Source organism: Rugamonas rivuli (assembly GCF_009380165.1).
GTDB classification, from domain to species: Bacteria; Pseudomonadota; Gammaproteobacteria; order Burkholderiales; family Burkholderiaceae_D; genus Rugamonas; species Rugamonas rivuli.
The window spans coordinates 538409-623021 of the sequence record NZ_WHUF01000005.1 but is presented as its reverse complement, the minus strand read 5'-3'; the positions used below and the strand labels follow the sequence as shown (position 1 = coordinate 623021).

84 protein-coding genes and 1 tRNA gene (1 of these 85 only partly in view) are annotated in these 84613 nt (G+C 65.0%); 48 read left to right on the top strand and 37 right to left on the bottom strand.

All coding sequences use genetic code 11. The annotated features are described in order from the left end of the window. Positions 1–1971 (bottom strand): hybrid sensor histidine kinase/response regulator (locus tag GEV01_RS21595; protein WP_152807569.1); only part of this gene is annotated, 1971 nt, incomplete at its 3' end. A gap of 174 nt (positions 1972–2145) precedes the next feature. Here GEV01_RS21595 and GEV01_RS21590 point away from each other — a divergent pair. After that, positions 2146–3357, top strand: a complete 1212-nt coding sequence (locus tag GEV01_RS21590) for a glycosyltransferase (protein ID WP_152807568.1) — start codon at positions 2146–2148, stop codon at positions 3355–3357. 37 nt (positions 3358–3394) lie between these two features. Here GEV01_RS21590 and GEV01_RS21585 read toward each other — a convergent pair whose 3' ends face one another. The 7 genes from GEV01_RS21585 to GEV01_RS21555 form a co-directional block, all read right to left on the bottom strand. Further along, a complete protein-coding gene (locus GEV01_RS21585) occupies positions 3395–4318 on the bottom strand; it encodes a PEP-CTERM sorting domain-containing protein (RefSeq protein WP_152807567.1) in 924 nt (307 codons plus the stop codon). 201 nt (positions 4319–4519) lie between these two features. Next, positions 4520–5458, bottom strand: a complete 939-nt coding sequence (locus tag GEV01_RS21580; protein WP_152807566.1) for a PEP-CTERM sorting domain-containing protein — start codon at positions 5456–5458, stop codon at positions 4520–4522. A gap of 146 nt (positions 5459–5604) precedes the next feature. After that, positions 5605–6279 (bottom strand): acyltransferase, encoded by a 675-nt coding sequence (locus tag GEV01_RS21575; RefSeq protein ID WP_152807565.1) that lies wholly within the window; start codon positions 6277–6279, stop codon positions 5605–5607. Beyond that, on the bottom strand, positions 6279–7379 hold the full coding sequence (locus GEV01_RS21570; RefSeq protein ID WP_152807564.1) for a nitroreductase family protein: 1101 nt from the start codon (positions 7377–7379) through the stop codon (positions 6279–6281). Before GEV01_RS21570 ends, GEV01_RS21575 begins: the two co-directional genes overlap by 1 nt. After that, complete coding sequence (locus GEV01_RS21565) at positions 7376–8242, bottom strand: ThiF family adenylyltransferase (RefSeq protein ID WP_152807563.1); 867 nt, start codon at positions 8240–8242, stop codon at positions 7376–7378. Before GEV01_RS21565 ends, GEV01_RS21570 begins: the two co-directional genes overlap by 4 nt. A 109-nt stretch (positions 8243–8351) precedes the next feature. Beyond that, positions 8352–8552, bottom strand: coding sequence for a YbdD/YjiX family protein (locus tag GEV01_RS21560; protein WP_008446771.1), 201 nt, complete (start codon positions 8550–8552; stop codon positions 8352–8354). Next, positions 8552–10636 (bottom strand): carbon starvation CstA family protein, encoded by a 2085-nt coding sequence (locus GEV01_RS21555; protein WP_152807562.1) that lies wholly within the window; start codon positions 10634–10636, stop codon positions 8552–8554. Before GEV01_RS21555 ends, GEV01_RS21560 begins: the two co-directional genes overlap by 1 nt. 178 nt (positions 10637–10814) lie before the next feature. Here GEV01_RS21555 and GEV01_RS21550 point away from each other — a divergent pair, with 178 nt between their 5' ends. The 5 genes from GEV01_RS21550 (at position 10815) to GEV01_RS21530 (ending at position 16484) form a co-directional block, all read left to right on the top strand. Then, a complete protein-coding gene (locus tag GEV01_RS21550) occupies positions 10815–12179 on the top strand; it encodes a cache domain-containing protein (RefSeq protein ID WP_152807561.1) in 1365 nt (454 codons plus the stop codon). A 22-nt stretch (positions 12180–12201) separates the two neighbouring features. Continuing rightward, positions 12202–12819, top strand: coding sequence for a response regulator (locus GEV01_RS21545; RefSeq protein ID WP_152807560.1), 618 nt, complete (start codon positions 12202–12204; stop codon positions 12817–12819). Positions 12820–13096: 277 nt separating this feature from the next. Then, complete coding sequence (locus GEV01_RS21540) at positions 13097–14242, top strand: EAL and HDOD domain-containing protein (RefSeq protein WP_235914476.1); 1146 nt, start codon at positions 13097–13099, stop codon at positions 14240–14242. Between the two features lie 3 nt (positions 14243–14245). Then, complete coding sequence (locus GEV01_RS21535) at positions 14246–16333, top strand: putative bifunctional diguanylate cyclase/phosphodiesterase (RefSeq protein WP_152807558.1); 2088 nt, start codon at positions 14246–14248, stop codon at positions 16331–16333. Positions 16334–16394: 61 nt separating this feature from the next. After that, positions 16395–16484: transfer RNA gene (locus tag GEV01_RS21530), tRNA-Ser, on the top strand. Between the two features lie 606 nt (positions 16485–17090). Here GEV01_RS21530 and GEV01_RS21520 read toward each other — a convergent pair. After that, positions 17091–17522: a hypothetical protein gene (locus tag GEV01_RS21520; RefSeq protein ID WP_152807556.1), complete on the bottom strand. Its 432-nt coding sequence runs from the start codon at positions 17520–17522 to the stop codon at positions 17091–17093. A gap of 177 nt (positions 17523–17699) precedes the next feature. On the opposite strand from GEV01_RS21520, the gene GEV01_RS21515 reads away from it, so the two are divergent. The 7 genes from GEV01_RS21515 (at position 17700) to GEV01_RS21485 (ending at position 23598) form a co-directional block, all read left to right on the top strand. Beyond that, on the top strand, positions 17700–17957 hold the full coding sequence (locus tag GEV01_RS21515; protein WP_152807555.1) for a helix-turn-helix domain-containing protein: 258 nt from the start codon (positions 17700–17702) through the stop codon (positions 17955–17957). Positions 17958–17960: 3 nt separating this feature from the next. Then, positions 17961–19295, top strand: coding sequence for a type II toxin-antitoxin system HipA family toxin (locus GEV01_RS21510; protein WP_152807554.1), 1335 nt, complete (start codon positions 17961–17963; stop codon positions 19293–19295). Positions 19296–19395: 100 nt separating this feature from the next. Continuing rightward, positions 19396–19941 (top strand): hypothetical protein, encoded by a 546-nt coding sequence (locus GEV01_RS21505; protein ID WP_152807553.1) that lies wholly within the window; start codon positions 19396–19398, stop codon positions 19939–19941. Between the two features lie 34 nt (positions 19942–19975). Next, entirely contained in the window at positions 19976–20317 is a 342-nt protein-coding gene (locus GEV01_RS21500; protein WP_152807552.1) for a YnfA family protein, read from the top strand. Between the two features lie 205 nt (positions 20318–20522). After that, positions 20523–21818 (top strand): S1C family serine protease, encoded by a 1296-nt coding sequence (locus GEV01_RS21495; protein ID WP_175023166.1) that lies wholly within the window; start codon positions 20523–20525, stop codon positions 21816–21818. A gap of 37 nt (positions 21819–21855) precedes the next feature. After that, on the top strand, positions 21856–22635 hold the full coding sequence (locus GEV01_RS21490; RefSeq protein WP_152807550.1) for an alpha/beta hydrolase: 780 nt from the start codon (positions 21856–21858) through the stop codon (positions 22633–22635). A 63-nt stretch (positions 22636–22698) separates the two neighbouring features. Next, the gene (locus GEV01_RS21485) at positions 22699–23598 is read left to right on the top strand and encodes a helix-turn-helix domain-containing protein (RefSeq protein WP_152807549.1); all 900 of its coding nucleotides are present in this window, start codon (positions 22699–22701) and stop codon (positions 23596–23598) included. Here the strand turns inward: GEV01_RS21485 and GEV01_RS21480 are convergent. Together GEV01_RS21480 and GEV01_RS21475 are read right to left on the bottom strand one after the other, a co-directional pair. Next, complete coding sequence (locus GEV01_RS21480) at positions 23595–24902, bottom strand: MFS transporter (protein WP_152807615.1); 1308 nt, start codon at positions 24900–24902, stop codon at positions 23595–23597. The two genes, GEV01_RS21485 and GEV01_RS21480, sit on opposite strands and share 4 nt — an antisense overlap. Positions 24903–24964: 62 nt before the next feature. Then, positions 24965–25813, bottom strand: coding sequence for a TauD/TfdA family dioxygenase (locus tag GEV01_RS21475; RefSeq protein ID WP_175023164.1), 849 nt, complete (start codon positions 25811–25813; stop codon positions 24965–24967). 418 nt (positions 25814–26231) lie between these two features. Here GEV01_RS21475 and GEV01_RS31425 point away from each other — a divergent pair, with 418 nt between their 5' ends. From GEV01_RS31425 to GEV01_RS21415, 12 genes are all read left to right on the top strand, one after another. Continuing rightward, positions 26232–27866 carry a methyl-accepting chemotaxis protein gene (locus tag GEV01_RS31425; protein ID WP_152807547.1) on the top strand — a complete coding sequence of 545 codons (1635 nt, stop codon included), beginning with the start codon at positions 26232–26234 and terminating at the stop codon, positions 27864–27866. 171 nt (positions 27867–28037) lie between these two features. Continuing rightward, a complete protein-coding gene (locus tag GEV01_RS21465) occupies positions 28038–30704 on the top strand; it encodes a TonB-dependent receptor plug domain-containing protein (protein WP_152807546.1) in 2667 nt (888 codons plus the stop codon). Between the two features lie 73 nt (positions 30705–30777). Beyond that, complete coding sequence (locus tag GEV01_RS21460; RefSeq protein WP_328595584.1) at positions 30778–31608, top strand: hypothetical protein; 831 nt, start codon at positions 30778–30780, stop codon at positions 31606–31608. A gap of 54 nt (positions 31609–31662) precedes the next feature. Beyond that, positions 31663–33516: a protein translocase subunit SecD gene (gene secD, locus GEV01_RS21455; protein WP_152807544.1), complete on the top strand. Its 1854-nt coding sequence runs from the start codon at positions 31663–31665 to the stop codon at positions 33514–33516. Between the two features lie 78 nt (positions 33517–33594). Further along, positions 33595–35022, top strand: a complete 1428-nt coding sequence (locus tag GEV01_RS21450; RefSeq protein ID WP_152807543.1) for a hypothetical protein — start codon at positions 33595–33597, stop codon at positions 35020–35022. A 60-nt stretch (positions 35023–35082) separates the two neighbouring features. Then, a complete protein-coding gene (locus GEV01_RS21445; RefSeq protein WP_152807542.1) occupies positions 35083–35562 on the top strand; it encodes a hypothetical protein in 480 nt (159 codons plus the stop codon). A gap of 57 nt (positions 35563–35619) precedes the next feature. After that, complete coding sequence (locus GEV01_RS21440) at positions 35620–39093, top strand: DUF748 domain-containing protein (protein ID WP_152807541.1); 3474 nt, start codon at positions 35620–35622, stop codon at positions 39091–39093. Between the two features lies 1 nt (position 39094). Then, positions 39095–39943, top strand: coding sequence for an EamA family transporter (locus GEV01_RS21435; RefSeq protein WP_152807540.1), 849 nt, complete (start codon positions 39095–39097; stop codon positions 39941–39943). A gap of 52 nt (positions 39944–39995) precedes the next feature. After that, the gene (locus GEV01_RS21430; protein ID WP_152807539.1) at positions 39996–40454 is read left to right on the top strand and encodes a hypothetical protein; all 459 of its coding nucleotides are present in this window, start codon (positions 39996–39998) and stop codon (positions 40452–40454) included. 61 nt (positions 40455–40515) lie between these two features. Next, complete coding sequence (locus GEV01_RS21425; RefSeq protein WP_152807538.1) at positions 40516–40833, top strand: hypothetical protein; 318 nt, start codon at positions 40516–40518, stop codon at positions 40831–40833. 102 nt (positions 40834–40935) lie between these two features. After that, entirely contained in the window at positions 40936–42132 is a 1197-nt protein-coding gene (gene alaC / locus GEV01_RS21420) for an alanine transaminase (RefSeq protein ID WP_152807537.1), read from the top strand. Between the two features lie 84 nt (positions 42133–42216). Further along, positions 42217–42753, top strand: a complete 537-nt coding sequence (locus tag GEV01_RS21415; RefSeq protein WP_152807536.1) for a hypothetical protein — start codon at positions 42217–42219, stop codon at positions 42751–42753. Here the strand turns inward: GEV01_RS21415 and GEV01_RS21410 are convergent. After that, positions 42750–43766, bottom strand: a complete 1017-nt coding sequence (locus tag GEV01_RS21410) for a zinc-binding alcohol dehydrogenase family protein (protein ID WP_152807535.1) — start codon at positions 43764–43766, stop codon at positions 42750–42752. The two genes, GEV01_RS21415 and GEV01_RS21410, sit on opposite strands and share 4 nt — an antisense overlap. A 98-nt stretch (positions 43767–43864) precedes the next feature. Here GEV01_RS21410 and GEV01_RS21405 point away from each other — a divergent pair, with 98 nt between their 5' ends. Together GEV01_RS21405 and GEV01_RS21400 are read left to right on the top strand one after the other, a co-directional pair. Further along, on the top strand, positions 43865–44764 hold the full coding sequence (locus GEV01_RS21405; RefSeq protein WP_456239008.1) for a LysR family transcriptional regulator: 900 nt from the start codon (positions 43865–43867) through the stop codon (positions 44762–44764). Positions 44765–44860: 96 nt separating this feature from the next. Continuing rightward, positions 44861–45934: an AI-2E family transporter gene (locus GEV01_RS21400; protein WP_152807533.1), complete on the top strand. Its 1074-nt coding sequence runs from the start codon at positions 44861–44863 to the stop codon at positions 45932–45934. A gap of 72 nt (positions 45935–46006) precedes the next feature. Here GEV01_RS21400 and GEV01_RS21395 read toward each other — a convergent pair whose 3' ends face one another. Further along, positions 46007–46231 (bottom strand): hypothetical protein, encoded by a 225-nt coding sequence (locus GEV01_RS21395; protein WP_008446853.1) that lies wholly within the window; start codon positions 46229–46231, stop codon positions 46007–46009. A 139-nt stretch (positions 46232–46370) separates the two neighbouring features. Here GEV01_RS21395 and GEV01_RS21390 point away from each other — a divergent pair, with 139 nt between their 5' ends. From GEV01_RS21390 to GEV01_RS21380, 3 genes are read left to right on the top strand one after another with little or no spacing between them, the layout of a single operon-like run. Continuing rightward, a complete protein-coding gene (locus tag GEV01_RS21390; protein WP_152807532.1) occupies positions 46371–47084 on the top strand; it encodes a phosphatase PAP2 family protein in 714 nt (237 codons plus the stop codon). After that, positions 47018–47992 carry a diacylglycerol/lipid kinase family protein gene (locus tag GEV01_RS21385; protein WP_328595583.1) on the top strand — a complete coding sequence of 325 codons (975 nt, stop codon included), beginning with the start codon at positions 47018–47020 and terminating at the stop codon, positions 47990–47992. The genes GEV01_RS21390 and GEV01_RS21385 overlap by 67 nt, the downstream gene beginning before the upstream one ends. A 9-nt stretch (positions 47993–48001) precedes the next feature. Next, a complete protein-coding gene (locus tag GEV01_RS21380) occupies positions 48002–48820 on the top strand; it encodes a metallophosphoesterase family protein (protein WP_152807531.1) in 819 nt (272 codons plus the stop codon). Between the two features lie 4 nt (positions 48821–48824). Here the strand turns inward: GEV01_RS21380 and cls are convergent, their stop codons facing one another. Next, positions 48825–50216 (bottom strand): cardiolipin synthase, encoded by a 1392-nt coding sequence (cls, locus tag GEV01_RS21375; RefSeq protein WP_152807530.1) that lies wholly within the window; start codon positions 50214–50216, stop codon positions 48825–48827. Beyond that, positions 50213–52300, bottom strand: a complete 2088-nt coding sequence (locus GEV01_RS21370; protein WP_152807529.1) for a site-specific recombinase — start codon at positions 52298–52300, stop codon at positions 50213–50215. Before GEV01_RS21370 ends, cls begins: the two co-directional genes overlap by 4 nt. Positions 52301–52503: 203 nt before the next feature. Here GEV01_RS21370 and GEV01_RS21365 point away from each other — a divergent pair, with 203 nt between their 5' ends. Continuing rightward, entirely contained in the window at positions 52504–53571 is a 1068-nt protein-coding gene (locus GEV01_RS21365) for a porin (RefSeq protein WP_152807528.1), read from the top strand. Positions 53572–53613: 42 nt separating this feature from the next. Then, entirely contained in the window at positions 53614–54450 is an 837-nt protein-coding gene (locus GEV01_RS21360; protein WP_152807527.1) for a branched-chain amino acid aminotransferase, read from the top strand. Here GEV01_RS21360 and GEV01_RS21355 read toward each other — a convergent pair whose 3' ends face one another. The 3 genes from GEV01_RS21355 to GEV01_RS21345 form a co-directional block, all read right to left on the bottom strand. Next, positions 54451–54981 carry a DUF3617 domain-containing protein gene (locus GEV01_RS21355; protein WP_152807526.1) on the bottom strand — a complete coding sequence of 177 codons (531 nt, stop codon included), beginning with the start codon at positions 54979–54981 and terminating at the stop codon, positions 54451–54453. A gap of 76 nt (positions 54982–55057) precedes the next feature. Continuing rightward, entirely contained in the window at positions 55058–55204 is a 147-nt protein-coding gene (locus GEV01_RS21350) for a lmo0937 family membrane protein (RefSeq protein ID WP_008446864.1), read from the bottom strand. A 138-nt stretch (positions 55205–55342) separates the two neighbouring features. Then, complete coding sequence (locus tag GEV01_RS21345) at positions 55343–55987, bottom strand: glycine zipper 2TM domain-containing protein (protein ID WP_152807525.1); 645 nt, start codon at positions 55985–55987, stop codon at positions 55343–55345. A gap of 120 nt (positions 55988–56107) precedes the next feature. Between GEV01_RS21345 and GEV01_RS21340 the strand changes: the two genes are divergently transcribed. Further along, positions 56108–56857, top strand: coding sequence for a Crp/Fnr family transcriptional regulator (locus GEV01_RS21340; protein WP_152807524.1), 750 nt, complete (start codon positions 56108–56110; stop codon positions 56855–56857). Positions 56858–56931: 74 nt separating this feature from the next. On the opposite strand, the gene GEV01_RS21335 is transcribed toward GEV01_RS21340, so the two are convergent. Further along, the gene (locus GEV01_RS21335) at positions 56932–57156 is read right to left on the bottom strand and encodes a glycine zipper 2TM domain-containing protein (RefSeq protein ID WP_152807523.1); all 225 of its coding nucleotides are present in this window, start codon (positions 57154–57156) and stop codon (positions 56932–56934) included. Between the two features lie 112 nt (positions 57157–57268). Next, positions 57269–59323, bottom strand: a complete 2055-nt coding sequence (locus GEV01_RS21330; RefSeq protein ID WP_152807522.1) for an AsmA family protein — start codon at positions 59321–59323, stop codon at positions 57269–57271. Between the two features lie 184 nt (positions 59324–59507). On the opposite strand from GEV01_RS21330, the gene GEV01_RS21325 reads away from it, so the two are divergent. From GEV01_RS21325 to GEV01_RS21295, 7 genes are all read left to right on the top strand, one after another. After that, positions 59508–59894: a DUF4398 domain-containing protein gene (locus tag GEV01_RS21325; protein ID WP_008446869.1), complete on the top strand. Its 387-nt coding sequence runs from the start codon at positions 59508–59510 to the stop codon at positions 59892–59894. Positions 59895–59904: 10 nt separating this feature from the next. Continuing rightward, positions 59905–60834, top strand: a complete 930-nt coding sequence (locus tag GEV01_RS21320) for an OmpA family protein (RefSeq protein WP_152807521.1) — start codon at positions 59905–59907, stop codon at positions 60832–60834. 18 nt (positions 60835–60852) lie between these two features. Then, on the top strand, positions 60853–61380 hold the full coding sequence (locus GEV01_RS21315; RefSeq protein WP_152807520.1) for a ferritin-like domain-containing protein: 528 nt from the start codon (positions 60853–60855) through the stop codon (positions 61378–61380). A 61-nt stretch (positions 61381–61441) separates the two neighbouring features. Beyond that, entirely contained in the window at positions 61442–61744 is a 303-nt protein-coding gene (locus GEV01_RS21310) for a DUF883 family protein (RefSeq protein WP_008446875.1), read from the top strand. 18 nt (positions 61745–61762) lie between these two features. Then, the gene (locus tag GEV01_RS21305; RefSeq protein WP_152807613.1) at positions 61763–62131 is read left to right on the top strand and encodes a phage holin family protein; all 369 of its coding nucleotides are present in this window, start codon (positions 61763–61765) and stop codon (positions 62129–62131) included. Between the two features lie 12 nt (positions 62132–62143). Then, on the top strand, positions 62144–62509 hold the full coding sequence (locus GEV01_RS21300; protein WP_152807519.1) for a hypothetical protein: 366 nt from the start codon (positions 62144–62146) through the stop codon (positions 62507–62509). Positions 62510–62556: 47 nt separating this feature from the next. Beyond that, positions 62557–63717, top strand: a complete 1161-nt coding sequence (locus tag GEV01_RS21295; protein WP_152807518.1) for a patatin-like phospholipase family protein — start codon at positions 62557–62559, stop codon at positions 63715–63717. Between the two features lie 21 nt (positions 63718–63738). On the opposite strand, the gene GEV01_RS21290 is transcribed toward GEV01_RS21295, so the two are convergent. The 3 genes from GEV01_RS21290 to GEV01_RS21280 are packed head-to-tail and all read right to left on the bottom strand — an operon-like array spanning position 63739 to position 64731. Next, on the bottom strand, positions 63739–64077 hold the full coding sequence (locus GEV01_RS21290) for a hypothetical protein (protein ID WP_152807517.1): 339 nt from the start codon (positions 64075–64077) through the stop codon (positions 63739–63741). 16 nt (positions 64078–64093) lie between these two features. Further along, positions 64094–64246 carry a DUF3309 domain-containing protein gene (locus GEV01_RS21285; RefSeq protein WP_152807516.1) on the bottom strand — a complete coding sequence of 51 codons (153 nt, stop codon included), beginning with the start codon at positions 64244–64246 and terminating at the stop codon, positions 64094–64096. A 32-nt stretch (positions 64247–64278) separates the two neighbouring features. Beyond that, positions 64279–64731 (bottom strand): outer membrane lipoprotein, encoded by a 453-nt coding sequence (locus GEV01_RS21280; RefSeq protein WP_152807515.1) that lies wholly within the window; start codon positions 64729–64731, stop codon positions 64279–64281. A gap of 218 nt (positions 64732–64949) precedes the next feature. Between GEV01_RS21280 and GEV01_RS21275 the strand changes: the two genes are divergently transcribed. The 3 genes from GEV01_RS21275 (at position 64950) to GEV01_RS21265 (ending at position 66859) form a co-directional block, all read left to right on the top strand. After that, a complete protein-coding gene (locus GEV01_RS21275) occupies positions 64950–65261 on the top strand; it encodes a BON domain-containing protein (protein WP_152807514.1) in 312 nt (103 codons plus the stop codon). A 66-nt stretch (positions 65262–65327) separates the two neighbouring features. Beyond that, the gene (locus tag GEV01_RS21270; RefSeq protein WP_152807513.1) at positions 65328–66482 is read left to right on the top strand and encodes an AI-2E family transporter; all 1155 of its coding nucleotides are present in this window, start codon (positions 65328–65330) and stop codon (positions 66480–66482) included. 86 nt (positions 66483–66568) lie between these two features. Next, positions 66569–66859, top strand: coding sequence for a hypothetical protein (locus GEV01_RS21265; RefSeq protein ID WP_152807512.1), 291 nt, complete (start codon positions 66569–66571; stop codon positions 66857–66859). Here the strand turns inward: GEV01_RS21265 and GEV01_RS21260 are convergent. After that, positions 66835–67716 carry a YihY/virulence factor BrkB family protein gene (locus GEV01_RS21260; protein WP_152807511.1) on the bottom strand — a complete coding sequence of 294 codons (882 nt, stop codon included), beginning with the start codon at positions 67714–67716 and terminating at the stop codon, positions 66835–66837. The genes GEV01_RS21265 and GEV01_RS21260 overlap by 25 nt on opposite strands. Before the next feature lie 38 nt (positions 67717–67754). After that, complete coding sequence (locus GEV01_RS21255) at positions 67755–68798, bottom strand: OmpA family protein (RefSeq protein ID WP_328595582.1); 1044 nt, start codon at positions 68796–68798, stop codon at positions 67755–67757. Positions 68799–69175: 377 nt separating this feature from the next. Between GEV01_RS21255 and GEV01_RS21250 the strand changes: the two genes are divergently transcribed. The 3 genes from GEV01_RS21250 to GEV01_RS21240 all read left to right on the top strand — a co-directional run bounded on the left by GEV01_RS21250 (position 69176) and on the right by GEV01_RS21240 (position 72177). Continuing rightward, positions 69176–69766 carry a winged helix-turn-helix domain-containing protein gene (locus tag GEV01_RS21250; protein WP_152807611.1) on the top strand — a complete coding sequence of 197 codons (591 nt, stop codon included), beginning with the start codon at positions 69176–69178 and terminating at the stop codon, positions 69764–69766. Positions 69767–69882: 116 nt separating this feature from the next. Beyond that, on the top strand, positions 69883–70752 hold the full coding sequence (locus GEV01_RS21245; protein ID WP_152807510.1) for a M90 family metallopeptidase: 870 nt from the start codon (positions 69883–69885) through the stop codon (positions 70750–70752). A gap of 108 nt (positions 70753–70860) precedes the next feature. Further along, complete coding sequence (locus GEV01_RS21240) at positions 70861–72177, top strand: ATP-binding protein (protein ID WP_152807509.1); 1317 nt, start codon at positions 70861–70863, stop codon at positions 72175–72177. Here the strand turns inward: GEV01_RS21240 and GEV01_RS21235 are convergent. From GEV01_RS21235 to GEV01_RS21210, 6 genes are read right to left on the bottom strand one after another with little or no spacing between them, the layout of a single operon-like run. Next, entirely contained in the window at positions 72167–72661 is a 495-nt protein-coding gene (locus GEV01_RS21235; protein WP_152807508.1) for a response regulator, read from the bottom strand. The two genes, GEV01_RS21240 and GEV01_RS21235, sit on opposite strands and share 11 nt — an antisense overlap. Beyond that, positions 72658–73986: an HD domain-containing phosphohydrolase gene (locus GEV01_RS21230; RefSeq protein ID WP_152807507.1), complete on the bottom strand. Its 1329-nt coding sequence runs from the start codon at positions 73984–73986 to the stop codon at positions 72658–72660. Before GEV01_RS21230 ends, GEV01_RS21235 begins: the two co-directional genes overlap by 4 nt. After that, the gene (locus GEV01_RS21225; protein ID WP_152807506.1) at positions 73983–75464 is read right to left on the bottom strand and encodes an ATP-binding protein; all 1482 of its coding nucleotides are present in this window, start codon (positions 75462–75464) and stop codon (positions 73983–73985) included. The genes GEV01_RS21230 and GEV01_RS21225 overlap by 4 nt, the downstream gene beginning before the upstream one ends. Next, positions 75461–76294, bottom strand: a complete 834-nt coding sequence (locus tag GEV01_RS21220; RefSeq protein WP_152807505.1) for an HDOD domain-containing protein — start codon at positions 76292–76294, stop codon at positions 75461–75463. The genes GEV01_RS21225 and GEV01_RS21220 overlap by 4 nt, the downstream gene beginning before the upstream one ends. Next, positions 76291–76623, bottom strand: a complete 333-nt coding sequence (locus GEV01_RS21215; RefSeq protein WP_152807504.1) for a hypothetical protein — start codon at positions 76621–76623, stop codon at positions 76291–76293. Before GEV01_RS21215 ends, GEV01_RS21220 begins: the two co-directional genes overlap by 4 nt. Beyond that, positions 76620–78257, bottom strand: a complete 1638-nt coding sequence (locus GEV01_RS21210) for an EAL domain-containing protein (protein ID WP_235914473.1) — start codon at positions 78255–78257, stop codon at positions 76620–76622. The genes GEV01_RS21215 and GEV01_RS21210 overlap by 4 nt, the downstream gene beginning before the upstream one ends. A gap of 236 nt (positions 78258–78493) precedes the next feature. Between GEV01_RS21210 and GEV01_RS21205 the strand changes: the two genes are divergently transcribed. Beyond that, positions 78494–78856 carry a hypothetical protein gene (locus GEV01_RS21205; protein ID WP_152807503.1) on the top strand — a complete coding sequence of 121 codons (363 nt, stop codon included), beginning with the start codon at positions 78494–78496 and terminating at the stop codon, positions 78854–78856. A gap of 12 nt (positions 78857–78868) precedes the next feature. Here GEV01_RS21205 and GEV01_RS21200 read toward each other — a convergent pair whose 3' ends face one another. From GEV01_RS21200 to GEV01_RS21175, 6 genes are all read right to left on the bottom strand, one after another. Further along, positions 78869–79243 (bottom strand): TraR/DksA family transcriptional regulator, encoded by a 375-nt coding sequence (locus tag GEV01_RS21200; RefSeq protein WP_152807502.1) that lies wholly within the window; start codon positions 79241–79243, stop codon positions 78869–78871. A gap of 56 nt (positions 79244–79299) precedes the next feature. Beyond that, positions 79300–79728, bottom strand: coding sequence for a hypothetical protein (locus tag GEV01_RS21195; protein WP_152807501.1), 429 nt, complete (start codon positions 79726–79728; stop codon positions 79300–79302). Between the two features lie 18 nt (positions 79729–79746). Next, positions 79747–80514, bottom strand: a complete 768-nt coding sequence (locus GEV01_RS21190) for a hypothetical protein (RefSeq protein WP_152807500.1) — start codon at positions 80512–80514, stop codon at positions 79747–79749. 67 nt (positions 80515–80581) lie between these two features. Continuing rightward, the gene (hyi, locus tag GEV01_RS21185; protein WP_152807499.1) at positions 80582–81361 is read right to left on the bottom strand and encodes a hydroxypyruvate isomerase; all 780 of its coding nucleotides are present in this window, start codon (positions 81359–81361) and stop codon (positions 80582–80584) included. Between the two features lie 98 nt (positions 81362–81459). Further along, positions 81460–82848 (bottom strand): DEAD/DEAH box helicase, encoded by a 1389-nt coding sequence (locus tag GEV01_RS21180; RefSeq protein WP_152807498.1) that lies wholly within the window; start codon positions 82846–82848, stop codon positions 81460–81462. A gap of 201 nt (positions 82849–83049) precedes the next feature. After that, positions 83050–83847 carry an inositol monophosphatase family protein gene (locus GEV01_RS21175; RefSeq protein ID WP_043479992.1) on the bottom strand — a complete coding sequence of 266 codons (798 nt, stop codon included), beginning with the start codon at positions 83845–83847 and terminating at the stop codon, positions 83050–83052. A gap of 168 nt (positions 83848–84015) precedes the next feature. Here GEV01_RS21175 and GEV01_RS21170 point away from each other — a divergent pair, with 168 nt between their 5' ends. Continuing rightward, positions 84016–84613, top strand: the 5' portion of a protein-coding gene (locus GEV01_RS21170) for an RNA methyltransferase (RefSeq protein ID WP_152807497.1). It continues 191 nt past the right edge of the window; 598 of the gene's 789 nt are visible here — the first part of the coding sequence; it begins with the start codon at positions 84016–84018; its stop codon lies off the right edge, out of view.

Below are 84613 nucleotides of genomic sequence, written 5' to 3'. Positions count from 1 at the left end.
CGGCGTGTCGGCCGGGCGCGCGGCTGGCGGCGGCGTGCTGCGGCCCGGCGCCAGCAGGCAGTCGAACAGGTCGCAGGCGCGCGGCGGTTTGATCAGTTGAAAGGCGACGCCGGCTTCGCGCCGCTGCACGCCGTCGGCGGCGTTGCGTTCGGTGCTCAGCAACAGCAGCCGCGACGCCGCCAGCGCCGGCTCGGCGCGGATGGCGGCGGCCAGCGCCAGGCCGCTGGTGCGCGGCAACTCCATGTCCAGCAGCACGGCGTCGTAGGGATGGCCGCGCGCCGCCGCCTGCCGCAGTTGCGGCAGGGCGTCGGTGGCGCTGGCGATGCTGCTGGCGATGCGCCAGCTGGCCAGCAACTGTTCCAGCTCGCTCCGGCTGGCGGGGTTCTCGTCGACAATCAAAGCGCGGCATTCCTGGGTGGCGTGGAAAGAAGGATCGTCGACATCGATACGACGTTTGTCAAAATTTACGGCAAACCAAAAGATCGATCCTTGAGTTAGCGCATGGTCGACGCCTATCGTGCCTCCCATCAGCTCCACCAGTTGTTTGGAGATCGCCAATCCCAGGCCGGTGCCGCCGTGCTTGCGGGTGGTGGAACCGTCGGCTTGCGAGAAGGAATCGAAAATGCGCGCGCGCGCTTCGCTGGAGACGCCGATGCCGGTGTCGTGCACTTCGAAGCGCAGGCCGACGGTCTGCGCATCCTCGTGCACCACGGCCACCTTGACCGTGATCTTGCCGCTGTCGGTGAACTTGATCGCGTTGCCCAGCAGGTTGAAGATCACCTGGCGCAGCCGGTTGGGATCGCCGCAGATGGCGATCGGGATATCGTAGGCGATCGCCAGTTCCAGGCGTATGCCCTTGGCCTGCGCCTGCGGCGAGAAGACGTTGTCGATGTCGTCGAGCAGCTCACGGAAATTAAAATGGATGTACTCGACGGTCAGCTTGCCGGCCTCGATCTTGGAAAAATCCAGGATGTCGTTGATGATGACCAGCAAGTGCTCGCCCGAGCGCTTGACCATGCTGGTGTAGTGGCGCTGCTGTTCGGACAGGCGCGTGGCCAGCAGCAGTTCGGTCATGCCGAGCACGCCGTTCATGGGCGTGCGGATTTCGTGGCTCATGGTGGCGAGGAAGGCGCTCTTCGCCTGACTGGCGGCCTCGGCGGCGTTCTTGGCTTTTTCCAGCTGCTCGGTGCGCACGCCGACCTGGCGTTCGAGCTGGTCGCGGTATTGCGCCAGCGCGCCGTCGCGCGCCTCGACCTGGGCCAGCATGTCGTTGAAGCTGTCGGTCAGCGCGCCCAGCTCGTCGCTGCGCTGGTGGACGATGCGCGGCGTCGGCTGGCCGCGGCTGACCTGCTGCGCCGCCGCGATCAGCTTGCCGACCGGCTCGGCGATGCTGCCCTTGAAGCGGGCCGCCGTCAGCAGCGCCATCATGAAGGACAGCATGGCGGCCACGGCGGCGGCGGCCAGGTTCTTGAACAGATCGACCCACATGCGGGTCTGCGCGCCTTCGATCATCACGGTGCCGATGAGCTCGTCGTTGCTGCGCACCGGACGCAGCAGCCGCATCGCCGGCGCCCACGGCGGGCCGCTGTGGAAGGTGCTGATTTCCCGGGTCGTCCGCGGCTCCGGCAATTGTTCCGGCGCATCCTGCGCGCCGGGCAGGGTGGCGGAGGTGTAGCGCGCCAGCAGCTTGCCGGCGCTGTCGTAGAGCGCGGCCTGCTGGATCTCGTCTTCCACCGCCAGCGTGGCCAGCAGTTGCTCGGCCTGCTTGCCGTCGGCGACCTGCAAGGCCGCCAAGCTGTTGTTGCCGATCACGCCGGCCAGCGTAGCCAGTTGCTTGCGCTCGTCGTCGGTGCGGCTGAGGATGGAGGTGGCGGCAAACGCGATGAAGACCAGCATCAGCGCGCTGCCGGTGGACAGCACTGAGATGATGGTCAGCTTCTGGCTCAGACCGGAACGTTCGAAATTGAACATTGCTGTAGTCGCTGGCAAACGGTGGACGCCGAAAGCGTCGGCGCGGCAGGCTGATCAGTAGGTGCCAATAGGAAAAATATAGCGTCCGCATCGCTGCGGCCTTGATCTGCATCTAATCCCCGCACCTTTGCGCATTCTCAAACAACGCCTTGGGCAGCGCCGCAAGCTGGGAGCATGGAACGCAAAAAAATCCTGTTCGTGGCGGAGGTGGTCACGCTGGCGCATGTGGGCCGGCCGCTGGCGCTCGCGCAGATGCTGTCGCCGCAACAGTACGATGTGCACTTCGCCTGCGCGCCCGGCTACGAAAGTTTTTTCCACGGCAGCCGGCTCAACAGCTGGACGGTGAGCAGCATCTCCAGCGAGCGTTTCCTGGCGGCGCTGGCGGCCGGCAAGCCGGTGTACGACAGCGCCACGCTACGGCGCTATGTGGAGGACGACCTGCGCCTGCTGCATGCGGTGCGGCCGGATGTGGTGGTGGGCGATTTCCGCCTGTCGCTGTCGGTCAGCGCGCGCGTGGCGGGCGTGCCGTATGTCGGCCTGATCAATGCCTACTGGAGTCCCTACGTGCCGCAGCGCTACACGGTGCCGGCAATCGGGCTGGCGCGCGCGCTGCCGATCGCGCTGGCCGACCGCCTGTTCCGGCTGGCCAGGCCGCTGGCGTTCGCGCTGCACAGCGTGCCGCTGAACCGCGTGCGGCGGGCCTACCGCCTGCCGTCATTGGGCTATGACTTGCGCCGCGTGTACGCCGACGCCGACTACGTGCTGTATCCGGACATCCCGGAAATGTTCCCTGCGGTGGGTTTGCCGCAGCAACACGCCTACCTGGGGCCGGTGACGTGGTCGCCGCCGACGCCGCCGCCGTCCTGGTGGGAGCTGCTGCCGACGGACCTGCCCATCATCTACGTCACGCTGGGCAGCTCGGGACAAGGCGCCTTGCTGCCGCAGATATTGCAGACGCTGGCCGGCCTGCCGCTGCGCGTGGTCGCCGCCACCGCCGGCCAGGCCGATCCCGGCGTGCTGCCGGACAATGCGCAAGTGGCCACCTATCTGCCGGGCGAGGAGGCGGCGCGGCGCGCGCGGCTGGTGATCTGCAATGGCGGCAGCCCGACCTGCCAGCAGGCGCTGGCGGCCGGGGTGCCGGTGCTGGGCATCGCGGGCAATCTGGACCAGTATCTGAACATGCGCGGCGTGGTGGCGATGGGCGCCGGCATCCTGTTGCGCTCGGACCGGCTGAACGAAGAGGCGTTGCGGCGCGCGGTGCTGGCCCTGCTGGAGCCCGGCGAGGCGCGCGCGGCGGCGTCGCGGGTGGCGACGCTGTTCCAGCGCTACGATGTGGCGCAGCGCTTCGATGACATGCTGCGGCGCGCGATGGACGGCCGGCATTGAAAAAACGGACCCGCCCGTTGCGCGGGTCCGTCCCGGTTCACGATGGCACGATGCGGCGGCGTCCCAGCGCCAGGCCGGCGAAGCCCAGGCCGAGCAGGGCCAGCGTGGCCGGTTCCGGCACGGCGGCGAAGCTTTGCGAGGAATCGACCTTCAGGAAAGGCACCGTGGTGGGCGTGGCGCCGTCCCACATGGTGGTGGGCGTGAAGAAGGACGGCACGTTGGTGGTGCCGGTGATCTTGTCCTGGAAGATGGAGCCGGTGACGATGTCCAGGTAGGCCGGATCCACGTAGTCGATCATGAAGCGCGAATCGAAGGAGCCGGTGCCCACCGGGCCGGTGGCGGTGAAGCTGGCGTCGTTGAACACCAGGTGGCCGGACAGGATCATGATGCCGTCGCCGTCGGGATCGCCGACGCCGCCGCAACCGGCCGAGGTCGGGCCTTCACCGTAGCAGCGCACGGTGTTGACGCCGTTGCCGGGCACGGCTTTGCTGTTGGGGCCGGCGGCCGGCACCAGGCGGTCGAAGAAGATGGCGAGGTTTTGCACGCCGGCATGCAGCGGGTCGACGTCCATCGCGGCCGACTGGGCGGCGGGCAGCGTGAAGTGCGCGGTGGTCGGGGTTTGCAGGTCGACCAGCTCCTGGAAGCGCACCACTTTGCTGATTTCGAAATTGGTGTTCAGGCCGGCCGGCGTGACGATGGCCGGGATGTTGCTATTCGACATGGTGCCGACCACCATCTGCGTGCGCAGCTCGGTCAGGTAAGGGGCGGCGCCGCCGGGACCGACGCTGAGGCCGGGAACGAAGCCGCTGGCCAGCGCGGTATCGGTGACGTTGGTCCACAGATCGGCATAGGTGGTGTAGGTGCCGGAGCCGGTGGGATCCAGGCCCACGGTGGGGCCAGCCACGGCGGCCAGCGAGGTGCTCATCATCGCGGCGGCCAGGGCGGATTTGAGGTTGTTCATGTGTGCTCCCTAGAAAGATATGAACCCGGAAATCGGGATCGTACCGACTTCAGAGCAAAAGCCTTGCCAATGGATCGCATGTGAATCAAATCAAGGGCTTGGGATGCTGCGGCGCGTGTGGCGCGGGGGCGGTGTAAAGAATTCCGTCGTTGCCGCCGCCCGAAAAAAAGCCCGGCTGGGGGCCGGGCCGAAAGGCGGGCATCAGGCTGCCGGCGGCCGTCGCCGGTTCAGCGCCAGGCCGGCCAAGCCCAGGCCAAGCAAGGCCAGCGTGGCGGGTTCGGGCACCGCCAGCGCGAACGAGCCCGAGCCGTCGAACTTCATCAGCGGCACGCCGGACGGCGGCGTGCCGTCCCACATGGTGGCCGGCGTGTACAGCGAGGGGATGGTGGCGGCGCCGGTGACGTTGTTCTGGAACACTGCGCCGGTGACGACGTCGAGATAGCGGGCGTCGACGTAATCGATCATGAAGCGCATGTCGAAGGCGCCGGTGGAGATGCCGCCGGCGGTGGTGACATTGGCCTCGTTGAAGATCAGGTGGCCGGACATGACCATCAGGCCGTCGCCGTCCGGGTCGCCGGGCTCGCCGCAGCCGGCCGAGGTGGAACCGGCGCCGTAGCAGCGCACGGTGCCGGGGCCGTCGCCGGGCACGGCCTTGCTGGCGGCGCCGGGGCCGTAGCGGTCGAAGTAGAAGGCGATGTTTTGCACGCCGGCGTGCAGCGCATCGACATCCATCGCGGCCGACTGGCTGGCCGGCAGCGAGAAGTGGGCGGAGGTGGGCGTCTGGCGGTCCACCAGTTCCTCGAAGCGCACCACGGCGCTCAGTTCGAAGCCGGTGTTCAGGCCGCCGGGCGTGATGATGGCCGAGCCGTTCGACATGGTGCCGATCACCATCTGCGAACGCAGCTCGCTCAGGTAAGGCACTGCGGCGGGGCCGAAGCCGGGGCCGCCGCCGACGCTGGAGCCGGGGATGAAGCCGGAGGCCAGCGCGGTGTTGGTGACGTTGGTCCACAGGTCGGCATAACTGCTGTAGCTGCCGCTGCCGGTCGGGTCCAGCCCGACTGCCGGGCCGGCATGGGCGGCAGGCGACGCCAGCGCGGCGGCGATGACGGCGGCGGCCATGGCCGGTGTATGTTTGTTCATGGTTGCTCCCTGGCTGGATCACAAGCCCGGAATCGGGATTGTCCCGGCACTGGAGCAAGACGCTTGCCAGCATCCTTGATGTGTACGGAATCAAAGGCTTGTGGCCGCCTCGCGGCGCCGGCCGCGCGGCACTGTAAAAAAAACCGTCACTGCGGCAGCGCTGCCGCCTTGAGCCGGCGGGCCGGAATGCCGCCCCAGATTTCGCCGGCGCCGATGATGCTGTCCTTGGTGACGACGGCGCCGGCCGAGACGATGGCATGGTCGCCGATCCGCACGCCCGCCATGATGACGGCGGCCGCGCCGATGGTGACGGTGTCGCCGATGACGACGGCCTTGAGCTCCAGCCTGCTGCCCTCGATCACGTGGGCGAAGATGACGGCGTCGTGGCCGACGATGGTGTTGCTGCCGATGCGGGTCAGCGGCGGGTCGAGGATGGCGCCGGCGCTGTAGGTGTTGGCGCCCAGCTCGGCGCCCAGCGCCAGGTAGACCAGGCGCTGCAGCGGTACCGGCAGGAAGTGGGTGCGGATCAGCGAATTGAACAGCAACAGGTAGAACAGGATGTTGACGTTGGCCGCCAGTTCCTGCCGCGAATTTTCCGGCACCACGCCTTCCTGCAGCGGCAGCGCGTACAGGAAGGCGCGGTACACCAGGAAGGCGTACAGGTAGACCAGCAGCACGGCGGCGAACACCAGCGTGACGCCGCGGAAATCGCCCAGCGGCAGCTCGCCCAGCAGCAGCGAGGTGGTCAGCAGGGCCAGCGTCAGGATGGCCGCCAGCAGCACCAGGAACAGCGCGATCTGCGCCGGCTTGATGGCGCGCATCAAGGCCTCCCGCCGGGGCCGACCAGCAGCGCGCGCAACGGCATGCGCAGCGAGCGCGCCGACGCCGCCGGGCCGGCGCCGATGCGGCCCATGAACACCGCCGTCTCCCACACGGCCTGGCCGGTCAGGCGCGCGCCCTGGCGCGACAGTTCCTCGGCGCGCTGCTGCATGCCGGGCGTGGCGGAGAACACGCGGCCCTCGCGCACGTAGCGGGCGAAGATCAGCGGCGTCAGCTCCGGCTGCAACTGCAAACCCTGCGCCGTGGCGGTCAGCCAGAAGCGCTGCATGGCGCGGCCGGCTGCCAGGTAGTCGTCGACGCGCTGGGGCTTGCGCGGCGCCGTCAGCACGAAATGGGCGGCACAGGCCAGGCCGGGGATCAGGTCCATCTGCAAACGCGGCGCCAGCGTGCCGGCCAGCCAGGTGTTGAAGAAGGCCACCCGCTGCCAGCGCTGCATCACCCAGCGCATCAGCCTGGCGGTGGCGGCGTCCACGCCCAGCGCCTGGTCGGGGATGCGGTCCTCGCTGTAGCGGGCGTTCCATTCGATCACGGACTTGTGCACCTGCCACGCTTCCGGCATCGTCAGGCGCAGCTTGGCGTTGCGGAACATCAGCCGCGCCGCGGCCAGCCGCTGCGAACCTTCCAGCCAGTGCACCTGATAGCCATCCGGCAGCGCCGATGTCAGCGCGGCCCTCTCGGCAGGCGTCAGCGGACGCCGGCTTAGCGGGCGCCGCTGCACGCTGCGCGGCAGGATGAAGTCGGCCAGCGGATCGGCTTCCAGCTGCGGCGCCGGCACGAACTCGACGCTGATGGTGGGATGGTGGTCCGGCGCTTCGACGTGGCGCATGGCGCGCAGTTCCAGCTGGTGGGCGCTGGCGGCGATCGCCATCGTCTCCAGCAGCGCGCCCAGCGAGATCTGGCTGGGATGGCCGTCGAGGTCGTAGACGCAATGGTCGCGCGTATCGTGGCCGTGCACCACCAGGCGGCGGGTGTCGAGGATTTCGAAGCGCCACGGCTGGGTGTTGTCGCCGCTGGGCGCCCAGCGCGCCAGCTCCAGGATCTGCTCCAGCGTGGCATCGAGATGCTGTTCCATCTTGCTCATGTCTGTTCCTTGCGCCGGCGCTTCACCAGCATCATGGTCAACCGCTGCAGCGGGTGGCGGTGGCCGCCGGGACGCCAGGTGCGCACCAGCTTGTTACGATAGGCGTCGAAATGATAACCGCGCGGCGCGGCGTCGACCTGGCCACGGTTGAGCAATATCTTCAGCGCCTCGGTGGCGGCTGCGCCCGCGCACAGTTCGCAGCCCATGATGGTCGACGGCCCGCGCTGCTCCTTCAGGTTGATGCTGGACGGATCGACCAGGTAGGCCGCATGCAGTCCGGCCGGCGCCAGGCCGACCAGGAAGCGCAGCGCCTTTTCCTCGTCCGGCAGCTGGCCCCAGCCGAAGTACTGTTCGAACGTCATTTTACCCGGCAGGAAGTTCAGCACCGCCGTGCCCATGCCCAGCGGCGCCGCCGTGATGGCCGGGATGCCCAGCCGCGCGCAGGCGGCGAAAGTGGCCTGGCGCGCGCCGAAGGCGAAGAAGTCCAGGCCGTCCACGTACAGGTCGACGCCGTCGAAGAATTGCGCCAGGTTGCTGCCGTCGACGCCGGTGGGGAAGCGCTCGATCTGCAACTCCGGGTTGATGTCGCGCGCCATGGCGGCCAGCACCTCGACCTTGGGCAGGCCCAGCGTGGACATGGTGGCGCCCACCTGCCGGTTGAAGTTGGCGATGTCGAAGGTGTCGAAGTCGGCAATGTGGAAGGCGCCGACGCCGAGCCGGGCCAGCGTCAGCAAATGCACGCCGCCGACGCCGCCCATGCCGGCAATGGCGATGCGCTTGCCGCGCAGCACAGACTGTTCCGCCTGCGTGACCCAGCCGATGTTGCGGGCAAAGGCCTGTTGGTATGAAAAATCGTGTGACATGCGTCTCCCTGAATGTGCCGATTGCGCGGCTCAAGGGAGTTGGACATGAGGGTATGTGGAATAGTTCCCGCATTGACGAAAAAAATCCGGGGACTCGCCCCGGATTCATTTAGCAGCAACCGCCGCGCTTGCCCGCGCCGCCGTAGCGGGCTTCCTGGCGTTCGCGGAAGAACTCCTCGTACGTCATCATCGGCTCGCCCGGATGGGTGTTTTCCCGGTGCGTGACGTAGGTGTCGTATTCCGGCAGGCCCATCATCAGACGCATGCTTTGTCCGAGATAGCGGCCGGCCTTGGCGATTTCGCCGAGCATCACTGCACCTTGGGCATCAGCACCATCGGGCTTTCCTTGGCGGTCGGCTGAGCGGCGGCGCGCGCCACCAGCACGGTGCGGATGCCGAACACCAGCACGCTCAGCACCACGATCACGAAGAAGCCCGCCAGCGACGCATCCAGGTAATCGTTGAAGATCACCTGCTGCATCTGCGCCACCGACTTGGCCGGCGCCAGCAGCTTGCCCTGGTCGAAGGCGGCCTGGTACTTGGCGGCGTGCGCCAGGAAGCCGACTTTCGGATTGGCGTCGAAGATTTTCTGGAAGCCCGCCGTCAGCGTGCACATCAGCAGCCACGCGGTCGGCACCATCGTCACCCACGCGTACTTGGCGCGCTTCATCTTGAACAGCACGCAGGTGCCGAGTATCAGCGCGATCGCCGCCAGCATCTGGTTGGCGATGCCGAACAGCGGCCACAAGGTGTTGATGCCGCCCAGCGGATCGACCACGCCCTGGTACAGGAAGTAGCCCCAGGCCGCCACGCACAGGCCGGTCGCGGTCAGGTTGGCGAACACGTTCTCGGTCTGCTTCATGGCCGGCACGAAGGCGCCCAGCAAATCCTGCAGCATGAAGCGGCCGGCGCGGGTGCCGGCGTCCACCGCCGTCAGGATGAACAGCGCTTCGAACAGGATGGCGAAGTGGTACCAGAAAGCCATCATGACCTTGCCGCCGATCACGCCCGACAGGATGTGGGCCATGCCCACCGCCAGCGTCGGCGCGCCGCCGGCGCGCGAGATGATGCTGTGCTCGCCGACATCCCTGGCGGTCTGGGTCAGCATTTCCGGCGTGACGTAGAAGCCCCACTGCGAGATCGCCGTCGCGGCGGACTCGGCCGTGGTGCCGATCAGCGCGGCCGGGCTGTTCATGGCGAAGTAGACGCCCGGTTCGATGGTCGAGGCGGCCACCAGCGCCATGATGGCGACGAACGATTCCATCAGCATCGCGCCGTAGCCGATGAAGCGGGCGTGGGTTTCATTCTCGATCATCTTGGGCGTGGTGCCCGACGAGATCAGCGCGTGGAAGCCGGACACGGCGCCGCAGGCAATCGTGATGAACAGGAAGGGGAACAGCGAGCCGGCCCAGACCGGGCCGGTGCCGTCGATGAACTTGGTCATCGCCGGCATTTTCAGGTAAGGCGCGACCACCACGATGCCCAGCGCCAGGCCGACGATGGTGCCGATCTTGAGGAAGGTCGACAGGTAATCGCGCGGCGCCAGCAGCAGCCACACCGGCAGCACCGAGGCGACGAAGCCGTAGCCGATCAGCATCCAGGTCAGCTCGGTGCCGGTGAAGGTGAACATCGGCGCCAAGGCCGGGTTTTCCTGCACCAGCTGGCCGCCGAAGATGGCCGCCATCAGCAGCACGAAGCCGATGATCGACACTTCGCCGATGCGGCCGACGCGGATATAGCGCGAGTACACGCCCATGAACAGCGCGATAGGAATGGTGGCCATCACGGTGAAGCTGCCCCAAGGCGAGCCGGTCAGCGCCTTCACCACGATCAGCGCCAGCACCGCCAGGATGATGACCATGATCATGAAGGTGCCCAGCAGCGCGATCATGCCGGGGATCTGGCCCAGTTCGGACTTGATCAGGTCGCCCAGCGAGCGGCCGTCGCGGCGCATGGAAATGAACAGCACGATGAAATCCTGCACCGCGCCGGCAAACACCACGCCGGCCAGTATCCACAGCATGCCGGGCAGATAGCCCATCTGCGCGGCCAGCACCGGGCCGACCAGCGGGCCGGCGCCGGCGATGGCGGCGAAGTGGTGGCCGAACAGCACGTACTTATTGGTCGGCACGTGGTCGAGGCCATCGTTGAGCTTGTTGGCCGGGGTCATGCGGCGGGCGTCCAGGCCCAGCACCTTGTCGGCGATGAACAAGCTGTAGAAGCGGTAGGCGATCAGGTAGACGCAGACGGCGGCGATGACGATCCAGATGGCGCTGACGGATTCGCCGCGCTTGAGCGCGATGACGCCGAGCGCCGCGGCGCCGCACAGGGCGAGCGCGGCCCAGCCCAGCCGGCTGGCCAGCGTGGGTGGCGCGGTATGGTGCAGTGTTTTCATGCTTCCTCCAAGGTTTTGGGGCGCTGCTTTCAATGCGGGCAGCTTATGACCAGTATTCAGGAAGCTGATAACCGCCACAAGCGCAGCACTACGCACTATCGCTCGGTACAACTACGTAGCCGGCCGGGACGGCGGGAAGCGTAGAATCGCGCTACGGCATCAATCGGGACGGAATCTCATGAAGTTGCGGCAAAAAGTCATCTTCCTCGCCATCACGCCGCTGATCCTGGCGCTGATCGCCATCGCGCTGGCGGTGCGCCACCAGTCGGTGCTGCTGGCCCAGCAGCAGCGCGACACCATCCAGCAAGCCTACCTGAGCAGCAAGGAGGCGGAGCTGCGTCACTACGTCGCGCTGGCCTCGCATTCGATCGCCCACCTGTACGAATCCGGCCGCGACGACGAGGCCACCCGCAACGAGGCCAAGCGCATCCTGTCCTCGCTCAGCTACGGCGACGACGGCTATTTCTTCGTCTACGATATGCAGGGCAACACGCTGATGCATCCGCGCCAGCCCGAGCTGGTGGGCCGCAACCTGTACGAGATGCGCGACGAGCAGGGCCAGCCGACCATCCAGAAGCTGCTGCAACGGGCCAGGGCGGGCGGCGGGCTGGAACGCTACATGTGGGTCAAGCCGTCCACGCACAAATCCGGCGCCAAGCTCGGCTACGTGATCCCGATGCCGAAATGGGGCTGGATGATGGGCACCGGCATTTATCTCGACGATGTCGACCGCGCGTTGGCCAAGGTCGACGTCCAGCAGTCCGGCAACATCCACAACACCATGCTGTGGATCGCCGCCATCGCCATCGCGGCAGCGGTGGCGGTGGGCAGCTCCGGGCTGGCGCTCAATATCAGCGAGCTGCGCGTGGCCGACGCCAAGCTCAAGGTGCTGGCCCAGCGGGTGGTGGAATCGCAGGAAGAGGAGCGGGCGCGGCTGTCGCGCGACCTGCACGACGGCATCAGCCAGTGGCTGGTGTCGATCAAGCTGCAGATCGAGGCCGGCATCATTCGCCTGACCTCGGGCCAGGCCGGCCAGCAGCAGGCCGCGCAGGCCGCCTTCGAACACGCGGCGGACCAGCTCAACAACGTGATGGGCGAGGTGCGCCGCATTTCGCACAATCTGCGCCCGGCCATCCTCGACGACCTCGGCCTGGCGGCGGCGCTGCACCACCTCGGCCAGGAGTACACCCTCAGCAGTGGAACCCCGGTACACTTCGAAGCGGAGGGTTGCACCGACGAGTTGCCGGATGTCGCCAACACCGTGCTGTTCCGCCTGGCGCAGGAGGCGCTGACCAATATCGAGCGCCACGCCGGCGCCAGCCGCATCGAGATCCGCCTGACCGGCGAGCGCGGCGGCGTCACGCTGCGCATCCGCGACGACGGCGCCGGCTTCGACGCCGAAGGCATCGCCCTGCATCCCAAGCGCGGCATCGGCTTGCGCAATATGATGGAGCGCATGGACGCCATCGGCGGCCGCTTCGACATCGCCTCGTCCAGCGACGGCACGGTGGTCACGGCGTTTGCCGGCAATGAATACAGTTAAAACAGTTTATAAAGATTACGACATGACTTCCACTATCAAAATCCTGCTGGTCGACGACCATCCCCTGGTGCGCGACGGCCTGCGCGCGCGGCTGGAGGCGATGCCGCAATTCCGCGTCGTGGCCGAGGCCGGTGGCGCGGCCGAGGCGCTGGAGCAGGCCGCGCAGTGCGAGGTCGACCTGGTGCTGATGGACATTAATATGCGCGGCACCAACGGCATCGAAGCCACGGCCCAGTTCAAGCAGGCGTTTCCGCACATCGCCGTGCTGATCCTGTCCATGCACGACAAGCTGGAGTATGTGTCGCAAGCCATCCAGGCCGGCGCGCGCGGCTATGTGCTCAAGGATGCGCCCGGCAAGGACATCGTCGTGGCCATCGAGACCGTCATGTCCGGCGGCATCTACTACAGCGCGGCGCTGGCCCGCCAGCTGGCCCAGCCGCAAAACCAGGACAACCAGCTGACCCTGCGCGAGCACGAAGTGCTGCGCCACATCGCCAACGGCGAATCGAACAAGCAGATCGCCCGCGCGCTCGACCTCAGCGTACGCACCGTCGAAACGCACCGCCTCAACATCAAGCGCAAGCTGGGCATCGAAGGGCAGGCCGAGCTGATACGCTTCGCGGTCCAGCACGTTCAGTAAGCGCTAGCATGTTGTAAATATTGAGAATCGACTCTAATTCCGTTAAGCAATTCCTAACAGTGCGTGTTTGTGCGGCAATATCTGCTATATTCCTGCACCGGTTGTGTAATTGCAATTGTATAAAAGATAACGTTCGCGCGCGATGATTGGTCTTATACTGGTCGTATTGGAAATAACAATACTGACAGATGGTTATTGATTGCTTAATGTCAATGCTTGATCTAAGATTGCGCGCACAACCTTCAATGAGATATTGATGTCTGCGCCTGAAACTAGCATGTTTCCACTGGTGGAATTACAAGCGGTGTCCAACGCTCACAACGAGTGGGTGGCCCTGACTTTTGAATTGTCCGCAGACTCGGGCGACGCCTTCCAGGCGGCGCTGACCTTGCTCAAGACTCCCGACGTATTCGCCGCGCTGGCGCCGCTGGACTGCATCCTGCCGGTCGCCAATCCGGCCCTGCTGGAGCTGTCGCAGCTGTCCGAACTGCCGCCCAACCGCGTGGTGCTGCGCGTGCCGGCCGCCGCCTGTTCCGAGATTCCCGTACAAAAGAAACTGGCCGGCTATGCCGACGCCGGCTACCGCATCATGGTCGAAGGCGTGGCCGGCATGGCCGCCACGCTGTGTGGCGCGCGCTCGCTGATGGTCGACGCTTCCCTCATCATGCCGCCGGTGCTGGCGCTGGTGGCCCAGCCGGGACCGCACCTGGCCACCGGCATGGGCAGCGAACACCGCATCGCCGAATGCGCCAAGGCCGGCTTCAGCTGGTTTGCCGGCGACTTCGCCATGCATCCGCCGCAAGACACCAACGCCGGCGACGGCACCTCGCGCAAGCGCCTGCTGGCGCTGCTGGGCCTGCTGGCCCGCGACGCCGACTCGCGCGAACTGGAAGTGCTGCTCAAGCAAGACCCGGCGCTGTCCTACCATTTGCTCAAGCTGGTGAACTCGGCCGCGTTCGCGCTCAGTTCGCCGATCCACAGCTTCGGCCAGGCCATCAACGTGCTGGGCCGCCGCCAGCTGCAGCGCTGGCTGCAATTGCTGCTGTACGCGCGCCAGCAGGACGACGGCATGGCCAATCCGCTGCTGCCGCTGGCGGCCGTGCGCGCCTCGCAGATGGAAGCGCTGAGCAAGGCGCTGGGCTGGGAACGCGACCAGCAGGACATGGCTTTCGTGGCCGGCGTGTTCTCGCTGCTGGACGTGCTGCTGGACATGCCGATGACCGAAATCGTCGCCGCGCTCAGCCTCGACCTCGACGTGGTGATGGCGCTGCTGGACCGCGCCGGCCCGCTGGGCGAGCTGCTGGCATTGGTGGAACGGCACGACGCAGCCGGCCTGGACAAGGCCGGTCTCGACCGCGAAACCTACTGGGGCGCGCAATTGCAGGCATACCACTGGGCCATCCAGGTGAGCAGGAATATATAAGCCATGTTCGCGCACCCAGTCTCCGATTTCCTGAGCAGCAGCGCGGCTTTATGCGACGCGGTGCTGCGCTTGCGCGGAGCTGCACTCAACGAGGAACTGGGGCGCATCGTCCGTGGCGTGATGAACAGTCCGCTGGGCGAATTCCTGCCGGCCGACACCCACGCCATGCTGCTCAAGCCGCCGGTGGTGGAGGTGCTGGCCGCCAACGACGACGCCGTGCCCGTGCTGACCCAGGACGTGCTGTTCGACGACCAGTACTTCGGCCGTTTCGTCGTCTCCGGCCGCCAGCAGCACTACACCGACATCGACCGCCAGCACTTGGCCAGCCTGGCCAACCTGGCCGGCAGCGTGCTGCAAGTGCACTCGCTGGCGCAGCGCTCCACCCATGCCTACGTGCAGGTGGAATCGCAGCTGCAGCACCAGGCGCAGATCCTCGACCACATCCACGAGTCCGTGCTGACCATGGACATGAACGGCTTCATCATCAGCTGGAACAAGGGCGCGGAGCGCCTGTTCGGCTACAGCGCGGTGGAAGCGGTGGGGCGCAACATCCTGTTCCTGTACGACGACGAAGACGAGAGCTTCGACGACACCTTCCTGGAGCAGGGCGGACGCCTGATGGAAGTGCGGCGCAAAAAGAAGTCGGGAGAAGTGTTCTGGGCCAGCCTGTCGCTGTCGCCGCTGCGCGACATCAACGACCGCGCCATCGGCCTGATCGCCTACCTGACCGACATCACCGAACGCAAGATGGCGGAGGAACGCATCCACCACCTGGCCTACTACGATGCGCTGACCAACCTGCCGAACCGCTCGCTGCTGACCAAGCTGGTCGACCAGGCGCTGACGGTGGCGCAGCGCAGCCGGCTGCATGGCTGCGTGCTGTTCATCGACCTCAACCGCTTCAAGCTGATCAACGACACCTTGGGTCGCAAGATCGGCGACGAGCTGCTGTGCGAAGTCGCGCGCCGCTTCCGCGCCGTGCTGCGCGACCAGGACCTGGTGGCGCGGCTGGGCGGCGATGAATTCGCCGTCGGCCTGTTCGACATCGGCCAGCATTTCGAAGCGAGCATGGTGGCGCAAAAGCTGCTGGGCACGCTGAACACGCCGATTTTGATCGACGGCCACGACCTGCGCGTCGGTGGCAGCATCGGCATCAGCGTCTACCCGCAGGATGGCGGCGACGCCGAAACGCTGTTGCGGCTGGCGGACATCGCCATGTACCGCGCCAAGCAGGAGGGCGGGGCGGAAGGCGATCACGTCGCGTTCTACAGTCAGGACATGAACCAGGGCATGCAGGAGCGCATGCGGATCGAATCGGGCCTGCGCCACGCGCTGGGCAACGGCGAGCTGCTGCTGCACTACCAGCCCAAGTTCTGCATCGACAACGGCAAGATCATCGGCGCCGAAGCGCTGGTGCGCTGGCGCCATCCGGTGCGCGGCCTGGTGCCGCCGGCCGAATTCATTCCGCTGGCCGAGGCTACCGGGCTGGTGGTGCAGGTCGGCGAATGGGTGCTGGAAGCGGCCTGTGCGCAGGCCAAGCAGTGGAAGGACGCGGGGCTGCCGCCGATACGGCTGGCGGTCAACGTCTCCGCGCGCGAGTTCACCTCGGCCCTGCCGGGGCGCGTGCAGGATACGCTGACGCGCTACGGGCTGGAGCCGTCGTGGCTGGAGCTGGAGATCACCGAAAGCACGCTGATGCACAACATCGACCGCGTGATCGGCATCATGGACCGCATCACGGCGCTGGGCGTGACCTTGTCGCTGGACGATTTCGGTACCGGGTATTCGAGCTTGTCGTATCTGAAGCGTTTCCCGATCGATACTTTGAAGATCGACCGTTCGTTCACCATTGGTATCCCCGGTGATGCCAATGATTGTGCGATTGCCAACACCATCATCAGCATCGCGCAGCAGCTCAAGCACAAGGTGATTGCCGAGGGCGTGGAGACGGTGGAGCAACTGGCTTTCCTGAAGAATTCGGGCTGCGATGAGGTGCAGGGATACCTGTTCTCGCGGCCGTTGGAGGCGGAGGCGTTCGAAGAGGCGCTGCGCGAGAACTGGACGCCGGGGCGTGCCAGTCGGGCGGCCTGAGGGCGGATCGACGGTTTTGGCACCCAAGTGAGGGTGAGTTCTGTATAATGCTGCACACTTAGGAAGCGTGGCCGAGTGGTTGAAGGCACTAGTCTTGAAAACTAGCGACGGGTTAAACTGTTCGTGAGTTCGAATCTCACCGCTTCCGCCAGAAAAATAAAAAAAACCGCCAGCCAGAACCCGCTCAAGATCGCGTTCGGTGCTGGCGGTTTTTTTATTTCCGGACGAATCGCCCAATTGTTAGGCGCAAGGCGTCCAGCCCAGCGCGCCGAGGGCGCGCTTACCCCCACTTCTAATCCCACACGCAGAGCGCCAGTCTTTTTTCTTTGCAGGCACAAGCTTGCAGGGCCAAACCCTCGGCACCTACGGCGGCATAAACGGTGACCTGAAATTGATCGAGGCACCGGACTAAACCCGGTGACGCATTATGACCGACGTCACGCATCCCACCAAAGAATCCGTCCGCAAGTACCTGGAGCGCCGCACGCAGCAGCCTTGTGAGCCACCGCCAACGCCTGAAGAGATCAGACGTCAACTGGGCTGGCACGTGTTACCTGCTGCCAGTGCGAAATTCTGCGGGCCTTTAGCGGACGCCGCTTTGCATAGAGCTAATGTTGCTTGCCATGACAAAGGATGCTGGAATGCGAATTGAATGTTTGCTGCCATGCGCTAAAGCTGGGCGGAGTGTGGGCCATCAGACCTATGCAACAGAGGACTCCGGTGATGATCAGCGACGGGATTCCGGTCAGCTTGCTTTCTATGCTGTCGGCAGTTTTCCCCGGGGATTCAGTGTCTGACAATGCGGATATGGCGGCATAGCCAGAAGTACTGCGGCGGCCAGAATCATGCCGATGACTGTAATTAAGCCGCTTTGCGCCGCATGGGTTGGGTATTCTCGCCAGACGTTATATAGCGTCGCGGAGGCCGAAATGATGATTCCGCAAACGGCTGCGAACAGTACAAAGGTGTAGATTATGTCTGCGTATTTTGCGAACCAGTAAGCAAAGAAAACTATCGCTATGATCATTCCGAACATGGCTGAAAATATGTGTCCTGTTCCTGAGTCCTCAGAGTTCGGTCCCCCGTGATAATTGTGCGTCTCTTTATTGACAATTACAGTGTTGCTATTACCGACAGCGTTGCCGTCACCATGGATGTTTGTTTTCTGATTCTTGAAACGTTGCGACATGAGAAGATCTCCTTGGAGTCAGCAAGAGGGAAGAAATTGGACCCTTGGTTGGCGGATAAGTTCGCATTCGACGTTCGTGTGACGCTCGTGGTCATTTCTACCCGTAAAACAGGTATTTGACATTTACCCGTGTGGCGCGTATCTTGAAAATATTCGCCACCTGCATGATTCTGCTTTATGAAGCAAGTCATCACCATCACCCAGCAATTGGGGCCTCTTCTTCAGGCTGCGCGCAAGTCTGCGCGCTTGTCGCAGACTGAACTTGCGCAGCGACTGGGCGTCAGTCAGAGCCGCATCTCCGCCATGGAGCTCGACCCTGGTAGCGTCAGCTTTGAACAATTCCTGGCTTTGATTTCGGCGCTGGGCCTTGAGGTACTGGTGCAGCCGAAAGCTGAGGGACTCGATGAGTCGGTTTCGTCCACTCCGGATTGGTAAGCCATGGGACGCAAATCTCGTTCGCGTTCGCTGTCGGTCTGGAGTAACGGCGAGCGCGTCGGCACGTGGATTCTGCCAGCGCGCGGCGCCATGCAGTTTATTTACGACAAAAGGTGGATAGCGTCAGCCATTGGCCGGCCACTCTCGCTATCGTTGCCATACGCCGGCGGCCCTGTGTTGTACGGCGATCGGGTGCGCTATTTCTTCGACAATCTGCTGCCTGATAGCGAAGTTATCCGCAAGCGCCTCGCGGAGCGCTATAAGCTCGATACTATCGAGGCTTTCGACTTGTTGCAGGAAGTGGGGCGGGATTGTGTGGGCGCTGTTCAACTGCTGAAAGAGGATGATGTCCCCACGAACCTCATGTGCATTGAAGGCAAGCCGATGTCCGAAGCGGATGTGGAGCAGCACTTGTTGCAAGTGACGGTCGCTACGCCGATGGAAATGCCAGGCGATGACCATCTGCGCATCTCGCTCGCCGGCGTTCAGGAAAAGACGGCGCTGCTGTGGCACAACGATGGCTGGATACTGCCGCATGGGGCTACACCCACAAGCCATATCCTCAAGCTGCCTTTGGGTTTGATTGGCCATCGCAAGGTCGATCTGACGTCGTCTGTGGAAAACGAATGGCTTTGCATGAACCTGTTGGAGGAATTTGGTTTGCCGGTAGCGAGAACGGCCATTCTGAAGTTTGGCACACAGAAGGTTCTTGGCGTCGAGCGTTTCGACCGCAAGCTGCACGCATCGGGAACCTGGTTCATGCGTCTGCCGCAGGAGGATCTTTGCCAGGCTTTGTGCGTACCGCCGCATCTGAAGTACGAGAGCGATGGTGGCCCTGGACTGGCGGATGTGGCCGCAGTACTACGCGGCTCGGTGCGCGCGGACGAGGACTTGACGACGCTGCTCACTGCGCAAGTGCTGTTCTGGATGTTGGCCGCGCCTGATGGTCATGCCAAGAATTTCAGTATTCGTCTGATGGCGCAGGCGCGCTACGCGCTGTTGCCTTTGTATGATGTCATGTCGCTCTGGCCGATTGAGGGGAAGGGGCCGAATCAATACTCCCTCCACAAGGCAAGGATGGCGATGGCGTTGATGGGGAAGAATAAGCACTATCGTTTTGCCGATATTCAGCGCAGGCACTTTAACAGTACCGCAGCCCGATGCTTCCGCCGCGCCGATGCGGAAGACGTGATTGAGCGGGTACTTGCCCGTACCAGTGGGGCGATCGATGCTGTCGCCGCGCGCTTGCCATCAGGATTTCCCGAGCGGGTTGCGGCGACGATCTTTGCCAGCGTCACACGATCCGCCAGGCAGTTAAGCGCAATGGCAGCTAAGTGAAGCGGATTCAATGGAGATAATCCGCGAGCTTTCCTTTTAAGCAAAATGGTATGCTTGGCTCTTCATAACGGCATCGGTGTATCGGCACCATTGGGATTGTATGAAGAAATGCTCGTGGATTTTTCTGGCTATTTTGTTCAGCGTAAGCGGCTGTGTCATCAACTCAACACGTGAGCTGCCTCAGGGCGGCGTGGCGAGCGAGGATCGCGCCGTCATCGTCTATGGCGTGCAGATGGAAGGGCCGTGGGAGTACGCAGGTTTCGATCTCCAGCTGGCGGAGTACAACTTAAAAGCCGAACAAATTACCGGCAACTGCCTGACATTCAATCGAACCGATGCGCGCGTTCCTTCGACCCCGGGTGAGACGAAATATTTCGCGTTCGATGTCCCTGCGGGGCACTACGTTTATAGCCCGTTCAACTCGACTGAACTGGAAGGCGGCGTCCGCGCATTTGAGGCGCCTCCATGGCAAAGCGTTTACATCGGCGATTTCATCTACCAGAAAAACAAGACGATAAAACTACGCCGAAATCTGACTGAGGCACAGAGCGCAATCGACAAGGCGCTGCCGGGATTGAACGGACACCTTACGCTCGCGAAGGCAATGCCGGCAAAGGCTACTTATATTTTCGTGTGCACGCCTTGAGGCGCCGACTACCCAAACTATCAAGAGAATTCGATTGGACATCATAAGGATTGCTGCGCTGTTTTTCGTGACGGCGCTGGCTGAAATCGCCGGCTGCTACCTGCCGTGGCTGGTGCTCAGGCAGGGCAAGTCGCCATGGCTGTTGCTGCCGGCGGCCCTGTCGCTGGCGCTGTTCGCCTGGCTGCTGACGCTGCACCCAACCGCCGCCGGCCGTACCTACGCGGCATACGGCGGCATGTATATCGGCGTCGCCTTGCTGTGGCTAAAATTGGTCGACGGCGTGACGCTCAGCCGCTTCGACTACATCGGCGCGGGACTGGCTTTATTCGGCATGGCGGTCATCGCCTTGCAGCCATCTTCCGGGAGCGGGCAGTGAGAGTATTTCGCTGCTTGCCCGCACTGATGCGTGAGCCGTCATCATCATTGCCCCGAGCAAGCCTTAACATTACAGATAGGATATTTGGACCGCCAGGCCAGGCAGACTTCATTGCGCACAGGTATGGTTCCCTTTAAGATATAAATATTATTAATAAATCAAAGCGCAGCGCTAAGTTTGGGTGCGGTTAGTTACGATGAGAAAATTGAGCGCCCTGGTCCTGCCACTGTTATTGGCGACATCCAGCCTGGCCTGGGCCGATCCGGTGCCGGTCAAGCAGGTCAGCGATAAGCTGATCATTGAATTTCAACCGGGCACGCCGGGCCGGGTGTCGTATCTGAAAACGGCCAAGACCACGTTTGAAACACCGAACGCAAAAATCGGCACCTTGCAGGATGGCTGGCGGTGCGGCAACAGCAGCGACATCATCTGGAACGAGAAGGCCTATAAACTGTTCAGCCGCAAGCTCGCAACTTCGCTGCGCACCGTGCTGGAGAAAGCGCACTATCCGACGCCGATCGCGATCGACACCATTTTCGATGCGCCGACTGAAAAGGAGCGGCCCAAGGCCATGCCGGAATTGCAGATCGGCGCCTTGCTCAAGGATGTCTCGGCCAACCTGTGCCTGAAGGAGCATGGCGGCATCGGCGGCGTCTACATGAAGGTGTTTTGGCAGGTCTATTCGCCCGAGGTCAAGCAGGTCGTGTTCGAAGCCCTCACCGAGGGCAACTTCCAGACCGCCGCGTCCGAGGAGATTCCGGTCGAGCGGATTTTCCTGCTGGCCTACGAGCAGGCCGCCAAAAATTTCTTGGCCGAACAGGGTTTTTATAACGCCGTGACGCGGCCGAGCGCGCCGGCTTCGGCGCCTGCGCCTGCGCCAGTGGCGCCGAAGCCAGCCGCCCCGGAACGGCTGACGCTCAAACGCGTCAAGCCGGCGGCGGAACCGTTGACCAAGCGGGTTACATTGCTGCGCTCTTCCGTCCCCACGGTGATCACGGCGACCGGGACCGGCAGCGGATTTTTCATCAGCAGCGACGGCTACCTGCTGACCAACCGGCATGTCGTCGGCACGGACAAGGTGGTCAAGATCAAGCTGCCGACCGGACGCGAATTGATCGGCGAGGTGTTGCGCTCGGACGAGGCGCGCGATGTCGCGCTGATCAAGACCGAACCGGTGGGCATGCCCGCCCTGTCGATCCGCGAAGACGAGCCCAACATTGGCGAAGAGGTGTACGTGATCGGTTCGCCCCTGGGCGACACCTTCAATACCTCGCTGACGCGCGGCATCCTGAGCGGCTACCGGGTTCTGGACAAGCAGCGCTTGCTGCAGAGCGATGTCAGCATCCTGCCCGGCAACAGCGGCGGCCCGCTGCTCGATACCGGCGGCAGGGTGATCGGCATCACCGTGTTGCATCTGGCCGACGCCAGGACGATGACGGGCATGAATTTCTTCATTCCGATCGGCGATGCATTGACGATCCTGGGCGTGGATCTGCGGTAGCGCGCAGCGCCGACGCGCAGTTTTTCAGGGGTAGACCATGAGCATACTTCGCTGGTGCATGACGTTGATACTCACCCTTGGCAGCTGCCAGGCCTGGGCCGACGGCCAGACCTTCCGCATTCCCACCCGTCCCGGCGTGGAAACCAGCGTCTACTGGGAAGCGCAGGAGGGCGCCAAGGCCACGGTGTTCCTGTTCACCGGCGGTAACGGCGGCTACGGCAATGTAGTCGACGGCAAACCCACCAGTCACAACTTCCTGGCCCGCAGCGTCGCGCTGTTCCTGGCCGGCGGCTACAACGTCGCCATCTTCGGCCTGCCCAGCGACACCCCCGCGCTCGACTACGGCGACCGCGTCAACCCCAAACACCTGGCCGACGTCCGTGCCGCGCTGGACTTTGTGCGCACCAAGAGTCCCGTACCGGTCTGGCTGGTCGGCACCAGCCGCGGCACGGTGTCGGCCACCTACGTCGCCATCGGCAGCGTGGACGATCCCGGCATCGCCGGCCTGGTGCTGACCTCCAGCGTGACGGCATTCAAGAAACAGGGCGCGGTGCCGACGCAGAACCTGGCCGCGCTCAAGCTGCCGGTGCTGGTGGTGCACCACGCGAATGACGCCTGCGTGATTTGCCGCCCCTACGAAGTGGACTGGATCATGAAGGGCCTGAAAAACACGCCCGTCAAAAAACAGCTGATGGTGACGGGCGGCGGCCCGGTCAGCGGCGATCCCTGCGAGAGCTACCACTACCACGGCTACGCCGGCCAGGAGAAGGAAGTGGTCGACCTGATGGCCGCCTGGATGCGCAATCCGACAAATTGATGATTTGACATCAAGACTGCCGCGCTCGATAATCGCTTCTCCGCCATAAGCCTGGACGAGCCCATGGGTACCGCGATAGACAATACCGAAGTGTTGAAAGACTGGTTCCTGCGCAGCGGTGTGCACACGCCGCTGCACACCTGCATCGGCCCCTTGCCCAGCTCCAAGGCCTCCATCGTGCGCTGGACCAGCAACCAGCCGGACTCGATGATCCAGACCATCAGCTCCCACCCCAACGATTACCGCATCGCCATCATGCTGGAGCCGGTCGACGCCCGCATCTGGCTGCACGGCCAGCCGGTGTGGGGCGGGGTGATCGCGGCCGAGCGCTTCCGTATCTGTCCGCCCAGCGGCTCCAGCCAGTGGAGCCGCCTGAGCAGCTGCGACATCGTCAACCTGTTCGTGCCGGCCGCGCTGATCGACAACCTGAACGCGCAGCGCGAAACGCCGCTGAGCCTGGGCGCCCAGCAGTTCACCTCGGACCGCCACGTGATGGAACTGGTGCGCCGCATGCTCAACGCCGACGCGCTGGCCGGGCCGCTGCAATCGCAGTATTGCGACGGCATGATGGTGGCGCTGCTGAGCTATCTGCTGGAGCATTACAGCCGGCCGGCGGCGGCGCCGCAGTCCAGCACGCTGGGCGGCGGACGCCTGCGTCGCGTGCTGACCCACATGGGCGCCAACCTGGCTACCGGCGTCAGCAACCGCGATCTGGCCGCGCTGTGCGGCATGAGCGAGGCGCATTTCTCGCGCGAGTTCCATCTGGCGCTGGGCCTGCCGCCGCACCGCTACCTGATGAAGATGCGGCTGGAGCAGGCGCGCACCATGCTGCTGGCCGGCGGCCGGCCGATGGGCGACATCGCCGAAGCCTGCGGCTTCCACGACGCCAGCCATTTGTCGCGCACCTTCAGCCGCCATTTCGGCACGCCGCCGGCCAGGTTCCGCCAGCAGCGCGGCAACTAACCCTTCAACAACTGGCGCGAAAAACTCACCACCGCGCCCACTGCGGCAAAGCCGGCCGCCGTCGCCAGCGCATAGGCCGGGCCGTGCGTGTCGGACAGCGTGAAGCAAAACGCCACCAGCGCCGCGCCGGTGGCCTGGCCGCTCAGGCGCGCGGTGGCGACGATGCCGCTGGCGCTGCCGGCCCGCGCGCGCGGCGCGCTGCCCATGATGGCCTTCATGTTCGGCGCCTGGAAGAAGCCGAAACCCAGCCCGCACAAGGCCATCCGCCAGCAGATGTCGAACGCCGTGGCGTGCGCCGGCAGCGTCGCCAGCAGTAGCGCGCCGACGCACAGCACCACCAGGCCGATGCCGCCCAGCGTGCCGGCGGCGTAGCGGTCGCTCAGCCTGCCGGCCACCGGACCCATCACCGCGACCAGCACCGGCCACGGCGTCATCAGGAAACCGGTATCGATGGGCGAACGGCCCAGCGTGTGTTCGAAGAAAAACGGCAGCGAGACGAAGGCCAGGCCCTGCACCGCGAAGGTACAGAAGGCCGTCAGCGCCGACAGCGCGAACATCGGCTGGCGGAACAGGTCGACCGGAAACAGCGGCGCCGCGTGGCCGCGCTGGCGGCGCAGCAGCAGCACCCAGCACAGCGCGGCGGCGCCGAGTTCGAACGGCAGCCGGGCCGGCGCGGCCCCATGCGCGGCCTCGCCCAGCGCCAGGATCAGCAGACCGAAGGCGCCGACGTTGTACAGCGCCGCCGCCAAGTCCAGCCGGTGCGCCGCGCGTCCCGTGTGCGGCAGCGCCCGCCAGGCGGCGGCCAGTGCCAGCACGCCCAGCGGCACGTTGATCGCGAACAGCCACGGCCACGACGATACGGACAGGATCACCGAGGCCACCGTCGGCCCCACCGCGAAGGCCACCGCCACCACCAGCGCGTTGGTGCCGAAGCCCTGGCCCTGGCGCTCGGGCGGGTAGATGGCGCGTATCAGCGCGGTGCTGACCGCCATCATGGCGCTCGCGCCCAGACCTTGCAGCAGCCGCGCCGCCACCAGCGCCGGCAGCGACCACGCCAGCGCGCAGGCCAGCGAGGCGGCCGTGAACAGCGCCAGCCCGCTGATGGCGACGCGCCGGTAGCCGGCGATCTCGCCCAGCGCGGCCAAGGGCAGCAGCGTCGCGACCATCGCCAGCTGATAGGCGTTGACGATCCACACCGATGCCGCCGGCGTCGCGTGCAGCTGCTGCGCCATGGCCGGCAGCGCGGTGTTGGCGATCGCCGTGTCCAGCGAGGCCAGCGCCACGCCGGTCATCAGCGACAGCATGGCCCAGGTGCGTTCCGCCGGCGGCAGGCCGGTCTCCGCCGTGGCGCAGGCGTCCACCGTGCTCAATCGCGCACCACGCCGGATGGGCCGATGCGTTCGGCGTTGGGCACGTCGGACATGCGGATGCGGATCAGGTGGCGGCGCTCGTCCTCGTAGGTGGTGCGGCCGTGCAGCATGCGGTGGTTGTCGGCCCACAGCAGGGTGTCGGTGGCCAGCTGCTGCTTGAAGCGCGGCGCGCTGTGCTCGGCCACTTCGTTCATCAGCGCCAGTGCGTCCACCAGCTCAGGCGAACTGAGGTCGGGCCGCACGGCCAGGCCTTTCTGGATGGCGTCATAGCGCCAGCGCAGCGTGAAGCGGTCGCCGTCGCGGCGCGGCGCGTCGAACACGCGCGCCACGTGGTGCTCGATGGCGGCGTCGCCGGCAGCGTACACGGCCGGCACGCGGAACGGCACCGGCGTGCTGCTCAGCAGCTCGTAGGCGTCGCGGCCGGCGGCTGTTTGCTGCAGCGTCTGGTAAATGTCTTCGCCGTCGATCAGCAGCGAGTGGCCGCCCTTGCAGTCGGCCGCCTGCACCACGTACAGGATGAACTGCTCCTCCGGCATCGGATAGAACGAGGAATCGGTGTGCATGTCGGCGCTGCCGACGCGCTCGGAAAAGGTGGTGAAGCGGGCGTCGCTGTGCGCGCCCGGCCGCGCCTTGACGTCCCAGGCCACGCGGCCGGTGCGCTGGTCGGTGGAGGTGGGGTAGCCCAGCATCAGCGTGATCGCGTACAGCGCGGCGTTGCGGCGGTCCTCGCTCAAGCCTTGCAGGCCGAGGCCGCTCAGGGCGACGCCGTTGCTGCCCGTGGCGCGCAGCTGCCGCGTCAGCCGGCGCAGCGCGCCGACTTCGCCCAGTTCGGCGCGCAGCGCCACTTCTTCCGGATGGGCGTAAAAACCGTTTTCATTAAAGTCATTAAATCGGCGGCTGATGATTCGATATATGTTATTTAAATCATCTCCCCAAGATATATCAGTAGCGCAAATAGTGACATTCTCACTTTTATTCAATGACGTAGACATAAGAGTTCCTTTTATTTAAGGAGTGGCGGGGCAGTGGGGAGCGGATATTCTAATGCCGTCAAACGGATTGAACTGTTGTATTTAATGCGGTTTGGAAACTAAAATTTCACGCAGTGTCATTATGAAAATGCTTTAGAAACAATGTGTTGCGAACGATCAACAAGTGGAAAATACCCGCTGTGTGTTGAGCATTGCATGCGCTATGATTCGAATCTGACTCAGCCCGCTTTGCGGAAGTTACTATCAAAATAGACGTTTAAGGACTAGCAAAATGAAATGGTTTAATTCCCTGCGTCTGGCGCAGAAGCTAGGTCTGGCATTCTCGTCGGTATTGGCGATGACTGTACTGGTGGGGGTATTTTCGATTTGGGAGCTATCCCAGGTTAATAATACGGCCAAGCGTTTTTCCGCCCGCTGGATGCCCAGCATCCGGGTGATCGAGGACATCAAATCGCAGATCGCGCGCATCCGCACCCGCGAGCTGCAATACATCATTTCGTCCAGCCCGGCGGACATGGACAAGTACGACCAGGTGATCGCCAAGGATCTGGAAGACTTGAAGAAAATGCAGGATGACTACACGGCGCTGGCCGTCACCGACGAGGAGCGCGCCAAGTACGCCAATTTCGTCGAGCTGTGGGGCCGCTACATGCAGGAAGACGCCAAGATCCGCGCCGCCGCCCGCGCCAAGGACGACGACAAGGCCAGGGCGCTGATCCGCGGCGAGTCGAACAAGCTGATCGTGGCCCTGCGCGGCCAGGTGGACCAGCTGGTCGATTTCTACACCGACGGCGGCAAGCAGGAGGCGGTCGAGGGCGACCGCCGCTATGCCTCCTCGCGGTTGTGGATACTGGTGCTGATGGCCGGCAGCGTCGCGTTCGGCGCCGTCGGCGCGTTGTTGATCACGCGCTGGCTGACGCGCAGCCTGGGCGGCGAGCCCGACTACGCTACCGGCATCGTCAGCCAGATCGCCGCCGGCGACCTCGGCGTCACTGTCGAGACCCGGGCCGGCGACAGCACCAGCCTGCTGTTCGGCATGCGCACCATGCGCGACAACCTGGAGAAAATCGTCGGCGAAGTGCGCGGCGCCACCGGCGTGATCGCCAGCGCCTCCGGCCAGATCGCCGCCGGCAACCTGGACCTGTCCTCGCGCACCGAGCAGCAGGCCAGTTCGCTGGAGGAGACCGCCGCCTCGATGGAGGAGCTGACCTCGACCGTGCGCCACAACGCCGACAACTCGGCCCAGGCCAAGCAGCTGGCCACCGACGCCGCCAGCGTGGCGCAGAAGGGCAGCGCGGTGGTGGCGCAGGTGGTCGACACCATGGGCGCGATCAACACGTCGTCGCGCAAGATCGCCGACATCATCGCCGTCATCGACGGCATCGCTTTCCAGACCAATATCCTGGCGCTGAACGCGGCCGTCGAAGCGGCCCGCGCGGGCGAGCAGGGACGGGGCTTCGCGGTGGTGGCGACGGAAGTGCGCAACCTGGCGCAGCGCTCGGCCGCGTCGGCCAAGGAGATCAAGGAGCTGATCGGCGAGTCGGTCGGCCAGGTGGAAATCGGCAGCAAGCTGGTGGCCGAAGCCGGCGCGACCATGAACGAAGTGCTGGAGAGCGTGCAGAGCATGGCCGGCGTGATGGCGGAAATCAGCCACGCCAGCCGCGAGCAGAGTTCCGGCATCGAGCAGGTGAACCAGGCCATTTCGCAGATGGATACCGTGACCCAGCAGAACGCCGAGCTGGTGCAGCAGGCGGCGTCGGCCGCGCAGGGTTTGCAGGAGCAGGCTGCCACGCTGTCGCAGCTGGTCAGCGTGTTCCAGCTGAAGGATGGCAGCCGTGCCAATACGCCGTCGCTGCGCCCGCCGCGCGGCAAGCCGTGGCCGGTGTTGAGCGGGGCGTTGCGCTAGTAGCGTCCGCTGGCGATGGCGTGGCCTGCATCCCACAGTTTGCACTGCGGCATGGGAATGCGAGCCGGATAGTACAAAAACAGCAGTTCCGTCCGTGACCTGGGCACGGCGACCCAACACACTCCAGACAGTTTCAGGGAATTCATCAAACTGTCACACAACGGAGTGTTCATGTCGCAAATTCGCCCTATCGTTCGAGCCGTCGCGCTGCTGTGCGCCGGCGTCGCACCCTTGTACGCCGCTGCCGAGAGCAGCACTGAGACGCCGCCACGCGTGGAGATCACCGGTTCGCGCATCAAGCGCGTCGATGCCGAAACCGCGTCGGCCGTGCAGCTTATCACGGCCGAACAGATCGCCCGCATGGGCGCCGCCACCGTCACCGACGTGCTGCGCGATCTGCCGTCCGGCAATGCCGGCGGCTACACCAGCGAGGGCACGCCCGGCCAGGCCTTCGGTTCGGCCGGCGTCTCGCTGCGCGGCCTCGGCGCGGGCGCGACGCTGACCCTGATCAACGGCCGCCGCGTGGCGCCGTTCGGCTTCGGCTCGGCCTCGTTTGTCGACACCAACGCCATCCCGGTCGACGCCATCGACCGCATCGAAGTGCTGCTGGACGGCGCCTCGGCCATCTACGGCGCCGACGCCATCGGCGGCGTGATCAACATCATCCTGCGCAAGAACTACGAGGGCCTGGGCATGACGGCATCGGCCGGCACCTCGGCCTACCACGACGGCAACACCGGCGCGATCGGCCTCACCTACGGCAAGGGCACGCTGGCGCAGGACGGCTACAACTGGCTGTTGAGCTTGTCCCATCGCGACAGCAGCCCGGTGCTGGTCAACGCCCGCCCGCGCACCCAGGATGCGGACTTCCGCCGCCTCGGCCTGAGCGATCGCCGTTCCTCCTTCTCCAGCAACGCCTACACCGCATCCGGCACCACCGGCGGCAGCTTCCTCGGCATCATCGGCGATTGCCCGCCGCTGGTGGATGCGGGCTCGCCGCTGAACGGCCGCTGCGTCAACGACAACACCAGCGCCGTCACGCTGCAATCGAAGAGCCAGCGCGACAACGTCTACAGTGCGCTGACCTACGACCTGGGGCAGGGCTGGGAAATGTTCGGCGACGCCGCGCTCAGCCGCAGCCGCCAGGCATCCGGCATGTACAGCTATGCCACCAATTCCTACGGCGCCTACACCAACGACCTGGTCGACAAGTACGGCCTGTACGGCAACGCTCCTGGCACCACCATCAGCTACCTGCTGCTGCCGGCCGACCATCCGCAGAACCAGTGGGGCAAGACGGTCGGCGTGCGCTATGTGTTCAACGACATCCCGACCACCATCCGCAGCGAGAGCCGCAACGTGCGCGCCACGCTGGGCGCGCGCGGCACTGTGGGCAAGTGGGATGTGGAAGGCGCGGCCATGTTCTCGCGCTCGCTGACCGACACCAGCTATCGCGGCTACATCCAGGACAAGGTGCTGATCAACGACGTGCTCGATGCAGACGGCCTGGTGCGCAAGAACTTCCTGCTGCACCAGCCCGCCAAAAACGATGCCGGGCTGATGGGCCGCCTGTATCCGCAGCTGGACAACCACGCCGACACCAGCACCAGCAGCATCGACCTGCACGGCAACCGCGAGCTGTACACGCTGCCGGGCGGCGCGCTGTCGATCGCGGTCGGCGCCGAGTACCGCCGCGAGAAGTTCGACGCCACGCCGGATGCGCTGTTCACCGACGGTTCCATCCAGCTGATCGGCATGACCGGCTCCAACGGTTCGCGCAGCGTTACCGCCGCGTATGGCGAGCTGTCGGCGCCGGTGCTCAAGTCCGTCGAGCTGAGCCTGGCTGCGCGCTCCGACCGCTACAGCGATTTCGGTTCGGCCTTCACGCCCAAGGCCGGCATCAAATGGCGTCCGCTGCCGCAGCTGGCCTTGCGCAGCACGTATGCGGAAGGCTTCCGCGCGCCGTCGCTGCCGGAGCTGCATGCGGGGAACACCAACGGCTACAGCAAGGTGCTCGATCCCAAGCGCTGCCCGGTGTTCAGTTCCAACAATGACGATTGCGAACGCTACGTGGCCTTCACCACCGGCGCCAATCCCGACATCCAGGCGGAGAAATCCAAGAGCGTGACGATAGGTTTCGTCGCCGAGCCTGTGCCGGGCTGGTCGCTGTCGGTGGATGCTTACCACATCAAGCGCCGCGACGAACTGTCCACCATCAGCGCCAGCTATCTGCTGGAGCACGAGAGCCAGTATGGGGACCGCATCGTGCGCAACCCGGTCAGCGGCAAGCTCGATCACCTGAGCCTGATCACCGCCAACCTGTCGTCGACGCAGACGCGCGGCGTCGACGTCGATGCACGCGGCAGCTTCAGCGTCGGCGACTGGGGCCGCTTCTCGCTCAGCGCCAGCTACAACCGCATGAACAGCTACCTGAGCAGCGGCAACCCGGGCGAAGATCCGGTCGACTACGTCGGCTACTACCTGCAACCGAAGAACCGCGGCCGCGCCGGCGTGGCCTGGGATCGTGGCCCGTGGGACGCCAGCCTGAACTGGAACTACGTGGGAGGCTATTCGATCAAGAGCACGCCTGACGCGGTGTGCTCCTTCGAAGCGGCGACGCCGCAGTATTGCAATGTCCACTCTTGGCTGACGGCCAGTGCCTTTGTCCGCTACAAGGGCTGGCGCAATCTGGAATTGTCGCTGTCGGTGCAGAACCTGGCCAACAAGGAAGCGCCGATGGATGCCAGCCAGATCGCGTACCTGCAAGGCTACGGCACCTCCTACCACAGCCAGCTGGGCCGCTTCGTGCAGCTGACGGCCAGCTACAAGTTCAAGTAATCAACCCAGGCGCCGGCCCCCGTGCCGGCGCCGTTTTATGAGTCTCCACATGTCCTGTCACAGAATTTTATGTGTGCTGAGTGCGCTGCTGCTGTCCGCATGCAGCACCCTCGCGCCTGTCGATCACAACAACGACGCCTTGCGCGTCGAATGCCACTGGGATTTGCAATACCCGAGCGTGGCGCCGGCCGATGCCACGTTGGCCCAGCTGCGCGAGACGGCCACGCGCCGCCTGGCCGCGCTGAACCTGAATGCGCAATGGGAGCTGAACAGCGAAGCTGCGACTGCCGAAGCCTTTACCGACAGCGAGTCCGACCGCCAGCGCCTGCATCGCCTGCTGAGTGTGGTGCTGCCTGGCATGGAGCGCTATCCGTCCGCCTTCTTCGCCAACGTCCGCCTGCACAACATCGTGCTGGTGAAGGAACTGGCGGTGGCCGGCCAGCGCCGGCTGGCGATGCCGATGGCCGAGGTGGACAGCGTGGCCTACGCCGACAACAGCGCCAAGCTGTGCCCGGCCGGCATGGAGATGCGCGTGCATCACGAGTTCTACCACTTCATCGACTACCGCGAGCACAACGACTACTATCACGCCGATCCCGCATGGCTGGCGATGAATCCGGCCGAGCTCACCTACGGCAAGGGCGGCGCCAGCTTCTACGGCAAGAACCTGCAGGACGTCGGCCATGCCAAGCCAGGTGTGGTCAGCCTGTATTCGAGCTACGGCCAGGAAGAGGACAAGGCCGAAACCTTCGGCTGGATGATGACGCCCGACTACGCCGCGCGCCTGGACCTGTACGTGATGCAGGACGCCCACCTGGCGGCCAAGCTGCGCCACATGCGCGAACAGTTCCGCAAATACAGCCAGCCGGCGGACGCGAGAAATAGTTCAGCGACGGGCTTGTAATAGTTTCAAGCAGCCACAGTTTAGGTCGGTCCATTCTTAAAAAGTGATTAAGAGATGAATCGTTACCCGCTGTGGAAGTACATCGTGATTGTGGTCACGTTGTTGTTGGGCGCGCTCTACACCGCGCCCAATTATTTTGGACAATCGCCGGCGCTGCAGATCAGCAGCGGCAAGACCAGCGTGCGCGTCGGCGCGGAGCTGGTGCAGAAGGTCGAGAGCGCGCTGCAACAGGCGCAAGTGCCCACCACCGGCGTGGCCTATGACAGCGCCCATGCCTCGGTGCGCGCACGTTTCACCGATCCCGATACGCAATTCCGCGCCAAGTCGGTGCTGGAAAAAAGCCTGAACGCCGATACCTCCGATCCGAACTATCTGGTCGCGCTGAACCTGCTGTCCGACACGCCGAAGTGGATGCAGAGCCTGCACGCGCTGCCGATGTACCTGGGCCTGGACCTGCGCGGCGGCGTGCATTTCCTGATGCAGGTCGACACCAAGGCCGTGCTGGACAAGAAGCTGCAAGGCGTGCAAGCCTCGTTGCGCAGCGCTCTGCGCGACAAGTCGGTCCTGCATAGCGGCATAGTCCGCGTCGGCGACACGATAGAAATCAGCTTCCGCGACGAGGCCATGCGTAACAAGGGCCGGGACGTGATCGCAGGGCAGGGCACAGACCTGCGGCTCATCGATGCGGCCGACGGCGCGCAGCTGAAGATGGTCGTCACGCTGAAGCCCGAGGCGCTGAAGCAGACCATCAGCGACGGCGTCACGCAGAATATCTCGACGCTGTCCAAGCGCGTGAATGAGCTGGGCGTGGCAGAGCCCATCATCCAGCAGCAGGGCGCGGACCGCATCGTGGTGCAGCTGCCCGGCGAGCAGGACGTGGCGCGCGCCCGCGCCGTCATCGGCCGCACGGCGACGCTGGAGGTGCACATGGTCGACGAGACCGTCACGCGCGGCACCGAGATGGGCGCGGCGATACCATTGGGTTCGCAGCTGTACACGATGGGCAGGGACGCACCGGCCGTGCTGTACAAGGAAGTCGTGCTGACCGGCGACTACATCACCAGCGCCACCGCAGGCCAGGACGAGAACAACCAGCCGGCCGTGTTCATCGACCTGAATTCGGTGGGCGGCCGCAAGATGTCGGCCGCCACCCGCGACCGCGTCGGCAAGCACATGGCCATCGTGCTGATCGAGAAAACCGGCAAGCCGGAAGTGATCTCGGTGGCCACGCTGACCAGCGAGCTCAACGCCCACTTCCGCACCACCGGCGTCGGCACCGCGCAGAACGCGTCCGACCTGGCGCTGATGCTGCGCTCGGGTGCGCTGTCGGCGCCGATGGAAATCATCGAGGAACGCACCATCGGCCCGCAATTGGGGGCGGAGAATATCGCCAAGGGTTTCTCGTCGACCGTGTACGGCTTTGCCGCGATTGCCGTGTTCATGATCGGCTACTACATGTTGTTCGGCTTCTTCAGCGTGCTGGCGCTGGCCTGCAATCTGTTGCTGCTACTGGCGCTGCTGTCGCGGATGCAGGCGACGCTGACCTTGCCGGGCATCGCCGCGATCGCGCTGGCGCTGGGCATGGCGATTGACGCCAACGTGCTGATCAACGAACGCATCCGCGAGGAGCTGCGCAGTGGCGCCACGCCGCAGCAGGCCATCGCCACCGGCTTCGACCGCGCCTGGGCCACCATCCTTGATTCCAACGTCACCACGCTGATCGTCGGCGTGGCGCTGTGGGTGTTTGGCTCGGGGGCGATACGCGGCTTTGCGGTGGTGCACTGCCTGGGCATTTTGACGTCGATGTTCTCGGCGGTGTTCGTGTCGCGCGGCGTGGTCAATCTTTGGTATGGCAAGCGCAAGAAACTCGCGTCGCTGTCCATCGGCACCGTTTGGCGCGGCAAGTAGTATCATTTCGATATTGTTACCTTTGTTTATATCGTTATGGTATTTTAGTTCCCACGTTCTACATCGGAGTGAGCAGGTATGCCACCAAAAGTAAAAGGGTCGCGCAAAGCAGATGATGATGACGATGACGATCAAAAGCCCAAGCCATCCACGACGGCGTCGTCCTCGTCTGCGCCCAGCATTCCGGGCACTAAGCCTGGAACGGGGAAGAGCAAGCTACTGGCCAGCAATCCCAACGAGCGCACTGCGCCAGCCGCCGCGTCCTCCTCTTCCTCGTCATCAGCGATTGGCCGCGCCACTGTCCTCACCACGTCCTGTATTAGATACGGGAGCCACCCACCGACGCTGACCGCACGTAGGGGCGAAGTGGGGGATACCGTTACCGGCACCATGCCGCTCGGCGGCGCGCACATTAATTGCCATGGGACGATGGAAATGGCTAGGTTGCAACTATTGGGTTCGCTCAGCACTTGCATGCTTGTCTTTTTGGAGAAAGGGCCGGTGGGGTTTAAAGCGAGTAAAACCAGCGGGTCTGAATCGAAGGCTGAAATGCCTCGGGATGTGCCGAAGGGCGAAAATCCTAACCTTGCTACAGAAATTCAGATGGCGTACGACACGCGTGGTTTTTATATGGCGAGTAACGGCGGGGCTATAAGCCTGCAGACGTACATGGCAATGCTCGAAGCGATCAAGAATTCCACGATATCAGATGCTCAGACTAACAGCGAATCCAGTCTTGTGCGGGCCGTTATAAGAATAAAACAATTATCGGCACTGATGCAGAAGGGCGTCGACGGTTTTGTAAAAAACTTTAGAGATGCCGCAGATACGTCTGACTGGATTGCGCTGTTCGATCCGCGAATAACCAAGCCCAAGGGGGTAGCTAAAGACATCGGCACTTTTTTGTTCGGACTGCTTTCAGGCAAGGGATTGCATGATGTTGTCGATCACGAAAATCAGGATACCTGGCCAAACGAGGGCGACGCTGCCCGGGCTGGAATCACGCTGCACGCAGAGCTACGTATTCTCAATGCGGCTTGGAGAGTGGGGACAGGCGATTTATTCATCAACGGTGCAAAACGCGCATGCTGGGGATGCAGTAGTGTTTTTAAACATTTGAACCGGGATGCCGTCAGGCCCACCGTATTGCCCGCTTCATCATCGTCATCTGGATTGGAGTCTCCGACTTTGCCTGTCTCCTTGACCCCGTCGCTGGAAAGCTCAAGTTCCACAACTGGATCGGCAACGTCCAGCACTACTGTGCCATCACAAGCGACTTCCAGTACGACCGTTGTAACGCATTCAACGTCACAACCTTATCATCCCCGTCAAGTCTTCAAGATTTTTCGCTTGTTGGATGATGAAAACGAACTGGTCGGTGGTTTTTTCCCCAATAGCTACTGCGGTTTGCTCGAATTCGAATCAGAAGAGCCTCCAGCGGATGCCAGGACGCTGGCAGGACCCGCGCGCCGTAAATCAATCGTCTACGACAGGTCCGGGCATTAGGGTTTGCACAGCAGATTCTGATGGATAATGGCATGACTCAAAACCTGACTGGAGGCTTGCATGAAACGACTATTGTTGGGCTGCGCATTGCTGGCGGCATTTTCGGCCTACGCGGATGAGGCGGCAAGCTGCGCGGCGTCGGCCGGCAGCTATCGCACCGGCGTCGTGGTGAAGGGGCCGACCTTTTCCCACGGCCAGTTCCGCAAGGGCGTGGAGCTGTCGCACACCCACTTGAAGATGAAGGCCGACCAGGATGGCAAGGTGTACGACGTGGCGATCGACAATGTCTTCGCCAGCGGCTATACGCCCAAGCAGCGCGGCGTGCCGGCTTCGCTCAGCACCATCAAGGTGAACGACCGGGTGGAAGCCTGCGGCCAGTTGTACACCGACGGCGGCGTCGGCATCCACTGGGTGCATACCAACTGCGGCAAGACGCCGAATCCGTCCAAGCCGGATGGCTGGCTGAAAGTGATCGCCGCCGACGGTGCGCCGGGGCAGAATATCGAGAGCAACACACAGTACTGCTCGTTGTTCAACTAGTTGTTGTCGTGCTTGCTATACTGTTGCCTGTGGAATAGAAATCTTCAGGGGAATAGTTTGCAGGTACTGAACAAACGATGGAAGCGATGGGGTGCGGGCTTGGCCGGCGCCGTGGGCGTGTACGCGCTGGCGGGCGGCTGGCTGTTACCACAGGTGATCAAAAGCCAGCTTCCAAAGTTTGTCGAGACCGAACTGGAGCGCAAGGCTAGCATAGGGGAAGTCAGTTTCAACCCCTTCACCTTGCGGCTGGCGGTGCAGCAGTTCCAGCTGACCGAGGCCAACGGTGCACCGCTGTTCGGCGTCGGTGCGCTGGAGGTGGAGATGCAGTGGCGCTCGCTGCTGCGTCGCGCCTGGAGTTTTGCCGATATCCGCATCGTGGCGCCGTCGGTGCAGTTGGCGATTGCGGCGGATGGCAAGTTCAATATCGCGGAGTTCGTGGCGACGCTGAACAAGCGCAAGCACGATGACAGCGATAGCGGCATGCCGCGCCTGGTCATCGAGCATTTCGCGCTGGAGCAGGGCAAGGTCGATATGCATGACCGTCACGCCGGCTACAACGATACCTATGCGCCGATCGCGTTCACGCTGAACAATCTGAGCACGCTGCCCGACGAGAACGGCGACTACACGCTGAGCGCCGATGCGGGGCTGGGCGGCAAACTGCGCTGGAAGGGCGCGGCGGCGCTGAACCCGATCGCGGGCAGCGGCTTGCTGACGCTGGAGAATGTGGCCTTGCCGGGCATGGCGACCTATCTGAAGTCGTTTGCGCGGGTGGCGGTGGTGGATGGCCGCTTGTCGGCCAAGCTGCCTTACAAATTCGCTTACAAGGATGGGCAGCTGGATGCTAGCCTGTCCGGAGCTGGCCTGGCGTTGAACGATCTGGCGGTCAAGCGCGATGGCGCGGCCGAGGCCTTCGTCAAGCTGAAGCTGTTCGATATCAGCGATGTCGGTGTGGACTTGCTCAAGCGGACTGTTAGCGTCGGCGGCCTGCATGTCAGCGGCGGCGCGCTGGCGGTGCGTCGCGATGCCAAGGGGGAGCTCGATCTGGCGGGATTGATGGTGCCTGCTGCGCCGGCCGCGACCCCGGCGCCTGCTGCTGCGCCCGTGACCGCTTCGGCCTCAACGGCGAGCGCGCATGCGGCTACGGCCGCGAAACCGGCTCCGGCCGGCAACTGGAAAGTCCACCTCAAACAACTCGCGTTCGATGAAATCGCCGTGTCGGCGGTCGACGAGACCGTCAGCCCCGCGCTGAAGTTCAATGCGGACAAACTGAAACTGCGCCTGCAACTGCAAGCCGAACCGGCCGCCGACGGGCTCAAGCTCAACATCGCCGACGCCGCCTTCTCACTGGATAACCTGATCCTGAGCAGCGGCGCGATGACGCCGTTGAAACTGGCGCAACTGGGCTTCGAGGGCGGCGAGATCGACCTGGCCGCGCATAGCGCCAAGCTGGGCCGCCTGTACGCTGATGGCGGCCAGCTGGACCTGTCGCGCGACAAACAGGGCAAATTCCTGTTCCTGAACACGTTCCCGAAATCGGGCGGCGGCGCCGCGCAGCCGGCCGCGAAGGACGCTCCGGCCGCCGCGCCGTGGATTGCCAACGTCAAGACCGTGGAGTTCAACAAATTCGGCGCCCGCTACGATGACGCCAGCACCGGCATCAAGGCCAACCTGCAAGACTTCAACCTCAAGCTGACCGACGCCGGCACCGACCTGAAGAAACCATTGGCATTCGACGGCAGCGTCGGCCTGCGTGAAGGCGGGCAGCTGGTCGCCAAGGGCAAGGTAGTGCCCGCCACCGGCGCCGTCGAGACCGACCTCAAGTTGACCAAGCTGGCGATCGCGCCGGTGCAGCCTTTGCTGTCCAAACACGTCAAGCTGAAGATCGCCGACGGCAGCATCTCCGGCCAGGGACATCTGCACACCGGCGCCGGCGGCAAGGCCGATCCTTCGCTGCGCTACGACGGTTCGCTGGAAGTGGCCGAGCTGACGCTGAACGAGGAGGACAACGACCGCTTCGCGCACTGGAAAACGGTGCGCGCCGACAAGCTGGCCTTCAGCCTGTCGCCGGACTTGCTGGACGTGGCCGAACTGCGCGTGGTCCAGCCGGACGCGGCCCTCATCATTGAAAACGACCGCAGCTTCAACGCCCAGCGCCTGCTGGTGCAGCAGCCCGCAGATGCAGCGCCCGCAGCCAAACCAGCCCCGGCGCCCGCAGCGGCGGCCGAACCGTTCCCGGTGCGCGTGCGCCGCGTGCGCGTCGAGAACGCCAAGCTGGCCTTCACCGATCTCAGCCTGCGTCCGCAATTCAGCGCAAAAATCTATGAGCTGGGTGGCGTGATCACCGGCCTGTCGTCGCGGCGCGACGCCAGCAGCCAGATCGAACTGGATGGCCGCGTCGACGACTTCGGCCTGGCGCGCATACGCGGCAAGCTCAATCCCTTCGTCCCGGCCGACAACACCGACGTGAACGTCGTGTTCAAGAACGTCGACATGGTGTCGGCCTCGCCGTACAGCATGAAGTTCGCGGGCTACAAGATCGCGGAGGGCAAGATCTCGCTGGAGCTGGAGTACAAGGTGCGCCAGGGCCAGCTGGAAGGCAACAACCACATCGTGCTCGACAAGCTGACCCTGGGCGAACGCATCGACAGCCCGGACGCGCTCAAGCTGCCGCTGGAACTGGCGCTGGCCATCCTGAAGGACAGCGACGGCCGCATCGACCTCGGCGTGCCGGTCTCCGGCAATATGAACGATCCGCAGTTCAGCTACGGCAGCGTGGTGTGGAAGGCCATCGGCAACATCATGACCAAGATCGTCACCTCGCCATTCCGCGCGCTGGGCAATCTGTTCGGCGTCAGCGGCGACAAGCTGGAGTCCATCGACTTCGATCCGGGCAGCGATGTCGTGCTGCCGCCGGAGCGCGAGAAATTGAAACAGGTGGCGCAGATCCTGGCGAAGAAGGCGCAGCTGAAACTGTCCGTGCCTGGCCAGTACAGCGTGGAATCCGACGGCGCGGCCCTGCGCGCGCAAGCGCTGCGCCGCGTGGTGCTGGCGCGTGCCGATATCAAGCTGGCCGCCGGCGAACAACCGGGACCGCTCGACATCGGCCAGCGCAAAGTGCGCGGCGCCATGCGCGACCTGTACGCCGAACGCTTCGGAGCGGCCGAGCTGGACAAGCAGAAGAAGGCCGCCGAGTCCGCCGCTCCGGCCGCCGCCACGGCAGCCGATGCCAACGCCGCCGCGCAAAAGAAACTGCCTATCCTGCAGCGTCTGGGCAAGATGGTGCAGGGCGAACCGCAAGTGGCGGACGCCAGCGACTTCTACGCCAAGCTGCAGGAGCGCCTGGAGAAAAACCAGCCGCTGCCGGCAGACGCCTTGCCGCAACTGGGCGTCAAGCGCGCCGCCGCCATTCTCGCCGCATTGAAGGATGACGGTGTCGATCCCGCCGCCGCGCACACCACCGCAGCGGAAACGGTGGACGCCAGCGCCGGCAAGCCGATTGCGTTGAAGCTCGGGCTGTCGGCCAAATAAGATGACGGACGATAAAAAACACGGCAGCGCACTGCTGGCCGGGTTGGCGCTGCTGACCAGCCAGCTGTCGATCAACGTTGGCGCGGCGGTGGCCAAGCACCTGTTCCCGCTGATCGGCGTGGAAGGCGTGACGGCCTACCGCGTCGGCATCTCGGCGGTGTTGATGATGCTGGTGTTCCGCCCGTGGCGCACGCCGCTGACCTGGAAGCAGGGCTGCAACGTGGCGATCTACGGCAGCGTAATCGGCTTGATGAACCTGCTGATCTACCGCTCCTTCAGCCGCATCCCGCTGGGCATCGCGGTGGCGATCGAAGTGGCCGGGCCGTTGACGGTGGCGGTGCTGTCGTCGCGCCGCCCGCGCGATTTCGCCGCAGTTTGCCTGGCCGTGGTGGGCCTGTACTTCCTGCTGCCGATACATGGCGAGGTCGGCCAGCTCGACCCGGTCGGCGTGCTGTACGCGGCCGGCGCGGCCGTGTGCTGGGCCTTGTACATCGTGTACGGCAAGCGCGTGTCGGCGATGCATGGCGGGCAGTCGGTGGCATGGGGCATGCTGGCGGCGTCGATGTTCATCGTGCCGATCGGCGCGTGGTACGCCGGCGCGGCGCTGCTGACGCCGACCTATCTGCTGATCGGCCTGGCGATTGCGGTGATGTCCAGCGCCTTGCCGTACACGCTGGAGATGGTGTCGATGCGCACGCTGTCGTCGCGCACCTTCAGCATGTTCAGCAGCGGCGCCCCGGCGCTCAGCGCGCTGGCCGGCATGGTGGTGCTGGGCGAACACCTGACGCTGACGCAATGGCTGGCCATCGCCAGCATCGTGCTGGCCTCTGCGCTGACTTCTTTGCGTTGAATCAGATCTGCTGAGCTTGCTTTGGCCGGTCGAACAGGCCTAGCATGCAAGCATGGACATCGAGACGCGACTCATACGGTTGGAAGAATTTTCTGTCGAGGCGCAGCAGCGGCTGGGGCGGCTGGAGGAGTTCGCCATCGAGGGGCGTCAACGGCTTGAGCGTCTGGAAGAATTTGCCATCGAGGCGCGTCAACGGCTGGGGCGGTTGGAGGAATTCGCCATCGAGGCGCGTCAACGGCTTGAGCGGTTGGAGGAATTCGCCATCGAGGCGCGCGAACGGATGATCAAGATCGAAACGCGCCTGGACCACATCGAGGCCAATATGGCTACCAAGGCTGACTTGGCAAATCTCAGCGCCACCATGATCAAATGGATCGTCGGCATGGTGAGTGGCGCAGGACTGGCTGCCATCACCGTCATGACATTTGTGTTGAACAACGCAGTTCCGCCCAAGGCAGCGCCATCTGCGTCACCTGCGCCCATCGTCTTTCAATTGCCGCCGACCAGATAAGCCTTGCGTTGCATTTGTGATCAGTTCGTGGCAGCATAGCCGCTCATTGACGGAGACCACTATGCAAACCGCCCGAGCACAACAACCCATCGCCGCCGCAGCGGTCTCGCTGATCGCGTGGATTTTTTGCGTCGCCGCTTTCCTGCCGCCGCTGAACCATTACACCATGAACTCGGTGCCGCTGATGATCATGGCCGGCGTCGGCATCGCGGTCAGCCTGATCGTGCACCTGATCTTCATCGGCATGGCGGCACAGCGCCTCGGCCGTTCGCCGGCGCTGTGGGTGATCGTTTGCCTGTGCCTGTTCCCGATCGCGTCCATCGTCGGCCTGATCCTGTTCGAGTGGTTCAGCGAACAGGAGAAACAAGCGGGCGCTTAAAAAGAGTGTTGCAAAAAGCCGAAACCTTCGGCTAGTATGGATGCCGATGCAACATTGCATCGACGTCGCTCGGACGGTTCCGGGCGCTTACGTGAGACATCCATGACTGACACCCAAACTTCGCGCAGCTTTTCGCGCATCGATCGCCTGCCTCCCTACGTTTTCAATGTCACCGCCGAGCTCAAGCTGGCGGCCCGCCGTCGCGGCGAAGACATCATCGATATGTCGATGGGCAATCCTGACGGCGCCACGCCATCGCACATCGTTGAGAAGCTGGTCGATACCGTCCAGCGTCCCGATACGCACGGCTACTCGGCCTCCAAGGGCATCCCGCGTCTGCGGCGGGCGATCACCAAGTGGTACAAGAACCGCTACGAAGTCGAGTTCGATCCCGATTCGGAAGCCATCGTCACCATCGGCTCCAAGGAAGGCCTGGCGCACCTGATGCTGGCCACGCTGGACCAGGGCGACACGGTGCTGGTGCCCAATCCCAGCTATCCGATCCACATCTGGGGCGCGGTGATCGCCGGCGCCAATATCCGTTCGGTGCGCATGACGCCCGGCGTCGATTTCTTCGACGAGCTGGAGCGCGCGGTGCGCGAGAGCTATCCGAAACCGAAGATGATGATACTGGGCTTCCCGTCCAATCCGACCGCGCAGTGCGTGGAGCTGGAATTCTTCGAACGCGTGGTGGCGCTGGCCAAGCAGCACAACATCCTGGTGGTGCACGACCTGGCCTACGCCGACATCACCTTCGACGGCTGGAAAGCGCCGTCCATCATGCAGGTGCCGGGCGCGCGCGAGGTGGCGGTGGAGTTCTTCACCATGTCCAAGAGCTACAACATGGCGGGCTGGCGCATCGGCTTCATGGTCGGCAACAAGGAGCTGGTGGCGGCGCTGGCGCGCATCAAGAGCTACCACGACTACGGCAGCTTCACGCCGGTGCAGGTGGCGGCGATCGCCGCGCTGGAAGGCGACCAGAGCTGCGTGAGCGAGATCTGCGCGATGTACCAGAGCCGCCGCGACGTGCTGCACAAAGGCTTGTGCGAAGCGGGCTGGCCGGTGGACAAGCCCAAGGCTTCGATGTACATCTGGGCGCGCATTCCCGAGCCGTATCGCCATCTGGGGTCGCTGGAGTTTTCCAAGCTGCTGCTGGCCGAGGCCAAGGTGTGCGTGTCGCCCGGCATCGGCTTCGGCGACTACGGCGATGAATATGTGCGCTTCGCGCTGATCGAGAACGAAGCCCGCATCCGCCAAGGGCTTCGCGGCATCAAGGCCATGTTGCGCAAAGCCGACTAAATCTGCGTGGACTTTACGCCGCATCAAGCGCCTTGTTTGATGCGGCGGCTACTGTGTTCCTGAATTCCCTCAGGAGCGTCCATCATGTCTTCCTCGCCCGTCAGCGACAGCACGCGTCGTTTGCTCGACGCCGTCAGGAAACTCGAACTCACCTTGCAATCCGCCGGCCTGCCGCGCGTACTGGCGCGGCTGCCCGTGTGCTGGCTGTGCTGGCACTACTGCCGCACGCTGGACCAGAAGATCGTCCGCATCAAACGCATCTCCGGCAAGTTCGACCAGTGGCTGCCGGCGATCCGTTCATACGCGAAGGAAGGGCCGGCGCAGACCGAACTGATCGACGTCGACCTCAGCATGCGCGGCGACATCGAGGCCACCAAGAACACCATGTGGGAATTGCGCAGCTACTGCATCGATGTCGGCCGCATGTTCGAGCAGCTGGGCTACCAGTCGCCTGGCCTGCGTAGGCGGCAGGCGCAGTTCCTGCAGATCCTGGAAACCTCCTGCGTCTCGGCCAGCACCATGCAGGCGGCGTTGGCCGAGCATGACAACGCGGTGCTGGACCTGCTGCGCTCGCGCCAGATGGAACAGCGCGCGGCCGACGGCGAAGCGCCCGCCGCTTAAAACCCTTCCAACACCAGCTTGCCTTTGGCGCGGTTGCTTTCGATGAGAGCATGTGCGCGCTTCAGGTTGACCGCATTGATCTTGCCGTAGCGTTCGGCCAGCGTGGTCTTGATGACGCCGGTGTCCACCAGCGTCGCCACATCGTTCAGCAGTTGGTGCTGCTTCTGCATGTCGGCCGTCTCGAACATCGAGCGGGTGAACATGAACTCCCAATGCAGCGACACGCTCTTGCGCTTGAGCAGGCGCACGTCGATGGCGGCCGGGTCGTCGATCAGCGCCACCTTGCCTTGCGGCGCGACCAGCTCGGCGATGGCGTTCCAGTGCTGGTCGGTCTGGTTCAGGCTGGCGACATGGCTGACCGGCGGCAGGCCGAGGCGGGCGATCTCTTCGTTCAGCGGCTTGCTGTGGTCGATGACGTGGTGCGCGCCCAGCTGCCTGACCCAGGCCGCCGTGTCGTCGCGCGAGGCGGTGCCGATCACGGTCAGCCCGGTCAGCTGACGCGCCAGTTGCACGAGGATGGAGCCGACCCCGCCCGCCGCGCCGATCACCAGCAGCGATTGGCCATGCGTGGCGGCCTTGTCGCGGCTCACGCCCAGGCGTTCGAACAGCAGTTCCCAGGCGGTGATGGCGGTCAGCGGCAGTGCTGCGGCCTGGGCGAAATCGAGCTTGGCCGGCTTGTGGCCGACGATGCGTTCGTCCACCAGATGCAGCTCGCTGTTGGTGCCCGGGCGCATCAGCGCGCCTGCGTACCAGACTTCGTCGCCCGGCTTGAACAGCGTGACATCCGGGCCGATGGCCTTGACGATGCCGGCCGCGTCCCAGCCGATGACTTTGCTGTGGCCTTCGGCCGGCGCCATGTTGGCGCGGATTTTCACGTCCACCGGATTGACCGAGATGGCCTTGACCTCGACCAGCAGGTCGCGGCCGGCCGCTTGCGGCGTCGGCAGCTCGATATCGATCAGCGCGTCGTCGTGGGTGATGGGGAGGGACTTGCGGTAGGCAACGGCTTTCATGGAATCTTCCGAATGAGTTGGGATGGGCGTATCATCATTTATTTCGTGCGGCTGAAAAAGAGGCTGAATATTGAAACACTTTCAAAGGAATGAAGATAGTGCTGCGATTGGATGATTTGACGGTCTTTGTCCGCACCGCTGACCGGGGCAGCCTGTCGGCGGCCGCGCGCGAGCTCGAGATTTCGCCGGCGCTGGCCAGTGCCGCCGTCAAGCGGCTGGAGGGCGAGCTCGGCTTGCGGCTGTTCGCCCGCACCACGCGCTCGTTGCGGCTGACGGAGGAGGGCGAGCACTACCTGGGCAACGCCCGCGAGGCACTGCGGCTGCTGAAGGAAGGCCACGATGCGCTGATCCAGGGACAGGAAACGCTGGGCGGCACGCTGAAGATTTCCATGCCGTCGGACCTGGGGCGCAATATGATGGTCGGCTGGCTGGACCAGTTCCAGGCGCAGTATCCCAAGGTCAGCTTCCAGCTCAGCATCAGCGACCGCGTGTCGGACATGTACCGGCAGCCGGTCGACATCGCCGTCCGCTACGGGCGGCAGGAAGATTCCGGCCTGGTCGCTTTGCCGCTGGCGCCGGACAACCGCCGCGTGCTGGTGGCGTCGCCGGACTACATCCGCCAGCACGGCAAGTTGAAGGCGCTGGACGAACTGCTGCGCCACAACTGCCTGCGCTTCATGGTGGAGGAGGTGATCCACGACCGCTGGAGTTTCTACCGCGACGCCGCCGCCGGGCCGGTGGCGCTGCACGTCAACGGCAACCGCAGCGCCGACGATGCCGACGTGGTGCGGCGCTGGGCGGTGGCGGGACTGGGCATCGCCTACAAATCGCGGCTGGACGTGTCCGACGATATCCGCAGCGGGCGCCTGCATATCCTGATGCCGGACATACTGGGCGAACCGGCGCCGCTCAACATGCTGTGCATGCATCGCGCGCAGATCACGCCGACGGTGCTGCAGCTGCGCGACTTCCTGCGGGCACGATGCGAGAAGGCTTAGCAATACGCTTAGGGAATAATTAAAACGCCAGGCCGCCATTTGCGGCCGGGGCAAATGCGCTTACCATAGCCACAATATTTTCCAGGAGATACTCCGATGACCGAAACCCAGCGCGACATCCTCAGTGCCGGCTTTTCCCTGACCTTGATCGCGCTGGCGGCCTTCGTCATGCATCGCTTTTTCCTGCCGCTGATCTGGGCCGGCATCCTGTGCGTGGCGACATGGCCGTTGTACCAGCGCATACGGGCGCGCTTCGGCCGCCACGATGTGTTGGCCGCCGCCGTGCTGACGCTGATCTGCGCCGCCGTCTTCATCGTGCCGGTATCGCTGGGCGTGGCGCAGGCCGCGAGGCAGGCGCCGGAACTGGCCAACTACATCGTCACCGCCAACACCGACGGCATTCCCGTGCCGGCCTTCGTCCAGCATCTGCCCATGGTCGGCGAGTGGATCAGCGGCTGGTGGCAGGCCACGCTGAGCCAGCCGCACGGCTTGTCGCACCTGCTGTCCGAACGCGAGATCAACGGCCTGCACTCGGCCAGCGACATGATCAAGGTGGCCGGCGCGGGCTTTATGCACCGGCTGGTCGACTTCGGCCTGGCCTTCCTGTGCCTGTTCTTCTTCTACAAGGATGGCGAGGCGCTGAACCGCCAGATCGCCGCCATCGGCAGCCACTGCCTCAGCGAGCAGCGCTGGGCGCGCTACGCGGAAAAAATCCCCACGGCGATCCGCGCCACCGTCAACGGCCTGGTGCTGGTCGGTCTGGCGGAAGGCGTGTTGATCGGCATCGGTTATGCGTTCGCAGGCCTGCCGTCCCCCGCTCTGTGGGCGGCGGTGACGGGGATCCTGGCGATCATTCCATTCGGTGCGCCGCTGGCGTTTGTCAGCGCGGCGGCGGTGCTGGCGTTCAATGGCGCCGTACCGGCCGCTATCGCGGTGGCGGTGTGGGGTACCATCGTGCTGTTCGTGGCGGACCACTTTGTACGGCCCGGCATGATCGGCAACGCCACGCGGCTGCCGTTCCTGGCCGTACTGTTCGGCATTCTCGGCGGGGTCGAAACCCTGGGCCTGGTCGGACTGTTTATTGGTCCGGTCGTGATGGTGTTGTTTGTGACGCTGTGGTACGAGGCGAATCTGTTTGATGACGGTTCGCCAGTTGCCAAACCCAGGTGAGGAGCGCGAGCGAGGTCGCGGCGTCGGCCGGCCTGTCTTGCGACTGGATCGGGCAACTGGCACCGGCAACCATTAGTGCGCCTTCGACAGGATCAACAACCAGCGGCGGAACATCAGCACTTCCAGATGGCCTGCCTGGACGCCGGTGTCGCATTCCATGATGGGGTTGACTGCGTAGTAGCGCTTGCGGAAGTCACGGCAGACCAGCAACTCACGTTTGCCCATGCGAACCAGGAAAGAGGTAGGCATATATTCCAGACCGAAGCGGGAACCAAAGCTGCTGTGCAGTGTAGTCATGACGTTTCCTTTTGGAGGAGTAGTGTTTATCGAGGAGTTCAGAATAGCATAAGTACTGTATGAATAAACAGGTACTGTGTAAATAAACAGTAAATTCGCTATTTCGTGGTTTTTACGCCAACTTGATCGGCCGTCGGCCTTGGAGCACCAAATTTTCAACAAATTCGTACGTTTCATCGAGGCAAGACTCTCTCCCAGCGGCGAATTCGGCCTGCACCTGACCTTGGGCCTGGCGCTGCTGCTGGTCTCGGGCGCGATCTTCGGCGACCTGGCCGAGGATGTGATGGGCAAGGAAGCGATCACCGTGCTGGACCTGCAAGTGGCGCACTGGTTCCACGCCCACGCCTTCGAACCGCTGACCAGCTTCATGCTGGGCGTGTCGTGGGTGCATACGGGCTATGGCATGGCGGTGCTGGTGGCGGCGCTGGGCTGGTACTTCTGGCGCGTGAAGGCGCGCTACTGGCTGCTGGCGCTGCTGGTCGCCGTGCCCACCGGGGCGGCCCTGAACGTGGCGTTGAAGTACTACTTCCAGCGCACCCGGCCGGTATTCGATGACCCGCTGGTGACGCTGGCGACGTACAGCTTCCCCAGCGGCCACGCGGCGGCGTCGACGGTTTTCTACGGCCTGCTGGCGAGCTACCTGGTGATCGCCCGTCCGCACTGGCATGTGCGCTTGGGAACGGCCGTCGGCTGCAGCTTGATGGTATTGTTGGTGGCGTTCAGCCGCGTCTACCTGGGCGCGCACTTCATGAGCGACGTGCTGGCCGGGATGGCCGAGAGCGTGGCGTGGCTGGCGGTCTGCATCACCGCGATCTCGACGCTGCGCCGGCGCCGCGAAGGCAGAACGGTATAAACTATTTTCAGGAGAACGCGCTGGACAGCATCATCGTTATCGTCAACGCCGGCGCCGGGCTGGGTTATTGCGGCGGCTGGGTCGCCGCGCTGGAAGAGAAATTCCGCAGCCACGGCATCGAGGCCGACATCACGCTGGCCAAGAGCGGCGCCGAGATGATCGCGCGCGCCGAGCAGGCGCTGGCCGATGGCGCGCCCGTGGTGGTGGCGGGCGGCGGCGACGGCACCATCAACGCGGTGGCCTCGGTGCTGGTGGACAGCGCCACGCGACTGGGCGTGCTGCCGCTGGGGACGCTGAATCATTTCGCCAAGGATTTGAAGATCCCGCTGGAGCTGGACCAGGCCGTCGCCAACGTGGTGCAGGGCAGGGTGTGCCAGGTGGACGTGGGCGAAGTGAACGGCCGCATCTTCCTCAACAACTCCGGCTTGGGCATTTATCCCGACATCGTGCGCGACCGCGAACAGCAGCAGCGCCACCTGGGGCGCGGCAAATGGCCGGCGTTCGGACGCGCGCTGTTCGCGGCGCTGCGGCGCTTTCCCTTCATGAGCGTGCGGCTCAAGATCAACGGCGAAGACCATCTGCGGCGCACGCCCTTTGTCTTCATCGGCAACAACGAATACCTGCAAGGCCTGACGCTGGGCGCGCGCGAGCGGCTCGACAGCGGCAAGCTGTGCCTGTACGTGGCGCAGAAGCCGACGCGGCTCGGCCTGCTGCGCTACGGCCTGCACGCGCTGTTCGGCAAGCTGGGGCAGGCGCGCGACTTCGACGTGCTGTCGGCGCCGGAGCTGGTGATCGAAACCCGGCATCATCACATGCGCGTCGCCACCGACGGCGAGGTGACGCTGATGAAGCCGCCGCTGTGCTACCGCTCGCGGGCGGCGGCCTTGAACGTCATCGTTCCGGCCTAGGAGGGCCTCATGCGCACCATCGTCCATTTATCCGATCTGCATTTCGGCCGCGTCGACCACCAGCTGTTGCGGCCGTTGCAGGAGCTGGTCGCAAGGCTGGCTCCGGACGTGGTGGTGGTGTCCGGCGACCTGACGCAGCGCGCCAGGACCGAGGAGTTCAAGGCGGCGCGGGCGTTTCTCGACACCTTGCCGGGGCCGCAGATCGTGGTGCCGGGCAATCACGACATCCCGCTGTACAACGTCGCCAGCCGTTTCCTGGCGCCGCTGCGCAAGTACACGCGCTACGTCACGCTGGACCTGACGCCGGAATATGTGGACGAGGAAATCGCCGTGCTGGGCATTAACACGGCGCGGTCGCTGACGTTCAAGGATGGCCGCATCAACCGCGAGCAGATCGAGCAGATCCGCCGCCGCATGGGCGACGTCGATCCGCACCTGACGCGCATCATCGTCACCCACCATCCCTTCGATTTGCCGGACTCCTTCGACAAGGACGACCTGGTCGACCGCGCGCCGCTGGCGATGCGGGCGTTTGCCGAGTGCGGCGTGGATTTGCTGCTGGCGGGGCATATGCACGTCAGCCACGCGCACAACACGGCCGAGCGCTACGAGATCAGCGGCTATGCGGCCTTGATGGTGCAGGCTGGCACGGCCACATCCACGCGCGGGCGGGGCGAATCGAATTCCTTCAACGTCATCCAGGTCGAGCATGACCGGGTTGAAGTGCACCGCTACAGCTGGGTGGACGGCACCGGCAGCTTCGAGCTGGCCCACACCGAGCGCTTCCAGCGCAGTGGCGGTACGTGGACGCTGACTGCCGAGGCGTGATGGCTTAAAGCCAGTAGTTCATGAAGCGGGCGGCGAATTCGCGCAGGCGGTCGGCCCACGGGCGGTGGCGCCACGCTTCCGGCGTGATCCGCACCGAGTCGCGCAAGTCTTCCTGGAAGGCCTTCTCCATCTCGGTGCCGAACACCTCGCCCATCACCACCACGTTCAACTCGCTGTTGTGCAGGAAGCTGCGGGTGTCGATATTGGTCGATCCCACCGTCGACCAGTTGCCGTCGATGACGGCGGTCTTGGCATGCAGCACCGCCAGCTTCAACTGGTGGATCTGCACGCCGCTGTCCAGCAGATCGTCGTAGAACGCGTGGCCGGCGTAGAACACCAGCCCGCTGTCCGACACGCCCGGCAGCACGATCTTCACGTCCACGCCGCGCCGCGCGGCCGCCATCAGCGCGTCGACCGTCTGCCGGTCCGGCACGAAGTAGGCGGAGGTGATATGGATGCTTTTCTTCGCCTCCTGGATCGCCAGGTTGTAGGCCTTGTAGATTTCGAACTTGCCGCCGGGCTCGCTGCCCAGCACGCGCACCACCTTGTCGCCGGCGATCACCGGCTGGGGGAAGTAGTCGGCCGCCGGCAGGTCGTCCTTGTCCTGCGTGGCCCACTGGCGCACGAACAGCCACTGGAAGGCTTGCACCGCCGGCCCTTCGATCTTGATGTGGGTGTCGCGCCAGCCCACCTGCGACTTGTCGGTGGGCCGGGCCGAGGAGCGGAACAGCGAGCTCTTGGCGTAGGTGGCGCTGATGTTGATGCCGCCGGTGAAGGCGATCGCGCCGTCGACGATCAGCACCTTGCGGTGGTCGCGGCTGTTGAGCTTCCAGCTTTCGCCGCTCAGCTTGGCCGGATTGACCGGGTTGAATTCCACCAGCCTGATGCCGGCCTTGCGCATGCGCTCGAAGAACCCGGCCGGCACGCCGATGGTGCCGACGCTGTCGTACAGGATGTTGACCGTCACGCCTTGCTGCTGCTTCTCGATCAGCGCGTCGGCGAATTTCAGGCCCAGCTCGTCCTGGTCGAAGATATAGGTTTCCAGGTTGATGTTGTTGCGGGCGGCGTTGATGGCCTTGAGCATCTCGGCCATGGTCTGCGGGCCGTCGAACAGCAGCGTGCACTTGTTGCCGGCGATCAGGGGCACGCCGGTGGCCGCTTCCTCCAGCGCGGCCTGGGCTTGCAGATCGAGCGATCCCTTGGGCCAGCGCTTGGCCAGCAGCGCCCGCGTGCGCGCCTCGCCGATGGCGCCGTTGGCGCCCTGGACGCTGGGCGTGGCGGCGGGATCGAGCTTGCCGCTCATCGCCGTCACATCGGGCAGCGATGCGCATGCGCCCAGCAGGCCCCAACACATCAAGGCCGGGGATAGCCAGTAGCGCATGCGGGTAATGTTCATCTGTGTGCCTTGTCGTTGGACTTCGATTCATCGGCCAGCGCCTGGGGCTCCGCCTCTTCCGCGGCGGAGCCGAAGAAGAACGATACCGGCCCCTGGCGGAACCTGCGCCCCAGCGCCTTGAGCAACTGCCAGCCGTGCTTGAAATGCACCTGGCGCGAACGCAGCGCCACCCACAGCGCCAGCCCGAAGCTGACCAGCAGGTTGACGGTGCCGATCAGCAGGAAGCCGGCCACCGACGTCGCCACCAGTTGCCAACTAACATTGTGATCGAGTCCGACCATCGCTGTCGCAAAGTTGGCCGACGAGAAGGTGACGTGGCGGATGTCCAGCGGCATGCCCAGCAAAAAGCCCAGCAGCGGCATCACGCCGAGCAGGATGCCGAAGAAGAAATTCCCCATCAGCCCGCCCAGATTGTTTTCCATGTAGACGCCCAGACGGTTCAGGCGTTCCTGCCCCAGCAGCCAGCGCAGGCCGCGCAGTTGCGCGATGCGCTGTGCCCAGCGGGTGTACAGCGCCTTGTTGTCGTAGTAGCCGGAAATCAGGCCGGCGACGAACAGGCAGACGCCGGCGATGGCGGCGTAGATCAGCGTCGGCGCGTGGAAGGGATCGATGTCGTGCAGCAGGTGCATGGCCTTGTCCGGCGACACCAGATGGTGGCCGGTGATCAGCGGCCAGGCCATGGCGATCAGCCACGCGGTCGGGATGGCGGTGGCCAGGTTGCCCAGCACCGCCATGTTCTGCGTGCGTATCACCTTGCTGCACAGCTCGGCCATGCTGTCGAGGTCGATGTTGCGGCCATCCTTGCTGTGCAGGCCGGCGGCGATGCGCGAGGCCGTCATCGCCGGCTGCTTGGTGGCGACGGTGAAGTGCAGCAGGTGGATGAACATGAAGCCCAGCGAATAGTTCATGCTGAACAGGAAGGCTTCGACCAGCGGCGCGGCGCGCAGGTAGGACATCAGGATCTTGAACAGCGCCATGAAGCCGATCACCAGGCCGGCGCCGGCCGAGGACACGAACATGCCGCCCAGTTCCTTGCGGTGGTCGGCCACGTAGTGCTCGCCGGTGTGGCTGGCGTTCTCGGTGACGTTGCGCGCCAGCAGGTCGATGTTGTCGCGCATCAGGTCGCGCACCATGTACTTGTTGTTGTGCGCCTCGATCAGTTCCAGCGCCAGGCCGACGGCGGCCCCGCGGCGCGGGCTGGGCGGGCCTTCCTGCTGGTGCGGCGCGTGGCCGGCGTCTACCGGCTGGATCTCGGCCGGCGCGGCCTGCAGCTCGCCGCTGACGTCGACCAGGAACAGCAGCTTGCGCAGCCGGTCTATGCTTTGCGTCAGCGTCACCAGCAGATAGGTCAGGGCGATGCTGGTGCCCTGGCTCAAGGCTTTCTTGCGGATCTTGGCGACCACGGCGTCGCACTGGTCCAGCATCACCAGCAGGTGGCGCGCGTCTTCCGGCGCGGCCTGTTCGCCGCCCAGCATGCGCTGGTAGTGGTCGAGATAGGCATTGACCTCGAAGTTCTGCACCATGAAGGGCGATTCGTAGGTTTCCATCTCGGTGTGGAAATTGGTCAGCGTCGGTTCCAGGCCGATGGCGCACACGCGGTAGGACAGCGTGCGTATCGCTTCCAGCAGGCCGGGCAGCATCAGGTTGGGCGCGGCGGGCGCGTCGTTGACCACGTCGAGCAGGGCCAGCCAGTCGGCGGCGGGCACGGCGGCGATCCACAGGTAATCGGTGCGGCGGTAGACCACGCGGTCGAGGGCGTCGCTCAGGTAGTCGTCGCCCAGCGCGGGCGGCAGGATGCGGTAGGCGATACGCCGCTTGAGTTCGGTGAAGAAGCCGTCGTTCGACAGCACGCCGATCTCGGTGTACAGGCTGGCGTGACGGCGGCTGGAGAGCAGCTTGCGCGCGTAGTGGTGCAGGGCCAGCGCGTGGGCGGGATTGCCGCGCAGCAGCTGGCACAGGGTGCGCACATTGGCCGTGGCGCGGGCGCCGTCGGTGGCGCGCGGGGGACGCAGGGTATCGAACAGCTCGACCATCAGGCCGATGTCATTGCTGTCTGCGTCTATGCGTTCGAGGATGTCTAGCATGCATAAGGCGGGCGGACCGCGTAGGACAAAAACGCAGTATAGACGTATAAGTCTGCCAAGTATGTACGCTGGCGTACATAGTCTATCCGCTGGGAAACTTGAGTGTGGCCGAAGTAAGAGCTGGCGAAACGTGGTCGTCCGCACAGAAAAGCGGCGGCGCCCGTCTTACCATGGGCCTATCACCCATTCGACTCCTGCTTGCCATGAAACCGATTTTATACGCGCTGCCCCTGATCCTGCCGCTGAGCGCCGCCGCGCAGCAGGTCTACGGCCTGCTCGACGCCGGCGTGGTGGCGGAGCGGGGCTGCCCGCAGGGCGCCTGCGCGCACACCCGCGTCGACAGCGGCGTCGCCTCCGGCTCGCGGCTGGGCGTGCGCGGGCGCGAAGACCTGGGCGGCGGCACGGCGGCGGTCTACACGCTGGAGGCGGGCGTGCTCAACGATACCGGCCGCTCCGACCAGAACGGCAAGCTGTTCGGCCGCCAAGCCTATGTCGGGCTGGACGGGCCGCTGGGCGCGGTCACGCTGGGCCGGCAGTACAACCTGGTCTACGAAACGCTGACCGACGTCGCCGACCCTTTCCACGGCGGCATGGCCGGCAGCGCGGCCAACCTGGTCGGCTACACCGTCCAGCGCTACGACAACACCATCAAGTACCAGTCGCCGCGCAGCAAGGGCGGCTGGACCGGCGCGGCGATCTACAGCTTCGGCGAATCGCCTTACAACAGCAAGGTCAACCGGGCTTACGGCGCCACCATCGGCTATGCCCACGGCGCGGCCACGCTGCGCATCACCCACCAGCGCAAGGACAATCTGCTGGACGCCACCGGCACCACGCCGGCGGTCGACCAGTCGGCCCGCAATACGCTGGTGGCGGCGAATATCGACTTCGGCCGCTTCGTCGGCTATGCCGCCTACGGCCGCAGCAGGGGCGACGGCAGCGCGCCGTGGGACATGTCCAACCCCTACGGCGCGGTGGCGCAGAGCACGCCGTCCAACAACAGCCGCGATGTACTGGTCGGCGTCGCCGTGCCGATGGGCGCCACCACCTGGCTGGCGTCCTATATCCGCAAGGACGACCGCAGCGGCGCCAACCGCGACGCCAGCCAGATCGCGGTCGGCGTCAGCTATGCGCTGTCCAAGCGCAGCGATGTCTACGCGGCCTATGCCCGCATCCAGAACCGCAACGGCGCCGGCTACACGGTCGGCAACGCCAGCAGCGCCGGACACGGCGACCAGGCCATCCACATCGGGCTGCGCCACGCTTTCTGATCCGTGCTAAATTGCTCGTTTTAGCACTCACCAGGAACGAGCATGTATCTGACTTTCTTCAACGGCAGCTGGTCTGAAGGTAACACCCCCTTGTTTGGCGCGATGGACCACAGTGTGTGGCTGGGTTCGTCCGTATTCGACGGCGCGCGCTCACTGCGCGGCCACATGCCGGACCTGCGCCTGCACCTGCAGCGCGTTATCACGTCGTCCGAGCGCCTGGGCCTGGTGTGCCCGCTGAGCGTCGACGAGATGGAAAAGCTGGTGCGCGAAGGCGTGGCCAAGTTCCCGGCCGATGCCGAGCTGTACATCCGTCCGCTGGTGTTCGGCACCGACGGCCTGCTGGTGCCGGTGCCGGAGAAGAGCGCGTTCGCGCTGACGCTGTTCGATGCGCCTATGCCGGCCTTCACCGGCTTCTCGGCCTGCCTGACGGCGCTGCGCCGCCCGGACCCGTCGATGGCGCCGACCGATGCCAAGGCGTCGGCGCTGTACGCCAACACCAGCAAGGCCATCCGCGAAGCCCAGCAGCGCGGCTACGACAACGCGGTGGTGTGCGACAACGCCGGCAATGTCGCCGAGTTCGCTTCCGCCAATCTGTTCCTGGTCACGCCGGAAGGCAAGGTCGTGACGCCGGTCGCCAACGGCACTTTCCTGTCCGGCATCACCCGCGCGCGCGTGATCGCCTTGCTGGCGAAAGAGGGCATCGTGGTCGAAGAGCGCTCGGTGCGTCCCGAGGAACTGGAAACGGCGATCGAGATCTTCAACACCGGCAACTACGGCAAGGTCACGCCGTGCATCCGCTATGAGGCGCGCAGCCTGCCGGTGGGCCCGATCGCCACGCTGGCCTTGCAGCGCTACATGGCGTTCTCCGACAGCGAGTAATCACTGAGGCTTGGCCGGGCAGCTGGCGCTCAGCCAGCGTCCGGTCGATTCCACCTGCACGTTCTGCGGCTTGCCGCCTGCTTCGCTGCTGACGTTCATGTTCATCACATAGCTGCTGTCGCCGTTGAAGCGCAGCGTGCCGGTGCCGCTGGAGGCCGGCTCGGTGCAGCTGAACGAGATGTTCATGCCGCCCGCCACCGGATCGTTCTTCGACGTGCATTTGCCTTTCTGATTCATCGGCAATTCCTTTTTCGCCGCCATCTCGGGCGTGACGCAGGCGGTCACGACGATGCCGCCGTCGCCGCCGGCCTTGGGCATGGAGACGCCGTTCTGCTTCATCATCGCTTCCATCTGCGCGCGCTGTTCGGGCGGCAGATTGGCCAGCTGCTTGAGCGCCATGCTCATCGCCTGGTCGGTCTGGGCATTGCCGGTCTTGACCTTGTTGGTCAGCTCCCACAGGCCGGGCTTGAAGGTCTGGGCCGAGGCTGGCACCGCGGCCAGCATGGCCAGCGCAACTATCAATCGTTTCATGTGATCTCCCAAAAAAGAAAAACGGCACGCCACCGTCAGGTGGAGCGCCGCTTCGGAGGGGCTTGCAGAATGGGCGCTACACGCCGCGTCCGCTAATCAGGCGCAGCAGCACCATGATGATAGCAACAACCAGCAGGATGTGGATAAATCCGCCGATGGTGTATGAAGTGACCAGGCCCAGCAGCCACAGGATAAGCAAAACTACAGCGATGGTATAGAGCATGACTCTCTCCTCAGGTTGTTATGCGATGTCCACGGTGGGCATCGAAAGCGATTGCGAACGTTTGATTATGTTGTCGTGTTCGTGTATCTGGCTTCCATTATCTGCAATGCGGGCTTGCTTCTCTGTACGCTGCCGTACTTAAATGGAACGCAGTTGGCCGTTGACAATCTTGACCTGGTCGCCTTCGCGCCATTGCGGCTGCGACGACTGGTGCAGCACGCGTTTCTTGCCATTGTCCATGCGCACCGTGATCTCCCAGCTGTGCGTGGTTTTCATATTGCCTTCGACCTGGTTGCCGGCCACGGCGCCGCCGACCGCACCGGCCACGGTAGCCAGTTGACGGCCGTGGCCGCTGCCGACCTGGTTGCCCAGCAGGCCGCCCAGGATGGCGCCGCCGGCCGCGCCGACGCCGCTACCCTGGCCGCGGTGTTCGATCGAACGTACCGATTGCACCACGCCGCAGCTGGCGCAGACGGCCGGGCCCTGTTGGGCGACCTGTTCCTGTTGCTGCGGTTGTTGCTGCTGCGTCGGATACTGGCCCTGTGCCGGCGCCACGTTGTTGGCGTAGCCGCCTGCCGGCTGCGCTGGCAGCGACTGCTGTTCGGCCGGCGGCACCGACGACAGCTGGCCGGGCATGGGCGCGGCGCCCGGCACGGTGGCGCTGGAGTTGGGCAGCCAGCCCATGATGGCGGCGCTGCCGACGCCGCAGAACAGCACCACCGCGACGGCGGCGATGACCATGACCGGGTGCAGCGATTGTTTGGTGGAGGTTGGGGTGTCCATGGGGTGTCCTTTTATTCTGGTTAAAGTAGTGCATTACGAGGCAGATTTTCGCTCAAGACATGTTCTGCTTCCGTGCGTGAGCGTACATACAGCGCAAATCGTTGCCATTAGGCTGATTCCATGCATACCTATCCCTCATCGCTATCCGAAGAAGACAGAGCACAGCCCCGGCCTGTGCTGAACCGCCTGCTGGCCAGCCTGCCCGACGAAGAGCAGGCCGAGCTGCTGGCCCTGTGCGACACGGTCAGGGTGGAAGTGGGCGAGGTGCTGTACGAGCCGGGCCAGACCATCCGCCACATCTACTTTCCGGTCGACAGCCTGATCTCGCTGCTGGCGGTGGCCGAAGGCCGCATGACGCTGGAGGTGGGCTCGGTGGGGCAGGAGGGCATGATCGGGGCGTCGGTGGCGCTGGGGCACAAGCAGGCGCAGGTGCGCGCGGTGGTGCAGCGCGCCGGCCGCGCCAGCCGCATCGACGCCGTCGAGTTCTGCGCCGAGTTCCGCCGCAACGCTTCGTTGCAGCGCCTGCTGTACCGCTACACCGACACCTTGCTGGCGCAGGCGATCCAGATCGCCGTGTGCAGCCGCTTCCATGTGCTGGAGGCGCGGCTGGCGCGCTCGCTGCTGATCACGCGCGACCGCCTGCAATCGGAAAAATTCCACCTGACCCACGAGTTCCTCGCGCAAGCGCTGGGCGTGCGGCGGGTCGGCGTCACCAAGGCCGCCAGCGCGCTGCAGCAGCAAAAGCTCATCAGCTACAGCCGCGGCAATATCGAGATCCTCGACTCTGCCGGGCTGGAAGCCGTGTCCTGCCGCTGCTACGAGCTGGTCAAGGACAACGGCGCCATCGGCATGGCCAATGTGTTCTTGTAAAGAATATAAATAGTATAAATAAGAGTATAAAAAAAGCCCGGCGCGCAGCCGGGCTTTTTTCATGGGGCTGGCGATCAGCGCGGCGGCTTGCTGACCTGGTTGCCGATCACGCCGCCCACGGCTGCGCCGCCGACGGTGCCGATAGGGCTGCCGCCGGTCAACACCGAGCCGGCCACGGCGCCGACGCCCGCGCCGACGGCGGTGTTACGGTCCTGGTTCGACATGCCTGCGCAAGCGCTCAGGCCCAGGGTGGCCGCCAGGATGGCGGCGGTGGATACGAGTTGTTTGACGTTCTTCATGGTCTACTCCTTACTGGCTGATTAAGGCGCGGCAGAGAGCGCCAGCACCAATGACTACAGAGTACGCAAGTCCCCATCCCGTCTCCGTTCGACAACGCACATAGAGCTAAAGTCAGTTTTGATGCTTGACCGGCGGTTTCGGCGCCAGCGTCTTGCCCGGCGCCGGTGCGACCGGCTTGCCGCCTTGCTGCGCCAGCAAGGTGGTGCAGCCGGTGGTCTCGCCGGGGCCGGCGTTGATCAGCGGCAGGATGGCCGCCACCGGCGCCACCACGGCCAGCGCCAGCGCGCCGCCGGCGCGCAAGGCCAGCACGCCCTTGTCGATGCTGACGTCCGGATCCTTGAAGGTGCCGCGCACATAGATCGGCGCCCGCAGCGAGATCACCCGCAAGCCCTTGGCGTCCGGGCGCATGGTCAGGTCCAGTTTTTCGTTGCCGAGGTTGACCGTGCCGGCCACGTCGATCTTGGCGTCCGAGGTGTCGACCACGAACAGGCGCGACTGCATCAAGCCGTTGGTGACGCCGAAGTCCGTGACCATGCAGTTGAGCTTGACCTGCTTGTCGCCCACCAGCTTGGTCAGCACCACGTTGCCGATGTTCAGGCCCATTTCTTCCAGCAGCAGCTTGCTGACGCTGCCTTCGTTGATCACGCCCTTCAATTCGCCGTTCGACGAACCGAGCAGGCTGGCCACCGAGTTGCCGGTGGCCGACAGCGAGATGTCGGCGTTGACTTCGCCCACCGTGGCCTGCATTTCCTCGATGCGCGGGAACAGTTGCTTGAGCTTGAGGTGGCGCGCGCCGGCCTTCAGTTCGGCGCGGATGGCGTTGGGGTTGAGCTTGCCGCTGCCGTCGAGCATGACGTTGGAGGTGAAGCGGCCGCCGGCGATGTCGAAGTTCATCGGCTTGAGCGTCAGCACGCCGTCCTGCATGCCGATCCGGGTGTCGAGTTTGGAGATCGGCAAATCCTTGTCGCGCGTGATGCGCTGGGCCTGGAAGCCGACGTCGGCGTCCAGCGCGGTCCAGCGCTCGGTCTTGAAGGTTTCCACCGGCAGCACCTTGTCGCCCGGCTGCACCGGCTCCACGCCGCGCGCTTCCTTGGCGGCGTTGGAGTCGGCGCCGATCAGCGGGCCGAGGTCGGAAAATTGCAGCAGCTTCGATTGCACCGCGCCCGTCAGCAGCGGACGCGGCAGCGACTGGCCGTAGCGGTATTCGAGCTTGCCGCCGATATCGGAATGGCCGACGCGGCCGGTGAACTGGTCGTACACCCAGCGGCTGGCGTTGCCGCCCAGGTTGCCCGTCAGATGGCCCTCGGTGGCGAAGGCCGGGGTTTCCGGCAGCAGCACGCCGGTCAGGCCGTACAGCCGCGCCATGCTGGGGCCGGACAGCTTGAGCCGCATGTTGAGCGCGGTCAGCGAGGACGGCTTGGTCAGCGTGCCTTCGATGGCGATGCGGGTGCCGCCGACGTTGATGTCGGCCGCCAGCGGGTAGGGCGTCGATTGCTGCTGCAGCGACAGCACGGCGCCGGCCTTGCCGCCGCCGCTGACGGTCTGGCGGTTCCATGTGCCCTTCACCTTCCACGCCACGCCGTAGCTCGGATCGGCGTTGAGCGTGTCGACCTCGGCCACGGCGTCCACATGGGTGAGCGCATCGACGTAATGCACCGTGCCCTTGGTGAACACCACGCGCTGCAGGTCCAGCTTCCACGGCGACGGTTTGTCGGCCTGCTTGAAGGTCCAGTTGTTGCGGCCGTCGCCGTCGCGCTGCAACAGCACCGCCGGCGTATCGAAGCGCAGCACCGGGATGCTGATCTTGTGCTCAAGCAGCGGCAGCAGGTCGATGGAGAAGGCGAACTGGCCGACGCTGGCCATTTCCTGCTGCGCCTGGATACCCGCCGGATTGCCGACATGGACATCGCGCGCCACCAGATGCGGCAGCGGCAGGTAGTCGCGCCAGGTGCGGTCGGCGTCGCTGTGGCCCTGGCGCTCCCAGGTCAGCGACAGGTCGCCGCGGATGGCGAACGGCCGGTCGATGGCTTCGCTGACTTTTTCATTGAGCCACGGGCGGGCGCGGTTCCAGTCGTAGTTCATCAGGACGATCACGGCGGCGGTGGGCACGGCGACGAGGACGCCGGCGACGGCGAGGGCAATGCGGGTGCGGCGGGGCAGGGACATGGCTGGCCTTTCTTCTTATTCGAATGACGGTATTTTACTAGGCTACACCGGCGCGCGCGCCGCGCTGGTGCGCTGGCGCACAAAGGCCGGCATGGTCGGCGCGGAATGTGCGGCACCGTACTGAAGCTGCGGCGGCATGGGCCTATAAAGTCAACCTACCGCATGACTTTTAAGGAGAAGAATAATGAACACGACCAAACATCCCATCGCCGCGCTGTGCGCCATTGCCGCTTTGCTGGGCTTGAGCGCCTGCGCCAGCGACAAGACGCCGGCCACCGCCGACGTCGCCGTCTCGCGCGCCGCAGTGGCCAACGCCACCAGCGCCGGCGCCGCCGACCTGGCGCCGGCCGAAATGCAATCTGCCCGCGACAAGCTGATGCGCGCCAACCAGGCATTGGCCGCCAAGGATTACAAGACCGCGCAAGACCTGGCCAACCAGGCGTCGGCCGATGCCCAGCTGGCGCAGAGCAAAGCCAGCTCGGCCAAGGCCACCACAGCCGCCGACGAGCTGCAGCAAAGCATACGCACGCTGCGCGAAGAACTGAACCGCAGCACCACCACCCAACAATAAGGAGCTCACCATGAACCCACTGCGCATGAAACAATTGAAACTCATCCCGCTCGCCTTCGCGATGTCGATCATGTTCGCCGCCTGCAGCACCACGCCGACCACCACCAGCCTGCTCGACCAGACCCGCGGCGACTTCATGGCGGCGCAAAGCAATCCGTCGGTGGCCGCCAACGCGCCGCTGGAATTCAAGGCCGCTTCCGACGCGCTGGACCGCGCCAACGCCGCCGCCGCGAAGAAGGACAGCCTGGACGAGATCGACAAGCTGGCCTATATCGCCAAGCAAAAGATCGCCACCGCGCAGGAAGTGGCCAAGGGCAAGCGCGCCGAGGCTGACATCGCCAACGCCGGCCGCCAGCGTGACGAGATCCGCCTGGAGCAGCGCACCGCCGAAGCGAACCAGGCCCGCATCAGCGCCGACCAGGCCAAGTCGCAAGCGAATATGGCCAAGGCCGACGCCGACGCCGCGCGCGCCCAGGCCGACGCCGCCGCCAACAGCGCCCGCGACGAAGCGGCCAAGAACGCGGCGCTGCAACAGCAGCTGGCCGACCTGCAAGCCAAGCAGACCGAGCGCGGCATCGTCATCACGCTGAGCGACGTGCTGTTCAATGTCGACCGCGCCGAGCTCAGCGCCGAAGGCATGCGCACCGCGCAGAAGATGGCCGACGTGCTGATGCAGCAGCCGCAGAGCGCAGTGCTGATCGAAGGCTTCACCGACAGCACCGGCACCGCCGCGCACAACCTGGAGCTGTCGCAGCGCCGCGCCGAATCGGTGCGCAACGCCCTGATCGGCCTGGGCGTGAAGAGCGACAAGATCGCCACCCGCGGCTATGGCGAAGCCTTCCCGGTCGCCAGCAATGCCGATGCCGGCAGCCGCCAGCTGAACCGCCGCGTCGAGATCGTGCTGTCGCAAAACGGCGCACCGATCGCCACCCGTCACTAAACTCCAAGGAAAAACATCATGGCTGAATCTAACCCCACCGGCATCGACAAAGAGGCCATCCGCGCAGCGGCGCGCAATCTGCAGGACGGCCCGGTCACGGCAGGCTACCAGGGCGACCGCACGGCGGTCGTCAAGATGCTCAACGATGCGCTGGCGACCGAGCTGGTCTGCATCCTGCGCTACAAGCGGCACTACTACACGGTCAGCGGCCGCGACAACGGCCCGATCAAGGCCGAGTTCCTCGAACACGCGATGCAGGAACAGGAACACGCCGACTGGCTGGCCGAGCGTATCATTCAGTTGAACGGCCAGCCTGATTTCAATCCGGCAACATTGCTCGCACGTAGCCATGCCGAGTATGATGCATCTGACGATGTGCAATCGATGATCAAGGCCAACCTGATCGCCGAGCGCGTCGCCATCGAGTCGTACCGCCAGATGATCGAGCAGATAGGCACGACCGATCCGACCACCCGCCACCTTTTGATCAAGATCATGGCGGTGGAAGAAGAACACGCAGACGATATGCGCGATTTGCTGGATTGATGCATATTTGGTATTTTGCTGTACAGTTTTCACCTCACACAACCATAACAGGAGCTCCATCATGCTGGAACAAAACATCAGTACCGTGAATAACGACGTGAAAACTCTGGTTAAAGATGCGCAGGCATTGTTCACCGCCGCCACCGCGCTGACCGGCGAAAAGGCCGAGGAACTGCGCGGCCGCGGCATGCGCGCGCTCGACACCGCGCTGGCCAAGGCCCACGAAGCGCAGCAAAGCGCCGTCGCCGCCAGCAAGGAAATGGCCAAGCAGGCCGACGTCTACGTCAAGGAAAACCCATGGCGTTCGATCGCCGCGGCGGCCGGCGTGGGCCTGCTGATCGGCGTCATCATCGGCCGCAAGTAAGCCATCGTGTCCGATGAAATGAACCGTCCGCCGGGTCTGATCGCTTCGCTGGGCAATATCGCCCGCAACGGCATCGGCCTGGTGCTGACGCGGCTGGAGCTGGCCGCGCTGGAACTGTCGGAGGTGCGCAACCACCTGCTGCAACTGGTGCTGGTGTTCGCGCTGGCCGTGGTGGCGGGCTGCTTCGCGCTGGCCTATGGTACGGTGACGATCGCCTACCTGGCCTGGGATGCGCTGGGCTGGAAGATCCTGCCCATCATCACCGGCGTGTTTGTGCTGATCGCCGTCGGCCTGATGCTGTATGCGCGCGGCCTGATACGCAGCGGCAAACTGTCGATGCCGGCGACCATGGCCGAACTCAAGTCCGACCGCGACATGCTGTTGTAACCGGGAGAGCAGATGAGCAAAGAATCCGAACGCGCCGCCATCGACGCGGACAAGCAGCGCCTGATACGCGAGGGCGAGCTGTACCGCATCAAGGTGGTGCACGCCAAGGCGCTGGTGGCCAACGCGCTGCAGCCGGACGCGATGTTTCATGGCGCCGTCGAGCAGGCCATCGGCATGGCCCAGGCCCGTCTCGGCGGCCTGTTGCAGCCGGGCGGCCTGAAGGGCATCAACTTCAAGTCGCTGATGCCGTATGCGCTGACGGTGGGTTCCTACATCGCCCGCAAGCGCCTGGTCAAGCCGGCCATCGGCGTGGCGCTGGCCGCCGGCATCGGCATGGCCTGGCTGTTGCGGCGCAAACCCGCGCCGGAGCAGGAGTAATCCCCCAAACGCCGCAACTGCGGCGTTTTTTTATTGGAGCTATGCAGATGAGCAGTCCCAAATCCGAATTGAATCCCGAGCGCTTGCGCGTGGTCCTGGTGTTGCAGGGCGGCGGCGCGCTGGGCGCCTACCAGGCCGGCGTGTTCCAGGCGATGCACGAGCACGGCCTGGCGCCGGACTGGATCGTCGGCACCTCGATCGGCGCGATCAACGCCGCCATCCTGGCCGGCAATCCGCACGAAACGCGGCTGGAGCGGCTGCGGCAATTCTGGGACGGCATCGCCCACCGCGACAGCTACGATATGCGCCAGGTGCCGGACCAGCAGCGGCGCTCCAACGTGCTGCTGCAAACCTGGGACACCTTGGTGCGCGGCGTGCCGGGCTTCTTCAAGCCGCGCTTCATGAGCCTGTTCCCGACCGGGGCGGCGGTCGATCCCGAGCAGGCCAGCTTCTACGACACGAGCGAGCTGGGCGACACGCTGAACCGCCTGATCGATTTCGACTACCTGAACCAGCCGGGCGGCATGCGGCTGACGGTCAACGCGCTCAAGGTCGCCTGCGGCAGCCTGCGCAGCTTCGACAACCGCGAACAAACCCTCAACGCCGATCACATCCGCGCCAGCGGCGCGCTGCCGCCGGGCTTCCCGCCGGTGCGCATAGACGGCGAGCTGTACTGGGACGGCGGCCTGTATTCGAACACGCCGCTGGAGACCGTGCTGGACGATAACGAACATGTCGATACGCTGTGCTTCATGGTGGATCTGTGGAGCGCCGACGGCCCCGAGCCGACCACGCTGGACGAGGTGCAGACGCGGCAGAAAGACGTCACCTTCGCCTCGCGTTCCAAGCGCCACCTGGACGACTACGTGGCCACCCACAAGCTGCAGCAAAAGTTGCGCGAGCTGTACCAGGCCTTGCCGGAGCGGGCCAGGACGGTCGAGGGCGCGCAGGACCTGGCCGCGCTGGGCTGCGGCACCACGCTGCACGTGGTGCGTCTGGCGTACGCCGGCCGCGACTGGAATATGGCGGCCAAGGACATCAATTTTTCCAAGGGCTCGATCGAATGGCGCTGGGACCAGGGCTACCAGGATGCGCTGCGCGCCATCAAGGCGGCGGGCTGGTTGAGCTTTGTGACGGAAGATACGCCGCTGGTCGTGCATGAACTGCCGCCGTTGCGGCAGCCGCACGACCAGGAGCGGGCCGCTTAGCGCGGCCGCTGGACTGGCGGGCTAGTGCTGGTGGTGCTCGGCGCGTATCTGCGCCGCGTTCGCCATATCCTGCTTGTAGGTGGCGCGCGCTTCCTGCATGCAGCTGCCGCGTTCGGCGGCCGGGCCTTGTTTGCAGGCGATGTTGGCCTCGGCCAGCGCGGCGCCGATTTCCTTGCGCAGCGTACGCAGCTGCGCGGCGGCGGTGGCGTCGTCCTGGTACCAGCGCGCCGGATCGCCCTTGGCGATTTCCTTCTGTTGCAGCTGGGCGTTTTGCGGCGGCGTGGTCTGGTCCGCCGCCTGCGCCGCGCAGGCGGCGCAAGCCATGGCCAAGCCGATGACGAGGTGTCGAATGTGAGCCATGATTTCCTCCGTTGGGTTACAGCCTGCCGGTGAGCAGCATGATCAGCAGGATCACGACGATCAGGCCGGTGATGCCGCTGGGCGCATAGCCCCAGCTGCGGCTATGCGGCCAGGCCGGCAGGGCGCCGATCAAAGCCAGGACGAGTATGATCAAAATGATGGTGCCCATGGGGTTCTCCTGTTGGTGGGAATGAGTAACGATTAATAACGATAGACGCGGCCATCGACCAGGCGCACGCGGTTGCCGGTGCGCAGGTCGTAGATATTGTCCTGGTTGACGATGCGGTAGTCGCCGTTATCCATGCGCACGCTGATCTGGTACTGCTCGTGCGTCTGGCTGCGGTTGCTCTCGACATTGTTGCCGACCACGGCGCCGCCGACTGCGCCGGCCACGGTGGCGGCGGTGCGGCCGCTGCCCGAGCCGATCTGGTTGCCCAGCAGTGCGCCGACCAGCCCGCCGGTGACGGCGCCGGCGCCGCTGGTGCCGGATTTGGCCTGCGTGACCTGGATGGATTCGATGGTGCCGTAGGAAGCCGCTTCAGCCTGGTTGGCGTAATAGCCTTGCTGCTGCGGCACCGGGCTGGTGCTGGCGCAGCCGCTGAGGACGGCGGTGCCGGCGACGAGCACGGCGGCGATGGCGGTCATGTGTTTCATATTGTTCTCCCGAAAAAGTATGAATCCAGCATAGCCAGCGCGCCGGCCAGGGTCTGTGCGCTTCCGCACCCAGTGCAGGCGCCGTTTGCGATGTGCCGTCTTTGTACGATAGCGTACAGAGATGGGTGGGGAAGGGGCGTACAACGTCTACATCGGTAGCAAGGACATCCAGTCCCGCTAGCTGACAAACGACTGTTAATCACCCCAAGGAGAATGCCATGAAAATCGCACACAAAATCGCTACTGCCCTGTTCACCGTGTCGCTGCTGGCCACCGCCGGCTGCGCATCGACCTCGACCAAAGAAGGCACCGGCGAGTATGTCGACGATTCCGTGATCACCACCAAAGTCAAAGCCAGCATCTTCAACGAGCCTAGCCTGAAGTCCACGGAAATCAATGTGGAAACCTTCAAGGGCACCGTGCAGCTGAGCGGCTTCGTGGCCCAGCCTGAAGACATCGCCAAGGCCGGCGAAGTCGCCCGCGGCGTCAAGGGCGTGACCGGCGTGAAGAACGACATCCACGTCAAGTAAGCGTTACCTGCCGGCGCGGTCCAGCCCAGCCGGGCTGGCCGCGCCGGGATTTTTTAGCGAGCCATCATGAGCCAGCAGCCTGAAGCACTCCCCCTGGTCAACGCTGCTGTCGCCGAAGGCGATGGCCCGCGTATTCCCCTGCATGTCCACGCCCGTGGCCTGGCGCTCGGCGTCATCGCCACGGTAGCGTTCATCTACGCGCTGCAATGGTCGCGCAATTTCCTCGTCCCCCTGTTGCTCGGCATCCTGATCACCTATATGCTCAGCCCCATCGTGTGCTGGCTGGAGCGCATGCGCCTGCCGCGCGTGGTCGGTGCGACGCTGATCACCGTCGCCATCCTCGGCGGCTCGCTGGTCGTCATCGACAAGGTGCAGGGCGAGTTCGAATCCATCGTCGAAGAACTGCCCACCGTCAGCCATAAGCTGTCGCGCCTGTTGGCCGACCGCAGCCATCAAGGCCCCAGCACCCTGCAGCGCATCCAGGCCGTAGCCACCGAACTGCAGCAGGCCACCAGCGGCGCCCAGGAGCGCCGCGCCGCGCGCAAGGCCGCGCCGCCGCCGGACAGCGGCACGCTGCCCGTCATGGACTGGCTGTGGGCCGGTTCGATGGGCGTGATGGGCTTCCTCAGCCAGGCGGTGATGGTGATCTTCCTGGTGTTCTTCCTGCTGCTGTCGGGCGATACCTTCAAGCGCAAGCTGGTCAAGCTGACCGGGCCGTCGCTGAGCAAGAAGAAGATCACCGTGCACATCCTGGAGGACATCAACTCGTCGATCCAGAAATACATGCTGATGCTGCTCGTCACCAACGGCCTGCTGGCCTTGCTGATGTGGATAGCGCTGCGCTGGATCGGGCTGGAGAACGCCGGCGCCTGGGCCATCGTGGCCGGGCTGCTGCACTTGATGCCTTACTTCGGCCCCTTGCTGATCACGCTGGCCACCGGCGCGGTGGCCTTCATGCAATTCGAATCGTTCCAGATGAGCGCGCTGGTGATGGGCACCTCGCTGGCCATCGCCACGCTGGTCGGCACCGTGGTGGCGACCTGGATGACCGGCCGCTTCGCCCGCATGAACGCGGCGGCGGTGTTCGTCAGCCTGCTGTTCTGGGGCTGGCTGTGGGGCGTGTCCGGCCTGCTGCTGGGCGTGCCGCTGATCGTCATCGTCAAGGTGGTGGCCGAGCGCGTCGAAGGCATGGAAGTGGTGGCGGAACTGCTGGGCGAATAGGCGGGCCGGCTGCAAGCGCGCAATCGCACTTGTTTCTATGCGCGAGTCGGCTAACATACGGTTACACCCATCTTGAGGAGCAGCACATGAGTCCAGAGCATGACCGCCGCGCGCGGCCGGAGACTTCGGAAACTGCAGGCTGGCATTCCTTGGAGTTCATTGTCCGCCAGGCATTGGAAGTGCAGCGCGACATCGGCACCGCCAGCGCGGTGCAATTCCTGCAATCGATAGGCATCAGCCCGCAGGTGATCGACCGCGTGCTGGCGCCCGATGCGGTGATCCGCGAGGAAGACCAGCAGGCGCTGGCGGCGACCCTGGCCGTGGCCGACCTGCCGGTCGCCACGCCGCGCGCCTACCTGCGGCGCAAGCCGACCTGAGGCGGGGAGGGCGGCTGGCGCAGGCTGCCCAGTTGCAGCGCATACTGGCGCGCGAACTCGGCGCCGAGGAAGAAAATCTGCGCCGAGTAGTACACCCACAGCAGCAGCGCGATCACCGAACCGGCGGCGCCATAGCTGCTGGCGACGCCGCTGTTGCCGATGTAGACCCCGATCAGGTATTTCCCCAGCGTGAACAGGGCGGCCGTGCCCAGCGCGCCTATGGTCACGTCATGCCATGACAACCTGATGCGCGGCAGCAGCTTGAAGATCGCCCCGAACAGCGCGGCGATGACGAGATAGCCGATCGCCATATTGGCGGCCGACAGCACGAAGCCGGCCTCGCGCCAGTAATCCCCCCACAGCTTTTCCAGCAAGGCCAGCGCGGCGCTGACCACCAGCGACACCATCAGCAGGAAAGCCAGCACCAGGATCATGCCGAAGGACAGCAGGCGGGTGCGGACCACGTCCCAGACCGTGCCGTGCACCAGCGGAGGCACTTGCCAGATGTCGTCGAGGCTGGCCTTGAGCTCGGCAAACACGCTGGTCGCGCCGAACAGCAGCAGGGCGCCGGCGATCAATGTTGCCAGCCGGCCTTGTTCCTTGTCGCGGGCGCCGGCCAGCACCAGCTGGATCGCTTCCGCACCCTGGCTGCCGACCAGGCCGCGCAGCTCGTTGAACAGCTGGCCCTGCGCCGCCTGCGGCCCGTAGAACCAGCCGGCGATCGCCAGCACCAGCACCAGCACGGGCGCCAGCGAAAACAGCGTGTAAAACGCCAACGCCGCGCCCTTGCTGCCGGCGCGGTGTTCCATCCATTCGCTGACGGTACATCGCAATACCGTGACGAGATCGAGCTTCATCGAAAAAAAGCCCCGCTGCGGGAGCGGGGCTTGCTTGCTTACTGAACGCGGCGTTCGATGGTGATTTGCTCGACTTCGACGCGGCGGTTAGGTTCCAGGCACTTGATCAGGTCGGCGCGCTTCTTGTTGTTGCACTGGACGATGGGGTTGGCCTCACCCTTGCCGACGGCGTTCAGGCGGTTGGCGGCGACGCCCTTGCCGACCAGGTACTCCTTGACCGATTGCGCACGACGCTCGGACAGCTTCTGGTTGTACTTGTCGCTGCCCAGACGGTCGGCGTAGCCGGAGATCACCACGTTGTCGATGCTGCTGTTCGTGTTGAGGACATTGGCGATGTCGTCCAGCTTGGGCTGGTTAGGGTTCAGCTTGGCGCTGTCGAAACCGAACAGTTCGGTGGCCGACATCGTCACTTTCTCGAAGCGCGCCGGCGGCGGCGGTGGCGGCACCACGGCCGGTGCCGGTTGCGGCGCCGGTTCCATGGCGCGCGGCGGCGGTGGCGGCGGCGCGATCGGTGCGGCTTTCGGCGGCGCGTTGAAGGCGATGTTCAGGCCAACCGTTGCGTAGTAGTTATTACTCTTGCTGTTAGGGAATTCATCGCCACGGATGAAGCCATGCACGTTGCGGATGTCGGCCTGGAAGGCGACCTGGTCGCTGATGTCGGCCTGGAAGCCCAGGCCGGCGCTCAGGTAGGGTGAATTCTTGCGGCGTTCGCCGATGACGTTCAGGTTGGCCTTGTCGCGCTCGGCGCCGACGCCGACCAGCAGGAAGGGACGGAACGATTTACGGGAAAACATGTACAAGCCATCCACGCCCAGCGTGTTTTGCTGGTAGCGCTGGCCGTTTTCACGGGAGCGGGCATAGGTGGTGCCGACTTGGACGTCCCAGCTTTCATTGAGCGCCTTGCCGAATTTCAGGCCGGCGCCATAGCCGCGCTTGTCCACGCCGAAGTCCGAATCGGGCTTCATGGCGTTCAGGCTGGGCTGGATATACCACGATGGATTGATGACCGCATCCTGAGCCAGGGCGGAAAACGACGCGCACAGGGCGACGACGGCGAGGGCGATATTCTTGGATTTATTCACAGGTGAGCTCCCGATTATTAGTGATGAGTGATTGTTGCAGCAATGGCCAGGCACCGCTGTTGGACTGAAGATTAGGGACTTTGGTGCATCTCTTCCGTGCGCTAGCGTACCTAAGCTTGCGCTGTATCAAATCCGTCACATTTCCTGAAACTTAGTGCAAGGCCATTTGTCACAGCTTAAGTGCCAAGTATTTTCGCTAATGTTCGTTGCCGCACAGACTAATGCTCCACGAAAAGGCATTCTGGCGTCAGATGCAGAGACCGTAGCGCGAAGCACGATGCCCGCCACGCTATCCGCCGCCACTAATCTCGGCAATTGTTATAAGGAGTGTTCCCATGCATGCAGTTAGACAACCTCAACATCTGGTCCAGAACGAGATGAAAGCCTCGCCGGAAATGCACGCGACGACCGCCAAGCTGATGCTGGTGGAACGTCCGGGGCCGGCCCCGCTGGACCGCAAGCCGGCGCTGTCGATGGCCTCGATCGAGCGCGTCCGCTCGACGTCGGCCACGCTGCGCCGCATCGAAAACATGCAGAAGCTGATCGGCGAACTGCAATTGCACGAAATGCTGGCGGACGAGATCGCCTGGTTCCTGAAGTTCTCGCCGTCCGGCGCCCGCAAATACATCCGCGACCTGCGCGAAGCCGGCGTGATCGAGCTGGCCCGCTACGTCGAAGGCACGGCCACCTACCTGGGCAAGGCCGTCTACCAGCTGACGCCGGATCCTGAGCGCGTGGCCGCCTTCCTGGCCGCCATCGTCCAGCCCAAGCGCGAAGGCGCCCCGCCGCGCAAGGAGCGTCCGGGCCTGCGCGAACAGGCGATGGCCGGCAGCGGCCGCCACTTCCACATCCTGGCCGACGACACCCACTATGCGATCCGCGTCAACCGCGGCCCGGTGATGCGCGATCCGCTGGTGGCAGCCCTGTTCGGCTCGGCGCCATCGCTGCAAAAAGAAGAACAGATCTGAGCGTCTAGCGCAGGCGTATGATGGAACAGCCGGGCATGCCCGGCAGTTTGCATATTGAAATGTCGGCAAGGCCCCCCACCTAGCCTGGACTGGACATCTCAACGGACGCGCTGCACATGGAAGCTTTGATCTGGATCGGCCTGACGGCGCTGCTGATAGCGACGCCCTTTTTCTACCCGCGCTGGCGTTTGCGGCGGGTGCTGGCGCAACCGCTGCCGGCCGCGGCGCTGGCCGTCCTGCAGCACAATATCCCGGTCTACCGCCGCATGGCGCCCGCGCTGCAGCAGCAGTTGCAGCGCCTGGTCGTGCAATTCCTGCACCAGAAAAAATTCATCGGCTGCGAGGGCCTGGAAGTCACCGACGAGATGGCCGTCACCATCGCCGGCCAGGCTTGCCTGCTGCTGTTGAACCGGCCCAGCAAGGTCTATCCGGCGCTGCACACCATCCTGGTCTACCCCAGCGCCTTCGTGGCGCGGCGGGCCGAGGTCGGTCCGGGCGGCGTGGTGACGCCGGGCCACCAGACCATGTTGGGCGAATCCTGGGACGATGGCCGCATCGTGCTGTCCTGGGATGACGTGCAGCGCGGCGCCGGCGACTGGACGGACGGCCACAACGTCGTGCTGCACGAATTCGCCCACCAGCTCGACAGCGAATCGGGCCGCGCCAACGGCGCCCCGTATCTGGGCAACCCGGCCAGCTACAGCGAATGGTCGGAAGTGCTGGAGCGCGATTTCCAGCACCTGCGCCACAGCGCCATGTACCGCCAGCACAGCGTGATGGACCATTACGGCGCCACCAATCCGGCCGAATTCTTCGCCGTCGCCACCGAGACCTTCTTCGAAAAACCCTACCAGATGGCCGAGCACCACGCCGAGCTGTTTGCCGAATTCCTCAAGTACTACCGCGTCGATCCGCGCGACTGGATGACGCCGCCGCCGCCCCCTGTGGCGCTGCCGCACGCGTGGTCGGCGGACTGGTCGCATTGAACGCCCGCACAGCCCGAACTAGGGCATAATCGAGACAGCCGCGCAGCCGATGCCTGCCGTCCGACTGCGCGAACTGCGCAGGATGGAAGCTGTCGCGAGGCTATCGATATGCAATTTGACGAGTTCGACTTTCTTTCCTCAGACGCCGCCGGAGCGCCCGCCGCGCCTGTCGCCGAGGCCGCCTCACCGCTGGTGCGCCTGCAATACCTGGTCGACAATACGCCGGCCATCATCTATTGCACCGTGCCCAGCGGCGACTTCAAGATGACCTTCGTCAGCAACAACGCCTACAACGTGCTGGGCTACCGTCCCGAGCAAATGGTGGCCGACCCCAACTTCTGGTTCGACCACATCCATCCCGACGATGCGCCCAGCATCTTCTCCAGCCTGGCGCTGGTGTTCAGCGAAGGCCAGCGCGCCTACGAATACCGCTTCCGCATCAGCGACGGCAGCTATCTGTGGATGCACGACACGCTGCGCCTGATCCGCGACGAGCACGGCGTGCCGTTGGAGGTGATCGGCTCGCTGACCGACATCACGGCGCGCAAGCGCATGGAAGAGGCGCTGCAAGCCAAGGGCGTCGAACAGCAGGCGCTGATCGGCGAACTGCGCAACGCCCACGAGCAGCTGCTGCAATCGGAAAAAATGGCCTCCATCGGCCAGCTGGCGGCCGGCATCGCGCACGAGATCAACAACCCGGTCGGCTTCGTCAACTCCAACATGGGCTCGCTGAAAAACTACGTCGGCACCTTGCTCGGCGTGATAGACCGCTACGAGCAGGCGGCCGCGCCGCATCCGGCGCTGGCGGCCCAGCTGGCGGTGCTGCGCCAGCAGGCCGACCTGGAATTCCTCAAGGAAGACGTGACCGACCTGGTGCGTGAATCGATGGATGGCCTGAAGCGGGTCAAGGACATCGTCCAGGCGCTCAAGGATTTTTCCCACGTCGGCGAGACCGAGTGGCAGGTGGCCGACCTGCACCACGGCCTGGACAGCACGCTCAACATCGTCGCCAACGAGATCAAGTACAAGGCCAAGGTCGACAAGCAGTACGGCACGCTGCCGCCGGTGACCTGCCTGGCCTCGCAGCTGAACCAGGTGTTCATGAACCTGCTGGTCAACGCCGCCCACGCGCTGCGCGAGCAGGGCGTGATCACGCTGCGCACCGGCGCCGCCGACGGCTGGGTCTGGATCGAGGTGGGCGACAACGGCTGCGGCATCGCGCCGGAAAACCTGAACCGCATCTTCGAACCCTTCTTCACCACCAAGCCGGTCGGCAGCGGCACGGGATTGGGGCTGTCGCTGTCTTATGGCATCGTTAACCGCCACGGCGGCCGCATCGAGGTGGCTTCGGTGGTGGGCCAGGGCACGCGCTTCACGGTGCACCTGCCGGTGCAGCCGCCGCAGGCCGCGCAAGCTACAGGATGACGGCGCCGTCGTCGTCGCGCTTGACGTCGAGCAGGCCGGGTTCTTCCGCCTCCAGCCGCTGCGCCTCCAGCTGTTGCGGCGTCGGCGGCGGCGCGGCCACCAGCTCGGCGCGCAGCGCCAGCGCCTGCCGCACGTTCTGCTCCAGCTCGGCCGCGTCCCAGGGCTTGCTCATGAAGCGGAAGGCCTGTGCCTGGTTGATGGCGCTCAGCACCGTGCCGTATTCGGTCGAGGCGCTGAGCATGATGCGCACCGTGTTCGGCGCCACGTCCTTGAGCGCCTGCAGCAGTTCGCCGCCGGTCATCTGCGGCATGTTGTAGTCGCAGATGATCAGGTCGAAATCGCAGTAGCAGATGCGTTCGAGCGCGTCGTAGGGATTGGTGTAGCTTTCGATCTGCGGCGGCGCGCTGCGGAACATCTGCAGCAGCGCGCGCTGCAGGGCGCTGAGCACATTGCCCTCGTCGTCCACCAGCAGGATCTTGCTCATGCTTCTCCTTTCGGGTTGCGCACCCAGATCGCCAGCCGGGAACCGCTCTTGGTCTCGAAATCCTGCACCTGCTGGATCATGCGGGCATCGAGCACATGCTCGACCGACAGCAGCATCAGGCCGTCGCGGCTGATCAGGTCGCGCGCCAGCACCATGCCGGGCAGCAGCTCGCCGGACAGCACCTCGACCCCGGCGCCGGCGTCGGCGCCGCCGTCGATGATCTGGCGGAAGGCCGCCACCACGTTGGGATCGTAGCGCTTGCCGCTGGCGTCGAGGATCAGCGACTTGGCTTCCTCCGGCCGCAGATGGCGCTGCACCATCGCGCCCTGCTGCAGGTTGTAGTAGTCGGCCGCCAGCGCCAGGATGCGCGCGCCCAGCGGGATCGCCAGCCCGGCCAGGCCGTCGGGGAAGCCGTTGCCGTCGAAGCGTTCCAGCTGGGCGCGCAGGATGGCGGCGCTGCCGCGCAAGTCTTCCAGCGGCATCAGCAGCTCGGCGGCGCGTTGCGGGTGCTTGCGGAACAGGCCCAGCGATTCGCCGTGCAGCATGGTCAGCGGGGTTTGCAGCAGCTCGTCGGCAAAGCCTATCTTGCCGATGTCGTGCAGCAGCGCGGCGATGAAGATTTCCTGGGTCTCGCGCGCGTCCAGTTCCAGCTGCACCGCCAGCTGGCGTGCCAGCTCGGCCACCAGGCGCGCGTGGCCGGGCCGGTTGTGGGCGCGCAGCTCTATCATGCTGGAGAAAATCTTGATGGTGGTGACGAAGTTGCGCTTGAGCTTGGCGTTGGCGGCGCTGGTCGCCTCGTGCTCGGCCTTCAGCTGGCGGGTGCGCGCCTCGACCTTGGCTTCCAGGCTCTGGTTGAGCGTTTTCAATTCCTCGTTCTGGCGCAGCGTCAGCGCTTCCAGGCGCAGCTTGTCTTGCTCCAGCTGGCGCCGCTCCAGCGCGTGGCGCACCAGCAGCAGCATGTCGCCGTCTTCCCACGGCTTGGTGATGTAGCGGTAGATCTCGCCGCAATTGATGGCGTCCTGGATGGACTGGATGTCGGAATAGCCGGTCAGCAGCAGGCGCACGGTGTCGGGCCAGCGGGTGCGCACCTGGGCCAGGAACTGGGCGCCGTTCATTTCCGGCATGCGCATGTCGGAGATCACCAGGTCGACCTGTTCCTTTTCCAGTACCTCCAGGCCCAGCGCGCCGCTCTCGGCCAGCAGCACGCGGTAGCCGGCCGGGCGGAACAGGCGGCGCAGCGAGGACAGGATGTTGGGCTCGTCGTCCACGCACAGCAGCGTGGCGCTGAAGGCCGGCTCGGCCGAGGGCGACAGCGCGGTGTTCATGGCGCGCTCCCGGCGGCATCGGCCTCGCCCTCGGGCTGGCTGACCGGCAGGCGCACGCGGAAGCGGGTGCCCTTGCCCAGTTCGGTGTCGACGTCGATGCGGCCGCCGTGCTTTTGCACGATGCCGTAGGCCAGCGACAGCCCCAGCCCGGTGCCCTTGCCGACCGCCTTGGTGGTGAAGAAGGGGTCGAAGATGCGCGACAGCGTGTCCGGCGCGATGCCGCTGCCGTTGTCGGCCACCTCGATCCACACCATGCCGTCGCCGTCGGCGCCGGTGCGCACGGTGATGCGGCCGCGCTGCTCGCCGATGGCGTGGGCGGCGTTGACCACCAGGTTCATCACCACCTGGTTGATCTGCAGCGGCAGGCACTGGATGTCGGGGATGTCGCCGTATTCCTTGACGACGTCGGCCTTGTACTTGACCTCGTTGGCGACGATGTTGAGCGTGGAATCGATGCCGCGGTGCAGATTGGACCAGACCCAGTCCTGGTTGGCGTCGACCCGCGAAAAGTCTTTCAGATCCTGCACGATGTGGCGCACCCGCACGATGCCTTCGCGCGATTCGGCCATCAGCGCCGGGATGTCTTCGCGCAGGAAGTCGAGGTCGATCTGTTCGCGCTGGGCGCGCAGCGCGGCGGCCGCCGCCGTGCCGGGCTCGGCCTTCTGGTAGGCGTCCAGCATCTCGAACAGCTGGTCCAGATAGGTCTGCAGCGTGCTGAAGTTGGAAAAGATGTAGCCGATCGGGTTGTTGATCTCGTGCGCCACGCCGGCCGCCAGCTGGCCGATCGAAGCCAGCTTGTCGGCCTGCACCAGCTGCTGCTGGGCGCGCGACAGTTGGCTGTTCAGCTCGGTCAACTCCAGGTTGCTGCGGCGCAGTTCGGCCTCGGCCAGGTGGCGCTGGCGGATGTCTTCCTGCAGTTGCTCGTTCATGTCGGCCAGCTGGGCCGTGCGTTTCTCGACCACGTGCTCCAGGTTGTCGTGCGCGCGGCGCAGCGCGTTCTCGGCCACGCGCCGCTCGGTGACGTCGCGCAGCGTTTCGATGGCGCCGACGATGTGGCCCTGGTGGTCGCGCAGCGGCGCCGCCGTGAAGTGCAGCCAGTGGCCGCTGGCGCCGATGTTGGGGAAGAAGTCCTCGGCCTCGTAGGCGCCGGGGATCAGCGCCGAGGCGCGGTACTTGCCCGGGTAGAGCAGTTCCATCTGGGTCTCGTCGCCGGCCACGATCAGGTCGGCCAGCACCGCGCGCGGCTTGGGATAGAAGGCTTGCCAGTGGTTGCTGGTGCCGACCATGGCCAGCTTGCTCCAGCCCAGCAGGTGCTCGCAGGCGCGGTTCCAGTGGGTGATCACGTGCCGGGTGTCGATGGCGAAGGTGGCCACCGGGTGGCCGTCGAAGAACTCGGACAGCGCGATCGCGGCGTGCTGGGGCTCGTCGGCGACGATGGCGGCGGCGAGCGGGGGGCTGGCGGGGGCGGCGGCGTTCATGTGGTCAGCATCTTGCACATGGTGTCGTACAGCTGTTCGGTCTCGGCGAACACGCCGGCCCAGGCGGCGTCGCTCAGTCCCAGCTTTTGCCAGGCGGCCAGCGACAGCGGCGGCGCCTGGTCGTCCTCCTGCGCCGACAGGTCGAGCGCGTGGGCCACGATGTTGGCGACGTAGATCACGGTCGACAGCGTGGCCGGGCCGTCGCCGCCGGGCTGGTGGTGCTCGGCCACCGCCGCCTGGATCGGCGCCGGGAACTTCCAGTGCGCGGCCAGCGCGCTGCCGACGGCGGCGTGGTCGATGCCGAACACGGCCAGCTGGGCCGGCTCGGCCGTGCAGTCGTGCTCGATGCGGTAGGCGTGCACGCGGCGGTAGTCGTCGGGGAAGCGGCTGGCCAGCACCAGCGTGCCCAGGTCGTGCAGCAGGCCGGCGGTGAAGGCGGTGTCCGGGTTGACGCGCACGTGCGGCGCCAGCACGCGCGCGCATACCGCGCTGGCGATCGAGTGGCGCCAGAAGGCCGGGAAATCGAACTGGCTGCCGGGCACCGGCGCGAAGCTGTCGGTCACGGAGCAGGCCGTCACCAGCGTGCGGATGGCGTGGAAGCCCAGCACCGAGATCGCTTGCTGGATCGACGTCACCTTGGCCGGCATGCCGTAGAACGAGGAGTTGGCCAGGCGCAGCGTCTTGGCCGTCAACGCCTGGTCGAGCGTGATCTTGGCGGCCAGCGCGTGGGTGTCGATATCGTCCTGGTTCATGCTGGCCAGCAGTTCGCTGACCACCGCCGGCAGCGAGGGCAGGTCGCGCACCGCCTTGATCACATCGTCGACGGTCATGGCTGCTGGTCCTCGCGGTAGCTGCGCAGGCGCTCCAGCAGCCTGGCGCCGCCGTCGCTGTCGGCGCTGTGGCGGAACAGCCGTTCCAGCCGCTGCAGGCGCTGCGCGCGCGCCGCCGCCAGCGCCGCCGGATCGACCGGCTCGGCGGTCGACCACACCACGCAGCGCTCGATGCCGCGCCGGCGCAGCGAGGCCAGCGTGGCGTCGGTCAGCGCCACGTCCTGCGGCAGCAGCACGCTGCCGTTGGCGTCGAGCAGGGCGGCGGCCAGCGTCATGCCGGCCGCGGCCTGTTCGAGGCCGATTTCGTTGGGGGTGGCGGGTGTCGTCATGACAGCGGCTCCACGGTGCTCAGGGTGATCAGGCTGCCGCGCGAGGCCGAGTGCTCGCCCATCGGGTAGCACATCACGGCGTAGCGCTGGCCTTCGATGTCGGCCACGTGGTGGCGCGGCGTGCCGTCGGCCTGGAACAGCTCGGGCAGCACGTTGCCGGCCTCGCTGCCCAGCAGGGCGCCGCCCTGGCGGAACAGGCCGGCGGCGGCGCCGTTGACGAAGGCGATCATGCCGGCGTCGTCCATGCCGATCACCGGCAGCGGCAGGTGCTGCAGCACTTCGCGCGCCACGCTCAGGCTGATCTCGCCGCGGCTGATCTGGCGCTGCTTTTCCTGCAGCAGCTGTTCCATGCGGCGGTTGGCGGCCGCCAGCTCCTGGTTGGCGCTGCGCACCTCCAGGTTCAGGCGCAGGTTGTCGTCGGCGATTTCCTTGATGCGGAAGGCGTCGGCGATATGACCGCGCAACTGCTCGTCGTCCCAGGGCTTGGTCAGGAATTTGTAGATCGCGCCTTCGTTGACGGCGTCGGTCACGGATTGCAGCTCGGTGTAGCCGGACAGCATGATGCGGATGGTGTCCGGCGCCAGCTCCCTGGCCTTGCGCAGGAAGTCGGCGCCCAGCATGCCGGGCATGCGCTGGTCGGAGACGATGACGTCGACCGGATGCTCGGCCAGCACCGCCAGTCCCTGCGGGCCGTCGTTGGCGCTGTAGACCTGGTAGTGGTCGCCGCGCAGCAGGCGCTTGAGCGCTGCCAGGATGTTGGGTTCGTCGTCCACCAGCAGCAGGCGGCGCGGCGGCTTGTGCATGCGCAGCAGGTGGTCCGGCAGCGCGCGGCCGCTGGCCAGCAGCTGGTGCAGCTCGGCCGAGGCCAGCGGCGGGGCGAAGAAATAGCCCTGGATCTGGTCGCACATATTACGCCGCAGGAAGTCGCACTGGCTCTCGGTCTCCACGCCCTCGGCCACCACCTTCATGCCCAGGTTGTGGCCCATGGCGATGATGCTCTTGGCCATGGCGGCATCGTGGCTGTCGCTGACCACGTTGCGGATGAAGTCGGCGTCGATCTTGATGGCGTCGAAGGGATAGCGTTTCAGGCTGCTGAGCGAACCGTGGCCGGTGCCGAAGTCGTCCAGCGTCAGGTTCAGGCCGCGCGTCTTGAAGCCGGCCAGCACGTCGTCGCAGCCGTCGCCGGCCTCGGTCAGCGCGGTCTCGGTGATCTCCAGCGTCAGCGCGGCCGGCGTGATCGCGTAGTCGTCCAGCATGGCCGCCACGGCGTCGCCGAAGCCGGGGTCGCGGAACTGGCTGGGGGAGACGTTGACCGCCACCCGCAGGTCGTTCTGGCCGCCGCGCCGCCAGGCGTTCAGGTCGCCGCAGGCGCGGCGCAGCACCCAGTGGCCGATGGCGGACGTCATGCCGGCGGCCTCGGCGCGCGGCAGGAAGGCGTGGGCCGACAGCAGGCCCTGTTCGGGATGTTGCCAGCGCACCAGCGCCTCCAGGCTGACCACGGCGCCGGTCTGCAAGTCCACCAGCGGCTGGTAAAGCAGACATAGTTGATCGAGCGCCAACGCCTGTTCCAGCTCGGCGTGGAACGACAGGCTGGGCGCGGGCGACAGGTCGGGCGTTTGCTGGGCTGCAATCATGGTCGCGCCTATCAAAATAAAAGCTGGTAGATGGCGAAATACTCGATTGATTATACGGCCACCCGCGCTGTTTTTCCGCAACGCGCCAAGTTTTTTTGCCGCCCGCCGCGCGCCCGCGCCGTTGTTGCTTATCGGAGACTAAGCCTGCGCTGGCGGCAATTTTCGGTATGATAGTCGCTACAATCTAAGCACCTGGCACCCGTCGGACTAACGCGTTTGGATAGGGGGATGCGGCTATGACACAGGCATGGGTAGTGCTCACGCGCCCGGACGGCCGCGATGTGGCGGCGCCGTCGGAAGCCCAGATGGCGGCGGCGCTGGCGGAGGTCTACAGCGGCAACGCCGCCAGTCCCGATGGCGGTCCCGGCAGCGCCGTGCTGCGCTTCGGTTACGACGATGGCTTGATGTACGAAGTCGAGGTGTCGACCGGCGGCGGGGTGCGCTTTGCCGAATGGTCGGACCGCGATTGCGAGATCGCCCTGGCCGGCCCGCGCACCATGGCCGCGCTGGCGCAGGCGGACGCGCTGCAGCTGTGGCGCCTGCTGGCGCAGCGGCAGGTGGCCAAGATCCGCAGCCAGCCGTGGAGCGACGCCGGCTAAGCCCGGCGCCATTCAGCGGCGGCGCTGTTCCAGCCAGGTCTGGCAGGCGATGCACAGCCGCGCCTCCGGCCGCGCGTCCAGCCGCGAGTAGCCGATGGCCTCGCCGCAGCGCTCGCACAATCCATAACTGCGGTCGTCGAACTTGGCCAGCGCGTGGCGCACGATGTGCAGCTGGCGCTCGGTGTGTTCGGCCGCCTCGTGCACCAGCGCGTTGAGGGTGCGCTGGCTGGCGTTGTCGGCCGGCGAGGCCTCGGCCTCGTGCGGCAGCGGCAGGCGCACGTCGGCGCTGCGGTCGAGGTCATCCGCCAGCTGGCTCAGCAGCGCGGCCCGCGCGCCTTCCAGCCGCGCCTGCAGGGCCGTCCATTCCATGTCTTCGAGTCCGTTCATGCCGCACGCTCCTTACGGCATTGGACCCGCGCGCGGCGATTTTGTTCGCGGCCGCGTCAGGCCGGCGGCGGCAGCGCGTCCAGGTGGTGCTTGAGTTTTTCCAGCGGCGTGACCAGGCGCTCCGGCTTGCCGGTCGCCACGGCCGCGCCCAGCGACAGCAGTTCGGCGGCGATGTCGATCAAATCCTTGGCGCGCTCGATGCGGGCGATGCTGTCGCGGGCGCGCGCGGTGACGTCCAGCAGTTGCTGCTGCGCGCCGTCCAGGCCGCTGGCGGCCAGGCGGGCGGCGTCGAGGTAGAGGCCGTTGGCGCGCTGGCGCAGCGTCACTTCGTTTTCAAACAGCGCCTGCGCCGCGCCCTGCGAAATGGCGGGCGCCTGGCCGCCCGGCGCCGGCTGGCGGATGGCGTGCATCAGGCGCGCGTGCAATGCGTCGGCGCAGGCGGACAGGCTGTCGGCCAGCGCGATGATGTGGTGCGTATCTGCCATGGCGGCTCCTTGCGGGGATCAGGGGTTGGGGATCTGGTCGAGCAGCGCGCGGTGGCTCTGCTCGATGGCGGCCAGGTTTTTTTGCGCCTGCGTGTTGCGCAGGGCGATCAGATGGTATTCGGCCTGCTTGTCGTGCTGCTGCGAGCGGGCCAGGGCCAGCAGCAGGCGGTCGCGCCTGGGATCGAGGTAGGGCAGCTCCGTCTCCAGCATGCCGAGCACGATTTTTTCCTCGTTGTCGCTGGTCTTGCCGTACAGGCCCAGCAGCGTGTGCATGGCTTCCAGCAGTTGCTGCACGGACGACTGGCCGTCGCGCATCAGCTGCTGCACCGCTTCCTCCTGCATGGGCCGGGTGACGGCGTGCGCCACCAGCCGCGTCAGGCCGGCGTAGGCGGTCACGTGACGCTCGTTCAGGCCGCTGTCGGGCCAGGCCTTGATGCCGCCGCTGAGCGACTGGACCTGGTCCTCCAGGTCGTACCTGCCGTCGCCGGCCAGCTGGCCCAGCGCCTGCATATAGGCTTGCACGCCGCGCTGCAGCTGGGCGAAATCGTCGCAGGCGGCCTGGCGCTGGCGGTCGAGCTCGCGCTCGCGGGCATCGGCGCTGGCGCTCAGGAAAGGTTGTTCGCGCTGGTAGGTATTGCGGTAGCGCTCGGTCAGTTCGTGGTAGGCGCCCAGTTGCGGCGCCTGCGCGGCAAAGCTGCGGACGGCGGCCATGCGCGGCGTGCTGCTGGCGCAACCGCCGAGCAGGGCCAGCAGTCCGAGGAGGAGGAAGACACGGGTGGTTTTCATGGGCGCTCCGCAAAGTGAGAGGACATTGTTGGCCCGGGTGTATATCCTCGTGTTGCGGCAGCGCAGATCAGGTGCTCAAGGCTGCCCTCCAGCCCAGTCCGGCGGCGGTGTCGCCGGCCGGCAGGTATTCGCAGCCCAGCCAGCCTTCGTAGCCGATCTCGTCGATGAAGCGGAACAGGTGGCGGTAGTTGATCTCGCCGGTGCCGGGCTCGTGGCGGCCCGGCGTGTCGGCGATCTGCATGTGCTTGATCAGCGGCAGGTTGGCGCGGATGGTGTTGCTCAACTCGCCCTCCATGCGTTGCATGTGGTAGATGTCGTACTGCAGGAACAGATTCGGACTTCCGGCCTCGGCGATGATGTCCAGCGCCTGGCGGCTATAGTTGAGGAAGTAGCCGGGGATGTCGTGGTGGTTGATCGGTTCGATCAGCAGTTCGATGCCGTGCGGCGCCAGCTCGGCGGCGGCCCAGCGCAGATTGTCGAGGTAGGTGGCGTGGGCGCGTTCCTGCGCCAGTCCGGCCGGCAGCTTGCCCGCCATGCAGTGCAGCCGGGGCACGCCCAGCGCGGCAGCGTACTCCAGCGCGCGCAGCACGCCGGCGCGGAACTCTTGCTGGCGGCGCGGATCGCAGGCCATGCCGCGGTCGCCCGCGTCCCAGTCGCCGCAGGGCAGGTTGAACAGCACCAGCTGCAGCTTGTGCTGGCGCAGGCGCTCGGCCAGCACATCGGCTTCGTAGGCGTAGGGGAAGAGGAATTCGACGCCGTCGAAACCGGCTTCGCGGGCCAGCGCAAAGCGGTCCAGGAAAGGCACGTGGGTGAACAGCATCGACAGGTTGGCGGCAAACTTGGGCATGGCGGCTCCGGGGCGGGGTGGCGTAGCCGTTATCGTAACCGCAAATGCCGCTGCCGCGCCGGGACGAAAAAAAAGCCACCCGAAGGTGGCTTTGCTGCTTATCGGCCGCGGCCGCCGGAGCGGTGCTGGGCTGCCGAGCGCGGAGCGCTGTTGCCGCTGCGCGGGCCGCCGCCGTTGCCGCCGCCGGCAGGAGCGCCGGGTGCGCGTGGCTTGTTGCCGCCGCCACCGCCGCCGGTCTTGGCGCGCGCCTGGCCGCCACCGCCGTTGCGGCCGCCGCCATTGCGATGGCCGGGGCCGCCGCTGCGCAGTTGCACCGGTTGCGGACGCGCGTTCAGGTCCGGCTCGAAGCCAGGGATCACTTCACGCGGCAGGGTTTGCTTGATCAGCTTTTCGATATCCTTCAGCATCTCGTGCTCGTCCACGCAGACCAGCGACACGGCTTCGCCGGTGGCGCCGGCGCGGCCGGTACGGCCGATGCGGTGCACATAGTCTTCCGGAATATTCGGCAGGTCGTAGTTGACCACGTGCGGCAGCTGGTCGATGTCGATGCCGCGCGCGGCGATATCGGTGGCCACCAGCACTTGCAGCTTGTTGTCCTTGAACTCGGACAGCGCCTTGGTGCGCGCCGACTGGCTCTTGTTGCCGTGGATAGCCATGGCGCCGATGCCGTCGTGGCCCAGCTGTTCGACCAGCTTGTTGGCGCCGTGCTTGGTGCGTGTGAACACCAGCACCTGGTGCCAGTCGTTGGCCTTGATCAGGTGCGCCAGCATCGGGTGCTTCTTGTCGCGGTCGACCGGGTGGATCTTTTGCGCGATCACTTCCACGGTGGAGTTGCGGCGGGCCACTTCGATGGTGGCCGGCTTGTTCAGCAGGCCGTCGGCCAGGGCCTTGATCTCGTCCGAGAAGGTGGCCGAGAACAGCAGGTTCTGGCGCTTAGGCGGCAGCGCGGCCAGCACTTTCTTGATGTCGCGGATGAAGCCCATGTCCAGCATGCGGTCGGCTTCGTCCAGGATCAGGATTTCCACTTTCGACAGGTTGACGGTGCGCTGTTCCATGTGGTCCAGCAGGCGGCCCGGGGTGGCGACCAGGATGTCGACGCCGTGCTTGAGCTGCTTGATCTGCGGGTTGATGCCGACGCCGCCGAAGATCACGGTGGAGTTCAGCTTGGTGTACTTGCCGTAGGTGCGCACGCTTTCCTCGACCTGGGCCGCGAGTTCGCGGGTCGGGGTCAGGATCAGCGCGCGGATCGGACGGGCGGTGGTGTTGCTGGTGATGGCCGCGCCATTGGCGTCGGTCGACAGACGGTGCAGGATGGGCAGCGTGAAGCCGGCGGTCTTGCCGGTGCCGGTTTGTGCGCCTGCCAGCAGGTCGCCGCCATTCAGGACAGCAGGGATCGCCTGCTGCTGGATAGGGGTGGGCGTGGTGTAGCCGGTTTCGGTAACAGCGCGGACGATAGCGTCGGACAAACCGAGGGAAGAGAATGACATGATGACTTTTTGTTAAGATAGGCCTGTCGCGTTCAAGGCGCCAGTCGCAGGCAATCAGAGTGAATGACACTGCGGCTAAAGGACTGGTCAGAGTGCCGCAGGCCTGAGTATAACAGCTAAGCGCATCATTTATTTCATTTAGGAAATGAAAAAGGGAGCGTATGCTCCCTTTTTTTGTAACAAACATTCCACTTTTGGCAACTATGCCTTCGGCTGCTCGCCAAACTGCGACAGCAGGCCGACCATCTGGCCGAAGATTTTCGGGCTGGCGGCGATGATGTCGCCCTTGTACAGGTAGTCGGACTCGCCGCTGAACTCGCCGACGATGCCGCCCGATTCCGTCACCATCAGGGCGCCGGCGGCGATATCCCAAGGCTTCAGGCCTTTTTCGTAGAAGCCGTCCAGGCGGCCGGCGGCCACGTAGGCCAGGTCCAGCGCGGCGCTGCCCGGGCGGCGCACGCCGTGGCAGCGTTCGGCCATGATGCCGTACATCTTCAGGTATTCGTCCAGCGCCTTGGCGTTGCCGGCCACGTAGCCGGTCGACAGCAGCGCGTTGGCGATGCGGTCCAGCTTGGTCACGCGGATGCGCTTGTCGTTCAGGTAGGCGCCGGCGCCCTTGGTGGCGGTGAACAGGTCGTTGCGGACCGGGTCGTAGATCACGGCTTGCGTGATCACGCCGCGCTGCGACAGCGCGATCGAGATCGAGTATTGCGGGAAGCCGTGCATGAAGTTGGTGGTGCCATCGAGCGGGTCGATGATCCAGGTGTATTCAGTCTCGTCGTTGGCGTTCTTGGACGGGCCCGACTCTTCGCACAGGAAGGCGTGGTCGGGATAAGCTTTGGACAGCACCTCGATGATGGCTTGTTCGGCCGCCTGGTCGACGTCGGTGACGAAGTCCTTGTGGTTTTTCTCGGTGACGATGACGCGGTCGAGGTCGAACGACGCGCGGTTGATGACGGCGGCGGCGCGGCGGGCGGCTTTGATCGCCGTGTTGAGCATTGGGTGCATGTAAGCTTTTCCGTTAAAAGAACGCTAACGCCCACCGGGGGCCTCAGCCTGCCCGGCAGCACGAAAGTGTACAAGAGTGAATTAAAGAGCGGAGCGGCGCCGACAGGGTAAAATCCCGGGGAATTTGTGTATCGATACCGCGCAATAGCGCTATTTTAAATGAACCTGCCTCAAATCAACACCAATCTTTTCAAACAGCTGCGATTTATTCTGGTCGAGACCAGCCGCGCGGGCAACATCGGGGCGGTGGCGCGGGCCATGAAAACCATGGGTTTCAGCGACCTGGTGCTGGTGACGCCCCGCTTCGAACACGCGCTGCAAGACCCGGAAGCGGTGGCCTTCGCCAGCGGCGCCGGCGACATCCTGGCCGGCGCGCGCGTGGTCGGCAGCATGGCCGAGGCGCTGGACGGCATCAATTTCGCCGCCGCCGTGTCGGCCCGGCTGCGCGAGTATTCGCCGCCGGTGCTGACGCCGCGCCAGGTGGCGGAACAGTTGTCGGCCCAGCCCGAGCTGCGCGCCGCCCTCATCTTCGGCAACGAGCGTTTCGGCCTGCCGAACGACATCGTCGAGAAATGTAATGTTTTGATCAATATTCCGGCCAACCCGGATTACTCGTCGCTGAACCTGTCGCAGGCGGCCCAGGTGCTGGCCTACGAATGCCGGATGGCGGCGCTGGACGGCGCCCCGCGCGCGATGAATGTGCGCCAGCCGGCCGGCGACGCCAACGAGATCGGCTTCCAGGGCGAGGCCGCCAGCG

Coding starts and splice junctions, on each gene's coding strand:
- GEV01_RS21590 (WP_152807568.1), top strand. CDS start 2,146: ATGGAACGCAAAAAAATCCTGTTCGTGGCGGAGGTGGTCACGCTGGCG.
- GEV01_RS21585 (WP_152807567.1), bottom strand. CDS start 4,318: ATGAACAACCTCAAATCCGCCCTGGCCGCCGCGATGATGAGCACCTCG.
- GEV01_RS21580 (WP_152807566.1), bottom strand. CDS start 5,458: ATGAACAAACATACACCGGCCATGGCCGCCGCCGTCATCGCCGCCGCG.
- GEV01_RS21575 (WP_152807565.1), bottom strand. CDS start 6,279: ATGCGCGCCATCAAGCCGGCGCAGATCGCGCTGTTCCTGGTGCTGCTG.
- GEV01_RS21570 (WP_152807564.1), bottom strand. CDS start 7,379: ATGAGCAAGATGGAACAGCATCTCGATGCCACGCTGGAGCAGATCCTG.
- GEV01_RS21565 (WP_152807563.1), bottom strand. CDS start 8,242: ATGTCACACGATTTTTCATACCAACAGGCCTTTGCCCGCAACATCGGC.
- GEV01_RS21560 (WP_008446771.1), bottom strand. CDS start 8,552: ATGCTCGGCGAAATCGCCAAGGCCGGCCGCTATCTCGGACAAAGCATG.
- GEV01_RS21555 (WP_152807562.1), bottom strand. CDS start 10,636: ATGAAAACACTGCACCATACCGCGCCACCCACGCTGGCCAGCCGGCTG.
- GEV01_RS21550 (WP_152807561.1), top strand. CDS start 10,815: ATGAAGTTGCGGCAAAAAGTCATCTTCCTCGCCATCACGCCGCTGATC.
- GEV01_RS21545 (WP_152807560.1), top strand. CDS start 12,202: ATGACTTCCACTATCAAAATCCTGCTGGTCGACGACCATCCCCTGGTG.
- GEV01_RS21540 (WP_235914476.1), top strand. CDS start 13,097: ATGTTTCCACTGGTGGAATTACAAGCGGTGTCCAACGCTCACAACGAG.
- GEV01_RS21535 (WP_152807558.1), top strand. CDS start 14,246: ATGTTCGCGCACCCAGTCTCCGATTTCCTGAGCAGCAGCGCGGCTTTA.
- GEV01_RS21520 (WP_152807556.1), bottom strand. CDS start 17,522: ATGTCGCAACGTTTCAAGAATCAGAAAACAAACATCCATGGTGACGGC.
- GEV01_RS21515 (WP_152807555.1), top strand. CDS start 17,700: ATGAAGCAAGTCATCACCATCACCCAGCAATTGGGGCCTCTTCTTCAG.
- GEV01_RS21510 (WP_152807554.1), top strand. CDS start 17,961: ATGGGACGCAAATCTCGTTCGCGTTCGCTGTCGGTCTGGAGTAACGGC.
- GEV01_RS21505 (WP_152807553.1), top strand. CDS start 19,396: ATGAAGAAATGCTCGTGGATTTTTCTGGCTATTTTGTTCAGCGTAAGC.
- GEV01_RS21490 (WP_152807550.1), top strand. CDS start 21,856: ATGAGCATACTTCGCTGGTGCATGACGTTGATACTCACCCTTGGCAGC.
- GEV01_RS21485 (WP_152807549.1), top strand. CDS start 22,699: ATGGGTACCGCGATAGACAATACCGAAGTGTTGAAAGACTGGTTCCTG.
- GEV01_RS21480 (WP_152807615.1), bottom strand. CDS start 24,902: ATGCTGTCGCTGATGACCGGCGTGGCGCTGGCCTCGCTGGACACGGCG.
- GEV01_RS31425 (WP_152807547.1), top strand. CDS start 26,232: ATGAAATGGTTTAATTCCCTGCGTCTGGCGCAGAAGCTAGGTCTGGCA.
- GEV01_RS21465 (WP_152807546.1), top strand. CDS start 28,038: ATGTCGCAAATTCGCCCTATCGTTCGAGCCGTCGCGCTGCTGTGCGCC.
- secD (WP_152807544.1), top strand. CDS start 31,663: ATGAATCGTTACCCGCTGTGGAAGTACATCGTGATTGTGGTCACGTTG.
- GEV01_RS21450 (WP_152807543.1), top strand. CDS start 33,595: ATGCCACCAAAAGTAAAAGGGTCGCGCAAAGCAGATGATGATGACGAT.
- GEV01_RS21445 (WP_152807542.1), top strand. CDS start 35,083: ATGAAACGACTATTGTTGGGCTGCGCATTGCTGGCGGCATTTTCGGCC.
- GEV01_RS21435 (WP_152807540.1), top strand. CDS start 39,095: ATGACGGACGATAAAAAACACGGCAGCGCACTGCTGGCCGGGTTGGCG.
- GEV01_RS21430 (WP_152807539.1), top strand. CDS start 39,996: ATGGACATCGAGACGCGACTCATACGGTTGGAAGAATTTTCTGTCGAG.
- GEV01_RS21425 (WP_152807538.1), top strand. CDS start 40,516: ATGCAAACCGCCCGAGCACAACAACCCATCGCCGCCGCAGCGGTCTCG.
- alaC (WP_152807537.1), top strand. CDS start 40,936: ATGACTGACACCCAAACTTCGCGCAGCTTTTCGCGCATCGATCGCCTG.
- GEV01_RS21415 (WP_152807536.1), top strand. CDS start 42,217: ATGTCTTCCTCGCCCGTCAGCGACAGCACGCGTCGTTTGCTCGACGCC.
- GEV01_RS21410 (WP_152807535.1), bottom strand. CDS start 43,766: ATGAAAGCCGTTGCCTACCGCAAGTCCCTCCCCATCACCCACGACGAC.
- GEV01_RS21400 (WP_152807533.1), top strand. CDS start 44,861: ATGACCGAAACCCAGCGCGACATCCTCAGTGCCGGCTTTTCCCTGACC.
- GEV01_RS21395 (WP_008446853.1), bottom strand. CDS start 46,231: ATGACTACACTGCACAGCAGCTTTGGTTCCCGCTTCGGTCTGGAATAT.
- GEV01_RS21380 (WP_152807531.1), top strand. CDS start 48,002: ATGCGCACCATCGTCCATTTATCCGATCTGCATTTCGGCCGCGTCGAC.
- cls (WP_152807530.1), bottom strand. CDS start 50,216: ATGAACATTACCCGCATGCGCTACTGGCTATCCCCGGCCTTGATGTGT.
- GEV01_RS21370 (WP_152807529.1), bottom strand. CDS start 52,300: ATGCTAGACATCCTCGAACGCATAGACGCAGACAGCAATGACATCGGC.
- GEV01_RS21365 (WP_152807528.1), top strand. CDS start 52,504: ATGAAACCGATTTTATACGCGCTGCCCCTGATCCTGCCGCTGAGCGCC.
- GEV01_RS21360 (WP_152807527.1), top strand. CDS start 53,614: ATGTATCTGACTTTCTTCAACGGCAGCTGGTCTGAAGGTAACACCCCC.
- GEV01_RS21355 (WP_152807526.1), bottom strand. CDS start 54,981: ATGAAACGATTGATAGTTGCGCTGGCCATGCTGGCCGCGGTGCCAGCC.
- GEV01_RS21350 (WP_008446864.1), bottom strand. CDS start 55,204: ATGCTCTATACCATCGCTGTAGTTTTGCTTATCCTGTGGCTGCTGGGC.
- GEV01_RS21345 (WP_152807525.1), bottom strand. CDS start 55,987: ATGGACACCCCAACCTCCACCAAACAATCGCTGCACCCGGTCATGGTC.
- GEV01_RS21340 (WP_152807524.1), top strand. CDS start 56,108: ATGCATACCTATCCCTCATCGCTATCCGAAGAAGACAGAGCACAGCCC.
- GEV01_RS21335 (WP_152807523.1), bottom strand. CDS start 57,156: ATGAAGAACGTCAAACAACTCGTATCCACCGCCGCCATCCTGGCGGCC.
- GEV01_RS21330 (WP_152807522.1), bottom strand. CDS start 59,323: ATGTCCCTGCCCCGCCGCACCCGCATTGCCCTCGCCGTCGCCGGCGTC.
- GEV01_RS21325 (WP_008446869.1), top strand. CDS start 59,508: ATGAACACGACCAAACATCCCATCGCCGCGCTGTGCGCCATTGCCGCT.
- GEV01_RS21320 (WP_152807521.1), top strand. CDS start 59,905: ATGAACCCACTGCGCATGAAACAATTGAAACTCATCCCGCTCGCCTTC.
- GEV01_RS21315 (WP_152807520.1), top strand. CDS start 60,853: ATGGCTGAATCTAACCCCACCGGCATCGACAAAGAGGCCATCCGCGCA.
- GEV01_RS21310 (WP_008446875.1), top strand. CDS start 61,442: ATGCTGGAACAAAACATCAGTACCGTGAATAACGACGTGAAAACTCTG.
- GEV01_RS21305 (WP_152807613.1), top strand. CDS start 61,763: ATGAACCGTCCGCCGGGTCTGATCGCTTCGCTGGGCAATATCGCCCGC.
- GEV01_RS21300 (WP_152807519.1), top strand. CDS start 62,144: ATGAGCAAAGAATCCGAACGCGCCGCCATCGACGCGGACAAGCAGCGC.
- GEV01_RS21295 (WP_152807518.1), top strand. CDS start 62,557: ATGAGCAGTCCCAAATCCGAATTGAATCCCGAGCGCTTGCGCGTGGTC.
- GEV01_RS21290 (WP_152807517.1), bottom strand. CDS start 64,077: ATGGCTCACATTCGACACCTCGTCATCGGCTTGGCCATGGCTTGCGCC.
- GEV01_RS21285 (WP_152807516.1), bottom strand. CDS start 64,246: ATGGGCACCATCATTTTGATCATACTCGTCCTGGCTTTGATCGGCGCC.
- GEV01_RS21280 (WP_152807515.1), bottom strand. CDS start 64,731: ATGAAACACATGACCGCCATCGCCGCCGTGCTCGTCGCCGGCACCGCC.
- GEV01_RS21275 (WP_152807514.1), top strand. CDS start 64,950: ATGAAAATCGCACACAAAATCGCTACTGCCCTGTTCACCGTGTCGCTG.
- GEV01_RS21270 (WP_152807513.1), top strand. CDS start 65,328: ATGAGCCAGCAGCCTGAAGCACTCCCCCTGGTCAACGCTGCTGTCGCC.
- GEV01_RS21265 (WP_152807512.1), top strand. CDS start 66,569: ATGAGTCCAGAGCATGACCGCCGCGCGCGGCCGGAGACTTCGGAAACT.
- GEV01_RS21260 (WP_152807511.1), bottom strand. CDS start 67,716: ATGAAGCTCGATCTCGTCACGGTATTGCGATGTACCGTCAGCGAATGG.
- GEV01_RS21250 (WP_152807611.1), top strand. CDS start 69,176: ATGAAAGCCTCGCCGGAAATGCACGCGACGACCGCCAAGCTGATGCTG.
- GEV01_RS21245 (WP_152807510.1), top strand. CDS start 69,883: ATGGAAGCTTTGATCTGGATCGGCCTGACGGCGCTGCTGATAGCGACG.
- GEV01_RS21240 (WP_152807509.1), top strand. CDS start 70,861: ATGCAATTTGACGAGTTCGACTTTCTTTCCTCAGACGCCGCCGGAGCG.
- GEV01_RS21235 (WP_152807508.1), bottom strand. CDS start 72,661: ATGAGCAAGATCCTGCTGGTGGACGACGAGGGCAATGTGCTCAGCGCC.
- GEV01_RS21230 (WP_152807507.1), bottom strand. CDS start 73,986: ATGAACACCGCGCTGTCGCCCTCGGCCGAGCCGGCCTTCAGCGCCACG.
- GEV01_RS21225 (WP_152807506.1), bottom strand. CDS start 75,464: ATGAACGCCGCCGCCCCCGCCAGCCCCCCGCTCGCCGCCGCCATCGTC.
- GEV01_RS21220 (WP_152807505.1), bottom strand. CDS start 76,294: ATGACCGTCGACGATGTGATCAAGGCGGTGCGCGACCTGCCCTCGCTG.
- GEV01_RS21215 (WP_152807504.1), bottom strand. CDS start 76,623: ATGACGACACCCGCCACCCCCAACGAAATCGGCCTCGAACAGGCCGCG.
- GEV01_RS21210 (WP_235914473.1), bottom strand. CDS start 78,257: ATGATTGCAGCCCAGCAAACGCCCGACCTGTCGCCCGCGCCCAGCCTG.
- GEV01_RS21205 (WP_152807503.1), top strand. CDS start 78,494: ATGACACAGGCATGGGTAGTGCTCACGCGCCCGGACGGCCGCGATGTG.
- GEV01_RS21200 (WP_152807502.1), bottom strand. CDS start 79,243: ATGAACGGACTCGAAGACATGGAATGGACGGCCCTGCAGGCGCGGCTG.
- GEV01_RS21195 (WP_152807501.1), bottom strand. CDS start 79,728: ATGGCAGATACGCACCACATCATCGCGCTGGCCGACAGCCTGTCCGCC.
- GEV01_RS21190 (WP_152807500.1), bottom strand. CDS start 80,514: ATGAAAACCACCCGTGTCTTCCTCCTCCTCGGACTGCTGGCCCTGCTC.
- hyi (WP_152807499.1), bottom strand. CDS start 81,361: ATGCCCAAGTTTGCCGCCAACCTGTCGATGCTGTTCACCCACGTGCCT.
- GEV01_RS21180 (WP_152807498.1), bottom strand. CDS start 82,848: ATGTCATTCTCTTCCCTCGGTTTGTCCGACGCTATCGTCCGCGCTGTT.
- GEV01_RS21175 (WP_043479992.1), bottom strand. CDS start 83,847: ATGCTCAACACGGCGATCAAAGCCGCCCGCCGCGCCGCCGCCGTCATC.